This is a genomic window from Lentzea sp. NPDC054927, assembly GCF_053610285.1.
This window is the reverse complement of the sequence record NZ_JBSGXZ010000016.1, coordinates 56,688-147,529: the sequence shown is the minus strand read 5'-3', so window position 1 is coordinate 147,529 and position 90,842 is coordinate 56,688. Positions and strand designations below refer to the sequence as shown.

General features: G+C 67.5%; 96 protein-coding genes (1 of these 96 only partly in view). 54 read left to right on the top strand and 42 right to left on the bottom strand.

The features are described 5' to 3' along the window. Positions 1-280: 280 nt before the first annotated feature. Positions 281-724, bottom strand: a complete 444-nt coding sequence (locus tag ACWGE0_RS22790; RefSeq protein ID WP_319968663.1) for a metallopeptidase family protein — start codon at positions 722-724, stop codon at positions 281-283. 93 nt (positions 725-817) lie between these two features. On the opposite strand from ACWGE0_RS22790, the gene ACWGE0_RS22785 reads away from it, so the two are divergent. From ACWGE0_RS22785 to ACWGE0_RS22745, 9 genes are all read left to right on the top strand, one after another. Beyond that, entirely contained in the window at positions 818-1,177 is a 360-nt protein-coding gene (locus tag ACWGE0_RS22785; RefSeq protein ID WP_319968601.1) for a DUF3499 domain-containing protein, read from the top strand. 84 nt (positions 1,178-1,261) lie between these two features. Then, positions 1,262-2,614, top strand: coding sequence for a phosphomannomutase/phosphoglucomutase (locus ACWGE0_RS22780; RefSeq protein ID WP_452262906.1), 1,353 nt, complete (start codon positions 1,262-1,264; stop codon positions 2,612-2,614). A gap of 12 nt (positions 2,615-2,626) precedes the next feature. After that, complete coding sequence (locus ACWGE0_RS22775; protein ID WP_452262905.1) at positions 2,627-2,827, top strand: Trm112 family protein; 201 nt, start codon at positions 2,627-2,629, stop codon at positions 2,825-2,827. Positions 2,828-2,831: 4 nt separating this feature from the next. Then, positions 2,832-3,896 (top strand): hypothetical protein, encoded by a 1,065-nt coding sequence (locus ACWGE0_RS22770; protein ID WP_452262904.1) that lies wholly within the window; start codon positions 2,832-2,834, stop codon positions 3,894-3,896. A gap of 19 nt (positions 3,897-3,915) precedes the next feature. Continuing rightward, a complete protein-coding gene (gene manA / locus ACWGE0_RS22765) occupies positions 3,916-5,130 on the top strand; it encodes a mannose-6-phosphate isomerase, class I (protein WP_452262903.1) in 1,215 nt (404 codons plus the stop codon). 45 nt (positions 5,131-5,175) lie between these two features. Continuing rightward, positions 5,176-6,099 (top strand): cation diffusion facilitator family transporter, encoded by a 924-nt coding sequence (locus ACWGE0_RS22760; RefSeq protein ID WP_452262902.1) that lies wholly within the window; start codon positions 5,176-5,178, stop codon positions 6,097-6,099. Between the two features lie 264 nt (positions 6,100-6,363). Further along, positions 6,364-7,899 (top strand): amino acid permease, encoded by a 1,536-nt coding sequence (locus ACWGE0_RS22755; RefSeq protein ID WP_452262901.1) that lies wholly within the window; start codon positions 6,364-6,366, stop codon positions 7,897-7,899. 60 nt (positions 7,900-7,959) lie between these two features. Further along, complete coding sequence (locus tag ACWGE0_RS22750; protein WP_452262900.1) at positions 7,960-9,699, top strand: alpha-L-fucosidase; 1,740 nt, start codon at positions 7,960-7,962, stop codon at positions 9,697-9,699. 9 nt (positions 9,700-9,708) lie between these two features. Then, positions 9,709-10,164, top strand: coding sequence for a MarR family winged helix-turn-helix transcriptional regulator (locus ACWGE0_RS22745; RefSeq protein WP_452262899.1), 456 nt, complete (start codon positions 9,709-9,711; stop codon positions 10,162-10,164). 139 nt (positions 10,165-10,303) lie between these two features. On the opposite strand, the gene ACWGE0_RS22740 is transcribed toward ACWGE0_RS22745, so the two are convergent. After that, on the bottom strand, positions 10,304-10,510 hold the full coding sequence (locus ACWGE0_RS22740; protein ID WP_452262898.1) for a hypothetical protein: 207 nt from the start codon (positions 10,508-10,510) through the stop codon (positions 10,304-10,306). Positions 10,511-10,598: 88 nt separating this feature from the next. On the opposite strand from ACWGE0_RS22740, the gene ACWGE0_RS22735 reads away from it, so the two are divergent. Next, the gene (locus ACWGE0_RS22735) at positions 10,599-11,834 is read left to right on the top strand and encodes a glutamate mutase L (protein WP_452262897.1); all 1,236 of its coding nucleotides are present in this window, start codon (positions 10,599-10,601) and stop codon (positions 11,832-11,834) included. Here ACWGE0_RS22735 and ACWGE0_RS22730 read toward each other — a convergent pair. Both ACWGE0_RS22730 and ACWGE0_RS22725 read right to left on the bottom strand, forming a co-directional pair. Further along, positions 11,831-12,052 (bottom strand): helix-turn-helix domain-containing protein, encoded by a 222-nt coding sequence (locus tag ACWGE0_RS22730; protein ID WP_452262896.1) that lies wholly within the window; start codon positions 12,050-12,052, stop codon positions 11,831-11,833. The two genes, ACWGE0_RS22735 and ACWGE0_RS22730, sit on opposite strands and share 4 nt — an antisense overlap. Further along, positions 12,052-12,531 carry a DUF2975 domain-containing protein gene (locus ACWGE0_RS22725; RefSeq protein WP_452262895.1) on the bottom strand — a complete coding sequence of 160 codons (480 nt, stop codon included), beginning with the start codon at positions 12,529-12,531 and terminating at the stop codon, positions 12,052-12,054. Before ACWGE0_RS22725 ends, ACWGE0_RS22730 begins: the two co-directional genes overlap by 1 nt. Positions 12,532-12,608: 77 nt before the next feature. Here ACWGE0_RS22725 and ACWGE0_RS22720 point away from each other — a divergent pair, with 77 nt between their 5' ends. Beyond that, positions 12,609-13,187: a TetR/AcrR family transcriptional regulator gene (locus ACWGE0_RS22720; protein ID WP_452262894.1), complete on the top strand. Its 579-nt coding sequence runs from the start codon at positions 12,609-12,611 to the stop codon at positions 13,185-13,187. On the opposite strand, the gene ACWGE0_RS22715 is transcribed toward ACWGE0_RS22720, so the two are convergent. The 3 genes from ACWGE0_RS22715 to ACWGE0_RS22705 are packed head-to-tail and all read right to left on the bottom strand — an operon-like array spanning position 13,180 to position 16,638. After that, on the bottom strand, positions 13,180-13,704 hold the full coding sequence (locus tag ACWGE0_RS22715) for a GNAT family N-acetyltransferase (RefSeq protein ID WP_452262893.1): 525 nt from the start codon (positions 13,702-13,704) through the stop codon (positions 13,180-13,182). The genes ACWGE0_RS22720 and ACWGE0_RS22715 overlap by 8 nt on opposite strands. Then, positions 13,698-14,222, bottom strand: coding sequence for a GNAT family N-acetyltransferase (locus ACWGE0_RS22710; protein WP_452262892.1), 525 nt, complete (start codon positions 14,220-14,222; stop codon positions 13,698-13,700). The genes ACWGE0_RS22715 and ACWGE0_RS22710 overlap by 7 nt, the downstream gene beginning before the upstream one ends. Positions 14,223-14,232: 10 nt before the next feature. After that, positions 14,233-16,638 (bottom strand): hypothetical protein, encoded by a 2,406-nt coding sequence (locus ACWGE0_RS22705; protein WP_452262891.1) that lies wholly within the window; start codon positions 16,636-16,638, stop codon positions 14,233-14,235. 98 nt (positions 16,639-16,736) lie between these two features. Between ACWGE0_RS22705 and ahcY the strand changes: the two genes are divergently transcribed. Genes ahcY through ACWGE0_RS22690 form a run of 3 tightly spaced genes read left to right on the top strand, consistent with a single transcriptional unit; the run spans position 16,737 to position 19,498 of the window. Then, positions 16,737-18,200 carry an adenosylhomocysteinase gene (gene ahcY / locus ACWGE0_RS22700; protein WP_452262890.1) on the top strand — a complete coding sequence of 488 codons (1,464 nt, stop codon included), beginning with the start codon at positions 16,737-16,739 and terminating at the stop codon, positions 18,198-18,200. A 58-nt stretch (positions 18,201-18,258) separates the two neighbouring features. Then, positions 18,259-18,708: a hypothetical protein gene (locus ACWGE0_RS22695; RefSeq protein ID WP_452262889.1), complete on the top strand. Its 450-nt coding sequence runs from the start codon at positions 18,259-18,261 to the stop codon at positions 18,706-18,708. A gap of 34 nt (positions 18,709-18,742) precedes the next feature. Next, complete coding sequence (locus ACWGE0_RS22690; protein WP_452262888.1) at positions 18,743-19,498, top strand: hypothetical protein; 756 nt, start codon at positions 18,743-18,745, stop codon at positions 19,496-19,498. Between the two features lie 22 nt (positions 19,499-19,520). Here ACWGE0_RS22690 and ACWGE0_RS22685 read toward each other — a convergent pair whose 3' ends face one another. From ACWGE0_RS22685 to ACWGE0_RS22665, 5 genes are read right to left on the bottom strand one after another with little or no spacing between them, the layout of a single operon-like run. Continuing rightward, complete coding sequence (locus tag ACWGE0_RS22685; protein WP_452262887.1) at positions 19,521-19,961, bottom strand: Imm1 family immunity protein; 441 nt, start codon at positions 19,959-19,961, stop codon at positions 19,521-19,523. Beyond that, the gene (locus ACWGE0_RS22680; RefSeq protein ID WP_452262886.1) at positions 19,949-20,128 is read right to left on the bottom strand and encodes a DddA-like double-stranded DNA deaminase toxin; all 180 of its coding nucleotides are present in this window, start codon (positions 20,126-20,128) and stop codon (positions 19,949-19,951) included. The genes ACWGE0_RS22685 and ACWGE0_RS22680 overlap by 13 nt, the downstream gene beginning before the upstream one ends. Further along, entirely contained in the window at positions 20,055-20,696 is a 642-nt protein-coding gene (locus tag ACWGE0_RS22675; RefSeq protein ID WP_452262885.1) for a DddA-like double-stranded DNA deaminase toxin, read from the bottom strand. The genes ACWGE0_RS22680 and ACWGE0_RS22675 overlap by 74 nt, the downstream gene beginning before the upstream one ends. Before the next feature lie 9 nt (positions 20,697-20,705). Then, positions 20,706-20,948 (bottom strand): DUF397 domain-containing protein, encoded by a 243-nt coding sequence (locus ACWGE0_RS22670; protein ID WP_452262884.1) that lies wholly within the window; start codon positions 20,946-20,948, stop codon positions 20,706-20,708. Next, the gene (locus ACWGE0_RS22665) at positions 20,863-21,717 is read right to left on the bottom strand and encodes a DUF5753 domain-containing protein (protein WP_452262883.1); all 855 of its coding nucleotides are present in this window, start codon (positions 21,715-21,717) and stop codon (positions 20,863-20,865) included. The genes ACWGE0_RS22670 and ACWGE0_RS22665 overlap by 86 nt, the downstream gene beginning before the upstream one ends. Before the next feature lie 100 nt (positions 21,718-21,817). On the opposite strand from ACWGE0_RS22665, the gene ACWGE0_RS22660 reads away from it, so the two are divergent. Next, complete coding sequence (locus ACWGE0_RS22660; RefSeq protein WP_452262882.1) at positions 21,818-23,878, top strand: hypothetical protein; 2,061 nt, start codon at positions 21,818-21,820, stop codon at positions 23,876-23,878. Between the two features lie 129 nt (positions 23,879-24,007). Here the strand turns inward: ACWGE0_RS22660 and ACWGE0_RS22655 are convergent, their stop codons facing one another. Beyond that, a complete protein-coding gene (locus ACWGE0_RS22655) occupies positions 24,008-24,976 on the bottom strand; it encodes a helix-turn-helix domain-containing protein (protein ID WP_452262881.1) in 969 nt (322 codons plus the stop codon). A gap of 144 nt (positions 24,977-25,120) precedes the next feature. Between ACWGE0_RS22655 and ACWGE0_RS22650 the strand changes: the two genes are divergently transcribed. From ACWGE0_RS22650 to ACWGE0_RS22630, 5 genes are all read left to right on the top strand, one after another. Next, on the top strand, positions 25,121-25,765 hold the full coding sequence (locus ACWGE0_RS22650; RefSeq protein ID WP_452262880.1) for a dTMP kinase: 645 nt from the start codon (positions 25,121-25,123) through the stop codon (positions 25,763-25,765). A gap of 76 nt (positions 25,766-25,841) precedes the next feature. Further along, positions 25,842-26,672, top strand: coding sequence for an SAM-dependent methyltransferase (locus ACWGE0_RS22645; protein WP_452262879.1), 831 nt, complete (start codon positions 25,842-25,844; stop codon positions 26,670-26,672). A 216-nt stretch (positions 26,673-26,888) separates the two neighbouring features. After that, positions 26,889-27,566: an MtrAB system response regulator MtrA gene (gene mtrA / locus ACWGE0_RS22640; RefSeq protein WP_030471262.1), complete on the top strand. Its 678-nt coding sequence runs from the start codon at positions 26,889-26,891 to the stop codon at positions 27,564-27,566. Between the two features lie 10 nt (positions 27,567-27,576). Continuing rightward, a complete protein-coding gene (gene mtrB / locus ACWGE0_RS22635) occupies positions 27,577-29,334 on the top strand; it encodes an MtrAB system histidine kinase MtrB (protein WP_452262878.1) in 1,758 nt (585 codons plus the stop codon). Further along, the gene (locus tag ACWGE0_RS22630) at positions 29,331-31,070 is read left to right on the top strand and encodes an LpqB family beta-propeller domain-containing protein (RefSeq protein WP_452262877.1); all 1,740 of its coding nucleotides are present in this window, start codon (positions 29,331-29,333) and stop codon (positions 31,068-31,070) included. The genes mtrB and ACWGE0_RS22630 overlap by 4 nt, the downstream gene beginning before the upstream one ends. Positions 31,071-31,146: 76 nt before the next feature. Here the strand turns inward: ACWGE0_RS22630 and ACWGE0_RS22625 are convergent, their stop codons facing one another. After that, on the bottom strand, positions 31,147-31,764 hold the full coding sequence (locus ACWGE0_RS22625) for a ComF family protein (RefSeq protein WP_452262876.1): 618 nt from the start codon (positions 31,762-31,764) through the stop codon (positions 31,147-31,149). Between the two features lie 1,010 nt (positions 31,765-32,774). On the opposite strand from ACWGE0_RS22625, the gene hpf reads away from it, so the two are divergent. After that, a complete protein-coding gene (gene hpf / locus ACWGE0_RS22620) occupies positions 32,775-33,443 on the top strand; it encodes a ribosome hibernation-promoting factor, HPF/YfiA family (RefSeq protein WP_452262875.1) in 669 nt (222 codons plus the stop codon). Between the two features lie 390 nt (positions 33,444-33,833). Next, on the top strand, positions 33,834-36,785 hold the full coding sequence (gene secA, locus ACWGE0_RS22615) for a preprotein translocase subunit SecA (RefSeq protein ID WP_452262874.1): 2,952 nt from the start codon (positions 33,834-33,836) through the stop codon (positions 36,783-36,785). A 68-nt stretch (positions 36,786-36,853) separates the two neighbouring features. Here secA and ACWGE0_RS22610 read toward each other — a convergent pair whose 3' ends face one another. Continuing rightward, the gene (locus ACWGE0_RS22610) at positions 36,854-37,177 is read right to left on the bottom strand and encodes an Rv3235 family protein (RefSeq protein ID WP_452262873.1); all 324 of its coding nucleotides are present in this window, start codon (positions 37,175-37,177) and stop codon (positions 36,854-36,856) included. A 159-nt stretch (positions 37,178-37,336) separates the two neighbouring features. On the opposite strand from ACWGE0_RS22610, the gene ACWGE0_RS22605 reads away from it, so the two are divergent. Both ACWGE0_RS22605 and ACWGE0_RS22600 read left to right on the top strand, forming a co-directional pair. After that, positions 37,337-37,747: an HAD-IA family hydrolase gene (locus tag ACWGE0_RS22605; RefSeq protein WP_452262872.1), complete on the top strand. Its 411-nt coding sequence runs from the start codon at positions 37,337-37,339 to the stop codon at positions 37,745-37,747. A gap of 84 nt (positions 37,748-37,831) precedes the next feature. After that, positions 37,832-38,137: a hypothetical protein gene (locus ACWGE0_RS22600; RefSeq protein ID WP_452262871.1), complete on the top strand. Its 306-nt coding sequence runs from the start codon at positions 37,832-37,834 to the stop codon at positions 38,135-38,137. Here ACWGE0_RS22600 and ACWGE0_RS22595 read toward each other — a convergent pair. Then, positions 38,119-38,877 carry a TrmH family RNA methyltransferase gene (locus tag ACWGE0_RS22595; RefSeq protein ID WP_452262870.1) on the bottom strand — a complete coding sequence of 253 codons (759 nt, stop codon included), beginning with the start codon at positions 38,875-38,877 and terminating at the stop codon, positions 38,119-38,121. The two genes, ACWGE0_RS22600 and ACWGE0_RS22595, sit on opposite strands and share 19 nt — an antisense overlap. A gap of 130 nt (positions 38,878-39,007) precedes the next feature. On the opposite strand from ACWGE0_RS22595, the gene ACWGE0_RS22590 reads away from it, so the two are divergent. From ACWGE0_RS22590 to ACWGE0_RS22575, 4 genes are all read left to right on the top strand, one after another. Next, positions 39,008-39,673, top strand: coding sequence for a phosphotransferase (locus tag ACWGE0_RS22590; protein WP_452262869.1), 666 nt, complete (start codon positions 39,008-39,010; stop codon positions 39,671-39,673). 10 nt (positions 39,674-39,683) lie between these two features. Then, positions 39,684-41,075 (top strand): WS/DGAT/MGAT family O-acyltransferase, encoded by a 1,392-nt coding sequence (locus ACWGE0_RS22585; RefSeq protein ID WP_452262868.1) that lies wholly within the window; start codon positions 39,684-39,686, stop codon positions 41,073-41,075. Continuing rightward, complete coding sequence (locus tag ACWGE0_RS22580; RefSeq protein ID WP_452262867.1) at positions 41,075-41,566, top strand: DUF6912 family protein; 492 nt, start codon at positions 41,075-41,077, stop codon at positions 41,564-41,566. The genes ACWGE0_RS22585 and ACWGE0_RS22580 overlap by 1 nt, the downstream gene beginning before the upstream one ends. A 408-nt stretch (positions 41,567-41,974) precedes the next feature. After that, positions 41,975-42,523 carry a GNAT family N-acetyltransferase gene (locus ACWGE0_RS22575; RefSeq protein WP_452262866.1) on the top strand — a complete coding sequence of 183 codons (549 nt, stop codon included), beginning with the start codon at positions 41,975-41,977 and terminating at the stop codon, positions 42,521-42,523. A gap of 19 nt (positions 42,524-42,542) precedes the next feature. Here the strand turns inward: ACWGE0_RS22575 and ACWGE0_RS22570 are convergent, their stop codons facing one another. Next, the gene (locus tag ACWGE0_RS22570; RefSeq protein WP_452262865.1) at positions 42,543-42,929 is read right to left on the bottom strand and encodes a VOC family protein; all 387 of its coding nucleotides are present in this window, start codon (positions 42,927-42,929) and stop codon (positions 42,543-42,545) included. A gap of 36 nt (positions 42,930-42,965) precedes the next feature. On the opposite strand from ACWGE0_RS22570, the gene pruA reads away from it, so the two are divergent. Continuing rightward, the gene (gene pruA, locus ACWGE0_RS22565; protein WP_452262864.1) at positions 42,966-44,594 is read left to right on the top strand and encodes an L-glutamate gamma-semialdehyde dehydrogenase; all 1,629 of its coding nucleotides are present in this window, start codon (positions 42,966-42,968) and stop codon (positions 44,592-44,594) included. Here the strand turns inward: pruA and ACWGE0_RS22560 are convergent. From ACWGE0_RS22560 to aroA, 8 genes are read right to left on the bottom strand one after another with little or no spacing between them, the layout of a single operon-like run. Continuing rightward, positions 44,591-45,307 carry a hypothetical protein gene (locus tag ACWGE0_RS22560; RefSeq protein WP_452262863.1) on the bottom strand — a complete coding sequence of 239 codons (717 nt, stop codon included), beginning with the start codon at positions 45,305-45,307 and terminating at the stop codon, positions 44,591-44,593. The two genes, pruA and ACWGE0_RS22560, sit on opposite strands and share 4 nt — an antisense overlap. Positions 45,308-45,317: 10 nt before the next feature. After that, complete coding sequence (locus ACWGE0_RS22555; protein WP_452262862.1) at positions 45,318-46,052, bottom strand: NAD-dependent epimerase/dehydratase family protein; 735 nt, start codon at positions 46,050-46,052, stop codon at positions 45,318-45,320. A 34-nt stretch (positions 46,053-46,086) separates the two neighbouring features. After that, entirely contained in the window at positions 46,087-46,614 is a 528-nt protein-coding gene (locus tag ACWGE0_RS22550) for a hypothetical protein (protein WP_452262861.1), read from the bottom strand. Beyond that, on the bottom strand, positions 46,611-47,081 hold the full coding sequence (locus ACWGE0_RS22545) for a hypothetical protein (RefSeq protein ID WP_452262860.1): 471 nt from the start codon (positions 47,079-47,081) through the stop codon (positions 46,611-46,613). The genes ACWGE0_RS22550 and ACWGE0_RS22545 overlap by 4 nt, the downstream gene beginning before the upstream one ends. After that, on the bottom strand, positions 47,078-47,575 hold the full coding sequence (locus ACWGE0_RS22540; protein WP_452262859.1) for a hypothetical protein: 498 nt from the start codon (positions 47,573-47,575) through the stop codon (positions 47,078-47,080). Before ACWGE0_RS22540 ends, ACWGE0_RS22545 begins: the two co-directional genes overlap by 4 nt. Beyond that, positions 47,572-48,093, bottom strand: a complete 522-nt coding sequence (locus ACWGE0_RS22535) for a hypothetical protein (RefSeq protein ID WP_452262858.1) — start codon at positions 48,091-48,093, stop codon at positions 47,572-47,574. The genes ACWGE0_RS22540 and ACWGE0_RS22535 overlap by 4 nt, the downstream gene beginning before the upstream one ends. A 28-nt stretch (positions 48,094-48,121) precedes the next feature. Continuing rightward, positions 48,122-49,120, bottom strand: a complete 999-nt coding sequence (gene rsgA / locus ACWGE0_RS22530; RefSeq protein ID WP_452262857.1) for a ribosome small subunit-dependent GTPase A — start codon at positions 49,118-49,120, stop codon at positions 48,122-48,124. A 3-nt stretch (positions 49,121-49,123) separates the two neighbouring features. Next, positions 49,124-50,389: a 3-phosphoshikimate 1-carboxyvinyltransferase gene (gene aroA / locus ACWGE0_RS22525; protein WP_452262856.1), complete on the bottom strand. Its 1,266-nt coding sequence runs from the start codon at positions 50,387-50,389 to the stop codon at positions 49,124-49,126. 85 nt (positions 50,390-50,474) lie between these two features. Between aroA and ACWGE0_RS22520 the strand changes: the two genes are divergently transcribed. The 4 genes from ACWGE0_RS22520 to ACWGE0_RS22505 all read left to right on the top strand — a co-directional run bounded on the left by ACWGE0_RS22520 (position 50,475) and on the right by ACWGE0_RS22505 (position 52,958). After that, on the top strand, positions 50,475-51,203 hold the full coding sequence (locus ACWGE0_RS22520) for an SOS response-associated peptidase (RefSeq protein ID WP_452262855.1): 729 nt from the start codon (positions 50,475-50,477) through the stop codon (positions 51,201-51,203). After that, the gene (locus ACWGE0_RS22515) at positions 51,200-51,811 is read left to right on the top strand and encodes an alpha/beta hydrolase family protein (RefSeq protein WP_452262854.1); all 612 of its coding nucleotides are present in this window, start codon (positions 51,200-51,202) and stop codon (positions 51,809-51,811) included. The genes ACWGE0_RS22520 and ACWGE0_RS22515 overlap by 4 nt, the downstream gene beginning before the upstream one ends. Before the next feature lie 11 nt (positions 51,812-51,822). After that, complete coding sequence (locus ACWGE0_RS22510; protein ID WP_452262853.1) at positions 51,823-52,365, top strand: DinB family protein; 543 nt, start codon at positions 51,823-51,825, stop codon at positions 52,363-52,365. Positions 52,366-52,463: 98 nt separating this feature from the next. After that, entirely contained in the window at positions 52,464-52,958 is a 495-nt protein-coding gene (locus ACWGE0_RS22505; RefSeq protein WP_452262852.1) for a hypothetical protein, read from the top strand. Here the strand turns inward: ACWGE0_RS22505 and ybaK are convergent. Further along, positions 52,955-53,431 carry a Cys-tRNA(Pro) deacylase gene (gene ybaK / locus ACWGE0_RS22500; RefSeq protein WP_452262851.1) on the bottom strand — a complete coding sequence of 159 codons (477 nt, stop codon included), beginning with the start codon at positions 53,429-53,431 and terminating at the stop codon, positions 52,955-52,957. The genes ACWGE0_RS22505 and ybaK overlap by 4 nt on opposite strands. Positions 53,432-53,481: 50 nt before the next feature. On the opposite strand from ybaK, the gene ACWGE0_RS22495 reads away from it, so the two are divergent. Beyond that, positions 53,482-54,156 (top strand): sigma-70 family RNA polymerase sigma factor, encoded by a 675-nt coding sequence (locus ACWGE0_RS22495; RefSeq protein ID WP_452262850.1) that lies wholly within the window; start codon positions 53,482-53,484, stop codon positions 54,154-54,156. Then, positions 54,153-54,413 (top strand): mycothiol system anti-sigma-R factor, encoded by a 261-nt coding sequence (gene rsrA / locus ACWGE0_RS22490; RefSeq protein ID WP_189154252.1) that lies wholly within the window; start codon positions 54,153-54,155, stop codon positions 54,411-54,413. Before ACWGE0_RS22495 ends, rsrA begins: the two co-directional genes overlap by 4 nt. A gap of 65 nt (positions 54,414-54,478) precedes the next feature. Here rsrA and ACWGE0_RS22485 read toward each other — a convergent pair whose 3' ends face one another. Beyond that, positions 54,479-54,553 (bottom strand): 50S ribosomal protein bL37, encoded by a 75-nt coding sequence (locus ACWGE0_RS22485; protein ID WP_406601578.1) that lies wholly within the window; start codon positions 54,551-54,553, stop codon positions 54,479-54,481. A gap of 127 nt (positions 54,554-54,680) precedes the next feature. Here ACWGE0_RS22485 and ACWGE0_RS22480 point away from each other — a divergent pair, with 127 nt between their 5' ends. Beyond that, complete coding sequence (locus tag ACWGE0_RS22480) at positions 54,681-56,159, top strand: sensor histidine kinase (RefSeq protein WP_452262908.1); 1,479 nt, start codon at positions 54,681-54,683, stop codon at positions 56,157-56,159. A 141-nt stretch (positions 56,160-56,300) separates the two neighbouring features. Here ACWGE0_RS22480 and ACWGE0_RS22475 read toward each other — a convergent pair whose 3' ends face one another. Next, complete coding sequence (locus ACWGE0_RS22475; protein ID WP_015104912.1) at positions 56,301-56,555, bottom strand: WhiB family transcriptional regulator; 255 nt, start codon at positions 56,553-56,555, stop codon at positions 56,301-56,303. A 246-nt stretch (positions 56,556-56,801) separates the two neighbouring features. Next, entirely contained in the window at positions 56,802-57,743 is a 942-nt protein-coding gene (locus ACWGE0_RS22470; RefSeq protein WP_452262849.1) for a diacylglycerol/lipid kinase family protein, read from the bottom strand. A gap of 250 nt (positions 57,744-57,993) precedes the next feature. On the opposite strand from ACWGE0_RS22470, the gene ACWGE0_RS22465 reads away from it, so the two are divergent. From ACWGE0_RS22465 to ACWGE0_RS22455, 3 genes are all read left to right on the top strand, one after another. Continuing rightward, positions 57,994-58,446, top strand: a complete 453-nt coding sequence (locus ACWGE0_RS22465) for a hypothetical protein (protein ID WP_452262848.1) — start codon at positions 57,994-57,996, stop codon at positions 58,444-58,446. An 82-nt stretch (positions 58,447-58,528) separates the two neighbouring features. Beyond that, positions 58,529-59,239, top strand: coding sequence for a S1 family peptidase (locus ACWGE0_RS22460; RefSeq protein ID WP_452262847.1), 711 nt, complete (start codon positions 58,529-58,531; stop codon positions 59,237-59,239). Between the two features lie 109 nt (positions 59,240-59,348). After that, a complete protein-coding gene (locus ACWGE0_RS22455; RefSeq protein ID WP_452262846.1) occupies positions 59,349-60,194 on the top strand; it encodes an SAM-dependent methyltransferase in 846 nt (281 codons plus the stop codon). On the opposite strand, the gene ACWGE0_RS22450 is transcribed toward ACWGE0_RS22455, so the two are convergent. The 4 genes from ACWGE0_RS22450 to ACWGE0_RS22435 form a co-directional block, all read right to left on the bottom strand. Beyond that, positions 60,191-61,663, bottom strand: a complete 1,473-nt coding sequence (locus tag ACWGE0_RS22450; protein ID WP_452262845.1) for a glycoside hydrolase family 28 protein — start codon at positions 61,661-61,663, stop codon at positions 60,191-60,193. The two genes, ACWGE0_RS22455 and ACWGE0_RS22450, sit on opposite strands and share 4 nt — an antisense overlap. Positions 61,664-62,255: 592 nt before the next feature. After that, entirely contained in the window at positions 62,256-62,669 is a 414-nt protein-coding gene (locus ACWGE0_RS22445) for a DUF5684 domain-containing protein (RefSeq protein ID WP_452262844.1), read from the bottom strand. Between the two features lie 126 nt (positions 62,670-62,795). Next, positions 62,796-63,269 (bottom strand): N-acetyltransferase family protein, encoded by a 474-nt coding sequence (locus ACWGE0_RS22440; protein ID WP_452262843.1) that lies wholly within the window; start codon positions 63,267-63,269, stop codon positions 62,796-62,798. Continuing rightward, a complete protein-coding gene (locus ACWGE0_RS22435; protein WP_452262842.1) occupies positions 63,269-63,865 on the bottom strand; it encodes a histidine phosphatase family protein in 597 nt (198 codons plus the stop codon). Before ACWGE0_RS22435 ends, ACWGE0_RS22440 begins: the two co-directional genes overlap by 1 nt. 68 nt (positions 63,866-63,933) lie before the next feature. Here ACWGE0_RS22435 and ACWGE0_RS22430 point away from each other — a divergent pair, with 68 nt between their 5' ends. The 3 genes from ACWGE0_RS22430 to pip all read left to right on the top strand — a co-directional run bounded on the left by ACWGE0_RS22430 (position 63,934) and on the right by pip (position 68,118). Further along, positions 63,934-64,095 (top strand): hypothetical protein, encoded by a 162-nt coding sequence (locus ACWGE0_RS22430; RefSeq protein ID WP_452262841.1) that lies wholly within the window; start codon positions 63,934-63,936, stop codon positions 64,093-64,095. A 326-nt stretch (positions 64,096-64,421) separates the two neighbouring features. After that, positions 64,422-67,070 (top strand): hypothetical protein, encoded by a 2,649-nt coding sequence (locus ACWGE0_RS22425; protein ID WP_452262840.1) that lies wholly within the window; start codon positions 64,422-64,424, stop codon positions 67,068-67,070. 70 nt (positions 67,071-67,140) lie between these two features. Beyond that, positions 67,141-68,118: a prolyl aminopeptidase gene (gene pip / locus ACWGE0_RS22420; protein ID WP_452262839.1), complete on the top strand. Its 978-nt coding sequence runs from the start codon at positions 67,141-67,143 to the stop codon at positions 68,116-68,118. 43 nt (positions 68,119-68,161) lie between these two features. On the opposite strand, the gene ACWGE0_RS22415 is transcribed toward pip, so the two are convergent. Further along, on the bottom strand, positions 68,162-68,932 hold the full coding sequence (locus ACWGE0_RS22415; protein WP_452262838.1) for an SAM-dependent methyltransferase: 771 nt from the start codon (positions 68,930-68,932) through the stop codon (positions 68,162-68,164). Between the two features lie 560 nt (positions 68,933-69,492). Between ACWGE0_RS22415 and ACWGE0_RS22410 the strand changes: the two genes are divergently transcribed. From ACWGE0_RS22410 to ACWGE0_RS22385, 6 genes are all read left to right on the top strand, one after another. Next, the gene (locus tag ACWGE0_RS22410; protein WP_452262837.1) at positions 69,493-69,825 is read left to right on the top strand and encodes an HAD family hydrolase; all 333 of its coding nucleotides are present in this window, start codon (positions 69,493-69,495) and stop codon (positions 69,823-69,825) included. Between the two features lie 112 nt (positions 69,826-69,937). After that, positions 69,938-70,174, top strand: coding sequence for an HAD hydrolase-like protein (locus ACWGE0_RS22405; RefSeq protein ID WP_452262836.1), 237 nt, complete (start codon positions 69,938-69,940; stop codon positions 70,172-70,174). Positions 70,175-70,325: 151 nt separating this feature from the next. Beyond that, a complete protein-coding gene (locus ACWGE0_RS22400; RefSeq protein ID WP_452262835.1) occupies positions 70,326-70,655 on the top strand; it encodes a trypco2 family protein in 330 nt (109 codons plus the stop codon). A 76-nt stretch (positions 70,656-70,731) separates the two neighbouring features. Then, positions 70,732-73,815, top strand: a complete 3,084-nt coding sequence (locus tag ACWGE0_RS22395; protein ID WP_452262834.1) for a tetratricopeptide repeat protein — start codon at positions 70,732-70,734, stop codon at positions 73,813-73,815. 441 nt (positions 73,816-74,256) lie between these two features. Next, complete coding sequence (locus ACWGE0_RS22390; RefSeq protein ID WP_452262833.1) at positions 74,257-74,898, top strand: hypothetical protein; 642 nt, start codon at positions 74,257-74,259, stop codon at positions 74,896-74,898. A gap of 291 nt (positions 74,899-75,189) precedes the next feature. Beyond that, positions 75,190-75,777, top strand: coding sequence for a Uma2 family endonuclease (locus ACWGE0_RS22385; protein ID WP_452262832.1), 588 nt, complete (start codon positions 75,190-75,192; stop codon positions 75,775-75,777). Between the two features lie 465 nt (positions 75,778-76,242). On the opposite strand, the gene ACWGE0_RS22380 is transcribed toward ACWGE0_RS22385, so the two are convergent. The 4 genes from ACWGE0_RS22380 to sodN all read right to left on the bottom strand — a co-directional run bounded on the left by ACWGE0_RS22380 (position 76,243) and on the right by sodN (position 79,987). Then, positions 76,243-76,689, bottom strand: a complete 447-nt coding sequence (locus ACWGE0_RS22380; protein ID WP_452262831.1) for a DUF2511 domain-containing protein — start codon at positions 76,687-76,689, stop codon at positions 76,243-76,245. Positions 76,690-76,819: 130 nt separating this feature from the next. Continuing rightward, a complete protein-coding gene (locus ACWGE0_RS22375) occupies positions 76,820-77,683 on the bottom strand; it encodes a hypothetical protein (RefSeq protein WP_452262830.1) in 864 nt (287 codons plus the stop codon). A 712-nt stretch (positions 77,684-78,395) separates the two neighbouring features. Then, positions 78,396-79,241: a hypothetical protein gene (locus tag ACWGE0_RS22370; RefSeq protein ID WP_452262829.1), complete on the bottom strand. Its 846-nt coding sequence runs from the start codon at positions 79,239-79,241 to the stop codon at positions 78,396-78,398. Between the two features lie 338 nt (positions 79,242-79,579). Then, on the bottom strand, positions 79,580-79,987 hold the full coding sequence (gene sodN, locus ACWGE0_RS22365) for a superoxide dismutase, Ni (protein ID WP_030476597.1): 408 nt from the start codon (positions 79,985-79,987) through the stop codon (positions 79,580-79,582). 97 nt (positions 79,988-80,084) lie between these two features. Between sodN and ACWGE0_RS22360 the strand changes: the two genes are divergently transcribed. After that, entirely contained in the window at positions 80,085-80,366 is a 282-nt protein-coding gene (locus tag ACWGE0_RS22360; RefSeq protein WP_452262907.1) for a S24 family peptidase, read from the top strand. Here the strand turns inward: ACWGE0_RS22360 and ACWGE0_RS22355 are convergent. Beyond that, complete coding sequence (locus tag ACWGE0_RS22355; protein ID WP_319968509.1) at positions 80,356-80,955, bottom strand: dTDP-4-dehydrorhamnose 3,5-epimerase family protein; 600 nt, start codon at positions 80,953-80,955, stop codon at positions 80,356-80,358. The two genes, ACWGE0_RS22360 and ACWGE0_RS22355, sit on opposite strands and share 11 nt — an antisense overlap. Positions 80,956-81,290: 335 nt before the next feature. Between ACWGE0_RS22355 and ACWGE0_RS22350 the strand changes: the two genes are divergently transcribed. Both ACWGE0_RS22350 and ACWGE0_RS22345 read left to right on the top strand, forming a co-directional pair. Further along, positions 81,291-82,487, top strand: coding sequence for an NAD(P)-dependent malic enzyme (locus ACWGE0_RS22350; protein ID WP_452262828.1), 1,197 nt, complete (start codon positions 81,291-81,293; stop codon positions 82,485-82,487). A gap of 249 nt (positions 82,488-82,736) precedes the next feature. Then, positions 82,737-85,922, top strand: coding sequence for an EAL domain-containing protein (locus tag ACWGE0_RS22345; RefSeq protein ID WP_452262827.1), 3,186 nt, complete (start codon positions 82,737-82,739; stop codon positions 85,920-85,922). Here ACWGE0_RS22345 and ACWGE0_RS22340 read toward each other — a convergent pair. The 3 genes from ACWGE0_RS22340 to ACWGE0_RS22330 form a co-directional block, all read right to left on the bottom strand. Then, the gene (locus ACWGE0_RS22340; RefSeq protein ID WP_452262826.1) at positions 85,919-86,071 is read right to left on the bottom strand and encodes a hypothetical protein; all 153 of its coding nucleotides are present in this window, start codon (positions 86,069-86,071) and stop codon (positions 85,919-85,921) included. The genes ACWGE0_RS22345 and ACWGE0_RS22340 overlap by 4 nt on opposite strands. A gap of 673 nt (positions 86,072-86,744) precedes the next feature. Beyond that, entirely contained in the window at positions 86,745-86,948 is a 204-nt protein-coding gene (locus ACWGE0_RS22335; RefSeq protein WP_452262825.1) for a hypothetical protein, read from the bottom strand. Between the two features lie 9 nt (positions 86,949-86,957). After that, positions 86,958-88,514, bottom strand: a complete 1,557-nt coding sequence (locus ACWGE0_RS22330; protein WP_452262824.1) for a bis-aminopropyl spermidine synthase family protein — start codon at positions 88,512-88,514, stop codon at positions 86,958-86,960. Between the two features lie 131 nt (positions 88,515-88,645). Here ACWGE0_RS22330 and ACWGE0_RS22325 point away from each other — a divergent pair, with 131 nt between their 5' ends. The 3 genes in view from ACWGE0_RS22325 to ACWGE0_RS22315 are tightly spaced (at most 7 nt apart) and all read left to right on the top strand, a layout consistent with a single transcriptional unit that may run on beyond the window. Next, positions 88,646-89,728: an ABC transporter ATP-binding protein gene (locus ACWGE0_RS22325; RefSeq protein WP_452262823.1), complete on the top strand. Its 1,083-nt coding sequence runs from the start codon at positions 88,646-88,648 to the stop codon at positions 89,726-89,728. Beyond that, positions 89,725-90,363 (top strand): ABC transporter permease, encoded by a 639-nt coding sequence (locus ACWGE0_RS22320; RefSeq protein WP_452262822.1) that lies wholly within the window; start codon positions 89,725-89,727, stop codon positions 90,361-90,363. Before ACWGE0_RS22325 ends, ACWGE0_RS22320 begins: the two co-directional genes overlap by 4 nt. Before the next feature lie 7 nt (positions 90,364-90,370). After that, on the top strand, positions 90,371-90,842 hold the 5' portion of the coding sequence (locus ACWGE0_RS22315) for an ABC transporter permease (RefSeq protein ID WP_452262821.1). Its footprint extends 194 nt past the window's final position; only the first 472 of its 666 coding nucleotides appear in the window; it begins with the start codon at positions 90,371-90,373; its stop codon lies beyond the right edge, outside the window.

Below are 90,842 nucleotides of genomic sequence, written 5' to 3'. Positions count from 1 at the left end.
GTCACAAGCCGTACCAGAGCGCGCCACAACCAGGCAGGGATGTCAAACGGACGAAAAGCGTGTCCGTTTGACATCCCTGCCTGGTTGCAGCAAGAGCTGAGGCACGACTCGTGACGGGGACCCCCACCGGAACCACACGAGAAAAGCCAAGAGCAGCTCGGCTTCGCCGTCGCCTCGGGCAGCTCGGCTTCGCCATCGCCTCGGTTGCCCAGCCCCCAACCACCGCTTGTTGGCCCGCCGGTGTGAGAGCCGCCACGCCAAAGGAGCGGAGCGAGGGGTGTTAGCCCTCGTCTACCACGTCTGGGTCGAGGCCTAGGTAGTTGGCGATCTGTTCCACGAGGACGTCGTGGACCAGGTCGGCCAGGTCGGCGCCGTCCTTGGCGCGGGCTTCTAGAGGGCGGCGGTAGAGGACGATGCGGGCTCGGTTGTCGGAGCCTGGGGGGAGTAGGCGGGCCAGGGGGACGTTGCCGTCCTCTACTACGCCGTCTTCGCCTTCGACCTGCACGTCCGGGACGTCGTCCACGGCCACGTCGAGCTGGGTGAGCTCGGTTCGCCAGCGGGCTTCGATGGGTTCCAGGGCCTCGATGACCAGGGCGTCGAAGCGTTCGGCGCGGGATCGGGCCGCTGGCAGGGTGGCTGGGTAGAGCGGGCCGCGGAGGCCGCGGCCGTGTCGGTCGCGGTTGCGCCTGCGCGGCGAGTCCTGCCGCCGTGAACCCCGTGCCATCACCACAACAGCGCAGCCTAGTTGCTGCTGCCTGGGAGCAAACACAGCGTGCCTCACACACAGCCTCCCGTGGACGCGCTATCGTCCCCGATCGTGCGGAGCGTGAGACGGTGCTCGCGAACCGGGTGTGCTAACCCGGCTGTCGCCACGCTCACCTACGCCTATGCGGACTCCACCGCGGTCGTCGGGCCGCTTGCCACGTACTCCGAACCGCACAGTTACGACCTGTGCGAGGAGCACGCGTTGCGGCTCACGGCGCCGCGCGGGTGGGAGGTCGTGAGGCATCAGGGTGAGTTCGCGGCGCCCGAGCCGACGGTGGACGACCTGACGGCCCTGGCTGAGGCCGTGCGGGAGGCTGGGCGGGCTGATGTCGCGCCCAAGATGCCCGATGTGCCCATCGGCTCTCAGAGGCGTGGCCACCTGCGCGTATTGCCTGATCCGCACGAGGACTGAACGACCACACGCATCACTAATCCTCTCGCCGGTAGGCTGCCCGGGCAGTGGCCGTCAAGAGCGAGTTTCATGGGAGTGTGCGGCGTGCGTGACCTGTCCGGCATCGTCAAGGCGTACGACATCCGCGGGGTGGTCGGCGAACAGCTGGACGCCGGCTTGGTTCGCGACTTCGGCGCAGCTTTCGCGCGGTTGGTCGGCGGACCCACGATCGTCATCGGTCACGACATGCGCGACTCCTCGCCTGGGCTCTCCAGGGCCTTCGCCGAGGGTGCTCAGGCGCAGGGCGTGAACGTCATCAGCATCGGCCTGGCCAGCACGGACATGCTCTACTTCGCGTCCGGCAAGCTGGACCTGCCCGGTGCCATGTTCACCGCGAGCCACAACCCGGCGCAGTACAACGGCATCAAGCTGTGCCGCGCGGGTGCCTCTCCGGTCGGCCAGGACACCGGTCTCGGGCAGATCCGCCAGGACGCCGAGAACCAGGTCCCGGACGCGGAAGGCGTCGAGCCCGGCACGTTCGAAGAGCGCAACATGCTCGTGGACTACGCGGCGTACCTGAACCAGCTGGTCGACCTGAAGAACATCCGCCCGCTCAAGATCGTCGTGGACGCGGGCAACGGCATGGGCGGCTACACGGTGCCGCAGGTCTTCGAGGGCCTGCCCATCGAGGTCATCCCCATGTACTTCGAGCTCGACGGCAGCTTCCCGAACCACGAGGCGAACCCGCTCGACCCCAAGAACATCGTCGACCTCCAGGCCCGCACCAAGGCAGAAGGTGCCGACGCTGGTGTCGCGTTCGACGGCGACGCGGACCGCTGCTTCGTCGTGGACGAGAACGGCGACCCGGTCAGCCCGTCCGCGATCACGGCGCTGGTCGCCGTGCGCGAGCTGGCCAAGGACCCCGGCGGCACGATCATCCACAACCTGATCACCTCGCACGCCGTGCCGGAGATCGTGACCGAGCACGGTGGCAAGCCCGTGCGCACGCGCGTCGGCCACTCGTTCATCAAGGAGGAGATGGCCAGGACCGGCGCCATCTTCGGTGGCGAGCACTCCGCGCACTACTACTTCCGCGACTTCTGGCGCGCGGACACCGGCATGCTGGCCGCGCTGCACGTGCTGGCCGCGCTGGGCGAGCAGGACGGTCCTCTGTCGACGCTGACCGAGGTCTACAACCGCTACGCCGCCTCCGGTGAGATCAACTCCACGGTCGCCGACCAGCAGGGCCGCATCGCCGCGATCAAGGAGGCGTACGGTTCGAAGGACGGCGTCACGATCGACGAGCTGGACGGTCTCACCGTGCAGCTGGCAGACGGGTCGTGGTTCAACCTGCGGGCCTCGAACACCGAGCCGTTGCTGCGCCTGAACGTCGAAGCCCCCACTCCCGAGGCCGTCGTCGCACTGAGCGACGAGGTCCTCGCGATCGTGCGGGCCTGAGGAGAGAAGACCGTGGCCGTCAAGCTCGAAGAGCAGTTGCTGGAGATCCTCGCCTGCCCGTGCCCCGAGCACGCGCCGCTGCGGCTCGGGACGCCTGCCGACCCGGAAGCGGACTTCCTCACGTGCACCGCGTGTGGCCGTTCGTTCCCGGTTCGCGACGGCATCCCGGTACTGCTGCTGGACGAGGCGGTCGAGCCGCCAACGGCTGGGTGACCTGGTGCTCGACGACACGCTGCTCGACGACCCGAGCCGCCTCGCCGACGCCGACACCGGCGGGTGGTTGCGCGCCGCCGCACGGGCGGGAGCACAGGTCCGTTCCACCGCTGAGGCCGCGGCCGAGGCGGGGGTGGAACGGATCTTCTCCGAACGCCCGCGCGCGGTCGTGCTGATCACCCGTCCGGGCCATTCGGTCGCGGTCGCGGGCGTGGTCATGGCGCTGCTCGGCCCCGGCTGTTCGGTGCCGGTGGTCGTGGCCGACGAGGTGCCGCCGTGGGTCGGCGCCCTCGACGTGGTGCTCGCCCACACCGAGGACCCTGGTGACAGGGTGCTCGCCGAATCGATCGACCGGGCCGTCCGCAGGGGCGCCCGGACGTTGCTGACGGCGCCGGACTCCGGTCCGATCGCCGCGGCCGCAGCCGGTCGTGCCGTGCTGCTGCCGCCCCGCATCGACGTCCCGCCGGGCTTCAGCTTCCACCGCGCGCTCGGCGCGTGGCTCGTGGTGCTGAACTCGCTGGGCCTGCTCAAGGTCGACGTCGAACTGGTCGCGGACGAACTCGACCGCGAGGCCGAGCGCGACCACCCGATGCACGAGTCGTTCGTGAACCCGGCGAAGTCGCTCGCGTTGCGCGTCGCCGACCGCACGCCGTTGCTGTGGGGCCTCGACGAGGTCGCCACTTCGATCGGCGTGCACGGCGCGGGCGTGCTGGGCGCGTTCGCCGGTGTCGCGTCGGATGTCGCCGGGTATCCGCAGGCGCTCACCCGCACGGTCCTGCACCGCCGCGCGGTGCAGGGAACTTCCGGCGCGGACCTGTTCGCCGACCCGGACGACGAGGTCGCCGGCGGACTCGTGCGCGTGCTGTTGCTGGCTGTGCGCCAGGGCCCGGTGGCCGATGCTGTCCGGCACGCCGCCGAGGACGCCCTGCCGGGCGCAGACGTGCTGGAGCCGGCCGTCGAGGTGGCGGGAGGCGACGCGGTCAGCGCCGCGCTCCTCGCGCTGCGCTTCGAACTGGCCGCGCTGTACCTCGGGCTCGCCGCCGGAGCGCTCGGCGGCAACCCGTACTGAATTGGGAGCTGACTTAGAAGTGGACCTGCTGCACAACGCGGTAAGGCCGTACGCGTGGGGTTCACGCACGGCCATCGCCGAGCTGCTCGGGAGGGAGGTGCCCGCACCTCATCCCGAGGCCGAACTGTGGATGGGCGCCCACCCCGGCGACCCGTCCCGCGTGGTCGGTACCGACGGCGTCGAACGATCACTGCTCGACCTCCTCTCGTCCGATCCGGACGGCCAGCTCGGCACGCGCGTGGCCGAGCGGTGGGGCAGCAGGCTTCCGTTCCTGCTCAAGGTCCTCGCCGCCGACGAGGCGCTGAGCCTGCAGGCGCACCCGTCCGCTTCGCAGGCCGCCGAAGGCTTCGCCGTGGAAGAGGCCCGCGGCGTGCCGCTCGACGCCGCGGTGCGCAACTACAAGGACCCGGCCGCGAAGCCGGAACTGATCTGCGCGTTGACCGAGTTCCACGCCCTCGCTGGTTTTCGGTCGCCCGATCGCACGGTCTCGTTGCTGCGCACGCTGGACGCGCCCGCGCTGTCGCCTTACACCGAAATGCTGGTCGCACAGCCGGACTCCTCGGGCCTGCGCGCGTTGTTCACGATGCTGATCACGCTGCCGCAGACGTCGCTCTCGGTGCTGTTGCCGCAGGTGCTCGACGCGTGCGTGCTGCACGTGAAGGAGCACGGCGAGTTCGACATGGAATGCCGCACGATCCTGGAGCTGGGCGAGTCCTACCCCGGCGACGCGGGCGTGCTCGCGGCACTGCTGCTGAACCGCATCGTGCTGCAGCCCGGCGAGGCGATCCACCTGCCCGCCGGCAACCTGCACGCGTACCTGCGCGGTACCGGCATCGAGATCCTCGCGAACTCGGACAACGTCCTGCGCTGCGGCCTCACGCCCAAGCACGTCGACGTGCCCGAGTTGTTGCGTGTGCTCGACTTCACGTGCGGCGACATGGACGTCCTGCTGGGCGAGGAGATCTCGCCGGGCGTCCGGATCTACCGCACGCCGGCGCCGGAGTTCGAACTGTCGCGCCTGGACGTGCCCGGGGAGATCCGGATCAACCACGACGGTCCGCAGATCGTCCTCTGCACCTCGGGCGCAGCGATCTTGACGAACGCGCGCGGCGACGAACTTCGGTTGCAGCGCGGCCAGTCCGTGTGGCTGCCCGCCTCCGACCCCGCGGTCGTCGTCCGGCCAGATGGTGTCGAATCCGCTCAACTTTTCCGCGCGACAGCGGGAACGGACTAAGGTCCTCACCGGACAAACCGGACTGGTTTCAGCAAGGAGACACGCGTGTCAGCAGGGGGCGGATCCAAGGCCATCGTCGCAGCACTCGCGGCGAACGCCGGAATCGCGGTGGCCAAGTTCATCGGATTCTTGTTCACCGGCTCGTCGTCGATGCTGGCAGAGTCGGTGCACTCGCTTGCGGACACGTCGAACCAGGGCCTGCTGCTGCTCGGTCAGAAGACCGCACAGCGCAAGGCCACCAGGCTGCACCCGTTCGGCTTCGGCCGTGACCGCTACTTCTGGTCGTTCGTCGTGGCACTGATGCTCTTCACCCTGGGCTCGGTCTTCGCGCTGTACGAGGGCATCCACAAGCTGCAGCACCCGGAGCCCCTCAAGGACCCGATCATCGCGATCGTGATCCTGGTGGTGGCGATCGGCCTGGAGACCTACAGCTTCATCACCGCCATCAACGAGTCGAAGAAGATCAAGGGCGACGTCTCGTGGTGGGGCTTCATCCGCCAGTCCCGCACGCCGGAACTGCCCGTGGTGCTGCTCGAGGACCTCGGCGCCCTCGTCGGCCTGGTGCTGGCCCTGTTCGGCGTCGGCCTCTCGATGATCACGGGCGACCCGGTGTTCGACGCGCTCGGCACCATCGCCATCGGTGTGCTGCTGGGCATCATCGCGGTCATCCTGATCATCGAGATGAAGTCGCTGCTGATCGGTGAGGGCGCGTCCGACAAGGACCTCGACCTGATCGTGGACGAGCTGGCCGCGGGCAAGGTGCAACGCGTCATCCACATCAAGACGCAGTACATCGGCCCGGAGGAGCTGCTGGTCGCGGCGAAGATCGCGCTGGAGCCGCACCTGCCGCTCGACGAGGTGGCGCAGGCGATAAACGATGCCGAGCAGCGGGTGCGGGCCAAGGTGCCGCACGCTCGGTTGATCTACCTGGAGCCGGATCTGGACCGGTCGACGGTCACCAGTTCCTGATTTCTCCCCAAAGCCGCCCCGATGTTGTCGCCGGGGCGGCTTTGTCGTGTCGCGCATTGGCAACACGCGTTGGCGGGAGTGCATGAGCACCGGGGGAAGGAGTCCTACCGGCGTCACGTGGCAGCCGTGGTCTGACTAGGGCGGGACAGCGGGCCGGTCGTATCGAGACAAACACCGGACAACCCGCGAACATCAGCTATAGGGGTTCCACATGCTGGATACCTCTAGGGTGGGCCAATTGGGTCCATCAAGGAGGTATGCACCGTGCCTGGGAACGGGTTGTGGCGCACGAAGTCGATCGAGCAGTCGATCGCGGACACGGACGAGCCGGACACCAAGCTCCGCAAGGACTTGACGGCTTGGGACCTCACGGTCTTCGGCGTCGCGGTCGTCATCGGCGCCGGCATCTTCACGCTCACGGCGACCACCGCCGGCAACATCGCGGGGCCGTCGGTGTCGCTCTCGTTCGTGCTGGCGGCGATCGCCTGTGCGCTGGCGGCTTTGTGCTACGCCGAGTTCGCCTCGACGGTGCCGGTCGCGGGTAGCGCCTACACGTTCTCCTACGCGACGTTCGGCGAGTTCGCCGCGTGGATCATCGGCTGGGACCTGGTGCTGGAGTTCGCGGTCGGATCGGCCGCGGTCGCCAAGGGATGGTCGGCCTACCTGCAGACCACACTCGGCCTGCTCGGGTTCGACGTGAAGACCGAGGTGGGCGACAGCATCAAGTTCGACTGGGGCGCGGTGCTGCTCGTCGGGGTGCTGACGGTTCTGCTCGTCGTGGGCACGAAGCTGAGTTCGCGCGTCAGCGCGGTCATCACGGCCATCAAGGTCGCCGTGGTGCTGCTCGTGATCGTGGTCGGCATCAGCTACATCAAGGCCGAGAACTACAGCCCGTTCATCCCGCCGGCCGCCGAAGGTGGCCCTGCCGCGCACACGGGCATCGAGCAGTCCCTGTTCTCGCTGATCACCGGATACTCGGGCAGCACGTACGGCGTGCTCGGCATGCTGGCGGCCGCGAGCATCGTGTTCTTCGCGTTCATCGGTTTCGACGTCGTGGCGACCACGGCGGAGGAGACGAAGAACCCGCAGAAGGCCGTGCCGCGCGGCATTCTCGGCTCGCTGGCGATCGTGACGGTGCTGTACGTCGCCGTCACGCTGGTGATCACCGGCATGGTGCCGTACACGAAGCTCGCCACGCAGCCGGACGGCTCGCGTGCGACGCTCGCCAGTGCGTTCGCGGACAACGGCGCCGACTGGGCAGCCACGGTGATCTCGGTCGGTGCGCTCGCGGGTCTGACCACCGTCGTCATGGTGCTGATGCTCGGTCAGAGCCGGGTGCTGTTCGCGATGTCGCGGGACGGACTGCTGCCGCGCGGCCTGGCGAAGACCGGCAGCCACGGCACGCCGACGCGCATCACGATCATCATCGGTGTGCTGGTCGCGGTCGCGGCGGGCTTCTTCCCCGCGGGCAAGCTCGAAGAGATGGTGAACGTCGGCACGCTGTTTGCGTTCATCCTCGTCTCCGGCGGTGTGCTGGTGCTGCGCAAGACGCGGCCGGACCTGTCGCGCGGCTTCCGCGTGCCGCTCGTGCCGCTGGTGCCGATCCTCGCGATCCTCGCCTGCCTGTGGCTGATGCTGAACCTGACCGCGCTCACCTGGGTCCGGTTCATCGTGTGGATGGCGCTCGGTGTGGTCGTCTACTTCATCTACAGCCGCCGCAACTCGGTGCTGGGCAAGACCGGTCAGGGCAAGGTCGAGCCAGAACCGGTCGTCAAGCACGGCGAAGAGCCAGGCATCTAGACATCGGATCTCTTCTCCTCCAAGCTCATGGTGCCGCCATGAGCTTGGAGGAGGGGTTCGATGCTCAACGCGCTGGTCGCAGCGCTGCTGGCGGTGCTGCCCTTGGCAGGTCCCGGCACGAACTACGCCACAGACGACCCGTTCACCTCGGAGCGCACGCAGTGGTTCCGGGACGCCCGCTTCGGCATGTTCATCCACTTCGGCGGCTATTCGCAGCTCGAGGGCGAGTACCAGAGGTCCGACGGCTCCACGTGCCAGGACGCCGAGTGGATCATGAACAAGTGCAAGATCCCGACCGCCGACTACGAGCGGCTGGTCAAGTCGTTCAACCCCGCCCAGTTCTCGGCCAAGGCCGTCGTCGACACGGCGAAAGCGGCGGGGCAGAAGTACATCGTCATCACGTCGAAGCACCACGACGGCTACGCGATGTGGCCCACGAAGGTCAACAAGTGGAGCCTGCGCGACCACTCCGCGTTCGACCGCGACCGCGATGTGCTGGCCGAGCTCAAGGCTGAAGCGGACCGGCAGGGCATCAAGTTCGGCCTCTACTACTCGACCTGGGACTGGCACGACCCGGACGCCCGGTCGGCACAGAACTTCGCGCGGTACAAGGCCCGCATGCGCGCCCAGCTCGTCGAGCTGATCGACGGCTACGACCCGGCGCTGCTGTGGTTCGACGGCGACTGGGACACCGACAACCCGCCGAACCCGTGGACCAAGCAGGACGGCGCCGAGCTGGAGTCGTTCCTCAAGGCCAAGGACCCGGACCTGCTCATCAACAACCGGATCTCCAAGCGCGCGCCGGGCGTGAAGGAACGCCGGGTCGTCGACGGCGACTTCGGCACGCCGGAGCAGACCTTCCCGTCCGCGCCGATCGACGCCCAGCTCTGGGAGTCCTGCATGACCATCCCGAGCAAGTGGGGATACGCCAAGTGGGACAAGAACTTCAAGAGCCCCACGACGCTGACCCGCAACCTCGTCGACATCGCCTCGCGCAGCGGCAACTACCTGCTCAACGTCGGCCCGGACAAGCTCGGCCGCATCCCGGCACCCGAGTCGGATCGCCTGCGCGCCATGGGTTCCTGGCTCGCGCAGCACGGTAGCGCCGTCCACGGTGCTTCGGCGGCCTCGTGGGTCGCGGACCCGGCCTGGGGTGCCGTCACGCGCAAGGACGACAAGCTCTACCTGTCCGTCTACGACTGGTCGAACTCCTTGCACCTCAACGTGCTCGAACCGTTCGACGTCACGTCGGCCCGCGTGCTCGGCAGCCCGCAGCAGGTGTCCGTGGTGAAGGCCGGCGACGGCTACGACGTGAAACCCAGTGGCGCCAAGACGAACGACGTCGCCACGGTGATCGAGCTGACCGTGCGCGGCGAGCAGGCCGCACCACCCGGAACCGGAAAGGGCCTGCGCGCGCAGTACTTCCCGACGAACAACTGGACCGGCACGCCCACCACCCGCACGGATCCGTCGCTGAACTTCGCGTGGCGCTTCGACGGCGACAACTTCTCCGTGCGCTGGACCGGGTTCGTGCAGCCGAGGTTCAGCGACACCTACACGTTCCTCACGGTCTCCGACGACATCGCGAAGGTGTGGGTGGACGGCAAGCTCGTGATCGACGCCTCGCAGGCGCACCAGGTCCGCGTCGACAAGGGCACGATCGCCCTGCAGGCCGGGAAGAAGCACGCCATCAAGGTCGACTACGCGGAACGGACCGGCGAGGCACACCTCAAGCTGCTGTGGTCCTCGGCGAACCAAAACCAGCAGGTTGTGCCCGAGGAACAGCTCTACACCAACTAACCTGCGGACATGGGTAACGCGCGGTGGCTCTCCGAGGAGGAGGGGAACGCCTGGCATCACTTCGTCCAGGCGTACCACCTCCTCGAGAGGCAGATCGAACAGCAGTTGCAGCGCGACGCGGGCCTCTCGCACGCGCAGTACAACGTGCTGGTCGTCCTGTCCGAACAGCCCGGCAACCGCATGCGGATGACCGAGCTGGCCCGCCGCGTCGTGGTGTCCAAGAGCTCGCTGACCTACCAGATCGGCAAGTTGGAGAAGGCGGGACTCGTGCGGCGCGAACCGCACGAGTCCGACGAGCGCGGCATCCTCGCCGTGCTCACCGACGCCGGCAAGAACCTGCTGCACACCACCGCGCCCGGTCACGTCACCACGGTTCGCGAGTACCTGATCGACCTCTTCACGCCGGAGCAGCTCGCGCAGCTGGGGTCGTTCATGCAGGTCGTGCACGAGCGAGCGGACGACTAGAGCGTCAGCAGGCCAGCAATGCGGTGGTATGCGCGACATTGAGCTTGGGCAGTGTTCGATTGCACCGTGAGTTCGCTTAGCTGCTGCGCCTATTCGAACGGAGGCAGCGAGTCACGCTGTTTCCGGTTGCGGCTGGCCGTTAGGCGCTCCGCTCGTGCTCCTCGAATGCGCTGTAAGCCTGGGTGCGCACGAACATCGCGACGCGGCATGCCCGGTCGCAGCTGCTGCCAACCAACAGGCCCGACGCGCTGTAGCGCTGCAGCTCGAACATCCGCACCCACGTCTCGTAGGTCTCGATCGCCAGCGACGTCTCCTCCGGCGCGAAGTCGATCAGCCCGCGTCCCACGGCTCGTTGGAGAACCCGTCTTGCCGGTCGGCCGCGTGCCTTCGAGGATCACCTTGGGCGTGAGCTTCATGGTGGGTTAGCTTGCCTCGTGATCCTCTGTCTCGACGTCGGTTCCACCTGGACCAAGGCCGCGCTCATCACCCCCGAGGGCGACCTGCTCCGGACCGGGCAGCACCCGACCACGCCTCCCGAGGTGCTGCACGGCATCGACGCGCTCCGCGACACAGTTGGCGACGGCGAGATCCTGGCCTGCTCGTCCGCGGGCGGTGGCCTCAGGCTCGCGGTCGTGGGACAGGAACGCGTGGTGAGCGCCGAGGCCGGCTACCGGGTGGCTCTGTCCGCGGGCGCCAAGATCGTGCACGTCAGCGCGGGCCCGGTCGACGTGAAGGCGCTGCGAGCCTCGGCACCGGACCTGATCCTGCTGGTCGGCGGCACGGACGGCGGCGACCGGTCGGTTCTGCTGCACAACGCGAAGAAGCTCGCCCGTGTGGCCGTGCCGATCGTGCTCGCGGGCAACGTCGAGGCACAGCCCGAAGCTCTGGAACTCCTCAGCCAACGGACGGTGGTGGCCTGCCCGAACGTGCTGCCCGACGTCGGCCAGCTCGCCCCGGATCCCGCCCGCAAGGCGATCCGCGAGGCGTTTCTCCAGCACGTGATCGGCGGCAAAGGCCTCTCGAGGGGTCCGCGATTCCGGCAGCTGGTGCGAGCCGTGACCCCGGACGCCGTGCTGGCGGGCGTGTCCAGGCTGGCCGCGCAGGACCGCGAAGGCGCTGTGCTGGTCGTGGACGTCGGCGGCGCCACCACGGACGTCTACTCGGCGGTGTCCAACGTGGACAGCGAGGGTCTGGAGAGGACGGTCGCGCTGCCACCGGACAGGCGCACCGTCGAAGGCGACCTCGGCATGCGCTGGTCGGCACCGGGTGTGGTCAAGGAAGCGGTAGCCGAACGCCTCACCACCGAAGATCTCACGGAAGAAGCACGTCACAGGGCCGAGAACGTCGGCTGGCTCCCGGAAGACCCCGCGGTGGACATCAAACTGGCGTCGTTCGCCGCGATCTTGGCTGTGCGCAGGCATCTCCGGCAGGTCGACGGCCAGCTCGGACCGCACGGCGCGGGGTTGCTGGTGCTCTCCGGCGGCGTTTTCCGGCACACGCCGGACATCACGCCGATCGTCGAGGCGCTGCGGAGCGACCCGGTGCTGCGGCCCGTGCTGCGGACCGCCGAGATCACCGTCGACCGCGACTACGTGCTGGCGCCGGTGGGTCTGCTCGCCGAGTCGCGGCGGCTCGAGGCCGCCGACCGACTGGCGAAGCAACTGGGTTAGGAGGCGGACTCTTCCTCGTCCACGAACTCGAGCAGGTCGCCGGGCTGGCACTCCAGCACCCGGCACATGGCCTCCAAGGTGCTGAACCGCACGGCTTTCGCCCGCCCGTTCTTCAGCACCGCGACATTGGCCGGCGTCAGCCCGACCTTCTCCGCGAACTCGCCGACGCTCATCTTGCGCTTGGCCAGCTCGACGTCGATGCGCACGATGATCGCCATCAGATCACCGATTCCATGTCGGCACGCAGCGTCGTGGCGCGCTGCAACAGCGCCCGCATCACGACCAGCACCAGCCCGATCACGCTGACCCCCGTGGTGAACAAGAAGAACAACACCAGCACGCCGGGGTCGTCGGCGTTGAAGCCGACCCAGATGAACACACCCACCAGCACGACCCACCCGGCGGCGATCGCCCAGACCATCACGTTGACCCACTTGATCGCGGCCTCGGTGAAGATCAGATCTTTGCGCACAAGCGTGAGCAGCTTCCAGGTGGCCACGATCACCACCTGCACGCACACCACCCAGAACACCGACACGATCGTCGAGGGCCACCGCAGGTACGCCTCGTCCGGGTTCTGCTGCGCCATGTACGCGTAGGAGCCGGGGATCGACAACGTCTCCAGCACGACGAGGATCCCGAACAGCGCCACGAGGAACACTCGCAGGGCAACCACTGCCCAACGCTCAGAAATCACGCATCGAGTATCGGTAGTGATCTATCGAAAGTCAATCGGTAGTGATCGTGTCGCAACAGGTCTCTACAGTGATCGCCGTGGGACTGCGTGAGCGCAAGAAGACAGAGACCCGAGCGGCCCTCTCGACCGCCGCACTGCGCCTCGCCCTGGAGAAGGGCGTCGACAACGTGCGCGTCGACGAGATCGCCGAGGCGGCGAACGTCTCGCCGCGCACCTACAACAACTACTTCCCCAGCCGCGAGCACGCGATCGTCGCCGGCATCACGGCCTCACGGGCGTTGCAAGTAGCCGAAACACTCCGCGCACGCCCGTCGGACGAGCCCTTGGTCGACTCGATCGTCGCCGCGTTCGCCGAGCAGTACCGCGACCCCCCGACCGAGGCTCTCGCGCTGATCAACTCGACCCCGTCGTTGCGCGAGGCCTACCTCGACTCGGTGTCGTCGGTGGAGCCGCCGATCGCCGAGGTGATCGCCGAACGCCTCGGCAAGGACCCGACCGGCGCCGAGGTGCTGGCCGCAGCGGTGTCCGCCGCCGCCCGGATCGCCGTGCAGCGCTGGGTGAACGTGCGCCCGTCGGGCCTGGTCGTGATGCCGGCCGGCTCCGTCGAGGATCACCTGCGTGAGGCGATCAGCCACCTGGAGCCGGCGCTCAGGTGAGCTCGTCGGCCAGCACGCTCATCAGCAACGCGTCGTGCCACTCGCCGTCGCGGAAGAACGACTGCCTGAGCCGTCCGTCGACCTGGAACCCGACCTTCTCGTAGGACCGGATGGCACGCGTGTTCGCCTCCACGACGCCGAGTTCGATCGAGTGCAGCCTCAGGGTGTCGAACCCGTACCGGCACACCCGGCGCAGCGCGTCGGTCCCGTACCCGCCGCCCCAGTACTCCTTCTCACCGATGTAGATGTCGGCCTCGGCCCGCGCGTTGACCGGATCCGCGTCCCGCAACCTGACGAGGCCGATGTGCTTGCGCTCGTCCAACGTCTCGATGCAGAAGGTGACTCGCTCGTACGAGTTGTCCGGCCGCTCAGCGAACGTCTTGCGCATCGAAGCCAACGACACGTGGTAGTAGGCGTACAGCCAGCGCATCACTTCTTCGTCGTTGAACCAGCGCTGAAAGGCCTCGGCGTCCTCGGGCTCGACGGGCCGCAGCCGGACCAGATCCCCGGTCAGCACAACTCGTCCTCCAGCACGCACATCAGCAGCTCGTCGTACCACTTCCCGTCGCGGAAGAACGCCTGCCGCAACCGCCCGTCCAGCTGGAACCCGATCTTCTTGTACGACCGGATCGCCCGCTCGTTCACCTCGACGACGGTGAGCTCGATCGAGTGCAGCCTCAGGGTGTCGAACCCGTACCTGCACACCCGGCGCAGCGCGTCGGTCCCGTACCCGCCGCCCCAGTACTCCTTCTCGCCGATGTAGATGTCGACCTGCGCGCGCCGGTTGATCGGGTCCGCGTCCCGCAGCGCCACGACGCCGATGAGCTTGCCGTCCTCCAGCGTCTCGATGCAGAAGGTGGCCTTCTCGAACGAGTTCTCCGCGCGGTCCGCGAACCGCTTGCGCAGCGCGGCGAGCGAGTCGTGGGTGTAGCTCTGCAGCCAGCGCATGACGTCTTCGTCGTTGTGCCAGCGGTAGAACGCGTCGGCGTCCTCCGGCTCGACGGGCCGCAGTCGAACAAGTTCCCCGGTCAGCATGGTTCGCAGACTAGGAGCCACCCAGTGCGTCGCGCGACCGCGTTTCCGGCCGGCGCGCGAACGGCAACGAAGTCGGTTCCGGCGCGTCCACGTCCAGCAGCCCCGCCGCGATCGCCACCGCCCGATCCCACTCCGGATCCGACGTGTAGTCCGAGTGCGCCGACACCCCGGACCGCCACCGCCGACCGGGGAACGGTCCCCGCTGCGGATCCGGCAACCAGTGATCGCCACCCAGCACCAAAGCCCCGGTGGGCCCGCGCAACGCAGGCGCCAACGCACCCTCCGAACCGTCCGGCCGGTACCCGACGCCGAGCAACATCCCGTCGAACACCTGCCGCCGCCACGTCATCACCGCGCCGCCCAACGGGTCCGTGCCGCGGCACAGCGAGCGCCACCGGCCGTCCAACCCGCCGGCCAGCCGAGCCAGCGACGCGTGCGGCACCACAGCGGGGAACGCCCGCGGGTAAGCCCACTGCAGCTGTGAACCGGCGGTCAGCAACCCGATCCGTTCGCGATCGTGCGCCGGCAACTCCTCCAGCAACCGAGCCGCCGCGACAGCGACCAGCAGCGATCCCTGCGAATGTCCACAGAGGACGACGCGGGTGCCGGGGTCGCGCAGGTGGTCCTGCACGCGGGAAACGAGCTCCGGCACGACCTTCAACGCGTAACAGGGCGGCACGATCGGGTGCGCCTCACGCGGCCAGAACTGCGCGATGTCCGCGATGATGCCCAGCCGCCGCCCGGACTCCGGCTGCCGTGCCGCCAGGTAGACGGCCCGCAGCAACGACACCGCCAGCAGACCGAGCACGCCCACGCCGAACGCCGAGAACGGCACCGTCCAGGAAGCGAGTGGAACGTTCCGCACCCGCAGCACAGTGGCCAGCACGGCGCCGACGACCAGCACGGACGCGATGATCAGGATCATGTGATGGCCGTGGTTGCGTTCCCAGCGGGCCCACCACCATGCCCGCGTCGCGGTGCGCAGGTCACGCATCCGGCCCGAGTGCAGCAACGAAGCCTCGCGCGCCCAGACCTTGCCCTTGCGGAACGCACGCCACCGCACCGCACCGGTGAACGACACCACCGCGAGCGTGCTGAGCACCCCCAAGACCCCGGCGACGCCCCACAACAGGGTGATGTAGTCGTACCCAACGGGTAGCTGCAGTCCGTCGCCCAACGCCTTGCGCACCGGCAGCGCGACCCCGGCACCGAACCCGCCGCCCAGCAGCCCCGCGATCGCCAGCACCGGCGCGGAGAACCAGCCGCCGGCCCACGGTCGCAGCTCCCGCGGCAGCGAGGCCCACGTTTTGCGCGCAAGCAGGGCGGCAGGCACCAGCAGGATCCCGAACAGCACCAGCACGAACGCCATCAGCAACGCCACGACCTGCACGGTCACGTCCGCGCCCGGCACCCGCAAAGGCACCTGCTCCTGCAGTCCCAGCGTCGTCAGCACCAACAAGACCGACAACGCCAGCAGCATCCGGCGAGGCTTGCGGCCCAGAGCGGCCCGCAGCCACCGTCCGCCGCGATGGGGAGCGCCGCCCGTCGGGTCGTCGAGCAGCAACACACCGAGCACCGACACACCGATCAGGACCAGCGCGGCGATCCACGCCACCGTGATCGCCACTCCCATGCCGCCGGAGGCCGTGAGCTGCTTCAACGGCCCGCCCAACGCGATCAGCGCCGCCACCGCGAGCGCGGCCACGACGTGCAGGGTCCGCAACGCGGGAGTGTCCGGATCGGTCGCGACGTGCGCGCCGGGCAGACCGGACGCGGGCTGCTGGTCCTTGTCCTCCGCGTCGGCGATCTCCTTGCGTTCGATCCGCCAGTCCACGTGCGACACGCGCCGCATCACGGCGATCACGACGATGATCGGCAGGAGACCCAGGAAGGTCCGGAACCACGGGAACGCTCTCATGTCGTCCGGAATGCTGGTCAAACACGCAGTGCCCGGCCGGAGACACTGGGCGGCGAGCAGATCGAGACTGACCACGGAGATCTGCGCGACCAGCAACGCCGTCAGCAGCAGGGCGAACACCCGCAGCAACGACCGCAGACCGATGCCGAGCAGGTGGGCAGGCAGGTTCCGCTCCGGAACGGGAGGCAGCATCCAATGCGCGACGTTCGCGATGCTGAACGGGAACAGCAGCGCCCAGGTGGCCTTGGCCACACCTCCCGACGTCATGCCGCCCCACAGGTACCCCTCGACGACACGGGGTATCGGCCGTCCCTCGGTCTGCAGCACCGGGCCTGGCGCGGGCCTGCGAAGTCTGTCGGCGGGGCGCACGATGCGCCCCAGCCCGTCTCCCGCGACGTCCACGGCCGCAACGGCGTCGACCAGCGTTTGTGGCGTCGTGCCCTGCACGCCGTGCACCCGCAATTCGACGACACGTGTGTCCGGGCCGGCAATCAACACCCGAGACCTCCCTCACCCAACGTGGGGGTCATAGTGGTGCATGAACGGGCTGTATGGTCGGACGACACCCTCTCTGAAGTGCCCTGGAGGACTTCGCAATGACCGCGGACCGGTTGCAGACCCGCAACGGCATCGACTTCGCAGTGGCCGACCTGTCGCTCCACGAGTTCGGCCGCAAGGAGATCCGTCTCGCCGAGCACGAGATGCCCGGCCTGATGGCGTTCCGCCGCGAGTACTCCGGGGTGTTCCCGCTCAAGGGCGCGCGCATCTCCGGCTCGCTGCACATGACCGTCCAGACCGCCGTTCTCATCGAGACGCTGGTCGACCTGGGCGCCGAGGTCCGCTGGGCCTCGTGCAACATCTTCTCGACGCAGGACCACGCGGCCGCTGCCGTCGTCGTCGGCCGTCACGGCACGGAAGAGGAGCCCAAGGGCGTCCCCGTCTTCGCCTGGAAGGGCGAGACGCTGCCGGAGTACTGGTGGACGTGCGAGCAGATGCTCACCTGGCCCGGCGGCTCGGGCCCGAACATGATCCTGGACGACGGCGGCGACGCGACGCTGCTCGTCCACAAGGGCGTTCAGTACGAGGCGGCCGGCGTCGTTCCCGCCGCCGAGGACAACGACTCGGACGAGTACAAGATCGTCCTCGACACGCTGCGCAACTCGCTGGCGGCCGACGGCAAGAAGTGGACGACCATCGCCGAGGGCATCCGCGGCGTCACCGAGGAGACCACGACGGGCGTCATGCGCCTGTACCAGCTCGCCGCCGCCGGTGACCTGCTGTTCCCGGCCATCAACGTCAACGACGCCGTGACGAAGTCGAAGTTCGACAACCGCTACGGCATCCGCCACTCGCTGATCGACGGCATCAACCGCGGCACCGACGTCCTCATCGGCGGCAAGGTCGCGGTCGTCTGCGGCTACGGCGACGTCGGCAAGGGCTCGGCCGAGTCACTGCGCGGCCAGGGCGCCCGCGTGATCGTCACCGAGATCGACCCGATCTGCGCGCTCCAGGCGGCCATGGACGGCTACCAGGTCGCGAAGCTCGAGACGGTCCTGCCGATCGCCGACATCGTGATCACCACGACCGGCAACAAGGACGTCGTCACCGTCGAGCACATGGCGCAGATGAAGCACCAGGCGATCCTGGGCAACGTCGGCCACTTCGACAACGAGCTCGACATGGCCGGCCTGCAGCGCTACCCCGGCATCCGCCGCAACAACATCAAGCCCCAGGTCGACGAGTGGATCTTCCCGACGGGCCGCACGATCATCGTGCTGTCCGAGGGCCGCCTGATGAACCTGGGCAACGCGACCGGCCACCCGTCGTTCGTCATGTCGAACTCCTTCTCCAACCAGGTGATCGCCCAGATCGAGCTGTTCACCAAGCACGAGGAGTACGACAACGAGGTCTTCCGCCTCCCGAAGGTGCTGGACGAGAAGGTCGCCCGCATCCACCTCGAGGCACTCGGCGGCGAGCTGACCAAGCTCACCAAGGAGCAGGCCGAGTACATCGACGTGGACGTCGAGGGCCCGTTCAAGGCGGACCACTACCGCTACTGAGCACTGCCTGACAGGGGTCTCCCGCGCGCGTCGCGGGGGACCCCTGTTTCATGTTCGCGTGGGATTCTTCGGCACATATGCCTACGAGCACGGCGAGTGGAAGACGTTGTCCGAGGGCGAGCTGCCGCCGCTCGCCGAGCCGTCGTTGTGGATCGACATCCACGACAGCGACATCACCTCGGTCGTCTACGCGCCGGTCGGCCCTGGTAGCGGCGTCGCCTACCTCGGCCTGACGCCGCGCACCTACTTCGAGAACCCCAACGCCTCCGACCCCACGGACGTCCTGCGCGAGGCCGCGGGGCTGGCCGCGTGGTGGGCGCTGCACAACGCCGGTGACGTCACCGCCAAACAGGCCGAGATCCTCGGCTACCTGGCTTCGGACGAGAACCCGGACGACTTCTCGCTGGACGAGGTACAAGACGTCGAGGACGTCGACGTGTTCGTCGAGATCAAGACGGCGCAGTTCCTGATGGCGCTCGACCTCCCGCTGCCCGCCGAGCTCAGCTGATCTTTTTGTCGGCGTGCCCCGCTAGGTTCTTCCGGTGACTCCCAGGAACGAAAAGATTCTCGACCAGCTCCGCACCGAGGCGCTCGCACGGGAGTTTCCAGAGGCCGATGTCGAGCGGTGGATGGAGCTCGTCCGTCCCTGCGCGCTCCTGACCGGGGACGAGGACGGGGATCGGGACGGTCCAATCGTGGGCCGGTTCGGTGGTCCGATCATGCTGCCCGCCGACGTTGAAACGTCCGAGTACCCGTTGGTCGCCACCATCGACTGCGCGGCGCTTCCTCCGGGCGTGACGGATCTTCCGCTGCCGTCCGACGGCAAGTTGCTGTTCTTCGGCTATCCGGAAGAGCACGGCATGGGCGAGGTGGTGTACGTGCCGGCAGGTGCTGCCGTCGAGGAGCGGGAGCTGGATCTGTCCTCTTACCCCGCTTGCGATGAGGACTTCGCGGAGATCCACGACGAGTACCAGCAGGGCGACATCCGCCTGACGCCGGACATCTCCCTGCCTTTCGTCGGCGTGGACGCGGCTCCAGCGCCGCTGGCGAGGGTGTGGGCGGACCAGTGGGGTGGCGCGACCCTGTTGCTCGGGGGATACGGGACGGACTGCAACGGCTGTCTCGCGACCGAGATCGCCGCCCTCTGCGCGGGCAGGGAAGGTGACTGGGTCCTGCTGGCCGAGTTCAACGTGTACCGGTCAGGCGGGGGTGCGGCCATCTTCTGGATGATTGAGCGTGACGACCTGATCGCGCGCCGCTTCAACCGCGCAGAGGTCCTCGTGGACTGGAATCCGTGACGAACGAGCTCAGTTGAGCTTCTCAGACGGCGGCGACCTCATGCAGGTGCGAGAACTCTTCAGGAATCAGCCCGCCGTGATCGAGATACGCGGCCAACACCGCCCGGACCGTGCTCAGTGGGACCTCATAGCTCGCGGGCACCAACGTCTCATGGCCTTGGAAGTCGTACACCACGTTGTCCGCAGCGTTCGAGTCACCTTGTGTCGCGCGCAGTTCGTCCGCGCCGCTGACCCGGACGTATCCCCGATCGGCACCGATGCCCGCGTTGACGGTCGGGAAGCCGTATGGGTCCTCTGCGATGGACACCTCGACCAGCGACGGGCATGGCTGGGCTGCCGACTGCGCACTCACGCGATCGATGAACGCGGACAACTCCTCGTGCGTAGCGACGATGATGGCTGGATCACCGGGGCCGTAGTCGTTGTCCGGCATCTGGTCGTACCAGATCTCTAGCGTTGCCACGGTGGCCGCTTCCCTCCTGTGAACGTCTTGCGGTAGTTCGGCCCGTACACCGTCAGCGTGAATCCTTCGGGCAGGAGCACCGGCAAAAGGTTGTCACAACCCCACTTCATGCGGCACGGGACGTAGTTGATGACCACGCTCGCGTGCCTGATGTTCTCGCGCCGCATCCGCACGGCAAGTTGCGGTCTCCACGTGCGTGATCGTGATGGGCGGCCCTTTTTCCGGGAACCGCGTCTCTTGCAGGACCCGCCAGACCTCCGCAGACTCGACATCCTCACCGCTCACGATGGGGCTGGCATGATCGCTGCCGGGTGCGAACCATCGGCCGTGCGTCTTCTGGCCGCTGCCTGACTGCACCGGGGGCGGAAGTTGTCCTCTCAGAGCCTCCACTTGCTCAGCAGAGCCTGGCGGGGGCGTGGCGGGCGCAGCGGCCGGGGCCGGGCCATCGGCAGTGTCGTGACTGATGCCGTGACGTTGCAGGTATGAACGGATCTCATCGGCCGCCGTCGCGAGCGTGGACACCTGACCTTCCGGTTCGGTGATTCCCTCGATCACCTTGGTGAACCACACGCAGGCTTCCTCCACGTCCGCTCGGCTGCTGCCGGAACCTGCAAGCTTCAGAAGCTCGCGTGCTTGTTCAGCGAGACCTGCGGCTTGGTGATGTGCGGCTATCGACTGGTCAATCGCGCCCAGTACGCGTCGCAGTGCATCCCCGACATCCTTAAGCGACGCCACACGGCTCCTCTAAGGGTGGAGGGCGCTCACAAACTCCTGCCAGGCCCCCGCGCTGAACCTCAGCTCGGGGCCTGCGGTGTTCTTGGAGTCACGCACGCGCACAGCCTGGGCGAACGCCACCTCGACGCAGTTGCTGTCCACGGAGCCACCGCCGCTGTAGCTGCTCTTACGCCAGGTGCAGTCTCCGGCCACTGAGGTCCTCCCGCGATCGACTGGCGAGATCCGCCACCATCGTTCGCGATTGTTCCTCATCGAGGGCGAGCGCATCCAGACGCGCGAGGATCGCCTTGCAATGTTTGATTCCAGCCGGATCCTGCACGAACACCTTGGCGATGTCGGACTCGGTGAACGCGACCGCGCCACGCTTCTCGTACTCCCACAGCACGTAGGGAGCTAGGAAGACAGCTTCAGGACCGCTTGCGGCGGGCACGATTCGGATCGTGTGGGTGTGGAACAGCAGTCGCATCAACTGGTCTTCCATGACCTCCCCACCGCCGACGTTGAGCCGCAGGGCGTTTTCATGAACGTAAAAGGTGCATTGCGGGCGGTCATGCCTACGCAGGAGCGTTTGTCGCTCCATCCGGAAGCGAACAGCCGCCTCGATCAGCTCTGGTGTCAGTACGCCGTTGGCTCGGTACAGCGCTAGCGCGTACTCCTCGGACTGAAGCAGACCTGGAATGGTCAGCATGTCGTAGCTGGTGATCTTTTGCGCGGAGGATTCGGCCATCGTCATCGTCCGCAGATTGGTCGGGACCTGCACGAAGTAATGGTCGAACGCCGACCGGTACCTGTTCAGGAAGTCCTCGACGAAGGCCTGGTTGCGCCCGCACCGGCCCAGATAATGGACGATGTCGATCTCGGTGGCGCGCACCTTGCCGTGCTCGATGTTGGAGACCTTCCCCGGATCCCACCCGAGCATCCGGGCGATCTTCCTGGAGCGGAAGGTCGTGTAGTGCTCCCGCACCTGTCGCAACTCATCGCCCAGGTCGCGGCTGTACGGGGTGGACGGATCGCCGTTCATGGAACTCGACGTTAGGCGATGGAGCGGAAACAACAACGGCCTCAAACGGGTGGACTTGAGACTCGCGGAACTCGGTTGACGTGCGGGTTTTACTGACCAGGTGCGGACGACCATCATCAAGAAGACCCTGCGCGTGCCTCTGTCGGACGGTGCCGCGGGTGATGGCGGCGCGACCGCCAGACAGCTCGACGCGACGCTGATCAAAGCCGGCTTCAAGGCCTCGAAGGCGCTGATCGAACACGTCTCCGGCCTCGCCGACGCCGAGGAGTACGCCGTCACGGTCGTCCGCTCGGTCAAGGAGCTGATCGGCGCGCAGGCCCAGCACAACCCGTACTTCAAGGACTTCCCGCACAACGTGCCGGACACCGTCGAGTTCTGGATGGAGTGCGTCGACGACGCGTTCGGCAAGGGCATCGGCTTCAGCGGGAACCTGCTCGACCTGCCCAAGTACGGCCGCGTCCAGCACACCCACGAGGCGATGCTCGCCGCGCACGACGAACTGATCCCGTCGCTGAAGGACCGCGTCACCGTCCTGCACCTCGGCGGCACCCTCGACCACGAGATCGTCCGTCTCTACCTGGAGCTCGCCGAGAGTGCGATCCCGCTCGGCGAGGACGACCGGGCACTGCTCGGTGAACTGGCGACGCAGTGCCTCGACGCCGAACAGCCAGAAACCGTTCCCACCAGGGAGAACCGCGCGATCCTCAACGCCGCGCGGCTCGTCGCCCAGCGCCCGCTCGCCGGCATCGACACCGTCACCGACGTCCTGCGGCTGGCCGCTGAGGCGTCCGGAGGTGACGTCACGCTGCGGGAACCCACTCGCTTCCGGTCGTTCCGCAGGCCGGAGCGCCGGGCGCTGCTGGCTGCGCTCGACGAGGTCGCGCAGCAGCAGGGCAAGCTCGGGGACGTGGCGCAGAACCGCGAGGCGTGGAAGCGGCTCGGGGAGCGGCTGCACCCGCACGAGCACCCGTTCGAACACGCCCTGGACGTGTTCGCGGTGGCACGCAAGGAAAAGACTGCACGGTCGTTCGCCGGCCAGGTGGAGATGGCGTTCGCCGACGACGACGCCGATCTCGCGCTGCGCATTCTCTCGAAGGCACCCGGCATGTTGTTGCGCCAGGTGGACCGGCTGATCCGCAACGGTGCCTCGGGTGTCGCCGAAGCCGTGCGAACAGCCGCGCCCGATGTGTCCGGACGCGTGTTGGTCTCGGTGCTGGAGCACCTGTCGAACCGCGAACAGCCTGATGCGGCACGAGTGTTCGCGAACCGCGGCCGCAAGGTGTGGATCGCGGACGACACCCGGTCGCCGCTCGATGCTGCGGCCGTCGCCGAGATCACCTCGGTCGTCGAGGACGAGCTGGTGCGCAGGCTGCCGGACTTCTCCGAGCTGACGGTGGATCCGGAGGTGCTCGACGTCGTCGTGCCGATGTCCGGCACGGCCACCGAGGACGGTTTCGGCGTGCTGCCGCGCGGGTCGAAGCTGCGGCTCGACGGTGACGTGCTGCGGTTCTTCGTGCACTGGCGGCAGAAGTCGAAGCGCACCGACTACGACCTGTCCGCGGTGCTGCTCAACGACAAGTTCGAGTACAAGGGGCAACTGTCGTGGACGCGACTGAAGGGCGAGGGCGCCTTCCACTCCGGTGACATCACCGAAGCCGCGGCAGGGGCAACGGAGTTCATCGATCTGCATCGGGACGCGATCGACGTGAAGTACGTCGTGCCGCAGGTGAACGTCTACTCGGGGGAGGGGTTCGACGACGTCGCCGAGTCGATGTTCGGGTTCATGAGCCGCGACCTCGCGCAGATGGGCAAGCCGTTCGAACCGAGCACGGTGCGTGCGCGGTCGTCCATGCGCGGCAAGGGAAAGGTCGCGTTGCCGGTGATGTTCGAACGGGAGGGTGACACCTGGTACGGCACCTGGCTGCACCTCTACCTGCGTGGCGCGTCGTGGGGCAACCGGGTCGAGGAGAACCGCGACATCGTCAAGCTGATCGCCTCGGCGGCGTTGCACCGCAGGTACTTCACCGTGCGCAAGCTCGCGGAACTGTTCGAGCGCAAGGGTTCCACTTCGGACGGTGCGAAAATCCACATTGGACTTGCGCAGTCGGAGGCCGGTGGCGTGACCACCGTGGCCGAACTGGGAAACATGCTGTCGGACTGAGGAGTTCGCTGCTACCGTTGCTGACGCGAGGCCATGAGAGAGCTTCCTTCTAAACTCCGGAACCGGTCTGGTCTTCGGACCGCCGGTCTTCTCAGCCCTCTCGCTCTCCTCGCTCCTGACTTCAGGGCCCTAACTCCATTCGACGGCGATGCCCGCGATACCGGGCCCCACGTCGCCGAAGTACGCGCTGACGACGCCGCCGAGCCCGCACACCAGTTCCTCGACGTCGACCGGCGTGGCGTCGGCCGAGGCCCGGAACTGCTTCATGCAGCGCGCGGGCATCGCGCGTCGGTGGAACGAGAGCTGCACCAGGTAGGAGCCGCACGCGTCGCGGAACGTCCGGTGGTGGCCGGGCGTCGCGCTGCCGGTGTCGTCGACGATCGTGAAGCTGAAGACGTGCTCCTCACCGGCCGCGAGCCTGCGGTCGAACAGCATCTCCACGGCGAGGTTGCGGGAAGCGCTTTCCCGGCGCAGACGCCCCTGCCGGCAGCCTTCGCCGGATCTGACCATGGCGTTCTCGATCAACGAGCCGTCGTCGCCGTGGTGCGTTGCCAGGTACCGATCGGGCCCCTGGCGCACGGCCCGCACGACCAGCCGGGTGGTGATCGAGCGCTGTTCGCGGTGCATGCCCAGTTGGACGGTGTCGTGCACGGACAGCACTTCGAGATCGGCGTTGCCGCGCGCCGCCTCGGGTACGGAGTCGAACGACGCGAGCAGCGGCGCTGGCTCGGGCCAGGTGGCGACCGGGCGTGGCGCGTAGGTGTTGGCGTTGCGCGGGCCGATCAGGTCCAACAAGGACGATGGCGGCAGGCGCAGCACGGTCTCGAGCGCCCGCACGGTGCTGATGGCGCGCGGCACCTCGGGATGGCGCAGGCCGCGTTGCCAGTACGACAGCGTCGACTGGCCCACTTGGACACCGAGTTGTTCGAGGTGAGCGCGCAGGCGAGCGAGCGAGAGGCCCCTGTGGGCGATCGCCTCGCGCAATGCGCGGTGGAACGGCCCGTAGCGCAGCGTCTCGGCGAGCGGGGTCGGTAGACCCCCGGTCGGGTTACCGATCGGTTCGTTGACCGACTCGGCGTGCCCGGATTCCGCGGCCACCGCGGCACCTACCCTTCACACACGCGCCGTGTGACTGTTCACCGTAGTCACTCGTTCTAGTGATCGAAAGATCGGATTTCGCCCGTGTGGGGGACCTGGTGCGGCCGTGTGAGTGGCGGGCCTCGATCCGGTTAGGGTTCCCACGTGGGAAAGCTCGTAGTGATCGAAGGCCTGGACGGGGCCGGCAAGCGCACTCTGGCCAACGGGTTGACCGAGGCGCTGCACGCCCAGGGCAGGACCGTGACCAGCCACGCGTTCCCGCGCTACGGCGTCAGCGTGCACGCGGATCTGGTCCGCGACGCCCTCTACGGGACCATCGGCGACCTCAGCGACTCCGTGTACGGGATGGCCGTGCTTTATGCGCTGGACCGGCGCGGTGCGGCCGACGAGATCCGCAAGGATCTTGAAGAGCACGACGTCGTGTTGCTCGATCGCTACGTGGCATCCAGTGCCGCCTACAGCGCCGCGCGCCTGCATCAGGACGAGCACGGCGAGTTCGTCCGGTGGGTGCGCGAGTTCGAGATCGACCGCTTCGGGTTGCCCGTTCCGGATCTGCACCTGTTGCTCCGCGTGCCCGTCGAGGTCGCGGCCGAACGCGCCGCCAAGCGCGAGCAGGACGACAACACCCGCGCCAGGGACATTTACGAATCCGATGGCTCGCTGCAGGCCAGGTGCGGGGTCGTTTACGACGGATTGGCGAACATCAACTGGCTGTCCCCGTGGCAAGTGGTCGACGGGCGGTCAAACGTGAACTTTTCTTCGCTTCTGGAACCGCTCTTCACTCCTTGAGTGGTCGCTCACGTGCGTACCGGTTGACACGATCGTGTCACCGCCGCGTCACTGTGAGTGCATAGGAGATTACAATTTGAAGCGTGTTCTGCAGCGCCCCCCGGTCGGTGTCGCCCGTACGGCGGTCCTGATCGCTGCCGCCCGCGCAAACGAGCAAGGTCATCTCCGCCGGCTCTTCGACGACCCACTGGCCGCAGGACTCGTGGAGGCCGCCGGCTCCGCGAGCGACCTGAACGGCGTGCGCAACCTCGCGGGCGAGCACTTCGTCCTGCGGACGCGGTATTTCGACGACCAGCTCATCGGCTCGGCCCAGCCGCAGGTAGTGATCATGGCGGCGGGCCTCGACACCAGAGCGTTCCGGCTGCACTGGCCGCCGGGCACAACAGTGTTCGAACTCGACTTGCCCGAGTTGGTCGAGTTCAAGGAAGACGCTCTGCACGATTTACAGGCCCAGCCCACCTGCGAACGGGTCGTCGTTCCCGGCGATCTGCGTGAGGACTGGGCGACAGCGCTGATCCGCGCTGGGTACGACCCGAAGAGGCCCACAGCATGGTTGCTGGAGGGCCTCTTCATGTTTCTGCCGCCGGACGCCGGCGAGCAGATCATGTACTGGGTGAGCGCGCTGTCCGCCCGTGGCAGCACGCTCGCGCTCGAACACGTCAACCGCGCTTTTCGCGAGTTGCCGCAGATGAGAGCCGTGCACGAGCGGTTCGACACGCTGGACGCCCGCTGGCTGTCCGACGTGGAGGATCCGGTCGGGTGGCTGGGCGGTTACGGCTGGCACGCCACGGTGACGCACCAGGTCGACCTGGCCGCGCGGCACGAACGCGCGGTTCCGGCGATCACCGACCCGCGGAAGGTGGGTGATGCGCGCATCTGGCTGGCCTCGGCCATCCGCACGGCCTGACCTGGCTGACCGGACCGGGTGAACGCAGCGACGCCAAAAGGTAACAAAAGGTGAGCGTCCTGCGGATACTCACGCGAGGATCAGGCCAAACGGGGCGAGGTGGGACACGTGGAACGACAGTTCCGTCCGGTTACCGAACGAGCGCACACCGCCACCAGCGGCAACGGACCATGGGTGGTGCGCGAACGCGCGACCGGGAGTGCAACGATGTTGAGCATGAAGGCACGCGTGCTCGTCGTCGATGACGACCCCGCCCTGGCGGAGATGCTGACGATCGTGTTGCGCGGGGAGGGCTTCGACACCGCGGTGGTCGCCGACGGTGCTCGTGCCCTGCCCGCGCTGCGCGAGCTCAAGCCCGACCTCGTGCTGCTCGACCTGATGTTGCCGGGAATGAACGGCATCGACGTCTGCAAGGCGATCAGGTCCGAGTCGGGCGTGCCGATCGTGATGCTCACCGCGAAGAGCGACACGGTCGACGTGGTGCTGGGCCTCGAGTCCGGCGCGGACGACTACGTGGTGAAGCCGTTCAAGCCCAAGGAGCTCGTGGCCAGGATCCGTGCGCGCCTGCGCCGGACCGAGGCCGAGCCGTCCGAGGTGCTGCAGATCGGCGACCTCACGATCGACGTCCCCGGCCACGAGGTGCTGCGCGAGGGCAGGCCGATCCAGCTCACGCCGCTGGAGTTCGACCTCCTGGTCGCGCTGGCGCGCAAGCCGCGTCAGGTGTTCACCCGCGAGGTGCTGCTCGAGCAGGTGTGGGGCTACCGCCACGCCGCCGACACGCGCCTGGTGAACGTGCACGTGCAGCGGTTGCGCTCCAAGGTCGAACGGGACCCGGAGCACCCCGAGGTGGTGTTGACTGTTCGCGGCGTCGGGTACAAGGCCGGCCCTCCGTGACAGGTGGCATATGAAGTTCGTTCGGCCGGTGATCGCCAAAGCGCAGTTCCTCGTCGAGGAGGCGCGCAGGCGGTGGGCGGCGTTTGGTGATCTGTGGCGGCGTTCGCTGCAGTTGCGCGTCGTGGTGTCCACGCTCGCGTTGTCGTCCGCCGTGGTGTTCGTGCTGGGCATGGTGCTGCAGATGCAGATCACCAACCAGCTGCTGAACACCAAGGACGAGGCCGCGGTGCGCCAGGCGATCGCTTCGCGCAACCTCATCCAGTCCGATCTGGTCGGTCTCAACCCCGGCCCGGACAGCGTGCAGACGAGGTTCACCAGCGCCATCAACAAACTCGCTGTCGGTGGTGTCGGAACGGACGCCACGACGGCGGGCGCCGGTGCGTTCGAACCGGTGCTGGCCGACGGGCTGGGGTCCAGTGGCGGCGCCGGGCGGGTGCCGTCCGTGGGGCCGCTGGAGGACGTTCCGCGCGGCCTGCGCGAGATGGTCGAGAACGGCGACGAGGGCACCCAGATCTACACGGTGCAGCGCGGCAGCACGCCCACCACGTTGTTCGTCGTGGGCCTGCCGATGAGCACGTCCGCTCGTTCGATGCAGCTCTACCTGATCTTCCCGCTGACCGCGGAGCAGCGCACTGCGGAGGTCGTGCAGTCCACTCTGGTGGTCGGCGGCATCGTGCTGCTGGTCCTGCTCGCGATGATCGCGAACCTCGTGACGCGCCAGGTGGTGCGGCCCGTGCGGCAGGCGGCCGAGGTCGCGGAACGGTTCGCGGACGGCACGTTGCACGAACGCATGCACGTCGTCGGTGAGGACGACGTGGCGCGCCTGGCCGAGTCGTTCAACGAGATGGCCGAGTCGATCCAGGCCCAGTTCAAGCAGCTGGAGGAATTCGGTCAGCTGCAACGTCGGTTCACCTCCGACGTCTCGCACGAGCTGCGCACACCTCTCACGACGGTGCGCATGGCCGCGGACGTTCTGCACGCCTCACGTGAGCAGTTCCCCGCCGGGCTCGCCCGCTCCACCGAGCTGCTGGTCGACGAGCTCGACCGGTTCGAGTCGCTGCTGGGCGACCTGCTGGAGATCTCGCGGCTGGACGCCGGTGTCGAGGAGCTGACCGCGGACCAGGTCGACCTCCGCGTGCTGGCGCGCCGTGCGCACGACTCGGTGCGCGCGATCTCGACGAGCGCGAACTCGCCCGTGGTGCTGGACCTGCCGGACTCCGAGCTGACCGCGGAGCTCGATTCCCGCCGCGTGGAACGGATTCTGCGCAACCTGCTCGCGAACGCCATCGACCACGGCGAGGGCCAGCCGGTCGAGCTGACCATGCGCGGCAACGCCGACGCCGTCGCGATCACCGTGCGGGACCACGGTGTCGGGCTGCGCAAGGGCGAGGCCGAGCTGGTGTTCAGCCGCTTCTGGCGGGCCGACCCCTCGCGCAACCGCCGCACCGGCGGCACGGGCCTCGGCCTGTCCATCTCGCTGGAGGACGCGCGACTGCACGGCGGCTGGCTGGAGGCGTGGGGCGAGCCCGGCCACGGCGCCGTGTTCCGGTTGACGTTGCCGCGCACGCACGGCGAGGAGTTGCGCGAGAGCCCGTTGCCGCTGGCGCCCGCGATCGAGCTGGAACCCGTTGTGGTGGTGGAAGAACCACTCGTGGCGGAGGAGCCGGGGGAGATCGAGCTGACCGAGGCGGAGATCACCTGGCAGCCCGCGGAGCCGGTGGACGGGCCGCCTGCCGAGAAGTCTGAGGTTTCGGAGGAAGTGCGGTGAAACGGCTGGCGTTGCTGGCGCTCGTCCTCGTGACCCTGACGGGGTGCGCGGCGATCCCGACGAACACGCAGCCGAAGCCGATCGGGCCGAAGGACAGCAAGTCCAGCAACACCTTCAGCGCACCGGAACCGCGGCAGAACATCGACCCGTTCACGCTCGTGCGCGACTTCATCGACGCGACCTCGAACCCCGACAGCGACTACGCGGCCGCCCGCGCGTACCTGACGCCGGACGCAGGCAAGAAGTGGGACACCAAGAACCCCACGATCATCGAGACGTCCTTCGCGACCGTGCCGACCTCGCAGGCGCCGCAGGACAAGACGCAGACCGTGATGCTGCAGGGCAAGTACGTCGGCCGCCTGGGCAACGACAACGCGTTCACGCCGCAGCTCGGCGACTTCACGCGCCAGGTGAAGCTGGAGCGCAACAGCGAGAACCAGTGGCGCATCACCGAGCCGCCGCCCGGCGTCTTCATCCCGCTGAGCCTGTTCAACAGCAACTACCGCCGCGTCACGCTCTACTTCTACAACCCCGAATTCACCGTGCTGGTGCCGGATCCGCGCTACGTCGTGATCCCGCCGGCCACCAGCATCCCGACCCGCGTCACCGAGCTGATGATCAAGGGCCCCGGTGACGCCGTCCGCGACACGCTGGTGAGCTCGCTCGGCCCGGAAACCGACTCGTTCTCCGAGACGAAGGAATCCGACGACGGCGCGTTGGAGGTCAACCTCACCAAGGTGGGCAAAGACCTCACGCCGGAAAAGCGCAAACAGATCGTGGCTCAGGTGGTGAAGTCGTACTCCGGCATCACGTCCTCGCGAGTGCGCGTGCTCGTGGACGGCCAGCAGATCCTGCCGGACCAGCGCGACTACCGGCCGTCCGACGTGTCGGCGACCGCGGGCGAAGCGTTGCTGGCACTGAACGCGAACCTCCAGGGCATGCTCGTGGTGGACGGGTCGATCCGCTCGCTCACCGACGGCAACCCGATCAAGGGCCCCGCCGGCACCGGCACGTACGGCGCGGTCTCCGCGGCACAGTCCCTGGACGGCTCACGCCTGGCCGTGGTCTCCCGCTCCGGCGGCGGCATGCGCCTGCGAGTGGGCGAGCTGGAACAGGACCTGCCCGAAGTGGTGGACCTGCGCGCCACCACGCTCAGCAGACCGACCTGGCAACTCTCCACCAGCCCCAAGGAGCCGGGCAGCGAGGTGTGGACGGTCGTGGACAACGCCTACGTGACCCGCGTGACCCGCTCCGACAACGGCAGCTGGTCCGCCAAGGGCGTCAACATCACCGATATCGCCCCCTTCGGCTCGATCAGCGAGCTGCGCCTGTCCCGCGACGGCACCCGCGCCGCCCTGGTCATCGCCGGCAAGCTCTACGTCGCGTCCGTGGTGCGCAACAACCAGGACGTGGCGCTGCGCTCACCCCGCCAACTCCAGCCCTCGACGCTCGGCGCCTCCGTCCAGTCCATCGACTGGCTCTCGCAGGACGTGCTGGTGGTCTCCTCCTCCCTGCCCTCGCTACCGGTCACGAAGGTCTACACGGACGGCTACAAGCTGGACCGCTACAGCCAGTCGAACCTGACCGTGCCGGTGAGCTCGGTGGCGGCGGCCGCTGCCCGCCAGGTGCAGGTGATCGACCCCTCCGGGCTGTGGTCCGCTTCGGACATCACCGACGTGTGGAAGGCGAGCGGGATCCGGGTCTCGCCAGGCGCGCTGGTCTTCTACCCAGGCTGACCTTGCCCGGCGGTGGTCTGCCGTGGACCTCGCCCGGCCCACGCGGTGCCTGCGTGGCCCCGGCCGAGCGTGCCGGTCACTGCCCCGGCTGGTGCGGTCGAGCCGACGTCAGCACGAGCACCGCGTGAGTGCGCACCCCGGCCGCGCGCAACGCCCGCACACAAGCCGCCGCCGTGGCCCCGGTGGTGACCACGTCGTCGAGCAGCACCGTGGTGCCCGGCGGCGGTCTGCCGTGGACCTCGACCCGCCCCGCGAGGTTCTGTCGGCGGGCCGTGGCGCTCAACCCCACCGAGTCGACCACCCCGGCCCCTAGCCGGAGCACCGGCGCCACGGTCGCGATCTCGACGGCACGGGCGATCCGCAGCATGTGGTCGCCGCCGCGGCTGCGGGCGGCGCTTCGCCGTGACGGTGCCGGGATGAGCGTCCACGGGCCTGGCCCCACCGTGATCAGTGCGGCGGCGACCAGGGCGCCGAACCACGCCACGAGCGCCCGTGCGCCGCGTTCTTTGAAGCCGAGCACGAGTTCCCGTGCGGCACCGTGATAGGCCGCCAGCGTCCACACAGGAGGCCCCACACCGGGCACCTGGAGTCGTAGTGGCGGCCCGAAGTCGTCGAGGCACGTGGCGCAGCAGGCGGTGCCGTGCAGGCCGCAGCCGGCGCAGGACGGTGGCAGGAGCAGGTCGATGGCTGTCATGGGATCAGGATGGCGACGGGGTCTGACAGAAAATCGTGGCCGGGGCCCGGAAACCCGCGATCGGGGCCCGGAAACCCGCGATCGGAGGGCCGACGGGGACTTTCGGCACCGCCCACAAGGGTGAAGTTCCGGTGGCGTTGTCGATCACCACGGGGTCCGAATCGGACCGATAACCCCTGCTGGGGACGAGTTCTGTGACCAAAGACCAAGATCTTGTAACTCGTTTCGACCCGTTTGTCCCAACGTCTGTTGACGGGACGTTTCAGAACTGAGGCGTCCGCACTTCGGGCGCCCCGACACACCCGCGCCGAGTCGCGGCGACACGCCCGTCGCGGACCAGACCAGTGCCCGCGGCTGCCGGTACTGGTTAACGATTATTCACATGCTGATCTGACCAGCGATTATTCCTGGGAATACCGGGTATGACCGCCTCGGGCGTGATCAACGCTCTTGTCCGGCATTGGGCGAAATCCGCCGTTCAGCCGGGCGTGACTGGGTCGTGATCGGGCTTCGGCACCGATCAGTTCAGTTGCAAGAAGTGCGATCGGGTCTCACTTGGTGGTTCGGAATCGATCTCTTCCAGGTTTCGGGAACATGACGCGGGGGTCGCCCGTTGGCTGGGTATGAGGCCGCGACTGGACCCGTTCGACGCAGCGAGACTGCCGTCGAGTGCCGGTCTGGGGCTGCGCCGTTCGGGTGAGCGAGGTGCGGGCTGGTTTGGTTCGGAGCACGCTCGGGAAGTGATTGGCAACGCGCTGTCGTCGCGCTGCGTAGTCACCAAAAAAACTCGTCGTTCCCCCGGCAAGGGGGCTTACGCGACGGTGAATCCCAAGCTAACGTGCACCGCTATCAGCGTTCCCGGCCCGCGGGGAGGAGGCGAACAGCCCATGATCCTGGCGCCGTGAGAGCTGAGGGAGACGACCCTCTGCGACACATCTGCGATCCATGATCGCCACGGCGTTCTGAATGCAGTCCAGCCATAGCTCGCAGCAAAGCGAGGGAGGTCGTGTATGGACATCGTCGTTAAGGGCCGCAACGTCGAGGTGCCCGATCACTACAGGGTGCACGTCGCCGAAAAGCTGGCCCGGCTTGAGCGCTACGACCGCAAGGTCATCCGCTTCGACGTGGAACTTTTCCACGAGCCGAACCGCCGGCAGTCGAAGAACTGCCAGCGAGTCGAAATCACCGGCAAGGGACGTGGACCAGTGGTCCGTTCCGAAGCCTGCGCGGGTGACTTCTACGCCGCGCTCGATGCTGCGGTCGCAAAGCTCGAGAACCGCCTGCGCCGGTCGCACGACCGCAGGCGCGTCCACCACGGGGCACGGGCCCCGATCTCGGTGGCGGAAGCGACAAGCGGACTGGGAGACATCCCCTCCGCAGGCGAGAGCATGACGTCACGCCGCGCGAAGACCGCGGTGCTCGACGCACCCGAGGCCGACTACGAGGGCATGGCGGAAGTGCCCGCGCAGCGTTGGGACGACGGCCTCGATGACAAGTTGCCCGGACGCGTCGTACGCGAAAAGGAGCACGCCGCCAAACCGATGACCGTCGACCAGGCCCTCTACGAGATGGAACTGGTCGGACACGACTTCTACCTGTTCGCCGACACCGAATGCGGGCGCCCGAGCGTCGTCTATCGCCGGAAGGGATTCGACTACGGCGTGATCAGGCTGGCCTGATCCGGTTCCACACACACCCACCTTCGACCGCCGCCGCCCCGCACCCCTCGTGTGCGGGGCGGCGGCGTGCGTCCGGCCAGGTCAGAACCGGCTCGCGCGACCGCCGTCCGGAGTCATCCGTCCGCCGCGCGTTCACCGTGAAGGTGAAATCGGCCGAGCCAGGAACCTTTACGCGGGCCTCATGCGTTCTCCACACCAGTAGCCGAGCTTGGGGGCACGGCGACAGGCGACCTGCGGAAGATCGCAGAAGGGCACCTGACCTGCACATACCAGGTCGGGTGTCCCAATCCGCCTGTGTCTGTGCACACACCTTGGCGACTTGCCTACGATGGGCAGGGGAAAGGCGTCCGACGTGGGCGCGCCGCGATACAGGTGATGAGGTCTATCCAGATGGTGCTGTCCCGACTGCTCCGCTCCGGCGAGGGCAAGATGCTCAAGCGCCTCCGCAACATCGCACAGCACATCAACCACCTGGAAGACGAGGTGGTCGACCTCTCCGACGCCGAGTTGCGCGGCAAGACCGACGAGTTCAGGAAGCGCTACGCCGAGGGCGAGTCGCTGGACGAACTGCTGCCGGAGACGTTCGCCGTCGCTCGTGAGGCCGCGAAGCGCACGCTGGGCCAGCGCCCGTACGACGTCCAGCTCATGGGTGGCGCGGCGCTGCACCTCGGCCAGATCTCGGAAATGCGCACCGGTGAGGGCAAGACGCTGACCTCGGTCATGCCCGTCTACCTCAACGCGATCGCCGGCAAGGGCGTCCACGTCATCACCACGAACGACTACCTGGCCAAGCGCGACGCGGACTGGATGGGCCGCGTCCACCGCTTCCTGGGCATGACCGTCGGCGCGATCCTCTCGGAGATGACGCCCGACCAGCGTCGCGTGGCGTACAACTCGGACATCACCTACGGCACGAACAACGAGTTCGGCTTCGACTACCTGCGCGACAACATGGCGTGGAGCCTGGACGAGTGCGTGCAGCGCGGCCACTACTTCGCGATCGTCGACGAGGTCGACTCGATCCTCATCGACGAGGCCCGCACCCCGCTGATCATCTCCGGCCCGGCTGAGCAGTCCGCTCGCTGGTACACGGAGTTCGCCCGGCTCGCCCCGCGCATGCGCGGCATCGACGTCACCCAGCTCTCCCAGAAGGACCGCATCGAGGTCATCGAGGAGAAGTCGAAGTCGTACCACTACCAGTACGACGAGAAGAAGCGCACGGTCGCCGTCACCGAGCTCGGTGTGGAGTTCATCGAGGACCAGCTCGGCATCGACAACCTGTACGAGGCCGCGAACACGCCGTTGGTGGGCTACCTGAACAACGCCCTCAAGGCGAAGGAGCTCTACAACCGCGACAAGGACTACATCCTCCGCAACGGTGAAGTCATGATCGTCGACGAGTTCACCGGTCGTGTGCTCTCCGGTCGCCGTTACAACGAGGGCATGCACCAGGCCATCGAGGCCAAGGAGAACGTCGAGATCAAGGCGGAGAACCAGACTCTCGCCACGATCACGCTGCAGAACTACTTCCGGCTGTACGAGAAGCTGGGCGGCATGACCGGTACCGCCGAGACCGAGGCGGCCGAGTTCCACCAGACCTACAAGCTGGGCGTCGTCCCGATCCCGACGAACCGCCCGCCGCAGCGCACCGACCAGCCCGACCTCGTCTACAAGAGCGAGGAGGCGAAGTTCGAGGCCGTCGCCGAGGACATCGTCGAGAGGCACGCCAAGGGCCAGCCGATCCTGATCGGCACGACGAGCGTCGAGCGCTCCGAGTACCTGTCGAAGCTGCTGGTGCGCAAGGGCATCCCGCACGAGGTGCTGAACGCGAAGCACCACGACCGCGAGGCGCTGATCATCGCGAAGGCCGGCCGCAAGGGCGCCGTCACGGTAGCCACGAACATGGCCGGTCGCGGTACGGACATCGTGCTGGGCGGCAACCCGGACATCATCGCCGACCACGAGCTGCGCGACCGCGGCCTCGACCCGGTGGAGACGCCGGAGGAGTACGAGGCCGAGTGGGCCAAGGTCGTCGAGGAACTGACGACCCAGGGCAAGGCGGAGGCCGACGAGGTCCGCGAGGCCGGCGGTCTCTACGTGCTCGGCACCGAGCGCCACGAGTCGCGCCGCATCGACAACCAGCTCCGCGGCCGCACCGGCCGTCAGGGCGACCCCGGTGAGTCGCGCTTCTACCTGTCGCTGTCGGACGAGCTGATGCGCCGCTTCAACGCGTCCATGGTCGAGATGGTCATGACGCGCCTGAACGTGCCGGACGACGTGCCGATCGAGCACAAGATGGTCACCCGCGCCATCCGCAGCGCGCAGACCCAGGTCGAGCAGCAGAACTTCGAGATCCGCAAGAACGTCCTCAAGTACGACGAGGTGATGAACCGCCAGCGCACGGTGATCTACGCCGAGCGCCACCGCGTTCTCGCCGGCGAAGACCTGAAGGAACAGGTCGAGCACATGATCGTCAGCGTCGTGGAGGAGTACGTCAACGGCGCCACGGCCGACGGTTACGCCGAGGACTGGGACTTCGAGAAGCTCTGGACCGCCCTCAAGACCCTGTACCCGGTCAAGCTGGACGCGAAGGAACTCCTCGAGTCCGATGAGGACATCACCCGCGAGTACCTGCGCGAGCTCCTCGTCGAGGACGCGCTGCAGGCCTACCGCGACCGCGAGGCCGACATCGACAGCCGGGTCGGCGAAGGCGCTACCCGCGAGCTGGAGCGCCGCGTCCTGCTGTCCGTGCTCGACCGCAAGTGGCGCGAGCACCTGTACGAAATGGACTACTTGAAGGAGGGCATCGGCCTGCGCGCCATGGCGCAGCGCGACCCCCTCATCGAGTACCAGCGTGAGGGCTTCGAGATGTTCAACGCGATGCTCGACGCGCTGAGGGAGGAAACCGTCGGCTTCCTCTTCAACCTCCAGGTCGAAGCAGCCGAGCCGGAGCCCCCCGCCGAGCCCGAGATCCCGGTCTCTCTCAGCGCGGCCCCGCAGGCCCTCCCGCAGGTCCAGGGCAACGGCGCCGGTGGTGGCGCCCGAGCCCGCGCCCGCGCCGCCGCAGCGGCCCAGCAGCAGGCGCAGCAGCAGGCCCAGGCTCCGGCCGGCCCCGCGATGGCACAGCTGTCCAGCGGCAACGCCATTCCGCCCGCCCTGCGCGGCAAGGGCCTCGGCGGCCCCGGCCAGCAGAACCTGAGCTACAGCGGCCCGGCGGAGGACGGCGGCGTGGACCAGCACGGCGAGGCCACCGGCGCCGCCGGCCAGCAGGGCGGTGCCACCCGCAAGGAGCGCCGCGAGGCGGCCCGCCAGGAGGCGAAGAACCAGCGCAAGAAGCGCTGACCGCGAGCTAGTGGGGCCCTTTCGCACTCCCGGTGAGTGCGAAAGGGCCTTCTTGCGTTCTCGAGCGCTCATTCGAGGATTGCGAACGTCGTGAAGCGCCAGCGGCCGCTGTGGTACTCGGCCCTGGCGGCAACGGCCACCACCCGCTCGTCTCTCCGCACGGTCACCGAGATCTCGGCCACCAGCCGTGCCGGATGACAAACCCGAGGCGCCTGAACCATCCGAGTCGTCCGCACCCGGACCAGCGCCCCCAGCCGGGCAGCCAGCCCGGGAACGGCGAGCTCCCGCAACACCCGCCCTGGCCGCCGCCCGTCCAGCACTTCCAGCACCGTCCCGACCAGTCGAGCGGCATCGAGCGCGGGTGACGGCGGCTCGGGCACCGGCACCCACACCGGGCGAGGCCGAGGGCGGGGCCGTGGGATGAAGCCCGCGCCAAGACCGGTCGGGGGCTCGTAGGCGGGCAGACGACGAACAACTGGGGGCATGCCGAACCAGGCGACCCGCGCGCGTCATCAGGACACACGGCACCCGAAAGTGGGTACCGTCCAAAGGTGCTGAAAGCCCTGGTGCTCGACTACGGCGGCGTCCTGACCGACCCCGGCGAGGACAACCCGTCCGAACCGCCGCTGCTCACCGCGCTGCGCAAAGCCAGGCAGCACGGCCTCAAGACCGCGCTGCTGTCCAACGCGGACGGCTGGTGGCAGCCGCCGTCGAGCTGGCAGGGGCTGTTCGACGCCACGATCATCTCCGGCGAGGTCGGCCTGGCGAAGCCGCAGCAGGAGATCTACCTGCTCACCGCCACCGAGCTGGATCTCGAACCGCAGGAGTGCGTCTTCGTCGACGACCTCTCCGTCAACGTCCGCGGCGCGGCGGCCGCGGGCATGGTCGGCGTCCACCATCGGTCGACACGGTCCACCCTCGAGGAGCTGGAAATCCTGCTAGCGATCGCGCTCCGCGATTGAGGGTTCACCCCGAGGCGTAATTGCCCGGTATTCGGCTGCGCACTACTGTCAATTAAGCAACCAGTCGAATGCTTAGGGGAGAAAATGCGAAGAATTGTCGCTTGTGTTGCAGTCGCCATTGCAGCCACGGCAATTGCAGCACCCGCGCAGGCACAGGGGCGGCGCGATTGCTACGACGAATACCAGCGCGACGGGCGCAGCGTCGAGGTCTTCTGCGACCGGGGCGGGCCCGGCAGGTTCCAGGCCGTCGCGCACTGCTCCAACGGCCTGGGGTTCTACTGGGAGCAGTTCGGCTCGGTCGGCAGGGTCAGGGGCGCGTCGTCGTTCGCCGAGTGCACGTCACTGCTGGGGAGCCCTCAGATCAACGACTATCACGTCCGCTGGCTCTGAGCCCGGCGCACGAGCTCGAAGCAGAGCACGGCCGCCGCTGATGCCACGTTCAAGGATTCCACGCCTGCCGCCATCGGAATCGACAGCCACGACGTGATGTGTGGACGCACGTCGTCGGTGATTCCCGACGTTTCGCTGCCCAGTACAAAAGCAGCGCGTGAGGCGAATTTCGCGGAATAGATCGTGTCCGACGCGTGGGAATCCAACGCGTAAAGCGGGTAGCCGGACGCTCGCAACAATGCCGAGGCCTCCGCCGCGGTGCCGCAGCGCAGTACGGGCGCTCGGAAAGCAACCCCGGCGGAGGCCTTGACCACCAGCGGGTCGATCGACGCGACGCCACGGCGCGGCACCACGATGCCGTCGATGCCCGCGGCGGTCGCGGTGCGCAGGATCATGCCGACGTTCGCGGGCGTCGTGATGCCGTCCAGCACGAGCACGGACCGCAGCGAGTCCTCTTCCAGCGCCAGCGCGAGGGGCTTCATCCGGGGCGCCACCACGTCGGCGAGCACGCCCTGGTCCTGCTTTCCGTTGCCGGCCAGCACCTTCACGCGTTGCGCGGTCGCGCGCTGCACCTCGACGCCACGGGAGCGGGCCGCGTCGATGATCTCGCGCGCCGCCGGGCCACGGGCCGTGTCGGCGAGCACCACCTTGTCCACCGAGAGCGCCGGGTCGTCCAGTGCCTCCAGCACTGGCTTGCGGCCGTAGACGGTGACGAAGCGGTCCTTGGGCGAGATCTCCACGGGAAGAGGGTGCCAGACGGCGGTCCGAGCCCGATCGAGGACGTTGGGCACAGCCGTCTCAAACGGGTGAAGAGCCCGACTAGAGCCGTTCGGCCCTTGTGCTTTGCATCATATGCATGATGATCGTCACATGACGGCAGGTATGCGCAGCGTCGCGCAACGTCAACATCTCGCGAGCGGCCAGGACTCGGACGTGTTCATCCGGTCCGACGGCCTGCTCGTCAAACGCACGCGCACCGGCCGTGACCTGCGGCGCGAGGCCGAGATGATGTCGTACCTGAGCGGCCACGGCATCCCCGTCCCGAGGGTGCACGACGTCACCGTCGACGAGCTGGTCATGCAGTACGTGCCCGGCCCGCGGATGTCCGAGGAGATCGGCCGCAAGCCCTGGCTCGCCGGTCAGCTCGGCCGGGATCTCGCCGAACTGCACCACCGGCTCGACGTCATCCCCGCGCCCGACTTCCTCTCCGGCGAGGGCGACCTCCTGCACCTCGACCTGCACCCCGGCAACGTCGTGCTCGGCCCGGAAGGCCCCGTGGTGCTGGACTGGGCGTGCGCCACGAAGGGCGACCGCAGGCTCGACGTCGCGCTGAGCTGGGTGTCGCTCGCCGTCGCCCGCCTCGCGCCGGTCAAGAAGCTCACGCGGTGGCGGTTCCTCAGGTCGTTCATGGCCAACGTGGACCCGAAGGCGATCGAGGCGATCCCGGAGGCCGCGCGCATCCGGCTGGAGCGCCGCGACCGCGACCCGGTCGAACGTGCCGCACTCGAGAAGTTGATGGACGGCAAACGCCACTAGGCTGGGCCTCATGCCGGACCGCCTGTCAGCGCTGGACGCCTCGTTCCTGTACCTGGAGGACTCCACGACGCCGATGCACGTCGGCGGCGTCGCCGTGTTCCGACGGCCCAAGGCGGGATTCGACTACGACAAGCTCGTCGACCTTATCGAGCAACGCCTCAGCCTCGTGCCGCGCTACCGGCAGAAGGTCGTGCAGGTCCCGGGACGCATCGCGCGCCCCGTCTGGGTCGACGACCCTGACTTCGACGTCACCTATCACGTGCGCCGCAGCGCCCTGCCCAAGCCGGGCAACGACACCCAGCTGCACGACCTGGTCGCGCGCCTGATGTCGCGGCCGCTGGACCACTCGCGCCCGCTGTGGGAGATCTACCTGGTCGAGGGCCTCGACAAGAACCAGACCGCGGTCATCACCAAGACCCACCAGGCCATGATCGACGGCATCGCGTCGCTGGAGATCGGCCAGGTCATGCTGGACGTGTCGCCGACGCCGCGCACCAACGTCGAGAACCTCTGGATGCCGCAGCCGGAGCCCGGCTCGCTGCAGCTCGTGGCCGACGCCGTCACCGACATCGTGCAACGCCCCGGCGAGCTCGTGGAGAACGTCCGCAGCGCCGCGCTCGACACCGTCAACACGGTCGAGAAGATCTTCAACGCGTTCGGCGTGCTCGCGTCCGCTGTGCGCACGGCCGCCACGCCGGCACCCGGCTCGCCGCTGAACGTCCGGATCACCTCGCCGCAACGCCGGTTCGCCGTCGCCCGCGCCCAGCTCGACGACCTGCGCGCCATCCGCAAGCAGCACGGCGGCACCGTCAACGACGTGGTGCTCGCGGCTCTCTCGGGCGCCCTGCGCAACTGGCTGCTCAGCCGCGGCGAGAACGTCACCGGCAGCACCACGATCCGTGCGATGGCCCCTCTCTCGGTGCGTGAGGCAGACCCGGACTCGGGCAACAACGTCTCGGCGTACCTGGTGGACCTGCCCGTCGGCGAACCGAACCCGGTCGTGCGCCTGCACCACGTGAGCCACGCGATGCGCGCGCACAAGGAATCCGGCCAGTCCGTCGCCGCCGACGCCCTGGTCAAGGTCTCCGGCTTCGCACCGCCAACGCTGCACGCACTGGGCGCGCGCGCCGCATCGTCGTTCTCGCGCCGGTTGTTCAACGTGATCGTCACGAACGTTCCCGGCCCGCAGGTGCCGCTGTACGCGGCGGGGGCGAGAATGACCGAGATCTTCCCGGTTGTCCCGCTCGCGAAGAACCAGGCGCTGGCCATCGGGGTGACGTCGTACGACGGCGGTGTTTACTTCGGGCTGAATGGCGACCGCGACGCCATGTCCGATGTGGACGTTCTCGCGACCATGGTCGAGGAGTCGGTGGAGGAATTGATGGGAACGGCGAGCGCCTGATGAGGGTCTACATCCCGGCCACGGTGTCGATGCTGCGCACGTTCGTCGACAGCGGCGAACTGACCCCGATCGGCGGCACGGCCTTCGCGCTGACGCCGGCGCTGCGCGAGTCCTACGCGGCGGGCGACACGGAAGAGCTGGAGTACGCGGCGATGCTGGACGCCGCCCGCGCCTCCTTGCGCCTGCTGGCGGGCGACGAGAAGGCCGAACCGCGTCGCGCGGTGATCGCGGTCGACATGGACGACGTGACGCTGCGCCCCGACCTCGACTTCTCGGTGGTGAAGGTCGTCGGCTCGTTCACCATGAAGGACGTCGCGTCCGTGCACCTCGACACGGCCGAGGCGGAGGAGGACGTGCGCGCGGCCGCGGACGTCGTGGACGCGGCGGACCTGGGTGACCCCGACGCGGAGTTCGCGCTGGGCAGCGCCGAGGACCACGAGCTGGCCTGGTACGCGGCGCAGGAGCTCGCGTTCGTGCTGGAGCTGATGTAGCCGAGGCCGATGTAGCGCCGCTGGTGCGCACGCCGCGCGGGTGGCCGGCCGGGTGAGGTGGCCGGCCGGGTGGGCTGTGGGCGTCCGCAAGTACCACCAACCCATGATCAAACCGCCGCTGACCACTACCAACTCGACGTGCGCCTGGCCCATGTCCACCGAATGTCGCGGCGCGTGCCTCGGTCTCGCCGTGGGCCACTGCCGGGCAGGAACCGCCAGCCACAACTGAACCGCCAGCCACAACTCTTGCCGCGCCGTTGGTGCACACCACACACACGCACCCGCCGGGTTCCCCCAATTTCAAGGCTAGCGGGCACCACCGACAACGGCGCTCGCACGCCATCCGCGCATCCGCGTCGTCAGCGGGGACCCGGCGGCCGCATCACCTGACAGCGCAGAATCCGGGCCATGACGGTCACCCTGTCCGTGCCACCCACCGGGCCGGCATCCGCCCTGCGACTGCGGCCATGGCGGCCGGACGACCTCCCGGCACTGGTCGAGGCGCACCGCGATCCGCTGTTGCGCCGCTGGCTGGCCACCTCCCTGCCCGGCGCTGCCGAGGCAAGGCAGTGGCTGGACGCGCAGGCGACCGGCTGGGCGACCGCGACCCGGTTCAGCTTCGCCGTGGTCACCGATGCCGATCTCCCACTGGGCCACGTGGTGGTGAAGCCGGGATCAGCCGGCACAGCGGAGGTCGGTTACTGGACCGCCGCTCACGCCAGGGGACGAGGAACAGCCGCCCGCGCGGTGAACACCGTGTCGCACTGGGCGTTGGACACCCAGAACATCGTTGTGCTGACCCGACTGGACCTGTTGCACGCGGTCGGCAACCAGCAGTCCTGCCGGGTGGCGGTCAAGTGCGGCTACGCCCTGCACGACCTGCTTCCCGCCGCACCGCCCGCATTCCCCAATGACGGACACCGGCACGTGCGCACAGCTGCCGTTCACACGATCTAGCAACCTCACCAGCGGGCGCTCACATGCCCTCTGCGGGCTCCCAGAGCTCGATCCGGTTCCCCTCCGGATCGACGCACCACCCGAAGCGGCCGAACTCCGAGTCCTCGGTCTCCGGCAGCACCTCGACGCCGCGCGCCTTCAGCTTCGCCATCAACGACGGCAGGTCGTCTACGCGCAGGTTCAGCATGGTGCGCTGGTGGGGTTCGCCGATGTAGTCGGTGTCCTGGGCGAACAGCGCCATCGTCGTCGTGCCTGGACGGTCGGAGGTCGCCGTGTCGAGCCAGTGGAAGGTGACGGCGCCCTTTTCGCTCATCGGCACGCCCAGGTTGTCGCGGTACCAGGCGGCCAGGCGCGCGGGATCCCGGGAACGCAGGAAAACCCCGCCGATGCCAGTCACCCGCGCCACCCGACGGACCCTACTACCGCGTGCCACGATGGGGGAATGGACGCCGTCACGTCTGCACCCGAACCGGTCAACGAGCCCGTGCGCACCTACGTTCCCGGCAGCCCGGAACGCGCAAGCCTCCAGCAACGCATCGCTGAACTCGAGGGCACCACCCACGAGCTGACCATGACCATCGGCGGTCAGCAGCGCATGGGTGGTGGCGACCGGATCAACGTGGTGCAGCCGCACGACCATCGGCACGTGCTCGGTGTGACGGCGCAGGCCACCAGTTCGGACGTCGCGGACGCCATGCGGGCCGCTCAGCACGCCGCGCCCGGCTGGCAGGAGTTGCCGTTCGACGAGCGGGCAGCGGTTCTGCTCAGGGCGGCCGACCTGCTCGCCGGGCCGTGGCGCGACACTCTCAACGCCGCCACGATCCTCGGGCAGTCGAAGTCCGTGCAGCAGGCCGAGATCGACTCGGCGTGCGAGCTGATCGACTTCCTGAGGTACAACGTCCACTTCGGCCGGCGCATCCTCGAAGAGCAGCCGAGAAGCAGTCCTGGCGTGTGGAACCGGATGGATCACCGGCCGCTCGACGGGTTCGTCGTGGCGATCACGCCGTTCAACTTCACCGCGATCGCGGGCAACCTGCCGCTGGCGCCCGCGTTGATGGGCAACACCGTGGTGTGGAAGCCGTCGCCGACGCAACAGCTGGCCGCGCACTTCACCATGCGGATGCTCGAAGAGGCCGGGTTGCCGCCGGGCGTGATCAACCTCGTCACCGGCGACGGGCACGCGGTGAGCCAGGTGGCGTTGCGGGACAGGTTCTTCGCCGGGCTGCACTTCACCGGTTCCACGCGCACGTTCAAGGCGCTGTGGCAGACCATGGCGGGCAACCTCGACAACTACCGCGCCTATCCGCGCGTCGTCGGCGAGACCGGCGGCAAGGACTTCGTGCTGGCCCACGCTTCCGCTGATCCCAGAACGCTCGTCACCGGTCTCGTCCGGGGCGCTTTCGAGTACCAGGGCCAGAAGTGCAGTGCCGCCTCACGGGCGTACATCGCGCGGTCGTTGTGGGAGAGCGACGTTCGCGAACGGCTGCTCGACGTCACGAAGTCGTTGTCCTACGGCGATGTCACGGACCTGTCGGCGTTCGGCGGCGCCGTGATCGACCACCGCGCGTTCGCCAAGCACAAGGACGCGCTGCTGATGGCGTCGGCGTCCACTTCGGTCGAGGTGCTGGCCGGCGGCACGTGTGACGACTCGGTCGGCTACTTCGTCGACCCGACGGTGCTGCTCGGCACCGACCCGCACCACGACATCTTCACGAGCGAGTACTTCGGACCGATTCTCGCGGTGCACGTCTACGAGGACGCGGACTTCCCGAACATAATGGAGACCATCGACAACTCCACGCCGTACGCGTTGACCGGCGCCGTGTTCGCGCGCGACCGCGTTGCCGTTCAGCAGGCGCAGAAGGCGTTGCGGTTCGCCGCGGGAAACTTCTACGTCAACGACAAACCGACCGGCGCAGTCGTCGGGCAACAGCCGTTCGGCGGCTCACGCGGCTCCGGCACCAACGACAAGGCGGGCTCGATCTACAACCTGCAGCGCTGGACGAGCCCGCGCGTCATCAAGGAAACCCTGGTGCCGCCGACGGATCACAAGTACCCGCACATGGGTTAGAGGGTCCACCGCGCACGGACGACCCCGTCCGCGTCCGGCAGCACTGCTTCGAAGTCACACCGGACGCCGGCGTCGAACAGCGTCATCGGTCGCCCGAACTGCTCGGCCGTCAGCCCGGCGTACACCTCGACCCAGGCGCGCGGGGCCATGACCGGCCGCTGTCCGACGTCCACCAGGTGCCACCGCCACCGCCCGCGGAACACCTGCTCCAGCACGGCGATCGGCCTGCCCGCCCGCACCGCGAGCAGGTCGACCCGCGCCCAGAACGCGTCGTCGGCGGGCGGGTACGGCGGCTCGTCGTCGTCGAAGTACGGCGTGTGGAACGGAGTCTCCACGGTCAGCCCGGACTCGCGGGCCTTCCTGATCGCGCTCCCGCACGGCATGTGAGTGGTGATGTAGAAGTACTCCCAGCTGTTGTGCAGCACGAACCGGTCGTCGTCCGCGGCCATCTGGCACCCGAACGCTTCGCCGTGCAGCATCGCCCGCACGACCGTCAACGCGTCCGCGAGCGACACCTCGTAGCCGTCGTGCAACACCTCCAGCAATCCTGGCGGGAGCATCGCCGGGTCGGGGTCGTAGGCGCCGGGCGTCCACAGCGCGAGCCGGTCCGCACCGGACTCGGTCGCGAACGCCGCCACGACGTCGAGCTGCGCCTGCTCGGCCTCCGGGCGCAGCTCGGGGTCGTACTTCGTGAGGCGGTAGCCGTAATTCACCAGGCGGTGTCTACACGAGCGAGTGCGGATCGGCCCGTGGTTTCCAGCCCGTGGCCTCGGTGAGCTTCGTGCTCACGACGCGCTGCGACCGCGAGAACACCTCCAACGACGCGGCGAACCTGCCCACGAACCTGGGCAGCCGCGTGATCCCCATGTCCCGCTTCAACACCGGCGTCCCGACGTTGTAGACGCCGGCAGGCGCGTCCAGCACCGCGACGGCCGCGGCGGCGGCGTCACCGGGGTGCACGACCGACATCCAGCCGTCGCCGACGAGCACCGGCGGCGACTGCGCCTCGCCGCCGATCAGCATTCCGATGCGCAGGAACACGCCACCGGGGTGCGCGAGAACGTTGCGCTGCGCCTGCACCGAACTCGCGATGTGCCCGACCGGCTCGATCGGCGCGTCCTCGCCGAGCTCCCGATCGCGGCCGTCCGCGTACACGAACGAGATGCCCTCCTGCACGATCCGCCCGACGCCGGCCATCCGCGCCGCCTCGACCAGCGCGGCGCTGCCCTCGGTGCGGATGCGGTTGTTCTCGGCCCAGGCGCTGGCCAGCACTGCCTTGGCGCTCAGCGGGATGCGGGTGGCGAGGTTGATCACGGCGTCGTAGCCGGCCAGCGCGGTGGCGAGCTGCTCGGCGTCGAACAACGAGGTCGTGCGCCGGTCCAGCACCCCGACCTCGTGCCCGGCCGCCCGCAGCAGCGGCAGCGCTTCCCGTCCGAGCACACCCGTCGCACCTGTCACGAATACCTTCATGACGAGTGGACGAGACAGCGCGTCAGGACGTGACAAGCCGTTTGAACGCCGATCTCGCGTAGCCGTGGGAGAGCGAGGCGACCTGGTCGGGGTTGCCGTTCCGCAGGTGGGCGATGACCTTGAACGACTCGGTCGCGTTGACCGCCACGAGCGTCGTGCACTCCACGACGCCGGGTCCGGTGGCGCACGACGACGCTGCGGAATGGCCGTCGCCGACGAGCATCTCCATGGAGTCGGCCGGCCGCACGTAGGCGTCCGCGAACACCACCAGGACGATCAGGTCCGTCTCGGCACCGGGCCCCTCCCGGAACACGCAGGACCGAGGCATGTCCGGGTACGGCTGCGGAGTGCCGTTCAGCGGCGTGCCGAAGTCCTCGGCGGTCAGCAGCAGGCACGGGTCGGCGGGGAGCTTGCGCGGTGTGTCGATGCGCGGCGACGTCGTGGCGACCGTCGTTGTCGTCGTTTCGCTCGGGGTGCTCGAAGGTGCGGTCGCCACCGGCGTGGCCGAGCAGCCGGTGAGCAGCAGCAGGAGCAGCAGATGGCGCTTCACTTCGGCAACCTCTCCATCGCCTTCAGCGCCAGTTCCTGGGTGAGCTGGCCGATGACGTTGAGATCTTTGTGCCGCCGGACGACCTTGATCGTGATCAGCTGGCCCTCCCGCACCTCGACGACGCCCTCACAGGTCACCAGCCCCGACGCGTCCTTGCACTTGCGCGTCATCGGACGGTCGCCGATCACGGCGCCGTAGCCGCCGTTCGTCATGAGCCGGTCCGACTCCTCGGCGAACGGCTTGAGGAGCAGGTTCACGTCGACCTGCGTGGCGCTGGAGGTCCAGGCGCAGTCGCGCTTGGTCTTCCCGATGGTGGTTTGCGCGGACCGGTCCTCCGCCTCGAACACCTCTTCGCCGCGCAGCAGCGTGCAGGCGTCGGTGTTCTCGAACTTCGGCGGCTCGGGAGCGGGTAGCGGGGTCGCACAGGCCGTCAGGGCGAGGAGGAGCACGGGGACCAGTCGGATCACGAGAACAACCTTTGCACCACCGCGACGGATCGCGTGCGGGCGACCATCCCGATGTCGTAGTTGGGCGGGGTCCGCGACGCGTGCATCACCAGCACGCGATCGGCCGCCAGTTCGGTCACGACGGTGCCCGTGCTGGTCGGCGGCTCGTCCGAGCTTTCGAACTGGACGCCCCACCACGCCTGGTGACCCTCGACCTTCAGCTCGGACCCCTCACGCCCCACACGCACTTTCGCCTGCTCCAGCGACTCGTTCTCGATGCTCATCCAGATGGTCTGGGCCTCGATCGCCCACCGGCAGGTCAACGGGCTTGAGAGCGGTTCCGGCGCCTTGGTGAACGGCTTCGCGAAGTCCGACGCGACGAGCAGCGTGCAGGCGTCGACCGTCGCGAGGTCGCGCAACTTCGGCGCGGCCGAGGTCGGTGCGGGTGCGGCAGACGGCGCGGGAGAGCACGCCGCCACCGTCATGAGCGTGATGGTGATCCAGAGATGTTTCACGAGGCCTTCTGCAGTCGGTCGAGCACGAGTTGCACCAGCATGGTGCGCAGGCGCAGCAGCCAGGATTCATCGGTCCTGGGGTCCTGCATCGTGATGGTGAGCGTCTCCGCGTAGCCGACCGCCGCCCACACCCCGCAGTCCAGGTTGGCCGCGTCCGTGTCGCAGGCGAACCACACGGTGTGCCCGGCGATCTCGCCCTGGTGGCCGTTCGGGTTGTTCTTCTTCGCCTCGTCGTACTCGATCTTCCTGATGCCGACGAAGACGGTAAGCGCGCCGAAGGTGTACCGGCACATCTCCGGGTTCTCCGCCAGCGGCGCAGGAGGAGTGCTGGTCGCCTTCAGGAACCACTGACTGCCGTCGGTCGGCAGCGCTTTGCAGGCGTCGAAGGCCGACGTGTTGCTGGGCGTGTCGATGCGTGGCGACGTGGTCGGCACCGGCTTCGGCGGTGGGCCGGGGATCTCGGCTGTGCAGGCGGTGAGCGCCGCACACAGCACGACGATCCCCAGAAGTCTGTTCACGCGGAGAGTGTGACTGATCGGCGCGAACTCATTCCGGGTGTTCGTCCAAACCGGCCTTGGACGCCAGCAGCCGCCGCAACGACGTGAGCCGGCCCGGCGCGTCCGGCACCAGTTCGTCCAGCATGCAGCCGGGATCCTCGGGCGCGCCGAGGTGGCCGCAGCCGGGCGGGCATTCCTCGGCGGCTTCTGCGAAGTCCGGGAACGCCTTCACGATGTCGTCCGGTGTGATGTGCGCGAGGCCGAACGAGCGGATGCCCGGCGTGTCCACGACCCAGCCGCCTTCCGGCAGGCGCAGTGCCACGGCCTGCGTCGAGGTGTGGCGGCCCTTGCCGACGCCGGACACCACGCCCACCGCGCGGTTCGCGTCCGGGACCAGTTTGTTGACGAGAGTGGACTTGCCGACGCCGGAGTGGCCGATGAGGCACGACACCGTGTTCGTCAGGCGCGCACGCAGTTCAGCGGGTTCCTCGTCGAAACGCGTCACGATCACCGGCACGTCGAGCTCGGTGTAGAGCGCCAGCAACGAGTCCGCGGACGCGAGGTCCGACTTCGTGAGGCACAGCACCGGTTCCAGGCCGCCGGCGTACGCGGCTACCAGGCACCGGTCGATGAAACCCGTGCGTGGCGGTGGATCCAGCAACGCCACCACCATGATGAGCTGGGAGGCGTTCGCGACGACGACGCGTTCGAACGGGTCCGTGTCGTCCGCGGTCCGGCGCAGCACCGAGATCCGTTCCTCGACGCGCACGATGCGGGCCAGCGTGTCCGGCTGGCCCGACGTGTCACCGACGATCCCGACCTGGTCGCCCACCACCACGGGCGTGCGGCCCAGTTCGCGCGCGCGCATCGCGGTGACGACGGCACCGGACTCCATCGCGCACGTCCAGCGGCCGCGGTCCACGCCGATCACCATCGCGGTCTCGGCGTCGGCGTGTTCCGGCCGCCTCTTGCTGCGCGGCCGCGTCCCCTTGCCGGGGCGCACGCGCACGTCGGATTCGTCGAGCTTGCGCCAGTCCTGCTTGCTCACTGTCTACGCGCCCCCGCCTAGCATGGCGTCCCACATGCCGGGGAAGTCGGGGATCGTCTTCGTCGTCGACCCGATGTCGTCCACGGACATGCCCGGCACCACCAGCCCGATGATCGCGCCCGCGGTCGCCATCCGGTGGTCCGCGTAGGCCTTCCAGACACCACCGCGAAGAGGCCGCGGTTCGATGATCAGCCCGTCCTCGGTCTCGGAGGCGTTGCCGCCCAACCCGTTGATCTCGTTGACCAGCGCGGCGATCCGGTCGGTCTCGTGGCCGCGGATGTGCGCGACACCGCGAATGACGGTGCGTCCCTCTGCCAACGAAGCCAGCGCGGCCACCGTCGGCGTCAGCTCGCTCTCGTCGCGCAGGTCGATGTCCAAACCGGACAGTTTCGCCGGGCCGCGCACGGTCAGGCCGCGCTCCGACACCTCGACCGTGCACCCCATGCGCTCCAGGATGCCGCGCACCGCGTCACCGGGCTGGGTGGTCGTGGCCGGCCAGTGCGGAATCGTCACCTCGCCACCGGTCACCGCGGCCGCCGCCAGGAACACCGTCGCGTTCGACAGGTCCGGCTCCACGTGCCACGTGCGGGCGGCGATCTGGCCCGGCTCGACGTGCCACACGTTCGCGTCGGTCTCCACCCGGACACCGACCGACCGCAGCGTCTGGACCGTCATGTCGATGTGCGGCAACGAAGGCACGGGCTTGCCGTCGTGCCGCACCGTCACGCCCTTGTCGTACCGCGCGGCGGACAGCAGCAGCCCCGACACGAACTGCGACGAGCCCGACGCGTCGATCGTCACCTCACCACCGGGCAGCGATCCCGTGCCGCGCAACGTGAACGGCAGCGAGTCGCCCTCGACGTCCGCGCCGAGCGAACGCAACGCACCCAGCACGGTGCTCATCGGTCGCGTGCGGGCGTGCGGGTCGCCGTCGAACCGGATCTCGCCCTCGGCCAGCGCGGCGGCGGGCGGCAGGAACCGCATCACCGTGCCCGCGAGACCGCAGTCGACGTCGGCCGGTCCGCGCAGCAGACCGGGCATGACGTCCCAGCCGCCGTCCTCGCGGTCGGTGAAGCCGACGCCGAGAGAAGACAGCGCCGCGGCCATCAGCACCGTGTCGCGGCTGCGCAACGGTGCGTGCACCGTGGAGGGTCCGTCGGCCAGCGCCGCGAGGACCAGAACGCGGTTCGTGATCGACTTCGAGCCGGGCACCGGGACCGTCGAGTGGACTGGGCCTGCTGCGCTGGGGGCTGACCAGTGCTGAGTCATGCCTGAATGATCCCGCATCGCCGGTAGGGCGGCTCGCACAGGTGTTCCCGACGTGCGACGATGACGACTTCGGAGGTGATCGGTTTTGTGTGGTAGGTACGCCTCCACCAAGGACCCGGCGCTGCTGGCGGCCGAGTTCGACGCGGTGGACGGGACCGGCGACGAGGCGCCGGGCGCGGACTACAACATCGCTCCCACCAAGCACGTCATGGCGGTGGTCGAGCGCAAACCTGAGGACGAGGACCTGGAACGCAGCGTCCGGGTCATGCGCTGGGGCCTGGTCCCGCACTGGGCCAAGGACCTCTCCGGTGCGGCCAAGATGATCAACGCCCGCGCCGAGAGCGTGCTGACCAAGCCCGCCTACAAGCAGTCCGCGATCAAACGCCGCTGCATCCTGCCCGCCGAGGGCTGGTACGAATGGCAGCCGGGCGAGGGGCGCAAACAGCCGTACTTCATCACCCTCGGCGATGGCGCTTCGCTGGCGATGGCCGGCATCTGGTCGGTGTGGTGGAAGGACGACGTCCCCACCGTCACGTGCGCCGTGCTCACCACGGACGCCATCGGCGCGATGACCGAGGTGCACCACCGCATGCCGTTGCTGCTGCCGCCGGACCGCTGGTCGGCGTGGCTCGACCCGGCGTCGATGGACCCGTCCGAACTGCTGGCGCCGGACCCCTCGATCGTCGACGCGCTCGAACTGCGCCCGGTGTCGACGGACGTGAACAGCGTGAAGAACAACAAGGCCTCCCTGATGGACCGCGTCTCGCTCACCGAAGACGAGAAGCCCTCATCCACGTTGTTCGAGCTGTCGTGACAACGCTGTTGGTGGACACGCCGCACGGCCCCGCGCGGGCCTCACTGCACTGTGCCCACGAACCGCGTGCAGCTCTGCTTCTGGGCCACGGCGCCGGTGGTGGCGTCGAGGCCCCGGATCTGGTCGCCGCGTGCCACGCCGCCAACAAGGTCGGCGTGCACGTGGCCCTGATCGAACAGCCCTACCGCGTCGCGGGCCGCCGTGCCCCCGCGCCCGCCAACCAGCTCGACACCGCCTGGCTGTCGGTGATCGGCGACCTGGGCGAACGCTGGTTCGACGGTCTGCCGCTGGTGTTCGGCGGCCGGTCGTCGGGCGCCCGCGTGGCCTGCCGCACCTCGGTCGAGGGCCAGGCCGTCGCGGTGCTGTGCCTGGCGTTTCCCGTGCACCCGCCGGGCAAGCCGGAGAAGTCGCGCATGGCCGAGCTGGACGGCGTCGAGGTCGCGACCCTGGTCGTGCAGGGCGAGAACGACCCGTTCGGCCAGCCCGAACTGGCCCCGCACCGCGAGGTCGTGCTGCTCAAGGGCGACCACTCGCTGAAGGCGTCCGTGGACGACGTGGGCAGGTTCGTAGGGGAATGGCTGGACCGGGTGCTGCGTCCGCTCGACTAACGTTCTGCCGCATGACGGTCTTCGATGAGCAGGGCAGGCCAGAGCCACCGATGGGCGGCGACGAGCTCGCCACCCTCAAGGGCTTCCTGGAGTTCCACCGAGCCACCCTCGCGTGGAAGATCGACGGTCTGACCGCGGAGCAGCTCAACGCGACCACCGCGAAGTCCACGATGACCCTCGGGGGCATGCTCAAGCACCTCGCTTACGTGGAGGAGCAGTGGTTCCGCGTCGTACTGCACGACCGTGAGCTGCTGGAGCCGTGGGCGAGCGTCGACTGGAAGGCCGACAACGACTGGGACTGGAACTCGGCCGCCCACGACACCCCGGAGCAGCTGACCGCACAGTGGCGGCGCGCTGTCGACGGCGCCAGGAAGGACCTCGTCGAGGCGCTCCGGCGCGGCGACCTGAGTCAGCCGGCGAAGCGCGCGCCGTGGCGGGACGGCCGCGTCCCGAACCTCCGCTGGATCCTGACCCACATGATCGAGGAGTACGCGCGGCACAACGGCCACGCCGACCTGATCCGCGAGGCGATCGACGGCGCGGTCGGCGAGTAGTCGAAACGTTTCACCGTTTCGGTGCAACCGAGTTCGGATCACGGGCGTCACCCGGATGTAGGGGACGTACCGATCGAGACGCATTCGGGGAGACACACGTGAACACGTTCGGCAGGACCGCAGTCGCGCTGACCGGTGCAGCTCTTGTGGCCGTCGCGGGAAGCGGCGCGGCCAACGCCCAGTCCGAGACCCAGTGGTGCACCGGCAGTGACCTGGTGATCAGCGCTCACCGCATGAACAAACCGTCGGCGAACGCAACGGCGCACTGGATGAGGTTCGCTCCCGCCGAGGGTGCCTCCTGCAAGATCGGCGGCAGTCTCAGCAACGTGCGCTTCCTCGACGCCGGGGGCCGGGACATGAACATCCCGCTGGCAGGCGGCCAGACCGGGCACTACGTCGAGGTACCGGTCGGCGGGATCCACGAGGCCGCCGTCTACGTGGGTTCGCAGATCCAAGGTCCGACCGTGTCGCCGGCGTACGTGCTGTTCAACCTGCCCGGCCAGGGCAGCCTGGGCGATCTGGTGCTGGTCGCGTGGCCGTCCAGCATCGGCACGATCGTCCGGGTGGGAGACGTGATGGAACCGGTCGGCTAAGCGCTGATCGGCGCGACCACCGCGTTGGTGAGTCGCACCAGGTCGGCAGGCGTGATCTCGACTTCGAGCCCACGCCTGCCGGCACTGCAGAACACGGTGTCGAACTCCAGCGCCGACGCGTCCACCACCACCGGCAGGCGCTTTTTCTGGCCAAGAGGGGAAATACCCCCGGCGACGTAACCCGTCGCGCGCTCGGCGTCGGCGACGACGGCCATCTTGGCCTTCTTGCCCTTCAGCGCGGCCGCCAGAGCCTTGAGATCGAGCTGGACGGTCACCGGCACGACGCCGACCGCGAGCTTGCCGTCCACCTCGGTCACGAGCGTCTTGAAGACACGGCCCGGCACCAGCCCGAGCGCCTCGGCCGCCTCCAGCCCGTAGGACTCGTGGCGGGGGTCGTGCTCGTACGAGTGCAAGGTGTGCGCCACCCGCTGCTTGTCCAGCAGCGCTGTGGCGGGCGTCCCACGTCCGGCCATGCGGAATTACTACCAGCACGTCCGTTGTTACTCAGGACGTGGTGACGAACATGCTCGAGCGGCCCCGCGTATTGTCGGTCCCGACCCAGAACCAGTGGGAAGGGAGCGCGGTGCCCGCCACCGGCACGACGGAGACGACGGCGGAGCGAGCCGCGCGTTTCGAGCGCGACGCTATGCCCATGCTCGACCAGCTGTACTCGGCTGCCCTGCGCATGACGCGCAATCCGGCGGACGCCGAGGACCTGGTGCAGGAAACGTTCCTCAAGGCCTACTCGGCGTTCGCGTCCTTCTCGGAGGGCACGAACCTCAAGGCGTGGCTGTACCGGATCCTGACGAACACCTACATCAACGGCTACCGCAAGAAGCAGCGCCAGCCGATTCAGCAGCCGACTGAAGAGATCACCGACTGGCAGCTGGCGCAGGCGGAGAGCCACACCTCGTCCGGGCTGCGCAGCGCCGAGGTCGAGGCACTCGACAACCTGCCCGACAGCGACGTCAAGGAAGCATTGCAGCGGTTGCCGGAGGAGTTCCGGATCGCGGTCTACCTCGCCGATGTCGAAGGCTTCGCGTACAAGGAGATCGCAGACATCATGGGCACCCCGATCGGCACGGTGATGTCCCGGTTGCACCGGGGCCGTCGCCAGCTCCGCGACATGCTGGCGGACGTCGCCCGCGACCGCGGTTTCCTCCGTAGCGGCAACGGCAGCAACGGAGACGCGTCATGAACTGCGGCGAACCCCACGACACCGACTGCTCAGAGGTGCTGTCCGAGGTCTGGCTGTTCCTGGACCAGGAATGTGACCAGGGCCGCCGCGCGGCGTTGCAGACGCACCTCGACGAGTGCCATCCGTGCCTGGAGCAGTTCGGCCTGGAGGAGCACCTCAAGGCGCTGCTCGCCCGCAAGTGTGGCGGAGACTACGCACCCGCCGACCTGAAGGCGCGCATCCGGGCGACGATCGTGGAGATTCGCACCGAGGACTGAGATCCTCGCCCTGAACGACAAAAAGGCCTGGTCACCGTCATGGTGTCCAGGCCTTTTCGCAGCACTTAGGCGTTGGGGCGGTTGCCTCGGTTGGCGCCGCCCTTTTTGCGGTCGCGGCGCTTGCGAGCACGCTTCGACATCTGTGTCTCCTAGGATCAGAACTTGCTTCACCCACGTCGGCTGGACCGACCTGCCGGGTACTGATTCGAGTTGGTCGGTCCAGCCGACCAGTCGAACACAGCTTCGGTATTTTCGCATGGAGGAGTTCTGAGCACGCTCACGGACCTGCTGGCCGAGCACACCAAGCTCTCCGGCGCCGCCGCCGACCACCTCCAACTGGTCGTCGCGGAGTGGCAACTCCTCTCCGACCTCTCGTTCGCGGACTTCAACATGTGGGTGCCGCTGGACGACGGCAAGTTCCTCTGCGTCGCGCAGGCCAGGCCCACCACGGCGCCGACGGCTCACCCGGAGGACGTGGTCGGCAGCGAGGTGGACACCGAGGAACATCCGCAGCTGCGGCGGGCCATCGACGAGTCGCGGATCTGCCGCGAGGAGGACCCGCGCTGGCACCTGGGCGTGCCGGTGCGGCGGGAGACCATCCCGGTCAGGCTGGGCACTCAGGTCATCGCGGTGCTGAGCCGCAGCACGAACCTGGCCGTGCCGCGGGTGCCGTCGCCGTTGGAGATCTCGTACCTCGGCAGCGCGGCGGACCTGTGCCAGATGATCGCGGACGGCACGTTCCCCGCGCCCGAACCGTCCCCGGACGTGCACACCAGCCCGCGCGTCGGAGACGGCCTGATCAGGCTCGATCCGTCCGGCGCGGTGGTGTTCGCGTCGCCGAACGCCCTGTCCGCCTTCCACCGCATGGGGCACGCGTCAGACCTCGTGGGCGTGCATCTCGCACCGCTCACCCGCAGCCTCATCGGCGATCCGTTCGACGCCACCGAGGTCGCGCAGCGCATCCGGCAGGCACTGGACGGGCAGCCGTCGATGCGCATGGAGGCGGAATCACGGCGCGGTGCCGCGGTGCTGTTCCGTGCTTTGCCCCTTCGGCCACGTGGCCAGGCCGCGGGCGCGATCGTGCTGTGCCGCGACGTCACCGAAGTACGCCGGCGTGACCGTGCGTTGATGTCCAAGGACGCCACGATCCGCGAGATCCACCACCGGGTGAAGAACAACCTGCAGACCGTCGCGGCGCTGCTGAGGCTGCAAAGCCGCAGGTTGAGCAACCCGGAGGCGAAGGAGGCACTGGCCGAGTCGGTCCGCCGTGTGACTTCCATCGCACTCGTTCACGAGACGTTGTCGATGTCCGTCGACGAGCGGGTCGACCTCGACGACGTGGTCGACAAGGTGATCCCGATGATGGGCGACGTGGCGGTCACCGAGACCCAGGTCAGCGTGCGTCGCGAGGGTGGGTTCGGGATCGTGCCCGCCGAGATCGCCACCCCGCTGGTGATGGTGCTGACCGAGCTCGTGCAGAACGCGTTCGAGCACGCTTATGCCCCTGGCCAGCGCGGAGAGGTCGTCGTGCATTCGGAGCGATCCGCCAAATGGCTCGACGTGACGATCACCGACGACGGAAAGGGGCTTCCGCCCGGTTTCTCCCTGGAGCGCACCGATCGTCTCGGTCTGCAGATCGTTCGGACCCTTGTTGATTCCGAATTGAGAGGCTCGTTGAGCTTGCGGCGACGGCCCCGAGGCGGTACAGAGGCAGTCCTGCGCGTGCCCCTCAGAGGGCGGCGCTAAACTAACGCCGTGCACACGTGACGGCCAGCCTCAGCGGCTCTCACGTGGTCATGCGGGAGGGTGTGCAAACAAAGAAAAAGCCCGACACCTGGCACGGTGTCGGGCTTCTTCTTTAGTGCTTGTTCGCGGCTAACTGCCTGGTCAGGCGTTGCTGCGGGCCCGCGTGCGGGCGTTGCGGCGCTTGAGAGCGCGGCGCTCGTCTTCGCTCATCCCGCCCCAGACGCCAGCGTCCTGGCCGCTCTCGAGCGCCCACGCGAGGCAGTCGGAGACGACGGGGCAGCGGCGGCAGACGGTCTTCGCCTCGGCGATCTGAAGCAGCGCGGGACCACTGTTCCCAACGGGGAAGAACAGCTCGGGGTCCTCGTCGCGGCAGATCGCGCGGTGGCGCCAGTCCATTGGAACTACTCCTCAGCGATAGGCGCGCACAAGGGCACGCCGGTTGTCAGCGGTCGTTTTGGGGTGCTTGTGAATGCTTTCACGAACGGCTGGGATGTCAAGGGGTTAGCACTGACCCGGTGAGTGAACTCACCCAAAAGATCGACAGCGTTCACCTGGGGTTTCACGCTCTGCTGTCACTCGACTGCAGTACATCCCGGGTGAGTACCGAGACGGTCACGAACCGATCACGGACTGTCAAGTTGCTTATACGGCAACAGTCAACGCGTCGGGGACTGCTCTGAACTCCACCGCAGTCGTCATGCCGAGGAAATCTCCGTCGACCTGGAGGTTGGCGGGCTCCTCGCACTTCACTCTGACATAACCCACGTCGTCACGCCGAACGAGATTTCCGCCCTTCGGATTCCCGGTGGCGAGCACCTGGGCGATGTAGCGCCCGACGGTGGGTACCCGCAACGTCTTCAGCGCACTCATGCCCAGGCCGCCGTCGAACGACGTGCTGGGGTTGAGCTGGATCGCCTTGTCACCGAAGTACGTCCACGGGTCGGTGTTCGACACGAACACCATGCCGACGTCGTTGAACGGCGCCTCTCCCGGAATCTCGACCGTGAAGTGCTGCGGCTTGCGCACGTTCTGCGCATAGGCCTTCAGCGCGACGGACAGGTAGAGAGCGGGACTCGCGTTGCGGCCCTTGGCGCGCTTCTTCTCCACGCCGGCGACGACGTCCGCGTCCAGGCCCATGCCCGCGTTGAACGTGAACCAGCGACCGGGGCCGCCCTCGATGACGTCCGCGAAGACCTGGCCGAGCCCGATCCGGCGCCGGGTGCTGTGCTCGATGGCCTGAAGCAGCACGTGCGTGGCCTCGACCGGGTCGCGGGGGATGCCGAGCGCACCCGCGAAGACGTTCGCCGAACCGCCCGGCACGACGCCGAGCATCGGCTTGTTGGGACGGGGGCCGCCGCGCAGGATGCCGTTCACGACCTCGTTCACCGTGCCGTCGCCGCCGTGGGCGATGACCAGGTCGAACCCGTCCTCGGCCGCCTTGCTCGCGGCGTCGGCCGCGTGACCGCGGTAGGAGGTCTCGATGACCTCGAGCTTCAGGTCGCTGGCAAGCGCGTGCGCCAACACGTCACGCCCCGCCGGCGTCGTTGTAGTCGCCTGCGGGTTCACCACGAGAAGAGCGCGCACTACTTGAGAGTAAGACAGTGCGTGACCGTCAGCCGCGCGCATGTCCTCCCTCAGGGTGGCTCCAGCCTCACGAAAGTGGCGCAAATCTCCCTTCCGTCAGCACGGCGTTCCACCTCGCAGCCGAGTGCACCCCGGACGACCGCCGACTCGCTGAAGGCCCCTTGATCTTCCCGCGTCAGGCGTGCTGAGTGAGCCCTCCAACCGGGTGGCCTACGATCCGTGACCAGTACAGAACGTGAGGAACGGTCCCGTGATCAGTGACAACCCGGTGACCCCGGCGCCACCGCGCTCGGTGCGCATCGCCGCCGTGCTCACCTTTCTGCAGGGCCTGGGCGGCGTCGCGCTGGCCGTCGCCCTCGCCGTCCGCGTGATCGGGGGCGCGACCCCGGCGGGTCCGATCCTCGGCGCCGCCGGAGTGCTGGTGATCTGGTTCGGCGGGGCGATCATCGCGTCGGTCCTGTTGTTCCGTGGCGAGCACGGCGCCCGCACGCCCGTGATCGTCACGCAGCTGCTTTTGCTCGGTTGTGCCTGGTACGCGTACGGGCCGTCGGAGCAGCAGTTGCTCGGTTCGCTGGGCGGCATCTACTGCGTCGTCGTGCTCGTGTTCCTGTTCACCAACGACGGCCGCCGCTGGGCGCTGGGCTACGACTCGGCGGACTCCCCGGACGCGGCCGATGTGAACGAAGGTGACAAAGCCGACTAACGGAGGGTGGTCACGGTCACACGACCGAGTGAAGCTGTGCGTGGTTGTTTAACCACTCCCTGCACTCACGAGGTGACCAACCATGCGTGTTTTCACTGCGATTGCGGGCGCCCTCCTGGCGGCGCTCTCCCTCGCTCCCGTGACGGCTTCGGCAGCGCCCGAGGACCCGAACATGTCGCCGATGATCATCGGCGGCAGCTACGCCCAGAACTTCCCCTACGCGGCGCGTCTGTTCTTCAACGGGCGGGAGAACTGCTCCGCCACGAAGATCGCTCCCACGTGGATCCTGACGGCGGAGCACTGCGTGGCCGGCAGCGGCACGTACACGTTCCGCGCGGGCAGCCTGGACCAGACCTCCGGCGGCCAGCTGGTGACCGGCAACCAGATCATCAAGCACCCGTCGGCCGACCTGGCGCTCGTGCGGGTCAGCACGTCGATGACCGCGCCGTTCTCCCCGCTCGGCTCGACCGTCTCGGTCGGCGAGACCGTCAAGCTCTACGGCTGGGGCGCCACCTGCACCAACCAGCCGGAGATCAACTGCCAGTCCCGCTACCTGAAGGTCGCGGACACCCGCGTCACGACCACCAACGGTCGTGACTACCGCGGTGGCCAGGCCATCAGCGTGCGCCGGATCGACGGCATCGCTGCTGGTGGGGACTCCGGTGGCCCGATGTTCGCCGACGGCCGTCAGGTCGGCGTCGCGTCCACCTCGGACCGTTCGAGCGTCTCGAACTACACCAACATCAACAACACCGGCTACCGCAGCTGGATCCGGCAGTACGCCGGCGTGTGACACCTGATTGACCAGCGGTAACCCTGCGATGGCCCTCGGCACCTGCCGGGGGCCATCACCCTACGTGACCACTAATGGTGGATGGACACGAACGGAGTAGCCAGTTACCGTGCTGCCAGCGTTCGCGCCGCTCGGGAGCAGGGTGAGGTGCGCAGTGCAGGACGGCCCGAAGCGGGTGACCACGAATGGCGATTCCGAACGCCCAAATGTGGCTCGCCTGTTCGACTACTACCTCGGCGGAGCGCACAACTTCGCGGTTGACCGCGCGTTGGCAGAGGAAAGCATCAAACGCTTCCCGGTAGCCGAAGTGGCTCGCACGATCAGGTCTTTCTCCCGTCGCGTGGTGCGGCTGTGCGTGGAGGAAATGGGCATTCGCCAGTTCCTCGACCTCGGCAGCGGCATTCCGACCGCGGGCAACGTGCACGAGGTCGCGCAGTCCATCGACCCGTCCTGCAACGTCGTCTACGTCGACCACGACCCGGTGGCCGTCGCCCACGCCCGCACGATGCTGCGCGACAACCTCAACGCCGCCATCGTGCAGTCCGACATCTGCGACGTCGGCGCCGTGCTGCGGCACCCGGAGACGCGTCGTCTCATCGACTTCACCCAGCCGACCGCCGTGCTGATGGTCGGGATCCTCCCGTACGTCATCGACGAGCCCGCGGGTGTGATCGCGCGCTACAGCGCCGCGTTGTGCGAGGGCAGCGTCGTGGCGTTGACGCACCTGACGAAGGACGTCGAGCCCCGCCTGGTGGAACAGCTGGTCGACCTCGCGGACGAGATGGAGTCCAAGCTCGTGCCGCGGTCCAAACAGGACGTCGAGGAGTTCGTCTGCGGGCTCAAGCTGCTGGAGCCCGGCCTGGTGCTCGCCGCCCACTGGAGGGCGGACGGCGAGCTGCCCGGTACTTCGGCTCTGGCCGACGCGTCGACTTATGGCGCGGTCGGCGTCGTTTAGTTCGTCTTGGCTCGCAGCGCCTGACCGGTCGTCGTCGTGCTGTCCGTGACCGACGTTCCGCTGCTCTTGCGCCACTGCAGGTCGTTCGCACCTGTGCTGCGTTCCACCTTCACGCCGTTGAGCGAGATGTTCTGCACGCTGTCGGTGGTGAACGCAGGGCGGCCGTCGCTCTTGTCGAACTCGATGGTGCTGTTGAGGAACTTCACGTCAGTCGCGTTGCGGATCCAGAACCCGAACGCCGGCCGCACGCCGAAGATGCGCGGCGGGTACTCGCCGGAGACCTCCGGCGGGCTCTTCGAGGCGTCCGACTCCTTGTGGTTGCCGGGAACCGTGAGCTTGACGTTGTCGAACGTCAGACCGGTGATCTTCGAGTCCGACCGGCCGGAGATGGTGGAGGCGTACTCCGGGTCGCCGGGGATGTCGCGCGGCGCGGTCAGGTTCGTGCCGGTGATGTTCCGGTACGTGATGTTGCGGATCTTGCCCGTCGGCGGGCTGTTCGGGCAGCGGCCGCGCTTGCCGATGTGGATGAAGATCGGTGACGCGGTCTTGGTCAGCTGGATGTTGTCGTAGACGACGTCCTCGATGACCGCGCCGTCCATCGACACCATGCCGAGGCCCGCCTTGGAGGCGCCGGTGACCTTGAGGTTGCGGAACTGGATGTTCTTGAAGCTGCCGCAGGTCTCCGAGCCGAACTGGATGGCGTTGTTCTCCGTCGACTGGATGGTGGAGTCGCGAACCACGTTGTTCTCGCTGAGGAACGTCTTGCCGGTGGCGTAGTCGCTCTTGAACGCCACCGCGTCGTCGCTCGCCACGACCGTGGAGTTCGACAGCTCGATGTTGGAGCTGTTGATGAAGTTGATGCCGTCGCGGTCGTCGGGGCTGTCGACGGTGATGCGCTCGAGCTTCATCCCGTTGCAGCCGTTGACGATGATCGCGAAGTGGCCGGCCTCCCGGAAGGTCACGTCGGTGACGTTGACGTTCTTGCAGAACTTGAGCGACAGCATCTTGTCGCCCTTGCCCGCGGGGATGTTCTCGCCGGTCTCCAGCTTGTTGGCGCCGTCGATCACGCCCTTGCCGGTGAAGTTGACGTTCTCGACGTTCTCGCCCCACAGCAGCGCGTTGCGGAAGTGGCTGTGCCCGAAGTCCTGGTACTTGGAGTTCGGGTTGGACTCCGGCGCGTCGATGCCGCTGCCGGACGCCACGATCCGGGCGCCCTGCTGGATGTTGATGGTGATGTTGCTCTTGAGGTGGATCGAGCGGGACAGGTACGTGCCCGGCGGGATTTCGACGATGCCGTTGCCCGCCGCGGACGCCGCGGTGATGGCCTTGTCGATGGCGACCGAGTCGATCGCCTTGCCGTCGCCCTTCGCGCCGTAGTCCTTGACGTTGAAGCTGGCCGCCTTCGCCACGCCCACCGGTGCCACGACCACCGCTAGTGCGACGAACGCGCCGGTCAGTCGACGCCTCATCGTTGAGAGGTCCTTCCTCTTGTGTCGAGGGCGGCGGCTGCTCGGCGTCTGAAACGTTCTGAAAACGATTTCATTCACGACCATAGTGAAGGCCGGGCTCGAAGTACAGGGGTGACTTCTCGGTCCGGCCTGCCGGACGTGTTCACCGAGTTCGGTCGTCCCGTGCTCGTGCCGGCACGACCTGAGGTGGGCTCGGGCTGCGTGTTCGGCATAGGCGGCGTCGACGGATCGCCTTGGACGTGGACGCCGACTAGGTGGACCAGGCTGGATTCGGCGTGACTCATCTGGCGCTCGTGCGCACTCATCGCCCGGTGGAGTCGCGGGTCGTTGATCGTGATCCGCTCGGGTTGTTGCGCAGTGCGGTTTCTTCGTTCCTCGCGCACGGCGTCGAGGCTGGTTCGCCAGACGACAGTGTCGAATTCTGGACGACGCTCACGCTGCGGCGGAGGCTGCTGTGGCGCATCTGGCAGTGGTGCCGGCCGGTGACGTCGAGCTGGTCACGGTGCCACTCACCGCTGCACGCTGAAGGCCGGGCTCGAAGTACAGGGGTGACTTCGATGCCCGGCCTTCACGCGGTTCAGTTCAGGCTTGCTCAGCCCTGGTACGCGCCCTGCTGGCCCACCAGCGCGGCCGGGCCGCGGTACTGCGCGCCACCGAACGCGAGGATCGCGTAACCGATGATGCTGAACAGCCACAGGCCGACGACGCCGAAGACGGCGTCCTTCGCGAACGACTTGGCGATGTCGATCGAGACGATCACCGACATGATGATGTTCACGATCGGGATCAGCATGAGGATCAGCCACCAGCCCGGACGGCCGGCGACCTTGAGCCACACGTAGATGTTGTAGATCGGGATGATCGCCGCCCAGCCCGGCTGCCCGGCCTTGGCGAAGACCTTCCACATCACGACGATCGCGAAGACCAGGAAGGCCAGGTAGATGATCGTGCCGACGACGCCGATGCCGGTCGCGGCGGGGTCAACGGTAGTCGGGTCAGTGCCCACGGTCTTTCCTTCTTTCCACGCTTACTTTTTGCCGGGGGATCGGCGAGCGGGGACGCTGCCAGGGCGGCGCACCCGTCCTGAGTGGAATTCCCGTTTCGTGAGCCTTTCGAGACCTTCCGTCAACCTTCAGAGTGAAGAGCCCAGCTTCTGCAGCGCCTCATCGGCCACTCGCATCACTGTCCACTCGTCCATTGGGACGGCACCGAGCTTCTTGTAGAAGCCGATGCTCGGCTCGTTCCAGTTGAGGACCCACCACTGGAACCTCGAGTAGCCCTTGGCGACGCACTCTTGTGCAAGTGTTTCGAGAAGCTGCTTGCCCAGGCCGTTGCCGCGCTGCTCCGGCGTGACGTAGAGGTCCTCGAGGTAGATGCCGTGCACGCCGTCCCACGTGGAGAAGTTGAGGAACCACAACGCGATCCCGACGATCTGACCGTCCACTTCGGCCACGTGCCCGAACAGCGCGGGGCTCTCGTTGAACAGCGCGGTGTTCAACTGTTCCGCGGTGAGGTGGCACTGTTCCGGCGCCCGTTCGTACAGGGCCAGCTCGTGCACCAGCTTCACGACCGCGTCGACGTCACGCGGTTCCACTCGCCGGATCATCACACCTCCCAGGCAGGCACGTTGAGCCTGCGCACCTGCGGGTCGCCCCGCTCGTCGCCCAGCTGGCAGATGCCCGCCGGGTCCAGTCCGAAGTGGACGCCCTGGTCAGGCGTCAGTCCCAGCCACGCCGCGATCAGCACGCGGCTGAAGTGCCCGTGCCCCACCAGCACCACGTCGCCGCCGGGCAGGATCTTGCGCACCTCGTCGAGCACCTTGCGCGCCCGCTCCTGCACCTCCCCGTGCGTCTCACCGTTGGGCATCGGGTGCGACCACACCGTCCACCCAGGCACGCGCTCGCGAATCTGCGGCGTGGTGATGCCCTCGTAGTCGCCGTAGTCCCACTCGCCGAGGTCCTCGGTGGTCGCGTTGACCTCCAGCCCGGCCAGCGCGGCCGTCCTGGTGGCGCGCTGCCGCGGACTGGTCAGCACGAGTGCCGGCGCCTGGTCCGTACCTCGCAGCCGGGCGAGCGTGGCGCCAGCCCGGCGTGCCTGCTGCTCGCCCTCAGGCGTCAGCTCGATGTCAGTGCGTCCCGTGTGCCTGCCGCTCTCGGACCACTCGGTCTGGCCGTGACGCAGCAGGTAGAGGTGGGTGCTCACCTGTTCGATCCTAGGGAGTGACCGGCACCACGTTTGGGGGAGTCCACCTTCGAGGTACCCCGCTCGCCATGACCGCCGAGCACCCCGACCACGGCGCCCCCGACGAGGTCGACCCCCAGGAGATCCGCGAGGCCTTCGGGGTCCGCGTAGCGCGCATCCGGGCGGAGCTGACCTCGACGTGGAACAAACTGAGTCAGAACGAACGCGACACCGACACCAGAGGCCAGTGACGTTTCGGTCGTGCACGAAATGCGTGCGCTGAGTGAGCGCTGCCTGTTTTCTGGAGGTTCTGTTCGCGGTTTCCAGGGGGAAATGACGACCATCGGCGCGTTGGTCAAGGACTGACCGTCGTCATCGGGGGCGGTCGAACGGCTCGCACGTCCCCTGAGTTCGTCGTGCGCAGGTGAGGGAAATCCCCATCCGTTGGGCCGAATGGCCCAATACGCACGTCGGATTGTTGTTTTGTTTGGCAGATTAGCGGCGAGATGACGTGCCGCGTGCTGTGCGACGTGGATAGAACGGAGTGGCTCCATCCTTTTATGAGGGGGACCCACATATGCGCCGAACAGTTGCGCTTTTGCTACCTGTTTTGCTGGCCGCGGTCATACCGGCGTTGCCGGCGGCGGCCGCGCCGGAACCACCGTCGACGCCGGGCTGGACCGTCACCGGCGGTGAGATTCGCTGGACCGCTCCCACGCCGATGCCGTTGTCGGACGCGGGCGTGGAGTTCTGGGAGGGCGACAAGTTCCTCGGGACGGCCAGAGAGTCGGCCGACCTGCGCACGTTCACGTTGAACGCCCAGCTGAAGGACCGCGCCGCACTCCAGGTGCGTTCGGCCGGGCGCCGGTTGGACGTCACAGAGCCTTCCGCGGCCAGCCTCGGCGTGCCCGAACTGCCCGGGTTGCGGCCGGCGGCGGAGGTGGATCCCGGCAAGCCGGGGCCGTACGCCACGAGTACCGGGGCGTACACGCTCGACTCGATCAAGCTGCCGGAGTACGCGGCGCCGATCGAGATGGACGCCGTCGTCGTCGCGCCCAAGGGCGCGTCCGGCAAGCGGCCGCTGGTGCTCTTCCTGCACGGCAGGCACGCCACCTGCTACAGCAAGACGAACCCGAACCAGGTCACGCTGCAGTGGCCGTGCCCTGCCGGTCTGACCTCTATCCCGAGCCACCGCGGCTACCTGAAGGCGCAGCAGCTGCTGGCCTCGCAGGGGTACCTGACGGTGTCGATCTCGGCGAACGGCATCAACGCCCAGGACGCGATGACCGGCGACGCGGGCGCGCAGGGGCGTTCGTCGCTGGTGCGCCACCACCTGGCGAAGTGGGCCGACTGGTCGTCCGGCCGTGGCACGGCACCGGTCGACGTGCGGGCCGACATGTCGAAGGTGTTGCTGGTAGGCCACTCCCGTGGCGGTGAGGGCGTCAACCGCGCCGCGACCGACAGCCTCACCCCGCCGCCCGGCGACACCGGCTTCTCCGGCCCGGTGCGCTGGAACATCCGCGGTGACGTGCTGATCGGCCCCACGATCTTCGGCCACAACCCGGCGCCGGACGTCCCCTCGGTGACGTTCCTGCCCGGCTGTGACGGCGACGTGTCCGACCTGCAGGGCCAGATGTTCCTGGACCAGACGCGTGGCCTCAGCCGCGGCGCCGCGCTGCACAGTGCGCTGTACATGGTCGGCGCCAACCACAACTTCTTCAACAGCGAGTGGACCCCCGGCCAGGCCGAGGCGCCGGCCCAGGACGACTTCTGGCCCGGCCAGACGCCTGACCCCGTGTGCTCTCCGGGCACGCCCACCCGCTTGACCGGTGACCAGCAGCAGACCATGGGCGCCACGTACATCGCGGCGTCCGCGCACCTGTTCCTGGCCCGCGACGAGTCCGTCCTGCCGCTGCTCGACGGCTCGGGCGTGCGCGCCCCGTCCGCCGACCCGGCCCGCGTTCTCTCGCACGCCATCGGTGGCGACCGCAAGCCGTTCGTCGTGCCGGACGCCGCCACCACCGTGTCGGGTGCCGCTCGCGTCTGCCAGCAGACGTCGCGTGACGCCGCGATCGGGTGCGGCGGCTTCCGCTCTCCGCACTTCGTCGGTTTCCGTTCCGCCTCCTCGCAGCCGGAACGCCTGTCGGTGGCGCTGAACTGGACCGCCGCGGGCCAACCGGCCGAGGTGCGCCCGAGCGCGCCGGTGTCGTTGCACGGGGCCAAGGAACTGGCGCTGCGCCTGGCCGTTCCCGCCAACACCCCGGCCACGAGGTTCGGCGTCTCCGTGACCGACCAAAGTGGACAGAAGCGTTCACTGGGCTCGGTGTCGCTCACCGGCCTGCCCGGCACCGATCGCACGAGTTCGGCGTGGGCGCAGGAAGTCCGTGTCCCACTGCCCGCCGGCCTCGGTCGCGTCGCCGCGCTGGAACTGGTCCCCGAGTCCGTTTCGGGCCAGGCGTGGCTGATCGACGCCTACGGCTGGAACAAGGGCCTCGTCCCCGTCGTGCCGACGCGCCTCGGCCGTGTCGACGCGAGCTTGATCGCGGTGGACGAGGGCAACTCCGGCACCCAGACCCACAACGTCGTCGTCACGGCGTCCGGCAACGGCACCCGCGTCATCCGGCTGTTCTACAACGCCCCGGACAACCAGCCGACGACCAAACTCGTGACGCTGAAGCCGGGCGAGCACCGCACTGAGGTGCCGGTGTCCTTCACCGGCAACACGAAGTGGAGCGCCGACACCCGCTATCCCGTTGCGGTGCAGGCGATCTCCAACGCCGTCGTCGGCGCCGCGGTAGGCGGCCTGCTGGTGCGCAACGACGACCCGGCCCCGAAGGTGACTGTGACGCCGTTGGCCGACAACGTGACGGAGGGCGGCGCTTTGAAGTGGAAGCTGACGCTGTCCGAGGCCGCTGATGCCGGGGTGTTCTTCGCGGCTCTGCCGATCGCGCCGGCTGCCGGGACGGAACTGTCCACAACGGACGTCGACGCCGAGTGGTTCTGGCAGAACTCCGGCGAGGAGGTGCTGCCGTGGCGGCCGTTGTCGTCGACGCAGATGTACCTGTGGGTGTACATCCCGCCTGGTCAGACTTCGTTTGAGGTATCGGTGCCGACGTTGGCCGACACCGTTGCCGAGGGGGAGGAGCAGGTGCGGTTCCGGTTCGAGGGACAGCAGCCGTCCGGTGTCGAGTTCGAGGTGACCGGCAAGGTGGCTGACGCCGCGTAGTTCTTTGCTGGTGAGGAAACGGTGCCGCTCCCGAGTTCGGGGAGCGGCACCGTTGCGCGATCATGCCCGTATGACGACTACACCCGACGACGGGCGTTATCCACCGATCGAGCCGCACGAGTCGGGCATGCTGGAGGTCGGCGACGGTCATTCGCTGTACTGGGAGGTGTCGGGCAACCCCGACGGCAAGCCGGCCGTCGTGCTGCACGGTGGTCCCGGATCGGGGAGCTCTCCGAGAACGCGGAGCCTGTTCGACCCGAACCACTACCGCGTGGTCCTGTTCGACCAGCGCAACTCCGGGCGCAGCACCCCCTCCGCGACCGACCCGGTCGTGGACCTGTCGGCGAACACCACCCAGCACCTGGTCGCCGACATCGAGGCGCTGCGGGCCCACCTGGGAATCGAGCGCTGGCTGGTGGAGGGCGGCTCGTGGGGCGTCACCCTCGGTCTCGCCTATGCGCAGGCACATCCGGAGCGGGTGACCGAACTGGTGCTCGCGGCCGTGACGACCGGCGACCGCAGCGAAACCGACTGGATCACCCGTGACATGGGCCGCGTTTTCCCGCGCGAGTGGGAACGGTTCCGCGACGGCGTGCCCTCCGCCGAACGCGACGGCGACCTGGCAGCCGCCTACAGCCGGCTGCTCCACGACCCGGACCCCGAGGTCCGCGCCAGGACCGCACGAGGGTGGTGCGAGTGGGAGGACACGCACATGTCGCTGGCCCCCGACGCCGCACCCTTCCTGTCGATCGCCGAACCGGCGTTCCAGCTGGCCTTCGCCCGCCTCGTGACCCACTACTGGTCCCACGGCTGCTTCCTGGAAGAGGGGCAGCTGCTGCGTGACGTCGAGCGGCTCCACGGGATTCCCGCCGTGCTGGTCCACGGGCGTTACGACGTCAGCGGCCCACTCAGCACGGCCTGGGCGCTGCACCGCGCCTGGCCCGGCAGCGAGCTCGTGGTTCTCGACGACACCGGTCACGGCGGCGGCAGCATGGCCGCGGCGATCGTCGCCGCCACCGACCGCTTCGCCCGCGGTCAGGCCGAGTGATCATCACCGTTCAGAAGTCCGAAGAAGGGCGTCAAGGGTTTCCTCAGGACACCTCAGTCGATGCCGAGGGAGGTGTGCGCCGCAGCAGGAGAACGACGAACCCGAGAAATCCGCGGTAGCCGCCCAGCCAACTGGTGCGGTGGGCCGCTGACATCTGAAAGGCGAGGTCGCTGCCGGGGTGTTCGGGATTGTCGAGAGCCCACCGGGCGAGGGTGCCGGTCCAGCACCATTGGTACTCGTCCCACTCCGCGAGGGTGCTGATGTACCCGTAGACCGGTGTCCAGCCGTCGGCGACGACCTGGGCCACGGTGGTCGGGAGGTCCGCGTACTTCTGCGGACCGTCCTCCAGTTCCGCTCGGACGGCAGCGTCGGGCTCGCGCTCCCAGAAGCAGTCGCCGAGCAGGAGCATCCCGTCTTCGGTGAGATGCTCTCGAGCGGCGTTCAACGTCTGGAGCAGCCCGCCGAACGCGTAGGCGGCTCCCACGCTGAGCACCAAGTCCGCTTTCCTGGTCGACCGGTACTCGGCGACGTCCTGGCGGTGCAGTTCGAGCCGATCTTCCAGACCGAGCCGGGCGGCCTCGCTGAGGACGTGGTCGAAGCCTTCACCCGAGATGTCGACTCCGACAGCCGTCACGCCGCCGTGCGCCTGTAGCGCGCGTAGCAACCAGGTGCCATCGCCGCAGCCCAGATCGAGCAGGTGATCGTCCTGCCCGCGGATGGCCCGGTGGAGAAGGTGCTCGACTGTGCTGTCGCTCAGTGGAGCCGAAATCGGATGGTCTGCGTGCGCGAGAGCGCTGAGTTCGCGTCGGTCCATCAGTGCTGTCTAGCAGAATCTGGATCTTGTGTCGCAGGTGTTCGGCGGTGTTGGCGAGCCGTCCTGGGGCCGTGGAACAACCCCAGAAGACGACAAACGACGCTGACCGACGAAAGAGATTTCGCTGGTCAGCGTCGTTCTCAGGGCTTCGACCTCAGCCCTGCTTGGTCTCCCAGAAGATCTTGTCGATTTGTCCGGGAACATGCCCTGAGCTGCATCAATTGGTCTCGGCGGGGACTTGGGCCGTCTCCGGGCCGTCCATGCGGAGTTGGTCCAGTCACCCGTCAAAAGCGGTCCAGACAGGGTCGCTTGGTCGCCGCACTTCTCCCATTCGGTAGCTGCTTCACGGCTCTCCTGGAGCTAGGTGAAGCAGCGACAAGGGGCGGGGAAGGTGGTCAGCAGTCAGCGAGCAGGTCACGAGCTGCGTGCTGTGACGGTCCTGGAGTTCGACAGCATGATCAAGCTCTGCGTTACGAAACTTGCAAGCCACCCAGGAGGGGTGCTTAATACGCCTCGTCAGTTCGCGAACACGGAACATGATCTCGCCGAACGGGCCGAGGGTGCTCGTGCTCTGGGACATCGACCACACGTTGCTTCAGTCGCGCGGCATGGGGCGCGAGATGTACGAGCGAGCGTTCCCGGCAGCGTTCGGCCGGCCTTTCCAGCAACTTGCCGACGTGAGCGGCCGAACCGAACTGGACATCATCGCCGAAACCCTGAAGCTGCACGGCATCGAGCCGAATGTCGAGGCAACTCGCCAGCTCGCGGACGCTCTGATTCACAGCTATGGCATCGGCCGCGAGGAGTTTGCGGCGCGAGCCAAGGTGTTGCCCGGAGCGCGTGAGGCGTTGGCCGCGTTGAGACTGAACCGACCGTTCACCAAGGAGTTCTGACCTGGAATCTACGGACCGTAGCACTCATCAAGCTGAGCGCGCTTGGGCTGGAACGGTTCCTCGATCTGGAAAGCAGCGCATACGCGATGACCACGCCGACAGGGCGCAGTTGGTGACCATTGCAAGGGAACGCGCCGCCCAGCGCATCGGCAGGCAGGCCAGCCTGGACGACGTCGTGCTTATTGGCGACACCCCACGGGATGTGGCTGCAGGACTAACCGCGGGCGTGCGGGTGATCGCGGTGGCTAGTGGCCGAAGCACCGTCGAGGATCTACGGAAAGCGGGAGCCAACGACGTGCTCCCCGACCTGACAGACACTGCCAAGGTCACGCAGTTGATCAATGGCTGACATCTGTCGTGTTTCAGCGGTGGTTGAAGTTCTGGCTTCACCGGATCCGTGACGGTAGGTTTCGGCATTCAGTGACGTCACGTCGATCGCTGCGTTGGTTTCTGCTGTCGCCATGTGTAGCGAAGTGTTCGCGTGCGGCGACCTATGTGTCATGGACATTGAGTTGGCGGATGCTGTCGCGGCGGTGCGGGATGAGTTGTTGGAGGCTGCGAAACGCGCCACCGGTGCCGGGGTGGAGTTTGCGGTAGGGCCGATCGAGTTGGAATTCAGTGTTGAGTTGAAGCTGGATACGAAGGCCAAGGCTGGGTTCAAGGCGTGGGTGGTCTCCGCTGACGCTGAGGCGGGTGCCTCGCGGACCAGCAAGCACCGGGTCACTCTGCAGTTGACGCCCCGCCTCCCTGGTGGCGGGGATCTGCTGGTGGCCGGCGCGAAGGACCGTCCAGACGGGCCAGGGGACGTGTCCGGGCACGTCGGCCGTTGACAGCTATCCAGAGGCCGGGATGGAGTGGGAGCGAGTTGCTGCGGTCGCGGGTGTTGGCGGGCCGGGGTCCGGATATGTGATCGGCCCGCGGCTGGTGTTGTCATCGGCGCATGTGGTCGGCGCGGTGGGTGCGTCGGCGACGGTGTTCCGGCCGGGCCGGACAGGACAGTTCACCGGCCAGGTGGTGTGGTGTGGCATTCCGGGTGGACCTGACGATGCCGCCCTCGTACAGATCGACGATCCACAGTGGACGCCGTTGCCGGGTGGTGTGGTGGTACCTGGACGCTCGGTCACCCACCGGCCGGGGATCGCTTGCGTGTGCTGGGGTGCTCCCGATCTGGTTCAACGCCCTGGGAGGCCGGTCGAGGTGTCGCAGCAAGCGGGGACGTTGAACGCCGGTGACCGAATGGTCGGCGACCGGTACGTGATGAACCTGACCACGCACCCGCCGGAGGGCTCCTCACCGTGGGGTGGACTGTCCGGAGCGGCGTTGTTCTGCGGTGATCTGCTGGCCGGGGTGATCGCGGTGGATCCAGCTGGGCGCCGGCACGCCGCCTTGGAAGCGGTACCTGCGTATCTGTTGTTGCGTGATCCTGGGTTCGCCGCGGTCGTGACCGCGCATGTCGGGCTCTCCGGTGTGCGGTGTGAGGCGATCGAGCTGCGGGACCTGGTGGATGCGCAGTCGCGTGCTCAGTCTCAGGCGGAGTTCGGGTCGCCAGCGGGTCTGTTGCCAGCTAGGCGGGCGGTGGTGCCGTTCCGGGGACGAGAGAAGCTCCTCGCCAAGCTTCACGAGTGGACTGAGGCGGCGGGTGTTCTGCGGTTGGTGCACGGTCCAGGCGGGCAGGGCAAGACGCGGTTGGCGTATGAGTTTGCCGAGCAGTTGGCCGGGCGCGGCTGGGCGGTGGTCTGGCTCGACCCCAGCCGCGGACCAGAGGAACTGGCGGTACTGGCAGCCACGGTGACGCCCCTGCTGGTAGTGATCGACTACGCCGAGACCCGGACCGGGCAACTGGTCGCACTGCTGGAGACGCTGACGCGCAGACGGCACGGTTCGCCGGTGAAGGTCCTGCTGCTGGCGCGCACTGCGGGCGGGTGGTGGGACCAGTTGGCGGCCACCAACGATGTGGTGCGCGATGCGATGGATACTGCGCAGGTACAGGTGTTGCCGGTGCTGGATGACACTGCGTCGGCACGTGCGGAGACCTACCAGGCTGCGGTTGACGCTTTCGCGGCGGCACTGAACCGGGTGCCGGGACTGCAAGACACCCCCTGGGCCACTGCGGCGTCTGTCCTGTCCGCGCGGCCACCGCAGATGAATGATCAGCGTCGGACGGTGCTGGCGGTGCAGATGGGCGCATTGGCGGATCTGCTCGACACTGCCCATCCGTTGTCTCCCAGCGAAGCCGCAGGTGCTGGAGGCGGGCCGCGTGGCCCGGAGGATCGAGTGCTGGACCACGAACGTGGCTACTGGCAGACCACCGCACAGTCACAGGACCTGAACCTGGCGTTGGCCACACTGATCGATGTCGTGGCCGCGACAGTGCTGCTGGGGCCAACCACACCTGAGGAAGTGAGCGACGTGCTCACGCGGGTACCGGGCATGGCCGACCAACCCTCCGATCGGCACGAGGCGGTGCGCGGGTGGCTAATACACCTCTACCCCGCCGGCGAGCAGGGAACGTTCGAAGGACTGCAGCCAGATCGATTGGCGGAAAGGCTGATCGGACGACTGACCCTCGATCACAGCCGGGCCAACGTGGTCGATGCACTGGCACCAACTGTGCAGCCCACGGAGGCAACGCGACTGCTGACGGTCTGCACGCGCGCGGCAGCACACGCGGTGTTCGGCGAAAGTGTCAGTCAGGCGGTTACCCGCTGGTGCACCCGGCACGCCGAGGCGCTGTTGGTGCCGGCGATCCAGGTCGCTACTCAGGTGGAGGCACCAGGGCCGCTGGTGCGAGCAATTGACCAGGAAGCAGGCGACACCACGGCCGAGACAGACGACTTGGTCAAACTGAGACAGGCGTTGCCACGGCAGAGTCAGATACTAGCCGAAACCGCAGTAACTCTCGGTCAGACACTGGTTGCGCGGTACCGCGCGATTGTGGCGCAGGACCCAGCCTCGGATCGCTCCGATCTCGCGATGGGCCTGAACAACCTGTCGGTCCGGCTGGGTGAGTTGGGGCGGCGGGAGGAGGGGCTGGCGGCGATCAACGAAGCCGTTGAGGTCTATCGCCGGTTGGCCGAGCAGCGGCCCGACGCGTTCCTGCCCGATCTCGCGATGGGCCTGAACAACCTGTCGGTCGACCTGGGTGCGTTGGGGCGGCAGAAGGAGGGGCTGGCGGCGATCAACGAAGCCGTTGAGGTCTATCGCCGGTTGGCCGAGCAGCGGCCCGACGCGTTCCTGCCCGATCTCGCGATGGGCCTGAACAACCTGTCGATCCCGCTGGGTGCGTTGGGGCGGCAGAAGGAGGGGCTGGCGGCGATCAACGAAGCCGTTGAGGTCTATCGCCGGTTGGCCGAGCAGCGACCCGACGCCTTCCTGCCCGATCTCGCGACGAGCCTGAACAACCTGTCATCGCGACTGGGTGAGTTGAAGCGGCGGGAGGAGGGGCTGGCGGCGATCAACGAAGCCGTCGAGATCCGACGCCGGTTGGCCGAGCAGCGGCCCGACGCGTTCCTGCCCGATCTCGCGGCGGGCCTGAACAACCTGTCGATCCGGCTGGGTGAGTTGGGGCGGTGGGAGGAGGGGCTGGCGGCGATCAACGAAGCCGTTGAGGTCTATCGCCGGTTGGCCGAGCAGCGGCCCGAGGCGTTCCTGCCTAATCTCGCGATGGGCCTGAACAACCTGTCGATCCGGCTGGGTGAGTTGGAGCGGCGGGAGGAGGGGCTGGCGGCGATTAACGAAGCCGTTGAGATCCGACGCCGGTTGGCCGAGCAGCGACCCGACGCCTTCCTGCCCGATCTCGCGGCGGGCCTGAACAACCTGTCGATCCTGCTGGGTGAGTTGGAGCGGCGGGAGGAGGGGCTGGCGGCGATTAACGAAGCCGTTGGGATCCGGCGCCGGTTGGCCGAGCAGCGGCCCGCCGTTCATACCGATGATCTCGATCAATCCCTGCGTGTAGTGGCATGGCTACAGGGAGACCAAGGTGGGACATAGCTACATGAGATGCCCGCCGCGCAGCTAACTCCCATCCGCACATTCGCCCAGCAGGTCCGGCTTCAGGTGGAGCCAACGCGTCAAGCATCAGCCGAAACACGACAAAGGTGATGGTTGCAACGGTGTTCAGAGTTTCTTTTCTTCATCAAGGCGGCCCCTGCGGGGGCCGCTGGTCGTTCGTGTCCTAGCCCGTCGCGGAGTTCAGCCCCGGAAGGTGTTGTCCGGCGCCTCCAAGCGGGCCTGGCGGCCCGCGTCGGCGCCGACGAGGCAACCGGGGCTGTCCGCGACGGACGAGGCCACGACCAGCGGCCCCCACAGGGAACCGCGAGGAGAAAGAAGCCGCGGAGCGTCGCACCGAGGTGGCCGCACTCGCTACTGTCTCGGATATGTGCCCCGTCGGGGGGCGCCGTTGTGCAGAGTCCTGTCGGAGGACCACATGGCTTGAGCCGTCTTGCCCGCGAGTTCGCCGCGGAGATCAACTACCACGACTGGTCGGATGCGCCATACCGGCTCGACCGCGCCGGTCACCAGCGCGATCACGATGGGCGCGGCGCCACTGTGCCTCAGCTCAGCGAGGATGAGACTGACCGCGTCCGTACGAACGTGATGTGGGTGGTCGCGCAGGTGCTAGGGCATGCCGATCCCAACTTCGATGTGTTCGAGTTCGCCGAGTGGTGCGGGGTGGACACCCGAACGTCGTCTGGTCGCGCTCGGTCCGGGCACATCACGGCGGGCCTCCGCTACGACTTCACGATGAGTGCGATGGGCACGATGGCTCGTCCTGGAGACCCTGAGATTTGGGATGACGAGCCGGTCGTCACGGACGCCGTGGCAGTCGACACCCGCCCGCATCAGGTGGGTACTCCCACTCAGCGTGCAAGGCAGTGGCCGTCGGACCCGAACACGCGAGGGTTCGTGACCGCTCGCAGCCGCAACATCCACCGCACTACGGACTGCGTGAAGTACCAGCACACGGTGAACGTGGCCCGCCAGCGAGGACGCAAGGTGCACCCAGTGGTCTGGACGACGACCGGCGCAGCGCGGGAGAACGAGAAGGGCATCTGCTCACACTGCTGGTCCTGACGACCGCTAGGCAGTACGCACGTTCTCGGCGCCCGACGAAGCCTTTGTCGGGCGCCGCCCTTGTCAGTCAAGTAGCCATCCCGACCCGCCATCATCGGTCACGGCCAGCAATACCGCGTCAAGACGGGAGAGCGTGTCTTGACCCGGCACCACTGTCCGCGAGATCGGCTTTGTGTCGGGACGATGGCCGAGGACCGGATAGCCGCATCTATCGAACGCGTACGTTCGGCCTGCTCAAGCCCGAACGTGAGACACTGAGGGCCAACGACGAGCCGGAAGTGAGGTGAGCGCGTGACCGCTGCTACCGATCTCGCGCACCCGATCGGCCCGCACACCGTCGATGAGTGGCGCTCCGCTGATCACCCTGATGACGGGTCCCGACTTGAGCTGATCTGGGGTTATTACCACGTGTCTCTACCGCCGGGTGGTCCTCACCAGTTCGCATTGGGTGCTCTCTACCGCGCCTTGTGGCAGGCAGCGGAGGGCAACGACAGGTTGCATGCTGTGACAGGTGTGGGGGTGGAGATCTCCACCGCCATTCGTACCGCGTTGATCCCTGACGTCGCCTTGCTGAACACCCTGCCGACAACCACGAGCTTCCCTGCATCAGCGCTGGTACTCGCAGTGGAGATCTGGTCTCCCGGCAACAAGGCGCACGAGCGGGAAACCAAGGTCGCCGGGTACGCCATCGCCGGTGTTCCGTACCTCTGGACTGTCGACCTGAACACCGTTCGCCGGACCGCGACACTGCGCGCCTACGAGCTGGTGGGAGGCGTCTACCGCGAGCGGACGCCAACACCGCCTGAAGATGGCGACAGCCACGTAGTGTTGCCCGGTCCCGTTGACGTCTCCATCGACCTGGCCGACCTGGTTCCGTGATGGTTCGTGGGCAAGTTGGGACGAGCGCCGACGTGGCCGGCCTGATCGAGCTGGGCACGGCGCTCGACTGCCGCGCCTATGGACAGCTCAACGCCTTGGCGGCGTCGACCAGCCCACAGGCTTGCCCTCGAACCACGTCTGTCCGGTTGCTGCTTGCAGGCGTAATGCCTGGTCAGAGGACTGCAGTACAGCAGCAAAGTACAGCAACTGCTCCGGCTAAAGACGGCCGCGAACGACTGCTACCGACCCTCTGACCTCGACAAAGACCACGATCGACCAGCCTGCCGGTAGTTCGCATCGAGAGGCCTAGAACGATGAAGCGGTCGGCGTATTGCTCGGTGCGCCAGACATAGTTCAGTTTGACCAGGCCATGTGGACGGCGGTCGTCGCTCAACCGCTCCTGCGCTGCGGCATAGGTGGTCATGCGCTCGATACCATTGGGGCATGGGCATTAAGGGATCCGGTTCAGCACAACTTTAGTCCGAGTTCAATAATCGGGCTAATGTTTATTTTTAATCCCGCATTCTTCGGATCGTCAGCCCAGATTTCATCGATCTTTTTCCCTCGATTCTTTGTCATCGCAGTTCCATTAACGTCGTAGTTGGAGCCATTCGACGTGAAGGTGACGGCCCCGTTTTGACACCGAACTACGCCTGCGTCGACCGTGAGTGGCCACTTCTCCCCGAAGTCCTCTCGCCGGATTTCACCTGGTCCTCTTGTTGCTTGCGTCGGATCGGGAGTCCTGGTCGCGGTTGTGGTGGGTATATGCGCGGAAGGAGTCGTTGACGTCGCTATCGCGGCGGACGCGGTCGGATCGATTTTCGATCCACTTGGGGACTCCTGTGTACCGCAACTTCCAACAAGTGTGGCAACCAAGAGCAGTGATAAGTGGCTGGCGGCCCTCAGGTTCATCGGCTCTCCCGAAATATTGCTCATTAGGTATGGGTGGTGTATCCGATACCGCCAAGGGTGCCAGCATCGGCAGGTGACCTTCTGTCGCTGACTGAGGATTTCTGTGAGGCCCGGACTTCTTTCGGCCCGCCTAGTCTGGCTCTAGATCATTCATGTATCTGTCCACGACGTCAGCAATTCTCCCCCAGGTACTGCCTCTTTGATCCCCGCTCCCCAAGGCAAGGCGAAGGTGACCGCCTGGCGGATCATCGATCACCCTTTTAATCTCGATGACTTCATATGCCGCCACACTGTGTTTCACGCTAGAGTGCGAACCACTTGAAGATACATCTACTTCAGCCCCGCCAGTCCGAGGACGCCGCTTCCTCCATTCGAACCAGTGTTCGAGGCGGGGTTGGAGTACTTCGTGAACCATAGGGAGCAGAGTCAAGGCGATGTTATCGAGGTCTTTGCCTTGAATCGGTGGCACCACAAGAAATATTACTTTCAGCGGCACGAGAAGCGGGTTGAATACCGGCCGCCTGCGCAACAGATCTTCGAGTTGCGCGAGGACCGACGCTCTAAACTCCTTACCTTCACCGCTCGCACTGGGAAGACCCGGCAAGGGATACACCACAGGCTCAGAGAGAAGCATTCTTCGATATTCGGAATGAAGCTTTTCTCTTGCGTCATAGATACCCTTGAGGGGCACCATTTTAATCCCACTGACAGCTTCCCTGCCCGCGCCTTCCATCCAGTTCGGCGACGCGCAGATAATTCTTGCTATACCCGCCTCATTCGCGAGCAGTAATGCTTCTTGAAGTTGCGCGCGATCATGATCGGTAAGCCGTTCATTGACGTCTTGCCACTCGTTAGCTTGCTCCGCTGAAGTGGCCATTCGAAGGTCGAACGTAGGCGTTAGGTCTACATCGGGAACATTGGGGGAATAGAACGGACCTTTGTCTTCTTCGAAAAACGAGCGGAAGACGTAGCCTTCGCTGCGAATCTCATACATGAGGTGCATGTCCTCGACAACGTCTCTGAGCGGACGAACACTGATCGCGGTATGAGCGCTCTTCCTTGAGTCTGCCGAGCCCTGCCAAAGATGCACATAGAGCAGCTTTACCTGGCGGTCATCTCTGTAGAGCACGTGGCGTCGGCGCTTCGCGACCCCAGGCCTGGCAGGACCAAGCAGGTCCAGAAGATGTTTGGCAAGACGGTGGAGCGCAGGCGGCTGCGTGGCACACGTGTAAAAGTCCACATCGAGAGCGACCGGACCAGCCAACGCACGCCAACGACGTTTCTCAAGCTGATCGATGAGTCCGTGTTGCGCAGCTACTGTGCGCCCTTCTAGACCGCGTCGCCCTTTCTGGTCAGGCTCACCGTTTATCTGAAGAAGTCGAGTACGCAGCCACCGTCGACGCCAACGGATCTGTCGTCCGTGCCAGCCATCCCAGAACCCTCCGGCCATGTTCAGGTGTATCGCCTCACCATGGCTCCGCATTACCACGTTCGAGACACTCAGCTAACCGCAGCAGGCTCGGACGGCGCTGCCGGCAGAGCACCACCGCCGGAGAGCAAGATCGTTCCCCCCCGCTTACCCCTCGTTTACAACATCAAACGTTCACAAAGAGCCGCATGGGACAACGTGCCGGAGTCCGTAAAGCCCGAGACCACGACAAATGTATCCACAGTGGACCATGGACCAAGATCCGCAAACTTCGGGGTTACTGGTCCTGCTCTTCCTTCGGCGCCACCTTCTTGGCGAGCTTGTTGAATCCTGGCGTCGCAGCCGCGCAGGCAGCCGCAATCGCGAAGACTCCGTCAAACGTTTGCCCGCGGTCGCCGGCGTCGCCGTCGCTGTAAACGGCTCGGACGACGAATAGAAACCAGAACAAGGCGAAGACGCCGCCAAACTTGATCAAGTCGTGCACCAGGCCTCGAAGCGCAACACCCAGCGCGACGTCGTCAACCTCGTTGGCCAGGTTCTCGGCAGCTTCGACGAGCGCTTGCGGTTCGGCCGACAGCTGCTCGACGATCTCACTGAAGCGCGAATCGTGACCGGTAGTGACACTAGCGACGAGAGCGTTGATCGCCCTCGTCTGCTGGGCCGACATCTGGTCGAGCATCTCTGTCATTCGAAGGGTGGGACCTGTGGAGACCTGAGCTACGAGGTCAGCAACGCCCTGCATCTGGAGAGCCCAACGCTGGTTGAAGGTCTCTGAGAGCTGGAAGGCTGGGCTGGCCGCAAGCGTGGCGGCTAGGTTAGTCAGGCTCCTGGTGTGTTGGAGAGATATCTGCTCAAGCATCTCGGTCATACGCAGCAGGGCGGGGGCCATTGAGACCTGGATTGCTCGCTCGGCGGACTCGGCGATGCCCTTCATTTGGAGAGCCCAGTGGCGCTCGAAGGTCTCTGCGAGTCGGAGAACCGAGCTGTTCATGACTTGGGCGGCAGGGCTGTTCGCGAACCGAACGGCAGGACTGTTCGAAAGCGCGGAGGCGAGATTGGCGATGTTCGTGGGTGCCACGTTCAACGCGCGGGGCTCGGCGTCCTCGCGGTCACTGCTGTTCATGCGTCATGAGGCTACCTGAACAACTGTTCGAAGGTGCTGGAACTGCCTGTGGCTTGACGAGTAGGGACGAGCGCAGTGTGGCCTACCTGGCGAAGCTGGTCTTGGGGCTCGCTGCCGCGTCCATGGACAGCTCAACGCCTGGCGGCATCGACCAGCACACAGGCTTGCCATCGAAGGTCGTGGGCACGGTGAGGGGCGAATGATCAAGCGGATCTCGTCTGTCCCTTGAGGACAAAGCTGGGCCGTCCTGGGGCCGTGAAACAACCCCAAAAGACGAGAAACGACGCTGACCGACGAAAGAGATTTCGCTGGTCAGCGTCGTTCTCAGGGCTTCGACCTCAGCCCTGCTTGGTCTCCCAGAAGATCTTGTCGATCTGCGCGATCAGGTCCAGCAGGGCCTGGCCGGAAGCCGGGTCCATCGAACCCTTGGTGCCCGACGCACCCGCGGCCTTGGTGGCGCGGTTGAACAGGTCGTGCAGCTCGGGGTACTTCTCGAAGTGCGGCGGCTTGAAGTAGTCCGTCCACAGCACCCACAGGTGGTGCTTGACGAGCTCGCTGCGCTGTTCCTTGATCAGGACGGCGCGCTCCCGGAACTCCGGGTCCTCGTTGGCCTGGTACTTCTCCTGGACCGCCTTGACGGACTCGGCCTCGATGCGGGCCTGCGCCGGGTCGTAGACACCGCAGGGCAGGTCGCAGTGCGCGGTGGCTTCGACGCGCGGGCGGAGAATGCGCGACACGAGTCGCATCGTTCCTCCCAGAATGAAAAGACAGTGGATGCTCCGACAGGTAAGAACCCTACTCCGGCCGCTCGAAGGGTGATCGTTGAGACCGCGTCTTTCCACCGTGCTCGTGAAGGGGCCCTCGATGGCGCCTGCCCTTCGCGACGACGACATCGTGCTGGTCAGGTGGGGTGCGGAGCCCAAGGCCAATGACGTGGTTCTCGTCAGGTGGGCCAGCAGACCGGATCAACTGTCGGTCAAGCGTGCCTCTCACGAAGTGGACGGCGGGTGGCACGTAGTAGGAGACAACCCGTACGCGAGCACGGACTCCGAACACCTCGGACCTGCGGAGGTGCTCGGAGTCGTCAAAGCTCGACTATGGCCGAGGCCGCGGATCAGACTTTGAGAGACGCGTACAGCGCCACGCAGTCGTCGTAGCGCGGCAGCACGCCCGCCTCGTAGGCCTCGGCCAGGGTGGGGGCGGAGGTGTCCTTCTCCGACAGCAGGAATTCGAGCTCGCGCGGCCACGGGAGGTCCAGCGCGGGGTCGAGCGGGGTCAGGCCGTGTTCGCCGGACGGGTTGTAGACGGTGGAGCAGAGGTAGTTCATGGTCGTGTCGTCTTCCAGCGCGATCATCGCGTGGCCCAGCCCTTCGGCCAGGTAGACGGCGTTGCACTTGGTGGAGGAGACGTGCACGGCCTCCCACTGGCCGAACGTCGGGGAGCCGACGCGGATGTCGATGATCATGTCGATGAACGAGCCGCGCGGGCAGAAGACGTACTTGGCTTGGGACGGTGGGACGTCCGCGTAGTGGATGCCGCGGATGGTGCCCGCGCGGGAGACGCTGTGGTTGGTCTGAGCGACTCGGAGCGGGTGTCCGACCGCCTCGATGAAGGCAGCCTCCTGGTACGGCGAGACGAACACGCCGCGGTCGTCGGGAAATGTCCGAGGAGTGAACTCGAACGCGCCGTCAATTTTCAGCGAACTCGCCTGCATGCCGTCACTCTAAGGCGTCAAAGTTTCTTGACCGATCGGGTGCTTCCTGCCTGCATAAACCGACCGGTCGGTGCAGAAAACCGGACGGACGTCTTGCTACATGCCCTCTGACCTGCGGAAAAAGTGTGATCCCCGCCGCAGACAGCGGACCGCGACCCTGCCACACTTCCGTCACCCGCAGCACTCGGGCGGTTCTCCGACGCAAAACTCGTCGGCGAAGTCGACCGAGTTTCAAGGCCCCGTGTACCCGGCGTGACAACGCTGGGCCGGTGCGCCGTTTGGTGATGAGCCCATGTCCGGGGCTACTACGCCGCCCGCACCGCAGGAGGGACGCCGTGACAGCAGTGAACGAAGCCCGTACCGAGAACTCCGATCCGACGCAGCTGACGGACGAGGAGATCTTCAACGCGCACCTGGGCGGGAAGCTCGAGGTCGGCGCGACCGCCTCGCTCGCTGACCCGAAAGCGCTGTCCATCGCGTACACCCCTGGTGTCGCACGAGTGAGCAAGGCCATCGCGGCGGACCCCACCCTCGCCGCGAAGTACACCTGGGCGCACCGCCTGGTCGTCGTCGTCAGCGACGGCACCGCGGTGCTCGGCCTCGGTGACATCGGCCCCAGCGCGTCGCTGCCCGTCATGGAGGGCAAGTCCGCGCTGTTCAAGACGTTCGGTGGCCTCGACTCCATCCCGCTCGTGCTCAACACGACGGACGTGGACGAGATCGTCGAGACGCTCGTCCGGCTGCGGCCGTCGTTCGGCGCGGTCAACCTCGAGGACGTCTCCGCGCCGCGATGCTTCGAGCTGGAGCAGAAGCTGATCGAGGCGCTCGACTGCCCGGTCATGCACGACGACCAGCACGGCACTGCGGTCGTGTCGCTCGCGGCTCTCAACGGTGCGAACACGGTGCTCAGCAAGAACATCGGCGACCAGCGGGTGGTCATCTCCGGTGCGGGCGCCGCGGGCATCGCGATCGCCAAGATCCTGATCGCCGCCGGCGCCGGTGACATCACGCTGCTCGACTCGCGCGGCATCGTCCGCACCGGTCGCGCCGGCCTGAACCCGGTGAAGGAACAGATCGCGGCGGTCACCAACTCCAGCAACCTCGACGGCGGCATCGACGTGGCTCTGCGCGGCGCGGACGTCTTCATCGGCGTGTCGTCGTCGAAGGTGCCCGAGGACCTGATCGCGAGCATGGCGAACGACTCGATCGTGTTCGCGCTGTCGAACCCGGACCCCGAGGTGCACCCGGAGGTCGCCGCCAGGCACGCCGCGATCGTGGCCACCGGCCGCAGCGACTTCCCGAACCAGATCAACAACGTGCTCGCGTTCCCCGGCATTTTCCGCGGGGCGCTGGATGCGGGTGCGCGACGGATCACCGAGGGCATGAAGCTCGCCGCCGCGGACGCAATTCTGGCCGTTGCGAAAGATGATTTGGGTCCAGACCGAATTGTTCCGTCCGCGTTGGACCCGCGGGTCGGTCCCGAGGTTGCCGCAGCTGTGGCGGTTGCCGCCAAGGCTGACGGTGTTGCCTGATCAACGCACCTGATCACACGCCTGATCCCGCTGTTCATTTGCCACCCTTTTGCAAGTTCACGGAGACCGGAACCACGAACGTGGCTTTTCGTTAACCCGTGCAGGGGTGGGCGATGACGCTCTGAAGCGCTACCGTCCCTCTCCTCGGGTGTTCACCCGAGGAGAGGGTTCGTGTTTGCCGCCGTTCGGGTGCCGTTGTCGTGCCCACCCGAATTGCCGCGGGCGGCGGATACGGGAGAGGGTGGGCCGGTGCCCAAGTGGGTGGGACGCGCGACAGTGGTGAACGGCCGTGCACGGACGGCTGCGCCGAACACGTCACCGACTGGAAAGCCTTCGGTGACGCTGGACGGGCTGACCTTGCCCGACGCGCCGTCGTTGCTCGTGGACCTCAAGGGCGTCGTCATGCAGGCGAACCCGGCCGCGGTGGAGCTGGCCGGTGCGCAGGGAGCCGACGACCTCGTCGGGCGCCCGCTCGGTGATCTGCTCCTCGGCAACCAGTCCGACCTGCGCCTGTCGCGCTGTGACGGCAGCGAACTGCCCGTCCGCGTGGCCAGGCACGCCGTCCCCGGAACGGGCCTGCAGGCCGTCCTCCTGATCGACGTGTCCGATCTTTCGACCGCCGCGGACGCGTTGCGCGACGAACAACGCCGGCTGCGCAAGGTCCAGCGGGTCGCCGAGCTGGGCTCGTGGGAGTTCGACCCGGAGACCGGCCTGACCGTCTGGTCGGACACGCACTACGAACTTCTCGGCGTCGAACGAGGCGCCGTCGTGCCCGGTGCGCAGGCCGTTCTCGACGTCGTGCACCCGGACGACTACAACATGGTCGCGACGTACTGGCAGGGCCGGGAGATCACCGGCGACCCGATCGACATCGAGTACCGGATCGTGCGCCCGGACGGCCAGCTGCGGTGGATCCGCGGTGTCGCCGAGGCGAGGCTGACCGACGCGGGTCAGCTGGACAAGATCACCGGCTACATCCGCGACATCACCGAGGCCAAGCGCGCGGCCACCGAGCTCGCGCAGGAACGGGCGCGGCTGCTGGAGGCGCAGCGCATCGCCCGCATCGGCAGCTGGGCCTACGAGACCGGCACGCGGGCGGTCCACCGCAGCGAAGTGCTGATGGAGATGTTCGCCGAGCTCGGCATGACGCCGGACGAGGACCTGCTCAGCGGCGTGCACCCGGACGACCGCGAGGCCGTCAAGGCGTTGCGGCACCAGCTGCTGCACACCTCCGACGACGCGCCGGTCGAGGTCGAGGTCCGCAGCGAGGTCGGCGAGCGCGTCTACATGTGCCGGGCCCGCGCCGAGATCGCGCCGTCCGGCCGCATCGAGCGCTACCACGGCACCATCCAGGACGTCACCGAAGCACGTGCGCTCGAACGTCAGATGCGCGAGGACCGCAGACGGCTGGCGGACGCGCAGCAGGCCGCGCGCCTCGGCATGTGGGAGTGGAACCCCGGCACCGGCGAGGTCGTGTGGTCGGACATGCTGCGCGAGCTCTACGGCATCCCCGCGGACATCGCCGGCAACTACCAGTACTACCTCGGCCTCGTGCACCCGGAAGACCGGTCGTGGGTGGACGACCTGTGGCGCCAGCTGGCCGTCGACGAGATCGCCGTGCAGTGCGAGCACCGCGTGGTGCGTCCGGACGGCTCGCTGCGCATCTTCCGCTGCCACGGCATGATCGTGCACGGCCCGCACGGCAAGCAGCTCGCCGTCGGCACCGCCCAGGACGTCACCGAACAGCGCGCCGCCGAGGCACGCATGAAGCGTTCCTCGCAGCGCTTCACCGACCTGGTGTCGGTCACGCCGGTCGGCATCGGCCTGTTCGACGAGGGCGAACGCCTGGTGGACGCCAACGACGCGTTGTGCGACCTGCTGGGCATGGAACTGGAGCAGCTCCGCGGCATGACCGCTGAGCAGCTCACCCACCCCGAGGACACCTCGCCGGGCCTGCAGTGGGCCGCCGAGCGCACGCAGAAGATCCCGCAGCGCATCCTCGTGCGCCCCGACGGCGAAAAGGTCTACTGCGAACTGCACATCGCGCTGTCCGTGCAGGACGACGGCCGCCGCTTCTGGCTGATCGTGTTCCTGGACATCACCGAACGCCGCCGCGCCGCAGAGGCCCTGCGCCACCAGGCCACCCACGACGAGCTGACCGGCCTCCCGAACCGCGCGCTGGTGAAGGAGATCCTCAGCAAGGTGCTGGACGGTCCCGGCCGGTCCAAGGTCGCGGTCCTGTTCTGCGACATCGACAACTTCAAGCGCGTCAACGACTCCCTCGGCCACGACGCCGGCGACGAGCTGCTCGTGGCGCTGGCCCGCAGGCTGGAAGGCGGCCTGCCGGAGGGCTGCACCGCGGCCCGGCTGTCCGGCGACGAGTACGTGATCATCTCCGAGGACATCGACTCGGTCGGCGGCGTCGACGCCCTGGCGACCCGGGTCGCGTCGTTGCTGAGGACCGCCGTTCCGGTGCACGGTCAGCTGGTCAGGGTCTCCGCCTCGATCGGTGCCGCCGTGCCGAACGGCTCGCGCGCGAACGGCGCCGACCTGCTGCGGTTCGCCGACGCCGCGATGTTCGAGGCCAAGCGCAACGGCGCCGGACGCGTGTCGTTGGCGTCGGCCGCGCTGATCGCCTCCGCGGACCGCCAGGTGCACCTCGAAGGCCAGCTGCGCGACGCCATTCAGCACGACGGCCTGGCGTTGCACTACCAGCCGGTCGTCGGTGTCGACGGCGCCGTCCTGACCGCCGAGGCCCTGGTGCGCTGGCCGCACCCCGACCGCGGACTGCTGCCGCCGGACGTGTTCCTGCCGGTCGCCGAGCAGGGCGACCTGATGCGCGAGCTCGACCGCTGGGTGCTGCGAACCGCCTTGCGCGAGGCCGCGACCTGGCCCGCGCCCGACGGCCGTCCGGTGTCGGTGGCGGTGAACCTGGCCGGGTTGGTGCCGGGCGATCCCGAGTTCGTCGACATCGTGTCGACCGCGATCATGGAGTCCGGCGTCCCGTGGGAACGGGTGGTGCTGGAACTGGTCGAGACCGCGTTCGTCGACCTGCCCTCGCGCGTCCGGCAGTCCATGGACGAACTGGTGAAGCGCGGCGTGCAGTTCGCCGTCGACGACTTCGGCACCGGCTACTCGTCGCTGGCCCGCCTGAAGGACCTGCCGGCGCAGATCATCAAGGTGGACCGGCGCTTCGTTTCGGGCGTGGGCAACGACTCCTCGGACTTCGCCGTCGCCCGTGCCGTGGTGGACATGGCCCGCGCGATGGGGCGCAAGTGCGTGGCAGAGGGTGTGGAGACGGCCACGCAGTTCCACGTTCTGCGCGGGGTCGGCGTGGACGCGTACCAGGGCTGGTTGTTCTCGCGTCCGGTGCCGCCCAAGGAGTTCCGCGCGGTGCTAGCCCTCGGTCCGCTCCACATCCCTCGTGCCGGCTAGCTGGCCTCGTAGGCCGCGAGGATTTCGCGATAGGTCATCTCGCGGTGGGTGACCTTGATCTCCAGGCTGGTGCGCATCGTGAACGGTGCCGAGTTCGGTGAGTAGGCCGTGCAGTCGAGCGTGATCATCGATGGCTTGGCGACGTTCACCCCAGAACTCGTTCTTGGAGAAGACGGTCCTGGTGGCGTGGACGACCGGGACCTCGAGCTCCATTCGCCAGCTGCTCGGACCTTCCTGCTGCAGCTGGATGCGGCTGAGAGTCGCTATGTCCTGTCCGACGAAATAGGTCGTAACTTGGCTGAAGTAGCCGCCCGTCTCGGTGGTAGGCGAAGCCAGCTCCGGTTCCTCGGCGACGAGCTGGGCATCGCCCGTTGTCGAGGTGACGATGAGTTCGAGGAACAGGTTCTGCAGTCCTTGGACCGCGGGGTTCACCAATGCCAGGCGGAGCGCACGGTGAGCGTTGCGTTCCAGATAGGCCTGCACGACCTCGCGGTAGTAGTCCCGATTCGGCCAGCCTCAGCAGCAGCCCGGGGTTCTGGTCGGCCTGCTCGCCGCGTCCGTCGGTGACCCCCAACGCGACGAGCTCCCGAACCTTGATCGAGAGCCGGCGGGAGAACTTGTCGCGGAACTCGAGCGGTGTCGCGTACTCGGTGAGGTCGACGGCCTCCAGGTCCACCTTCTGGCGCGAGAAGTAGAGCATCACCGGCTTGCCCGCATCACCGCGCGCTGGACCTCCTCGGCTGTTCCGCTGGCCGCGACGTCTGTCGGCGTTCCCATCCGCGTCCAGAACACCCCGACCGCCATGTCGCACTGATCCACGACCTAGCGGTTGATCACGACCTGCGGGCGTTCGTTCAGCTCTGGTGCCGCGTGCGTCTCCCAGCGCAGCGGCAGCAGGACGATTCCCTTTTCGCGGGAGTTGAGGTAGTTCCACTCGTGGATGACCTCAGTGATCGTGTCCCGCTCCGCCTGCACATCACCAGGAGAGGCGATGAGGATCTGGAAGACACGCGCGTCGAAAGGCACCGAACAAGGCTAGGCGTTCGGCGTCGGCGCTTCCAGGTACTCGGCGCTCTCTCCCGCCGCCTTCAGCACCGCGGCCACCCGGTGCTTCGGCAGATCGATCAACCGCAGCTCCAGGTCGTCCTCGACGACGCCGGCCGAGTCGACGATCTCCCGCGCCTGGTTCTTCGTCAGCAACCCCGAAGATCCGCTGATCAACGCCTCCCGCCACACGTTGCGCAACTTCCCGTGCGCCTTCATGAGAATCTCGCGCACCACCCGCTCGCCGGCTGACAGCGATCCGGCCAGCACCTGATCGGCAACGACGATCGTCGTCTTGCCATCTGGGTTGTTGCGCAGGAATTTCAGCTTGAACCGGGTCCGCACCAGTTCCTGGAGCTCCGTCTGCCCGGCCTCCGAGGACACGGCAGGGTGGTTGTTCGGCACCAGGCACGCCAGCCGCGCCGGTGAGGACGCCAGCAGCGTCCGCAGCAACCACGGGCCCGGATCCGCCGACAGGTCAACGGCCAGCGAAGCCGCGCCCTTGCCCACGGGCTCGGCCCATCCGGCGGCGCGGGGCTTCGGCGGCGGCGAGGACTCGGGGCGGGGCGCCAGTTCGGACAGAGCGGCCAAAGCCTCCTTCGAGGGGCCCGAGGACTCGACGGACTGCGCGCCGTGCGTGTAGATCCGCGTGCCGCCGGACACCGCGCGTCGTCCGGTCGGCCGGCAGACGTACAGATCGGCGGCGGAACCGATGGCCTGGGCCCCGTCGAACCGGTGGAACGCGGGCAGGATGGCCTCGAACACCAGGCCGAGCTTCTGCAGTTCCTGCTGCACCTTCAAACCCAGTGCGGGCGTCCTGTCGGAGAATCCGTAGGCGAGCAGCAGCCGTCCCGCGGAGATGTCCTCCAACGCCTCGATCGCGCGGCCGGCGAACAGGCCCATGCCCTCCGGCGTGTAGGGCGGGTCGCTGAAAACGAGGTCGAATGATTCGAGAACCGACGCGGGCAGGCCGAAGCGCATGTCGCAGTGCAACGTCCGGATGTCGAGCCCGCGCGCGGCGGCACGTGAGTCGATGAACTCCAGCAGGCGCTCGTCGAGATCGACGACGGTGATCGACACGTGCGGGTTGACCGCGGCGACGGCCAGCGAGGTCAGGTCGTGGTCGCCGAGGCACAGCAAACGCTTGCCCGCGAGGTCGTAGCCGGAATCCAGCCACACCGCGCGGTTCAGCGCTGTCTCGGCGGTCGCCTGCACGTGGTCCAACGAGGACAAAGGCGGCGGGACGTCCGCGATGTCCACGAGGATCTGGCGCAGCACGTCCGTGTGGTCGCGGACGCCCGAAACGCCAAAAGCGCTGCGGTACGAGGCGACCAGACCGGGCGCGATGCGGTAACGATCGTTTGAAGATTCGATGTCGTCGCCGAGGGCTTTGAGCAGGTCCTGCACGGTGCGGCGAGGCACGGCGGGCAGGCGCACGAGTTCGGCCAGCGGATGCCAGTCCTCGCTGAGCAGGGACAACACTTCGCGGAGCTTGCGGGCGTGTACTCCGCGCTCCGTCACCAACTGGCGAACCTGGTCGATCGTCACAAGCGGTAAACCATACGGCCCGTCACATAGTGGAATGCTGTGCCGGGGTACGCCGAACGAGTTAAGGTCACAGGGATCTGCATCCAGGGCGGCCCAATCGGGGTGGCCGTCACGACCGGAGGGATCTTCGGGTGATCGAGTTCCGGGCCGTCACCAAGCGGTTCGAGGACGGGACCATCGCTGTCGACGAACTCGACCTCACGGTCGAGGCGGGCACCATCACGGTGTTCGTGGGTCCTTCCGGCTGCGGCAAGACGACGTCGCTGCGCATGGTCAACCGCATGATCGACCCGACGTCGGGCACGATCCTCGTTGACGGCAAGGACGTCCTGACCGTTGATCCGCCGACGCTGCGGCGCGGCATCGGCTACGTGATCCAGCAGGCGGGGCTCTTCCCGCACCGGACCGTGCTGGACAACGTCGCCACGGTCCCGCTGCTGTCCGGTTGGGACAGACGAAAGGCCCGCACTCGCGCCGCGGAGCTGCTGGAGATCGTCGGGCTCGACCCGGCGTTCGGCAAGCGCTACCCGGCTCAGCTCTCCGGCGGTCAGCAGCAACGCGTGGGCGTCGCCCGTGCGCTCGCGGCGGACCCGCCGGTGTTGTTGATGGACGAACCGTTCAGCGCGGTCGACCCGGTCGTGCGCGAGGACCTGCAGAACGAACTCCTTCGCCTGCAAGCGGAACTCGACAAGACGATCGTGTTCGTCACGCACGACATCGACGAGGCGTTGAAACTCGGCGAGCGCGTCGCGGTGTTCCAGACAGGTGGGCACCTCGCGCAGTACGCGCGGCCGACCGAGCTGCTGGCCGCGCCCGCCAACGACTTCGTGGCGTCGTTCGTCGGCAGGGACCGCGGCTACCGCACGCTTACGTTCCTGCACGCGGACGTGCCCGTGCACCCGATCGCCACGGCCAAGCTCGGTGAGCGCATCACCGTCGCGGACTGGACGCTCGTCGTCGACGACGAGAACCGGCCCAAGGGCTGGCTGTCCGGAGTGGACGGTGAGGTCGAGGTCGCGGAGAAACACCTCATCTCCGGCGGCTCGCTCTACGACGGCACGACGTTGCGCGGTGCGCTGGACGCGGCGCTCAGCTCGCCGTCCGCGCTCGGCGTCATGGTCGACGACCGAGGCGCGGTGGCCGGTGTGGTCCGCGCCGACGACGTGATCCAGGCGCTCGCGAAGGCCCGCGCGGCGGGTGAGGTCCCGAAGTGACCTGGATTTTCGAGAACTGGGAAAGGTTCTGGGAAGTCACCGAGGTGCACCTCCGGCTCTCCGTCGTGCCGGTGCTGATCGGTTTCGTGCTCGCCATCCCGCTGGGGTGGTGGGCGAGCCGGTCGCAGACGGCGCGCGCGGTGCTCTTCCCGTTCGCCAACATCCTGTTCACGATCCCGTCCATCGCGCTGATCGTGATCACCCCGGTGCTGCTCGGCGTGAAGATCCTCGACGAGATCAACGTCATCGTGCCGTTGGTGGTCTACACGGTCGCGCTGATGGTCCGCTCGGTCGCCGACGCGCTGTCGTCGGTGCCGGGCAACGTCATCGCCGCCGCGAACGCGATGGGGTACCGGCCGTTGCGCAGGTTCCTCACCGTCGACTTCCCGCTGGCGCTGCCGGTCACGATCGCGGGCCTGCGGGTCGCGACGGTGTCGAACATCAGCATGGTGAGCGTGGGCGCGCTCGTCGGACTCGGCGGCTACGGCCAGCTCTTCACCGAGGGCTACCAGACCGACCACACCGAGAAGGTCCTCGCGGGTCTCATCGGGACGGTCGTGCTGGCGGTGCTCGCGGACGGCCTGCTGTTGCTGATCGGACGTGTGCTCACGCCGTGGGCACGGGCGGGGAGGTGAGCTGCTGATGGGCAACTGGCTCTTCGATCCCGCGCACTGGTCCGGCTCGACCGGAATTCCGGTGCGGCTGCTGGAACATCTCGGTTACACGCTGTTGACGCTGCTGATCGCGGCGTTGATCGCGATTCCGCTCGGCGCCTTCGTCGGGCACACCGGCAAGGGCGGCTTCGTGATCGTCGGACTGTCCAACGCCCTGCGGGCGTTGCCGACGACGGCGGTGCTGATCCTCGTCGTGCTGTGGGCGGGTCTCGGCGACTTCCCGGTGTACGTCGCACTGGTGCTGCTGGCGATCCCGCCGATCATGGCGGGCACCTACGCGGGCATCCGCGCGGTCGATCCGGTGACCGTCGACGCGGCGCGCGGCGTCGGCATGCGCGAGTCGGGGGTGCTGCTCCAGGTGGAGATCCCGAACGCGCTTCCGCTGATCTACGGCGGCTTCCGCGGCGCCGCACTGCAAGTGGTCGCGACCGCCACCATCG

Bases quoted from the DNA above. Each gene is read 5' to 3' on its own strand.
- ACWGE0_RS22580 (WP_452262867.1), top strand. From the start codon at position 41,075: ATGAGGGTCTACATCCCGGCCACGGTGTCGATGCTGCGCACGTTCGTC.
- ACWGE0_RS22745 (WP_452262899.1), top strand. From the start codon at position 9,709: ATGGGTAACGCGCGGTGGCTCTCCGAGGAGGAGGGGAACGCCTGGCAT.
- ACWGE0_RS22450 (WP_452262845.1), bottom strand. From the start codon at position 61,663: ATGAGGCGTCGACTGACCGGCGCGTTCGTCGCACTAGCGGTGGTCGTG.
- aroA (WP_452262856.1), bottom strand. From the start codon at position 50,389: ATGACTCAGCACTGGTCAGCCCCCAGCGCAGCAGGCCCAGTCCACTCG.
- ACWGE0_RS22600 (WP_452262871.1), top strand. From the start codon at position 37,832: ATGCGAAGAATTGTCGCTTGTGTTGCAGTCGCCATTGCAGCCACGGCA.
- ybaK (WP_452262851.1), bottom strand. From the start codon at position 53,431: ATGGCCGGACGTGGGACGCCCGCCACAGCGCTGCTGGACAAGCAGCGG.
- mtrB (WP_452262878.1), top strand. From the start codon at position 27,577: ATGAAGTTCGTTCGGCCGGTGATCGCCAAAGCGCAGTTCCTCGTCGAG.
- ACWGE0_RS22730 (WP_452262896.1), bottom strand. From the start codon at position 12,052: ATGGCGATCATCGTGCGCATCGACGTCGAGCTGGCCAAGCGCAAGATG.
- ACWGE0_RS22475 (WP_015104912.1), bottom strand. From the start codon at position 56,555: ATGGACTGGCGCCACCGCGCGATCTGCCGCGACGAGGACCCCGAGCTG.
- ACWGE0_RS22680 (WP_452262886.1), bottom strand. From the start codon at position 20,128: ATGCGGCGCGAGAACATCAGGCACGCGAGCGTGGTCATCAACTACGTC.
- rsrA (WP_189154252.1), top strand. From the start codon at position 54,153: ATGAACTGCGGCGAACCCCACGACACCGACTGCTCAGAGGTGCTGTCC.
- ACWGE0_RS22370 (WP_452262829.1), bottom strand. From the start codon at position 79,241: ATGAACAGCAGTGACCGCGAGGACGCCGAGCCCCGCGCGTTGAACGTG.
- ACWGE0_RS22430 (WP_452262841.1), top strand. From the start codon at position 63,934: ATGACCGCCGAGCACCCCGACCACGGCGCCCCCGACGAGGTCGACCCC.
- ACWGE0_RS22425 (WP_452262840.1), top strand. From the start codon at position 64,422: ATGCGCCGAACAGTTGCGCTTTTGCTACCTGTTTTGCTGGCCGCGGTC.
- ACWGE0_RS22575 (WP_452262866.1), top strand. From the start codon at position 41,975: ATGACGGTCACCCTGTCCGTGCCACCCACCGGGCCGGCATCCGCCCTG.
- ACWGE0_RS22375 (WP_452262830.1), bottom strand. From the start codon at position 77,683: ATGTATGAGATTCGCAGCGAAGGCTACGTCTTCCGCTCGTTTTTCGAA.
- ACWGE0_RS22710 (WP_452262892.1), bottom strand. From the start codon at position 14,222: ATGCTGACCGGGGAACTTGTTCGACTGCGGCCCGTCGAGCCGGAGGAC.
- ACWGE0_RS22440 (WP_452262843.1), bottom strand. From the start codon at position 63,269: ATGATCCGGCGAGTGGAACCGCGTGACGTCGACGCGGTCGTGAAGCTG.
- ACWGE0_RS22590 (WP_452262869.1), top strand. From the start codon at position 39,008: ATGACGGCAGGTATGCGCAGCGTCGCGCAACGTCAACATCTCGCGAGC.
- ACWGE0_RS22460 (WP_452262847.1), top strand. From the start codon at position 58,529: ATGCGTGTTTTCACTGCGATTGCGGGCGCCCTCCTGGCGGCGCTCTCC.
- ACWGE0_RS22670 (WP_452262884.1), bottom strand. From the start codon at position 20,948: ATGAGGAACAATCGCGAACGATGGTGGCGGATCTCGCCAGTCGATCGC.
- ACWGE0_RS22415 (WP_452262838.1), bottom strand. From the start codon at position 68,932: ATGGACCGACGCGAACTCAGCGCTCTCGCGCACGCAGACCATCCGATT.
- hpf (WP_452262875.1), top strand. From the start codon at position 32,775: ATGGACATCGTCGTTAAGGGCCGCAACGTCGAGGTGCCCGATCACTAC.
- ACWGE0_RS22495 (WP_452262850.1), top strand. From the start codon at position 53,482: ATGCTCGAGCGGCCCCGCGTATTGTCGGTCCCGACCCAGAACCAGTGG.
- secA (WP_452262874.1), top strand. From the start codon at position 33,834: ATGGTGCTGTCCCGACTGCTCCGCTCCGGCGAGGGCAAGATGCTCAAG.
- ACWGE0_RS22750 (WP_452262900.1), top strand. From the start codon at position 7,960: ATGCTCAACGCGCTGGTCGCAGCGCTGCTGGCGGTGCTGCCCTTGGCA.
- ACWGE0_RS22585 (WP_452262868.1), top strand. From the start codon at position 39,684: ATGCCGGACCGCCTGTCAGCGCTGGACGCCTCGTTCCTGTACCTGGAG.
- ACWGE0_RS22665 (WP_452262883.1), bottom strand. From the start codon at position 21,717: ATGAACGGCGATCCGTCCACCCCGTACAGCCGCGACCTGGGCGATGAG.
- mtrA (WP_030471262.1), top strand. From the start codon at position 26,889: ATGAAGGCACGCGTGCTCGTCGTCGATGACGACCCCGCCCTGGCGGAG.
- ACWGE0_RS22380 (WP_452262831.1), bottom strand. From the start codon at position 76,689: ATGAACCTGAGGGCCGCCAGCCACTTATCACTGCTCTTGGTTGCCACA.
- ahcY (WP_452262890.1), top strand. From the start codon at position 16,737: ATGACCGCGGACCGGTTGCAGACCCGCAACGGCATCGACTTCGCAGTG.
- pip (WP_452262839.1), top strand. From the start codon at position 67,141: ATGACGACTACACCCGACGACGGGCGTTATCCACCGATCGAGCCGCAC.
- ACWGE0_RS22625 (WP_452262876.1), bottom strand. From the start codon at position 31,764: ATGACAGCCATCGACCTGCTCCTGCCACCGTCCTGCGCCGGCTGCGGC.
- pruA (WP_452262864.1), top strand. From the start codon at position 42,966: ATGGACGCCGTCACGTCTGCACCCGAACCGGTCAACGAGCCCGTGCGC.
- ACWGE0_RS22510 (WP_452262853.1), top strand. From the start codon at position 51,823: ATGACGGTCTTCGATGAGCAGGGCAGGCCAGAGCCACCGATGGGCGGC.
- ACWGE0_RS22400 (WP_452262835.1), top strand. From the start codon at position 70,326: ATGGACATTGAGTTGGCGGATGCTGTCGCGGCGGTGCGGGATGAGTTG.
- ACWGE0_RS22790 (WP_319968663.1), bottom strand. From the start codon at position 724: ATGGCACGGGGTTCACGGCGGCAGGACTCGCCGCGCAGGCGCAACCGC.
- sodN (WP_030476597.1), bottom strand. From the start codon at position 79,987: ATGCGACTCGTGTCGCGCATTCTCCGCCCGCGCGTCGAAGCCACCGCG.
- ACWGE0_RS22355 (WP_319968509.1), bottom strand. From the start codon at position 80,955: ATGCAGGCGAGTTCGCTGAAAATTGACGGCGCGTTCGAGTTCACTCCT.